The organism is Microcoleus sp. ARI1-B5 (assembly GCF_036705795.1).
In the GTDB taxonomy this organism is placed as follows: Bacteria; Cyanobacteriota; Cyanobacteriia; order Cyanobacteriales; family Microcoleaceae; genus Microcoleus.
The window spans coordinates 115,344-212,877 of the sequence record NZ_JAUBVK010000011.1 but is presented as its reverse complement, the minus strand read 5'-3'; the positions used below and the strand labels follow the sequence as shown (position 1 = coordinate 212,877).

The 97,534-nt window shown below is 44.6% G+C and carries 75 protein-coding genes and 1 pseudogene (1 of these 76 running past the window's edge); 28 read left to right on the top strand and 48 right to left on the bottom strand.

Annotated elements, in window-relative coordinates; all coding sequences use genetic code 11:
• The 12 genes and pseudogenes from QUB63_RS18335 to QUB63_RS18285 form a co-directional block, all read left to right on the top strand.
• Window positions 1–3,750 (top strand): two-partner secretion domain-containing protein (locus QUB63_RS18335; RefSeq protein WP_332946696.1); only part of this gene is annotated, 3,750 nt, incomplete at its 5' end.
• Between the two features lie 15 nt (window positions 3,751–3,765).
• Window positions 3,766–5,499, top strand: a complete 1,734-nt coding sequence (locus tag QUB63_RS18330; protein WP_332946695.1) for a ShlB/FhaC/HecB family hemolysin secretion/activation protein — start codon at window positions 3,766–3,768, stop codon at window positions 5,497–5,499.
• Window positions 5,500–5,825: 326 nt separating this feature from the next.
• Window positions 5,826–6,581, top strand: a complete 756-nt coding sequence (locus QUB63_RS18325; protein WP_332946694.1) for a response regulator transcription factor — start codon at window positions 5,826–5,828, stop codon at window positions 6,579–6,581.
• A 24-nt stretch (window positions 6,582–6,605) separates the two neighbouring features.
• Window positions 6,606–8,555, top strand: a complete 1,950-nt coding sequence (locus tag QUB63_RS18320; protein ID WP_332946693.1) for a sensor histidine kinase — start codon at window positions 6,606–6,608, stop codon at window positions 8,553–8,555.
• 219 nt (window positions 8,556–8,774) lie between these two features.
• Window positions 8,775–10,272: pseudogene (locus QUB63_RS18315) on the top strand (IS5 family transposase).
• A 211-nt stretch (window positions 10,273–10,483) separates the two neighbouring features.
• Window positions 10,484–10,645, top strand: a complete 162-nt coding sequence (locus QUB63_RS35105; RefSeq protein WP_442921788.1) for a DUF2281 domain-containing protein — start codon at window positions 10,484–10,486, stop codon at window positions 10,643–10,645.
• Window positions 10,646–11,108: 463 nt separating this feature from the next.
• Window positions 11,109–11,891: a DUF928 domain-containing protein gene (locus tag QUB63_RS18310; RefSeq protein WP_332946692.1), complete on the top strand. Its 783-nt coding sequence runs from the start codon at window positions 11,109–11,111 to the stop codon at window positions 11,889–11,891.
• Window positions 11,892–11,930: 39 nt separating this feature from the next.
• Window positions 11,931–13,436, top strand: coding sequence for an NB-ARC domain-containing protein (locus QUB63_RS18305; protein ID WP_332946691.1), 1,506 nt, complete (start codon window positions 11,931–11,933; stop codon window positions 13,434–13,436).
• 233 nt (window positions 13,437–13,669) lie between these two features.
• Window positions 13,670–13,891, top strand: coding sequence for a hypothetical protein (locus QUB63_RS18300; RefSeq protein ID WP_332946690.1), 222 nt, complete (start codon window positions 13,670–13,672; stop codon window positions 13,889–13,891).
• A complete protein-coding gene (locus tag QUB63_RS18295) occupies window positions 13,888–18,657 on the top strand; it encodes an nSTAND1 domain-containing NTPase (RefSeq protein ID WP_332946689.1) in 4,770 nt (1,589 codons plus the stop codon). Before QUB63_RS18300 ends, QUB63_RS18295 begins: the two co-directional genes overlap by 4 nt.
• Before the next feature lie 105 nt (window positions 18,658–18,762).
• A complete protein-coding gene (locus QUB63_RS18290) occupies window positions 18,763–19,065 on the top strand; it encodes a hypothetical protein (protein WP_332946688.1) in 303 nt (100 codons plus the stop codon).
• A gap of 51 nt (window positions 19,066–19,116) precedes the next feature.
• Entirely contained in the window at window positions 19,117–19,434 is a 318-nt protein-coding gene (locus QUB63_RS18285; protein WP_332946687.1) for a hypothetical protein, read from the top strand.
• Window positions 19,435–19,763: 329 nt separating this feature from the next.
• Here QUB63_RS18285 and QUB63_RS18280 read toward each other — a convergent pair whose 3' ends face one another.
• From QUB63_RS18280 to QUB63_RS18210, 15 genes are all read right to left on the bottom strand, one after another.
• Window positions 19,764–20,522, bottom strand: a complete 759-nt coding sequence (locus QUB63_RS18280) for an SAM-dependent methyltransferase (RefSeq protein ID WP_332946686.1) — start codon at window positions 20,520–20,522, stop codon at window positions 19,764–19,766.
• A gap of 179 nt (window positions 20,523–20,701) precedes the next feature.
• Window positions 20,702–22,267 carry a radical SAM family RiPP maturation amino acid epimerase gene (locus QUB63_RS18275; RefSeq protein ID WP_332946685.1) on the bottom strand — a complete coding sequence of 522 codons (1,566 nt, stop codon included), beginning with the start codon at window positions 22,265–22,267 and terminating at the stop codon, window positions 20,702–20,704.
• A 93-nt stretch (window positions 22,268–22,360) separates the two neighbouring features.
• Window positions 22,361–22,675, bottom strand: coding sequence for an NHLP leader peptide family RiPP precursor (locus tag QUB63_RS18270; RefSeq protein ID WP_332946684.1), 315 nt, complete (start codon window positions 22,673–22,675; stop codon window positions 22,361–22,363).
• 111 nt (window positions 22,676–22,786) lie between these two features.
• A complete protein-coding gene (locus QUB63_RS18265) occupies window positions 22,787–23,116 on the bottom strand; it encodes an NHLP leader peptide family RiPP precursor (protein ID WP_332946683.1) in 330 nt (109 codons plus the stop codon).
• A gap of 119 nt (window positions 23,117–23,235) precedes the next feature.
• On the bottom strand, window positions 23,236–24,018 hold the full coding sequence (locus QUB63_RS18260; RefSeq protein ID WP_332946682.1) for a helix-turn-helix domain-containing protein: 783 nt from the start codon (window positions 24,016–24,018) through the stop codon (window positions 23,236–23,238).
• 74 nt (window positions 24,019–24,092) lie between these two features.
• Window positions 24,093–25,109, bottom strand: coding sequence for a hypothetical protein (locus QUB63_RS18255; protein WP_332946681.1), 1,017 nt, complete (start codon window positions 25,107–25,109; stop codon window positions 24,093–24,095).
• Between the two features lie 176 nt (window positions 25,110–25,285).
• The gene (locus QUB63_RS18250) at window positions 25,286–28,453 is read right to left on the bottom strand and encodes an NHLP bacteriocin export ABC transporter permease/ATPase subunit (protein WP_332946680.1); all 3,168 of its coding nucleotides are present in this window, start codon (window positions 28,451–28,453) and stop codon (window positions 25,286–25,288) included.
• A 3-nt stretch (window positions 28,454–28,456) separates the two neighbouring features.
• Window positions 28,457–30,781: an NHLP family bacteriocin export ABC transporter peptidase/permease/ATPase subunit gene (locus tag QUB63_RS18245; RefSeq protein WP_332946679.1), complete on the bottom strand. Its 2,325-nt coding sequence runs from the start codon at window positions 30,779–30,781 to the stop codon at window positions 28,457–28,459.
• Between the two features lie 166 nt (window positions 30,782–30,947).
• Complete coding sequence (locus QUB63_RS18240; RefSeq protein ID WP_332946678.1) at window positions 30,948–32,735, bottom strand: NHLP bacteriocin system secretion protein; 1,788 nt, start codon at window positions 32,733–32,735, stop codon at window positions 30,948–30,950.
• 52 nt (window positions 32,736–32,787) lie between these two features.
• Complete coding sequence (locus tag QUB63_RS18235; RefSeq protein ID WP_332946677.1) at window positions 32,788–33,897, bottom strand: cyclic nucleotide-binding domain-containing protein; 1,110 nt, start codon at window positions 33,895–33,897, stop codon at window positions 32,788–32,790.
• A gap of 189 nt (window positions 33,898–34,086) precedes the next feature.
• Window positions 34,087–35,247: a DUF7005 family protein gene (locus QUB63_RS18230; RefSeq protein WP_332946676.1), complete on the bottom strand. Its 1,161-nt coding sequence runs from the start codon at window positions 35,245–35,247 to the stop codon at window positions 34,087–34,089.
• 12 nt (window positions 35,248–35,259) lie between these two features.
• Window positions 35,260–36,120, bottom strand: a complete 861-nt coding sequence (locus tag QUB63_RS18225; protein ID WP_332946675.1) for a Tll0287-like domain-containing protein — start codon at window positions 36,118–36,120, stop codon at window positions 35,260–35,262.
• A gap of 151 nt (window positions 36,121–36,271) precedes the next feature.
• Window positions 36,272–37,033 (bottom strand): MinD/ParA family ATP-binding protein, encoded by a 762-nt coding sequence (locus QUB63_RS18220; RefSeq protein ID WP_332946674.1) that lies wholly within the window; start codon window positions 37,031–37,033, stop codon window positions 36,272–36,274.
• Window positions 37,034–37,573: 540 nt separating this feature from the next.
• A complete protein-coding gene (locus tag QUB63_RS18215; RefSeq protein ID WP_332946673.1) occupies window positions 37,574–38,251 on the bottom strand; it encodes a hypothetical protein in 678 nt (225 codons plus the stop codon).
• Window positions 38,248–38,808 (bottom strand): GNAT family N-acetyltransferase, encoded by a 561-nt coding sequence (locus tag QUB63_RS18210; RefSeq protein ID WP_332946672.1) that lies wholly within the window; start codon window positions 38,806–38,808, stop codon window positions 38,248–38,250. The genes QUB63_RS18215 and QUB63_RS18210 overlap by 4 nt, the downstream gene beginning before the upstream one ends.
• Before the next feature lie 551 nt (window positions 38,809–39,359).
• On the opposite strand from QUB63_RS18210, the gene QUB63_RS18205 reads away from it, so the two are divergent.
• The 3 genes from QUB63_RS18205 (at window position 39,360) to QUB63_RS18195 (ending at window position 42,904) form a co-directional block, all read left to right on the top strand.
• On the top strand, window positions 39,360–39,581 hold the full coding sequence (locus QUB63_RS18205; protein WP_332946671.1) for a hypothetical protein: 222 nt from the start codon (window positions 39,360–39,362) through the stop codon (window positions 39,579–39,581).
• A gap of 171 nt (window positions 39,582–39,752) precedes the next feature.
• Entirely contained in the window at window positions 39,753–41,843 is a 2,091-nt protein-coding gene (locus QUB63_RS18200; protein ID WP_332946670.1) for a hypothetical protein, read from the top strand.
• 404 nt (window positions 41,844–42,247) lie between these two features.
• On the top strand, window positions 42,248–42,904 hold the full coding sequence (locus tag QUB63_RS18195; protein WP_332946669.1) for a hypothetical protein: 657 nt from the start codon (window positions 42,248–42,250) through the stop codon (window positions 42,902–42,904).
• A 3-nt stretch (window positions 42,905–42,907) separates the two neighbouring features.
• On the opposite strand, the gene QUB63_RS18190 is transcribed toward QUB63_RS18195, so the two are convergent.
• Window positions 42,908–43,972, bottom strand: a complete 1,065-nt coding sequence (locus QUB63_RS18190) for a DUF5895 domain-containing protein (protein WP_332946668.1) — start codon at window positions 43,970–43,972, stop codon at window positions 42,908–42,910.
• 82 nt (window positions 43,973–44,054) lie between these two features.
• On the opposite strand from QUB63_RS18190, the gene QUB63_RS18185 reads away from it, so the two are divergent.
• Together QUB63_RS18185 and QUB63_RS18180 are read left to right on the top strand one after the other, a co-directional pair.
• The gene (locus QUB63_RS18185) at window positions 44,055–45,989 is read left to right on the top strand and encodes a type IV secretory system conjugative DNA transfer family protein (RefSeq protein WP_332946667.1); all 1,935 of its coding nucleotides are present in this window, start codon (window positions 44,055–44,057) and stop codon (window positions 45,987–45,989) included.
• On the top strand, window positions 45,986–47,149 hold the full coding sequence (locus QUB63_RS18180; protein WP_332946666.1) for a hybrid sensor histidine kinase/response regulator: 1,164 nt from the start codon (window positions 45,986–45,988) through the stop codon (window positions 47,147–47,149). The genes QUB63_RS18185 and QUB63_RS18180 overlap by 4 nt, the downstream gene beginning before the upstream one ends.
• 122 nt (window positions 47,150–47,271) lie before the next feature.
• On the opposite strand, the gene QUB63_RS18175 is transcribed toward QUB63_RS18180, so the two are convergent.
• The 3 genes from QUB63_RS18175 to QUB63_RS18165 all read right to left on the bottom strand — a co-directional run bounded on the left by QUB63_RS18175 (window position 47,272) and on the right by QUB63_RS18165 (window position 49,511).
• Complete coding sequence (locus tag QUB63_RS18175; RefSeq protein WP_332946665.1) at window positions 47,272–47,949, bottom strand: response regulator transcription factor; 678 nt, start codon at window positions 47,947–47,949, stop codon at window positions 47,272–47,274.
• 275 nt (window positions 47,950–48,224) lie between these two features.
• Complete coding sequence (locus QUB63_RS18170; RefSeq protein ID WP_332946664.1) at window positions 48,225–48,950, bottom strand: hypothetical protein; 726 nt, start codon at window positions 48,948–48,950, stop codon at window positions 48,225–48,227.
• Window positions 48,951–49,079: 129 nt separating this feature from the next.
• On the bottom strand, window positions 49,080–49,511 hold the full coding sequence (locus tag QUB63_RS18165) for a helix-turn-helix domain-containing protein (RefSeq protein WP_193975537.1): 432 nt from the start codon (window positions 49,509–49,511) through the stop codon (window positions 49,080–49,082).
• A 354-nt stretch (window positions 49,512–49,865) separates the two neighbouring features.
• Here QUB63_RS18165 and QUB63_RS18160 point away from each other — a divergent pair, with 354 nt between their 5' ends.
• Window positions 49,866–51,017: a hypothetical protein gene (locus QUB63_RS18160; RefSeq protein WP_332946663.1), complete on the top strand. Its 1,152-nt coding sequence runs from the start codon at window positions 49,866–49,868 to the stop codon at window positions 51,015–51,017.
• Between the two features lie 472 nt (window positions 51,018–51,489).
• Here the strand turns inward: QUB63_RS18160 and QUB63_RS18155 are convergent, their stop codons facing one another.
• From QUB63_RS18155 to QUB63_RS18140, 3 genes are all read right to left on the bottom strand, one after another.
• The gene (locus QUB63_RS18155; protein ID WP_332946662.1) at window positions 51,490–52,785 is read right to left on the bottom strand and encodes an RNA-guided endonuclease InsQ/TnpB family protein; all 1,296 of its coding nucleotides are present in this window, start codon (window positions 52,783–52,785) and stop codon (window positions 51,490–51,492) included.
• Between the two features lie 290 nt (window positions 52,786–53,075).
• Entirely contained in the window at window positions 53,076–53,198 is a 123-nt protein-coding gene (locus tag QUB63_RS18145; RefSeq protein ID WP_332946661.1) for a hypothetical protein, read from the bottom strand.
• Between the two features lie 33 nt (window positions 53,199–53,231).
• Window positions 53,232–54,647, bottom strand: coding sequence for an RNA-guided endonuclease InsQ/TnpB family protein (locus QUB63_RS18140; RefSeq protein ID WP_332946660.1), 1,416 nt, complete (start codon window positions 54,645–54,647; stop codon window positions 53,232–53,234).
• A gap of 454 nt (window positions 54,648–55,101) precedes the next feature.
• On the opposite strand from QUB63_RS18140, the gene QUB63_RS18135 reads away from it, so the two are divergent.
• Window positions 55,102–56,316 carry an RNA-guided endonuclease InsQ/TnpB family protein gene (locus QUB63_RS18135; RefSeq protein ID WP_332946659.1) on the top strand — a complete coding sequence of 405 codons (1,215 nt, stop codon included), beginning with the start codon at window positions 55,102–55,104 and terminating at the stop codon, window positions 56,314–56,316.
• Here the strand turns inward: QUB63_RS18135 and QUB63_RS18130 are convergent.
• Window positions 56,276–57,022 carry an SAM-dependent DNA methyltransferase gene (locus QUB63_RS18130; RefSeq protein ID WP_332946658.1) on the bottom strand — a complete coding sequence of 249 codons (747 nt, stop codon included), beginning with the start codon at window positions 57,020–57,022 and terminating at the stop codon, window positions 56,276–56,278. The genes QUB63_RS18135 and QUB63_RS18130 overlap by 41 nt on opposite strands.
• 406 nt (window positions 57,023–57,428) lie before the next feature.
• A complete protein-coding gene (locus tag QUB63_RS18125) occupies window positions 57,429–60,062 on the bottom strand; it encodes a DEAD/DEAH box helicase (RefSeq protein WP_332946657.1) in 2,634 nt (877 codons plus the stop codon).
• A gap of 415 nt (window positions 60,063–60,477) precedes the next feature.
• On the opposite strand from QUB63_RS18125, the gene QUB63_RS18120 reads away from it, so the two are divergent.
• A complete protein-coding gene (locus QUB63_RS18120) occupies window positions 60,478–61,080 on the top strand; it encodes a hypothetical protein (RefSeq protein ID WP_332946656.1) in 603 nt (200 codons plus the stop codon).
• Between the two features lie 332 nt (window positions 61,081–61,412).
• On the opposite strand, the gene QUB63_RS18115 is transcribed toward QUB63_RS18120, so the two are convergent.
• Window positions 61,413–61,946 (bottom strand): helix-turn-helix transcriptional regulator, encoded by a 534-nt coding sequence (locus tag QUB63_RS18115; RefSeq protein ID WP_332946655.1) that lies wholly within the window; start codon window positions 61,944–61,946, stop codon window positions 61,413–61,415.
• Window positions 61,943–62,389, bottom strand: coding sequence for a DUF6932 family protein (locus tag QUB63_RS18110; protein WP_332946654.1), 447 nt, complete (start codon window positions 62,387–62,389; stop codon window positions 61,943–61,945). The genes QUB63_RS18115 and QUB63_RS18110 overlap by 4 nt, the downstream gene beginning before the upstream one ends.
• 260 nt (window positions 62,390–62,649) lie before the next feature.
• On the opposite strand from QUB63_RS18110, the gene QUB63_RS18105 reads away from it, so the two are divergent.
• The gene (locus QUB63_RS18105; RefSeq protein ID WP_332946653.1) at window positions 62,650–62,847 is read left to right on the top strand and encodes an RHS repeat domain-containing protein; all 198 of its coding nucleotides are present in this window, start codon (window positions 62,650–62,652) and stop codon (window positions 62,845–62,847) included.
• Window positions 62,848–63,100: 253 nt separating this feature from the next.
• Here QUB63_RS18105 and holA read toward each other — a convergent pair whose 3' ends face one another.
• Window positions 63,101–64,057 (bottom strand): DNA polymerase III subunit delta, encoded by a 957-nt coding sequence (gene holA, locus QUB63_RS18100; protein WP_332946652.1) that lies wholly within the window; start codon window positions 64,055–64,057, stop codon window positions 63,101–63,103.
• Window positions 64,054–65,469 carry a DNA polymerase III subunit gamma/tau gene (dnaX, locus tag QUB63_RS18095; RefSeq protein ID WP_332946651.1) on the bottom strand — a complete coding sequence of 472 codons (1,416 nt, stop codon included), beginning with the start codon at window positions 65,467–65,469 and terminating at the stop codon, window positions 64,054–64,056. Before dnaX ends, holA begins: the two co-directional genes overlap by 4 nt.
• A 596-nt stretch (window positions 65,470–66,065) precedes the next feature.
• Here dnaX and QUB63_RS18090 point away from each other — a divergent pair.
• Window positions 66,066–66,911: an SGNH/GDSL hydrolase family protein gene (locus QUB63_RS18090; RefSeq protein WP_332946650.1), complete on the top strand. Its 846-nt coding sequence runs from the start codon at window positions 66,066–66,068 to the stop codon at window positions 66,909–66,911.
• A 228-nt stretch (window positions 66,912–67,139) separates the two neighbouring features.
• On the opposite strand, the gene dnaN is transcribed toward QUB63_RS18090, so the two are convergent.
• The 4 genes from dnaN to QUB63_RS18070 form a co-directional block, all read right to left on the bottom strand.
• On the bottom strand, window positions 67,140–68,645 hold the full coding sequence (dnaN, locus tag QUB63_RS18085) for a DNA polymerase III subunit beta (RefSeq protein ID WP_332946649.1): 1,506 nt from the start codon (window positions 68,643–68,645) through the stop codon (window positions 67,140–67,142).
• A gap of 405 nt (window positions 68,646–69,050) precedes the next feature.
• Complete coding sequence (locus tag QUB63_RS18080) at window positions 69,051–70,478, bottom strand: ATP-dependent DNA helicase (RefSeq protein ID WP_332946648.1); 1,428 nt, start codon at window positions 70,476–70,478, stop codon at window positions 69,051–69,053.
• A 173-nt stretch (window positions 70,479–70,651) separates the two neighbouring features.
• Window positions 70,652–71,032: a hypothetical protein gene (locus QUB63_RS18075; protein WP_332946647.1), complete on the bottom strand. Its 381-nt coding sequence runs from the start codon at window positions 71,030–71,032 to the stop codon at window positions 70,652–70,654.
• Between the two features lie 201 nt (window positions 71,033–71,233).
• Window positions 71,234–72,469, bottom strand: a complete 1,236-nt coding sequence (locus QUB63_RS18070) for a hypothetical protein (RefSeq protein WP_332946646.1) — start codon at window positions 72,467–72,469, stop codon at window positions 71,234–71,236.
• A 206-nt stretch (window positions 72,470–72,675) separates the two neighbouring features.
• Between QUB63_RS18070 and QUB63_RS18065 the strand changes: the two genes are divergently transcribed.
• Window positions 72,676–73,197: a hypothetical protein gene (locus QUB63_RS18065; protein ID WP_332946645.1), complete on the top strand. Its 522-nt coding sequence runs from the start codon at window positions 72,676–72,678 to the stop codon at window positions 73,195–73,197.
• 63 nt (window positions 73,198–73,260) lie between these two features.
• On the opposite strand, the gene QUB63_RS18060 is transcribed toward QUB63_RS18065, so the two are convergent.
• From QUB63_RS18060 to QUB63_RS18025, 8 genes are all read right to left on the bottom strand, one after another.
• Entirely contained in the window at window positions 73,261–74,706 is a 1,446-nt protein-coding gene (locus QUB63_RS18060; protein ID WP_332946644.1) for an RNA-guided endonuclease InsQ/TnpB family protein, read from the bottom strand.
• Between the two features lie 188 nt (window positions 74,707–74,894).
• Window positions 74,895–75,743, bottom strand: a complete 849-nt coding sequence (locus QUB63_RS18055) for a ThiF family adenylyltransferase (protein ID WP_332946643.1) — start codon at window positions 75,741–75,743, stop codon at window positions 74,895–74,897.
• The gene (locus QUB63_RS18050; RefSeq protein ID WP_172186655.1) at window positions 75,709–76,347 is read right to left on the bottom strand and encodes a hypothetical protein; all 639 of its coding nucleotides are present in this window, start codon (window positions 76,345–76,347) and stop codon (window positions 75,709–75,711) included. The genes QUB63_RS18055 and QUB63_RS18050 overlap by 35 nt, the downstream gene beginning before the upstream one ends.
• A 61-nt stretch (window positions 76,348–76,408) precedes the next feature.
• Complete coding sequence (locus QUB63_RS18045; RefSeq protein WP_216670293.1) at window positions 76,409–77,116, bottom strand: prokaryotic E2 ligase family D protein; 708 nt, start codon at window positions 77,114–77,116, stop codon at window positions 76,409–76,411.
• Window positions 77,117–77,182: 66 nt separating this feature from the next.
• Window positions 77,183–77,539 carry a DUF3768 domain-containing protein gene (locus QUB63_RS18040; protein WP_332946642.1) on the bottom strand — a complete coding sequence of 119 codons (357 nt, stop codon included), beginning with the start codon at window positions 77,537–77,539 and terminating at the stop codon, window positions 77,183–77,185.
• An 80-nt stretch (window positions 77,540–77,619) separates the two neighbouring features.
• Window positions 77,620–78,411: a hypothetical protein gene (locus tag QUB63_RS18035; protein ID WP_332946641.1), complete on the bottom strand. Its 792-nt coding sequence runs from the start codon at window positions 78,409–78,411 to the stop codon at window positions 77,620–77,622.
• The gene (locus QUB63_RS18030) at window positions 78,411–78,875 is read right to left on the bottom strand and encodes a hypothetical protein (protein WP_332946640.1); all 465 of its coding nucleotides are present in this window, start codon (window positions 78,873–78,875) and stop codon (window positions 78,411–78,413) included. The genes QUB63_RS18035 and QUB63_RS18030 overlap by 1 nt, the downstream gene beginning before the upstream one ends.
• Before the next feature lie 10 nt (window positions 78,876–78,885).
• Window positions 78,886–79,356, bottom strand: coding sequence for a hypothetical protein (locus QUB63_RS18025; protein ID WP_332946639.1), 471 nt, complete (start codon window positions 79,354–79,356; stop codon window positions 78,886–78,888).
• 243 nt (window positions 79,357–79,599) lie between these two features.
• Between QUB63_RS18025 and QUB63_RS18020 the strand changes: the two genes are divergently transcribed.
• Window positions 79,600–79,911 (top strand): hypothetical protein, encoded by a 312-nt coding sequence (locus QUB63_RS18020; RefSeq protein ID WP_332946638.1) that lies wholly within the window; start codon window positions 79,600–79,602, stop codon window positions 79,909–79,911.
• 624 nt (window positions 79,912–80,535) lie between these two features.
• Here the strand turns inward: QUB63_RS18020 and QUB63_RS18015 are convergent.
• From QUB63_RS18015 to QUB63_RS17990, 6 genes are all read right to left on the bottom strand, one after another.
• Window positions 80,536–80,853, bottom strand: a complete 318-nt coding sequence (locus tag QUB63_RS18015) for a helix-turn-helix domain-containing protein (RefSeq protein ID WP_332946637.1) — start codon at window positions 80,851–80,853, stop codon at window positions 80,536–80,538.
• On the bottom strand, window positions 80,822–81,172 hold the full coding sequence (locus tag QUB63_RS18010) for a hypothetical protein (protein WP_332946636.1): 351 nt from the start codon (window positions 81,170–81,172) through the stop codon (window positions 80,822–80,824). Before QUB63_RS18010 ends, QUB63_RS18015 begins: the two co-directional genes overlap by 32 nt.
• Window positions 81,173–81,547: 375 nt before the next feature.
• Window positions 81,548–81,688, bottom strand: a complete 141-nt coding sequence (locus QUB63_RS18005; protein WP_332946635.1) for a hypothetical protein — start codon at window positions 81,686–81,688, stop codon at window positions 81,548–81,550.
• Between the two features lie 227 nt (window positions 81,689–81,915).
• The gene (locus QUB63_RS18000) at window positions 81,916–85,344 is read right to left on the bottom strand and encodes a plasmid replication protein, CyRepA1 family (RefSeq protein WP_332946634.1); all 3,429 of its coding nucleotides are present in this window, start codon (window positions 85,342–85,344) and stop codon (window positions 81,916–81,918) included.
• A gap of 530 nt (window positions 85,345–85,874) precedes the next feature.
• Window positions 85,875–87,512, bottom strand: coding sequence for a helix-turn-helix domain-containing protein (locus tag QUB63_RS17995; protein WP_332946633.1), 1,638 nt, complete (start codon window positions 87,510–87,512; stop codon window positions 85,875–85,877).
• A gap of 411 nt (window positions 87,513–87,923) precedes the next feature.
• Complete coding sequence (locus QUB63_RS17990; protein ID WP_332946632.1) at window positions 87,924–88,142, bottom strand: transposase; 219 nt, start codon at window positions 88,140–88,142, stop codon at window positions 87,924–87,926.
• A gap of 216 nt (window positions 88,143–88,358) precedes the next feature.
• Here QUB63_RS17990 and QUB63_RS17985 point away from each other — a divergent pair, with 216 nt between their 5' ends.
• Window positions 88,359–88,568, top strand: coding sequence for a hypothetical protein (locus tag QUB63_RS17985; RefSeq protein WP_332946631.1), 210 nt, complete (start codon window positions 88,359–88,361; stop codon window positions 88,566–88,568).
• Between the two features lie 676 nt (window positions 88,569–89,244).
• Here QUB63_RS17985 and QUB63_RS35100 read toward each other — a convergent pair.
• On the bottom strand, window positions 89,245–89,523 hold the full coding sequence (locus QUB63_RS35100; RefSeq protein WP_333365235.1) for a helix-turn-helix domain-containing protein: 279 nt from the start codon (window positions 89,521–89,523) through the stop codon (window positions 89,245–89,247).
• Entirely contained in the window at window positions 89,496–89,705 is a 210-nt protein-coding gene (locus QUB63_RS17980) for a hypothetical protein (RefSeq protein ID WP_332946630.1), read from the bottom strand. The genes QUB63_RS35100 and QUB63_RS17980 overlap by 28 nt, the downstream gene beginning before the upstream one ends.
• Window positions 89,706–90,346: 641 nt before the next feature.
• Here QUB63_RS17980 and QUB63_RS17975 point away from each other — a divergent pair.
• From QUB63_RS17975 to QUB63_RS17965, 3 genes are all read left to right on the top strand, one after another.
• Window positions 90,347–90,922 (top strand): tyrosine-type recombinase/integrase, encoded by a 576-nt coding sequence (locus QUB63_RS17975; protein WP_332946629.1) that lies wholly within the window; start codon window positions 90,347–90,349, stop codon window positions 90,920–90,922.
• Between the two features lie 340 nt (window positions 90,923–91,262).
• Window positions 91,263–94,553, top strand: coding sequence for a DISARM system SNF2-like helicase DrmD (drmD, locus tag QUB63_RS17970; RefSeq protein WP_332946628.1), 3,291 nt, complete (start codon window positions 91,263–91,265; stop codon window positions 94,551–94,553).
• A gap of 332 nt (window positions 94,554–94,885) precedes the next feature.
• A protein-coding gene (locus tag QUB63_RS17965; RefSeq protein WP_332946627.1) for an Eco57I restriction-modification methylase domain-containing protein crosses the window boundary here: on the top strand, window positions 94,886–97,534 show its 5' portion. It continues 1,521 nt past the right edge of the window; the window shows 2,649 of its 4,170 coding nt (coding positions 1–2,649); it begins with the start codon at window positions 94,886–94,888; its stop codon lies off the right edge, out of view.

Here is a 97,534-nt window from a genome sequence, read left to right as displayed (position 1 = left end):
TGGTTCGCTCGGTGTTGGCAGTGGCAGATTGGGGGTTGCGTCGCCATATTTGGGACACTCCTCGTAGGAGGGGGCGATCGCGCTAACGCCCAAATCGTGCCTGACAATACGCTAGGTGCTGAAAGTTCTGTCGTTACACCCAATGTCAATATACGGGGTATTCCTAGCGATCGCATTGATGGTGGCGCAATTCGAGGCGCTAATCTGTTCCACAGTTTTGAACAATTGAGTGTTTTAGAAGGAAGAGGCGCTTATTTCACCAATCCAGCAGGAATTGAAAACATTCTCTCGCGCGTAACCGGGGCGAACCGTTCGGATATTTTGGGACGGTTGGGGGTTTTAGGCACTGCTAATTTGTTTTTGATTAATCCAAAAGGCATTGTGTTCGGGCCATCTGCCAGTTTAGACGTGCAGGGTTCATTTTTGGCAACCACAGCGAATGCCGTCAAGTTAGGGGATACCGGACTATTTAGCGCTTCACAACCGAGTTCGAGTAATTTACTCAGCGTCAGTCCCTCAGCTTTGTGGTTCAATGCCGTTGCTGCTCAACCCATTGTCAATCGATCGCAAGCACCAAGTTTAATTAATCAACCTAACTCAGGAGGTCTTCCCCTAGGGCTACAGGTGCAACCGGGTCGAACTTTAGCGCTAGTTGGTGGGAATGTATTCCTAGAGTCCGGGAGACTGACAGCAGCCGGAGGACGCATTGAACTCGGCAGTGTGGCCCGAGTGGGAGAAGTAAGTTTGAGTCAGAGTGGGAACAACTTTGTCCTAGGGTATGACTCGATTAATAATTTTGGCAATATCTCATTATCAAACGGGGCGTTTGTGAATGCCAGCGGGGAAGGAGGCGGTGATATTCAGATTCGCGGTGGGCGGTTGGAGATGACACAAAGGTCGAATATTTTGGCTAACACCTTGGGGACCGAAAATGGCAAACAGGTACTGGTACGCGCAACAGAGGTTGAGCTGAGTGAGGGTTCATACCTGACGGCTAATGTGACTGACAGAGGAACGGGAACTGGAGGAGACATAAGAATTGACACGGGGCGCTTGCTGGTGCGTGATGGGGCACGGGTATCAGCCGATACTAGCGGTTCAGGCAAGAGCGGCAACTTGCAGATTACGGCAACGGATTCAGTTGAGGTGATTGGTAACTCAGCCAGGGGTCAGTTTATCGGTGGCTTGTTTACTGGGGGTAATGGGGGTGGGGATTTGAGGATTGACACGGGGCGTTTGCTAGTGCGCGGTGGGGCGCTGGTATCAACCGGTACTTTCGGTTCAGGCAACGGTGGCAACTTGCAGATTACGGCAACAGATTCGGTTGAGGTGACTGGGATCTCAGCCGATGGTAACTTCACCAGTGGCTTGTCTACTTCTGGGACTGGGGGTGTAGGGAATTTGAGCATTAACACGCGGCGCTTGCTGGTGAGCGATGGGGCACGGGTATCAACCTCTTCTTACGGTTCAGGCAAGAGCGGCAGCTTGCAGATTAACGCTTCTGATTCAGTCGAGGTGATTGGAGAATTAACAGCCAATCGTTCCTATAACAGTGGCTTGGTTGCTCAGAGTAGTAATGTAGGGAGTGGGGGGGGGGATGCAGGGGATTTGAGCATTAACACACGGCGCTTGCTGGTGCGCGATGGGGCAGAGGTATCGGTCGCTACTTACGGTTCGGCCAAGGGCGGCAGCTTGCAGATTAAGGCAACAGATTCGGTTGAGGTGATTGGTAGCTCAGCCACTGGTCGGTTTGTCAGTGTCTTGTCGGCTCAGAGTAGGGGTAATGAGGGTGGGGATGCAGGGAATTTGAGGATTGACACGGGTCGCTTGCTGGTGCGCGATGGGGCACGGGTATCAGCCGATACTAGCGGTTCAGGCAACGGTGGCAGCTTGCAGATTATGGCAACAGATTCGGTTGAGGTGATTGGTAGCTCAGCCGAGGGTCGGTTTATAAGTGGCTTGTTTACTGAGAGTCAAAGGAGTGGGGATGCAGGGAGTTTGAGGATTGACGCGGGGCGCTTGCTAGTGCGCGATGGGGCACGGGTATCAGCCACTACTTTCGGTTCAGGCAACGGTGGCAGCTTGCAGATTATGGCAACAGATTCGGTTGAGGTGATTGGTAGCTCAGCCGATGGTCGGTTTATAAGTGGATTGTTTACTGAGAGTCAAAGGAGTGGGGATGCAGGGAGTTTGAGGATTGACGCGGGGCGCTTGCTGGTAAGTGATGGGGCGGTGGTATCAGCCACTACTTTCGGTTCGGGCAAGGGTGGCAGCTTGGAGATTAAGGCAACAGATTCGGTTGAGGTGATTGGTACCTCAGCCAGTGGTCAGTTTGGCAGTGGCTTGTTTACTTCTAGTCAAGGGAGTGGGGATGCAGGGAATTTGAGGATTGACACGGGGCGCTTGCTGGTGCGCGATGGGGCACAAGTACAATCCGGTACTGTCAGTGAGGGCAACGGTGGCAGCTTGCAGATTGCGGCAACAGATTCGGTTGAGGTGAGTGGGACCTCAGCCGATGGTCGGTTTGGCAGTGGCTTGTCGGCTCAGAGTCAAGGGAGTGGGGATGCAGGGAATTTGAGCATTAACACGGGGCGCTTGCAGGTGAGCGATGGGGCAGCGGTATCAACCGCTACTAGAGGTTCAGGCAAGGGCGGCAGCTTGCAGATTACGGCAAGGGATTCGGTTGAGGTGATTGGGATCTCAGCCGATGGTCGGCTTGTCAGTGGCTTGTTGGCTCAGAGTTATGGGAGTAGGGATGCAGGGAATTTGAGCATTAACACGGGGCGTTTGCAGGTGAGCGATGGGGCGGTGGTATCAAGCGCTACTACAGGTCAAGGCAAGGGCGGCAGCTTGCAGATTACGGCAAGGGATTCGGTTGAGGTGATTGGTAGATCAGCCAATGGTCAGTTTCGCAGTGGCTTGTCTGCTGAGAGTCAAGGGAGTGGGGATGCAGGGAATTTGAGCATTAACACGGGGCGCTTGCAGGTGCGCGATGCGGCGGTGGTATCCAGCAGCAGTACGCGAGAAGGAACAGCAGGCAATATCAACATTACAGCCCGCGATACCCTACAAGCTAACAATGGCACGATCTCAACCACCTCCGCTCGATCTTCCGGGGGAAGTATCGACATCAAAGCTTCTAATATTCGCCTATCGGGCAACAGTGACATCACCAGCACGGTTAACTCAGGTGCAGGAGGCGGTGGCAACATTGACATAAAAGCTGACTCCATCCTCGCTTTCGACGACAGCGATATCCTCGCTTTTGCCCGTGAAGGCAGAGGTGGGAATATCACCCTCGACACTCCTGTCTTCTTCGGCGAAAGCTACCGTCCAGCACCTCGCGATATTAACCCTGGTACACTCTCACGCAATAATCGAGTCGATATTAACGCTACTGGTAATCTTGCTTCGGGAACGATCGCCCTACCCGATACCACCTTCATCCAAAACAGTCTCAACGAGTTGCCAGAAAATCGGATAGACACCGACAGCCTTCTGGCCTCTAGCTGCATTGTCCGTCGCGATCGACCAACGAGGGGAAGTTTTACCGTCACGGGTACTGGTGGCTTACCGCAACGCCCTGGAGATGTCCAAATGTCCGACTTTCCCACAGTAGATGTGGAAACTTTACCCAGTGACGCCACATCCTCAAATCGTTCTTGGCAAAAAGGCGACCCAATTGTAGAACCCCAAGGCGTGTATCGACTGCCGAATGGGAAACTTGTTATGAGTCGAGAATGTTATTAATTCACTAACAAAAATATGTACCCAATCTTCAGGTGGGTTGCCATTTCAGGTTCAAGCATCGCGACATCAACTTGCATTACCCTCAGTGCGATCGCCCAATCCGCACCGCCACCAGGTGTCACCATTCCCCCTAACGCACCTGACGCGATCGAACAAACGATTCCCAATCCCTCTTTTACACCCCGTCCTCTCCCCGATGAAACGCCTTCACCACCACCCGAACCCGAACTGCAAATTACCCCAACTCAAGAGTCACCTGAAGTTACTTCCCCGTCGGGCGATCGCTTTTTTATCCAAAAAGTAGAAGTGCTGGGAAACACCGTCTTACAGGACGAAATTGCCAAATTAATTCAGCTTTACGAGAACCGTTCGGTCACGTTTGAAGAGTTACTCGAACTGCGATCGGCGATTATTCAACTCTATATTAAAAACCGCTACATCACCTCTGGAGCCTTCCTGCCCAACAATCAAGACCTCAGCAGCGGTACAGTCAAAATTCAAGTCGTAGAAGGCGAACTCCAACAGATTGAAATCGGTGGGTTAAATCGATTGCGAGAAGGATACGTGCGATCGCGCCTAGAACTTGCCACCTCTACCCCCTTAAACCAACAACGTTTAGAAGAAGCCTTGCAACTGTTGCAACTCGATCCGCTGATCGAGAGGGTAAATGCCGAGTTAACCGCAGGCAGCACTCCGGGCCGCAATATCTTGCGAATCAATCTCAAAGAAGCGCCTGCCTTTCACAGTGCGATCGCGCTGGAAAACAACCAATCTCCCAGCATTGGTTCAGTCCAAGGCAGCATACAAGTCAGTCATGATAATCTGTTGGGATTTGGCGATCGCGCTTCAGTCCAATACGGTCGTACTGAAGGACTCGACCTCTACGACCTCAACTATACTATCCCCGTGAATGCTCGTAACGGTGCCCTTAACTTCCGCTATAACAATGGCGATAGCCGAATTATTGAACGAGAGTTCCGGGATATCGGTATTAGAAGCGAGACTCAAACCTATTCCCTCAATTTCCGCCAGCCAATTACCAGAACACCAACCAGTGAATTTGCATTAAGCTTAGGTTTAGATCGCCGTCGCAGCCAAACGTATATCCTCGACGATCGGCCCTTTTCCTTCACAGAAGGTCCTGAAAAAGGCGAATCTAAAGTTACTGTAATTCGGTTTTCTCAAGATTGGGTCGATCGCGGCAGAACACGAGTTTTAGCCGCCCGCTCTCAATTCAGTCTAGGGATAGATGCCTTTGATGCAACTGTCAACAATACGGGCACTGACGGGCGATTCTTTTCTTGGTTGGGACAATTTCAGTGGGTGCAGCAGTTATCATCCAGAAATGTGCTAGTAGCGCGAATTGATGCTCAGCTAACTCCTAATTCTTTGCTACCTTTAGAACGGTTCAGTATTGGTGGAGTCGATACAGTTCGCGGCTACCGACAAAACCAACTCGTTGCCGACAATGGCATCCTGGGTTCAGTTGAAGTTCGCATTCCCCTCGCGTCAGACCCCAGCACACTCCAGTTAGCGCCTTCTTTTGAAATCGGAACGGTCTGGAACGATCGAGATATTAACCCTGACCCAGCTACAATTGCCAGTTTAGGACTGGGTTTGCGATGGCAGGTTGCCCCCGATTTATCGTTGCGCCTAGACTACGGCATCCCCTTAATTTCAGTTGGCGATCGGGGAAACTCGCTGCAAGATAAGGGTATCTACTTTTCAGTACGCTATCAGCCGTTTTGAAGTAGGCTGTAGTAGTTTGCTAACCTAATTGCATATTTGTGCGATCGAGTTTGCACACTTGTGCAATATATTTTCTAGCTGATTTCTATATCATATAAAATGAAACCAATTTCATCACTTAAATCGACGATTTGTCTGACTTATACTAAATCCGCGTTTTCTACCACATTTATAATTAACCACAGAGAGCGCACAGAGTACAGAGAGAGGGAGAGAGTATAAAGGGGATACTCAACCCTGATTTGGTATCATTAACTGAAGCAAAAAACTTAAATAAACCTAAAAAAACGCGCTTTTTCGTAGTTATTTTGATAATAAAAACATACTTGCCCCAATCAACTCAAGCTAAATGCTTACTGGCTAAGGAATTACCAATTACCAATTACCAATTACCAATTACGGTTTCAACAATGAGCCAAGATTTACCAGAGCCAAGCACACTCAAAATACTTGTAGTGGATGACCACGAACTAATCTTAAGCGGAACGATCGACTTGCTGAAACGGCAGTACCCACAAGCCGAAATCCTTACCGCTAAAACAACCCAGAATGCTCTGCAACAGGTCGAAGCATTTGAGCCTGACCTCGTTATTATGGATCTTTCCCTACCAGAAACCTTCGGGCACACTGCCGAAATCAATCGAGGCATAAAAAGCCTAGGAACTTTAATGAAAAACTATCCCACCCTAAATTTGGTCGTGCAAAGCAGTTATGTTAAGGCACTGGTGCGGCTTAAACCAGATATCGACGCTCATGAAGGAGGGTTTACCGTAGCTGACAAAGGACTTTCCAGCCAGGAGATGTTGAAGCGGATTGACTTGGCACTCAAAGGAGTTACCCATACCAAAGATTTGAAAATGCCACCAGGGGAAGTCAAGCCAGAGTGGCTTGAGGTACTCAATCTCGCTTTTGAAGAAGAATTGGAAGATAAAGCGATCGCCGATCGCATGAACCTATCCCTCAGAACAGTACGCCACTACTGGACAAAAGTCCAAGATGTTTTAGGCGTTTACCCGGAAGATGGCAAAAGTCTCCGCATTCAAACGGAAAAACGAGCTAGAGAAGAGGGGTTTATTGATTGACCGGTTTTGTTAAGGAAGAAACAGTTGTTACCCACTATTTGGAGCAAAATTAGAAAAGAATTTACCATCTGGTCTGTAGGAACATTGCCAGGAATTGTTGCTATAGTGCTGATTGTACTCGTTCGTTTGAGTGGAGCGCTGCAATTGATAGAATGGGTAACTTTCGACTCGTTTCTCCGGCTGCGATCGTCCGAACCGATCGAGGAACGAATTGTCATTGTGGGAATTGATGAAGCCGATATCCGACGGATCGGGACTTACCCCATACCCGATCGCGAAATTGCCAAACTGTTGAGAACTTTGCAGAAGTACCAGCCCAGAGTTATCGGTCTTGATATGGTTAGAGATCTACCCGTTGAACCCGGTCATTCCGAACTGGTTGCAACTTTTAAAGATATCAAAAATCTGAAATTAGTGGAAAAAGTTATACCCATTTCTATTAAGCCGCCCCCCGACTTACCCCCAGAAAAAATCGGTTTTATAGATTACCTTTCCGATGATGACGGCAAGGTCAGGCGTGCAATACTGGGAATAAATCGACCTGAAAACGATAAAAAATACGCCTTTTCCCTGCCTTTGCGACTGGCAGAAACCTATCTCAAAGCTGAAGGCATTAAACTCAGCAATGGCATTCGCGATCGCCTTGCGATGCGGTTTGGTTCGACTGAACTTCCTCGCTTTTTCCCCAATTCTGGCGGCTACGCGGGCGCTGATGATTTTGGTGTTCAGCTACTCCTCAATTATCGCAACGGTCAGGAACGATTTCGCACGCTATCGCTTCAAGATATTAACGATATTGAAGCCGCCAAAGGTAATTCCGATGTGCTGCGCGATACCTTGGGCGATCGCATTGTTCTAATTGGGATAACGGCTCCTAGTATTAAAGACTTTGTCAATACTTCTGCAATCTCTAATTTACAACCGCCTGGGAAAATTTATGGCGTAGAATTTCATGCCCATGTTGTCAGCCAAATCGTCAGTGCAGTTCTCGATGGACGACCCGTTTTAAAAACCTGGTTGCAGGGTTGGGAATATCTTTGGATTGTCAGTTGGGGCATTTTAGCTATTTATCTCGGTCGGCTGACTCAATCTGCATTAAAAAACCTCATGTATGTTGCCGCTGCGAGTCTTGGGCTAGTTGGAATTAGTTATGCCTTCATCGTCGCGGGATGGTGGGTTCCCGTAGCACCAGCTTTATTAATTTTAATCATTAATGGTGCCATCTTGAGTAATTTCTATCAATATGACCGATTTCTGAGGTTTCAGATTGAAATTCGCCAACATACCATTGAACGGACATTTGTTCTAATTCATAATGGTCCTCTGCAAACACTAGCCAATATTTTGAGGCACGTTCAAGACCAAGATTTAGAACCAAATCGATTGCTCGAAGAATTGAAAAATCTGAACTGGGAAATCAGAGAAGTTGGCGACTACCTGAAACTAGAAGCCCTAGATCGAAAGGAAAGTCTCCGTCTAGGCAGTGGTCTAATCCTAGACTTAAAGATACCGATTCGCGACCTACTCTATGAAGTCTACAGCCATACACTCCAGCGAAACTTTCCTTCTTTTAAAACGCTCAAAGTTAAAGCTTATTCGTTCGAGCCAATTGAAGAGCAATACTTAAGTTTGGAACAAAAGCGAGAACTCTGCCAATTTCTGGAAGAATCGCTGTGCAATGTCGGAAAACACGCTAAAAAATTGACCCGTCTCAGTGCTACTGGCAAGCAAAACAAAGGCTGGTACACCCTAAGTATTAAAGATAATGGATCTAGCATTTGCTCTTCCTCTGAAGGTCGAGGAACAAAGCAGTGTCTAAATCTCGCAAAAAAATTAAAAGGAAAATTTAAGCGAACCTGTCTCGGAGAGAAAGGAACTTTGTGTGAGTTAACTTGGCAGATTACGGGTAGAAGCTGGGATTTCGCTAGTATAAAACGTCATCTCAAAACCAAGATTTTGAAAGGGAGGAGTTAGACATCTCATTAAAAGAGTGAAATTGGATTAATTGAAGACATACATATGTTGAGCTAATATTATGTCCGGTCGATTGACCGCAATTAGAGCAGTAGGTAGGGCTTGCTGAATAACGAGAAAAAAGTGACGCTAATTGGGTTTGTGAGCGCTACTTGGGTGGTAAGCGTGCCAGAAAAACTGCTAAAATCGCTCAAAACCCGTGCATCACCACCTGCGAGCGTGTACCGAAAAGTTGAACCAGCCCCAAGCCGAGCCACCGACTTTTTCCTACCCTTTGGAGGAAAATTGGCAGAAGATAACCGTTGGGTCATCCTCGCCCAACTAATCCCTTGGACAGAATTTGAATCAGAATATGCTCAAAACTTCGTGACAGAAGTCGGTCCACCTGCTAAATCGTTTCGGTTGGCATTGGGGGCATTAATTATTAAGGAAAAATTAGGAATTAGCTCCGCGTGAAACGGTCGAGCAAATTCGGGAGAACCCTTACCTAAAATACTTTATAGGTCAGTCATCCTATAGAAGTGAGATGCCATTTGACCCATCTTTATTAGTTCATTTCCGACAAAGAATCAGCGCCGAACTCGTCAATAAAGTCAACAGAGAAGTGGTGAGGAGATTGCGAGAAGCGACCCGCTGCGAGGGCGAAAAAAAAAATCCCGAAGCCGAAAGTGAGTCACCGAAAAATCGAGGTAAATTAATCCTAGATGCCACCTGTGCGCCCGCCGATATCAGTTATCCAACGGACTTCTCACTTTTAAATCAAGCAAGAGTTCACACAGAAAAAATTATAGATGTTCTGTACGAACCGCTAAAAGGGGAAAGCCTTAAAAAACCCAGAACCTTCCGCCGAATCGCACGACAAGACTACTTAGCGGTGGCCAAACAACGACGACCTTCTCGGAAAACCAGAAGGAAAGCCATTAAAAAACAACTTCAGTATCTCCGAAGAAATTTATCTCACATCTCACATCTGCTCGAGTTAGGAGCCTCCCTGAAGAACCTCAGTAAAAAACAATATAAAACACTGCTTGTGGTGTCCGAAGTTTATCGGCAACAGTTGTGGCTATTTAAAAATCACAAAAAAAGTATTGAAGACCGAGTTGTTAGTCTCAGCCAACCCCACATCCGTCCGATTGTCCGAGGGAAAGCCGGACAAGCCGTGGAGTTTGGAGCCAAACTCTCGGCAAGCTGCTTTGAAGGATATGCACTTTTAGACTTTATTAGTTGGAATAGTTTTAACGAATCGGGGGACTTGAAAGACCAAATAGAAGCCTATCGTGATTTCACAGGTTCTTATCCAGAATCGGTTCATGTTGATAAAATTTATCGGACAAGAGAGAACTTAACCTGGTGTAAAGACAGAGGTAATTAGAATTAGCGGTCCTCCATTAGGAAGACCTCCAAAGGAGGTCAGTGTTCAAAAAAAGAAGCAAGCTCTTGAAGATGAAAAAGTTCGCAATGGGATTGAGGGAAAGTTAGGGACTTGCGGAAGCGGAGATTTAGCCTCGGTCGAGTGATGACTAAACTTCCCAATACTTCTCAAACGGCTATTGTTATTACTTTTTTAGTCATGAATCTTTCCACCGCGCTCAGACGGTTTTTTTGTGCGTTTTTGTGTGCCTTGGCGAAAAACACACGAGTTTTGCGCTTATTAATTACCAAAAGCTATCGCTCGCCTCTTGAGAGTCAAAATACACTTATACTTTCGGAGGCTTGAAATAACTCATCAATCCCGATAGGGGTTTTTCATGACTTATTCAGCCAACCCTAGGTAGGGTTGAACGCAGTGAAACCCAACACTTATGGATGTAGGGTTTCACTCTCGTTCAACCCTACCTACGTATATTATAGTAATCGAGCGGACATGATATAAAACCCTAATAGGAGGACACTGTGAGCATTGAACAAGCCTTACTGGAGCAAATCCGATTTCTTACCCAGAGCAGCAACAGGAAGTCCTGGACTTTGCAGCCTTCCTCCGGCAGCGATCGCCTGGCGTCTCGAAAAAGAAGCGTATACCCGGATTGCATAAAGGAAATGCCTATTGGATGGCAGACGACTTTGATGTTCCGCTTCCAGATGAGCATTGACAAGAATAGTTTTTGCGATCGCCGACTTATTCAGAAAGTCCTACTTACCCATTGCAGAGTTGTGCAATGATAACTACCTTAAAGAGCAATGGGAAATACAAAGTTAAGCAATTAACTTGGCACAAACTACTCTTGTTCGATCTAATCTATTTATTTATTGTAGGACTAATACTAACACAGACTCACTAGAAAAACACAGGAGACAAACAAAAATGGCTGACAAACTGGTTGGTTACTTTGGCAACTGGCACAATACTGCAATGTCCGATAGAAGTTATGAGAAAACAAGCAATAAATCAAACAAGTCATGAATCTTGTGAGATTAGGTGACTTCGCTCCAAAGGTTGAACGACTTATAATCAATTAAGGCATCGGGAATTTGATGTTAACATAGTTGACAATCAGTTCGGACAAAAAACTAAATTAGCCGTTGAATAATTTAAAAAGCAAAAAGGGCTAAGTTATGATGTCAATCCAATGGTTCTTTAACAAACGCATCAACATCAAAATACTCACCTGTTGTGCCTTGAGTTTAACGCCGATCGTAACTACGGCAGTTCTAGCGGGTTATGCACCTGGCGATCAAAAGCCTGTCCCTCCAGAAAGAAGATCGGATGGAGGAACGACTAGAGGGTGTTCTGGAGGAGATATGCCGCTAACTGTTCTCGCCTCTGTGAATTACGTCGGACGAACGATTTCTCGATACCCTACGTTTGCTTGGTTTGTGCCTAATGATTCTGCCTCCAAGTCAATAAAATTCACGATTTACGAGTGGGTTCCAGGTGCTAAACCTAAACAAGTTCGTCAGATGTCCTTGCAGAGTTCACCGGGAATTATGAAATTATCCCCCTTCTCGAATAGCGAACAAGGATTGCAACAGGAGAAACAATATCTTTGGCAAGTTGTTATCAATTGCGACCCAGATAACCCCTCAGGCGATCTAGTAAGCGAGGCAAATATTGAGGTTGTAGCAATGCCTGCTGCCGTGCAAAGTAAACTCAACAAAGCAGTAAATAGCGTTGAGAAAGCTAATATCTATGCTGAGGCAGGTTTATGGTACAACGCGCTAGATGAAGCACTAAAACTGGCCCAAGCTTCAAAACTAGGAGAAGTTGGTTCAACTTTGTTGAAAGATTTGGCGAATTCGGAAGCACCAAAAACCACTTCACAAGTGTCGCTAAAAGAACGGGACGCTCGTGCGAAACAAATTGAAACCTTGAAGCAGATTGCAGATAGCGCACGCTGACATACTTGATAAATTAAACTTTTTAGCAACATTTTAGTTATGACCTATGAAGAAGCGATTGCGCTCGTTACGGCAACTATAGCTCCTCAATCTCTAAGCGAACTGCAAATCAATGTTCTTCGAGGAGCCTGGAACAAACAGTCTTATCATCAGATTTCGCTCGAACTCAATCATGAGTACAGTTACATAAAAGATGTGGGCGCACAATTGTGGCAAATGCTAACCCAGGAGTTAGAAATCGGGGTAACAAAAGTGAATTTGCAGGATGTCCTGAGGCAGTATGCACTGCAAAAACGAACGTGCGATCGGCCTGCATCTTTGCCACGCGATCGGGTCGATTGGGGAGAAGCAGTTGATGTTTCCCAGTTTTGCGGACGACAAGCACAATTAGCAATGCTAGAGCAATGGGTGATGCAAGATTGTTGCCGATTAATTGCGATCGTGGGCATAGGTGGTATCGGTAAAACAATGTTAGTAACTCAATTGGCACAGCAACTTGCTGATACTGAGCAGTTTGAAGTTGTGGTGTGGCGATCGCTGCGACAAGCTCCGTCCTTCGTCGATTTTCTCACTGAATTGACTTGTGCGATCGATCCGGATCGATCGCTGCCGCAGTCACTTGATGCCATGATGCGTCATTTACTACAACAGTTGCGCTCTCGCCGCTGTCTGCTCGTTCTAGATAACGTGGAAACGGTGTTTTCGAGTAAAAAATTAGTGGGTACTTATCGAAGAGGCTGCGAAAACTACGGATGGTTATTTCAGCAGTTGGGAGAAGGACAACATCAGAGTAGCATCTTACTAACAAGTCGCGAAATTCCCACAGAGGTTGCTGTTAACGAAGCACCCACCGCATCAATCCGATTGCTCAGGCTGGAACCAGTATCGATCTCCGAAGGAGAAACAATCCTAGCTTCAAAAGGACTAACAATTGCAGCCCAACAACCGCAAGTACGGGAATTAATTGAACGCTATCAAGGCAACCCACTAGCGTTAAAGATGGTAGCAGAACTGCTCAAAGACTTATTCGATAGCAATATTGCCGCTTTTTTAGCCCAAAAGACGCTGTTGTTTAAAGACATTCGCGATTTACTAGCGCACCAGTTCGATCGCCTTAGTTGGTCAGAGGAGCAAGTGATGTATTGGTTAGCGATCGATCGGGAAGCCGTTACCGCTCAACAGCTACAAGCGGCCCTACCTTTAGTGTCTGTGACAAAGTTGCGGGACGCATTGATATCGCTCGATCGGCGCTCGCTCATAGAAAAAATCAAGCCAACCTCAACTAATTCTGATGCGCTAAATTTGTCAGATGGCGTCAGCTATACTCAACAGCCTGTGGTGATGGAATATGTGATAGAACGATCGATCGAACAGATAACTCACGAAGTAGAGCAAGCGCAGAGCGAGTTCCCCAAAAGCCATACCCTGCTAAAAGTCCAGACTCTAACTGTGTGCGATCCGTGCAGATGCGTTCAGGGGGCGACAAGCGTCCCTGAAGATCGCGCTCCGAAGATAGCTGTGCTGCACGAATCCTCACAGTGTTGATAAAGTTTGAGATTTTTCGATATGAAATTTAACAGTTGAAAGGCGAACAGTCACGAGGGCGATCGTAGGAATAAACCAACTTTCCGAACAACTTCCAACCCTTCGCCCGAACAAGTTACGAAGTTATCTAATTGATTTATTGATAAACTTGTAAATTTGCACATTCAATACATAGTTTTACGAACAAGATCGCACAGCACGATAGAACATCGTAAATTCAAAGGAGGAACATCATGTTTGAATCAGTAAAAACGCCACAGATATCGCAAATTGAGGTGCTAGCATCCGATCTGGATAGTCCACGGAAGCTGAGCTTTGGCCCGGATGAGGCACTCTATGTCGGCCAATTGACTGGGTTTCCTTTCCAATCAAACATCGCACAAGTTTACCGCATCAATGTTACTACAAATGCTGAGTATTGCAGTGGTGGCAATTCATATAAGGCAGTCTCATGAACAAGTCAGTTGTAATCGATCTGGGAAACGGTGACTTAAGCAGCGGATTTCCAAGAGTTACCGCTCAAATTTGGACTGCGGGGCATCCCCACCCGGAACAATTTATCGGCAGCTTGCCCCCCGCACCAAGCTTGATTGATTTGTATAGGAATTGGCAGTTAATTTACAATAACTTATGCTCTCGTAAACAATTGCTGTCTCTGCCAGCGGTAGATGAAGATGATGACGAACTCGAAATCGATGCTGCGGGAATAACTAACGTCTCTCAGCTCAGTTTTGATGAAGTATGTCAACAGTTACAAACAGGGATTAATACTTTGTTGAAATCTCCAGATTTTATCAATATTGAATTGCAATTGCGATCGGCACTAAATCCATCAGAAGACATTCAGGTAATTATTGAAACGGGCGATGAATTGCTGCGGCGATTGCCTTGGCACAGATGGGATTTCTTTAAAGATTATCCCCAATCTGAAATGGCTTTGAGCGTATCAGAGTATAAACGCCCTACACCAAATTCCTCAAAACTAGGAAAAAAGCAAGTTAGAATTCTAGCAATTTTGGGCAACAGTCAAGGTATAAATTTAGAATCAGAAAGTGTACTTTTTAAGAATTTAGATGATGCAGAAATCGCGTTTATTGTCAAGCCGTCCCGCCAAGAATTTAGCGATCGCCTTTGGGACTCTTCAGGCTGGGACATTCTGTTTTTTGCGGGTCACAGTCAAACAGATGGCGAAACGGGTCGGATTTATATTAATGAAAATAAGACAAATAATAGCTTGACAATCGAACAATTAGAGGAAGCGCTCAAACAAGCTATTGAAAATGGTTTAACCCTAGCTTTTTTTAATTCTTGCGACGGATTGGGATTGGCTTTATCGCTGGAAAAGTTAAATATTCCTACAGTTATTGTGATGCGGGAGCTGGTGCCGAACCGCGTCGCTCAAGCATTTTTTGAATATTTTTTAGATGCTTTCGCCCAACAGCGGTTGCCTTTACATTTAGCAGTGCAGCAAGCGCGCCGGAAATTGCAAGGTTTAGAAGATGAATTTCCCGCTGCTTCTTGGCTGCCTGTAATTTGTCAAAATCCGGCCTTGGAAACACCGACTTGGTTGCAGTTAGGTGGAATTACTCCTTGTCCCTATCGCGGTTTATTTGCTTTTCGAGAAGAGGATTCACACTTATTTTTTGGACGCAAAAACTTTACGGAAGATTTAGCGGCGGCGGTGAAAACAAAGCCATTAGTAGCTATAGTCGGGCCTAGCGGCAGTGGCAAATCTAGTGTGTGTTTTGCCGGGTTAATTCCAGCACTGCGCCAGACAAAAATTCAATTGCAGATTATCTCTTTTCGTCCCGGAAACAATCCTTTTAAAGCTTTAGCGGCGGCGTTAGTTCCTCTTTTGGAGAAACGAGATAATCTCAATTCTGATCGTGACAGTGCGATCTTTTCCAGCAAAACTTACTGCACGCTCAAGCGTAAGATAGCGCGGTGTGCTGTGAGAAAAGCAGTGCCAAAAGCATTATTACAAGCAATTTATCACCGCAAATTAGTGCAGGTGTCCGATTCCTCGAATTCCGAATCGAATGCCCGCTGCTTATTTGAACGAAAATTAGAAATTTTGCTTCAACGAGATGACAAAGCTTTATACAAAATTATAGAAAGTTTTGTGGAGCACAACCCAGGCGTTCGCTTAGTTTTAATTGCCGATCAATTTGAAGAACTTTATACCCAAACTCCCGAAGCACAGCGCCAGCTTTTTTTGGAGGGATTGCTGACAGCAATCAGATTAGCTGGAGGGTTTACTGTAGTTTTAACATTGAGAGCAGATTTTTACGGACACGCGCTTTCTTGCCGCTCTTTTAGCGATGCTTTGCAGGGGGCTGTTCACAATTTGGGGCCGATGAGTCGTGAAGAATTGCAAAGTGCGATCGCCCAACCTGCCGCTTTAATGCAGGTAAAATTAGAAGAGGGACTAATAAATAAATTGATTGATGCAGCTTGGGGACATTCAGGACGTTTACCGTTACTCGAATTTGCCTTAACTCAACTTTGGTCGCAACAGCTTTGCGGGTGGCTGACTAATCAAGCATACACAGAAATTGGCGGCGTGGAAGAAGCACTGGCCAATCATGCCGAGGCAGTGTATGCCCAGCTTTCCGAGGCAGACAGGATGAGGGCACAGCGGATTTTTATTCAGTTGGTGCAGCCGGGGAGAGGGACGGATGTTAACCGCCGTTTGGCTACTCGCAGCGATGTCAATTCAGCAAACTGGGATTTAGTAGTACACTTGGCATCAAATCGCTTAGTGGTAACCAGCCACTGCGAATCTACTTTTGAAGAAACAGTAGAAATCCTGCATGAATCATTAATTATAAGCTGGGGTAGGTTGGGAAATTGGATGCAGGTTAACGCGGAGTTTCGCCTGTGGCAAGAGCAGATTCGGGGCGCAATTCGGACTTGGCAAAATAGCAATTTAGATGAAGGAGCTTTGTTGCGCGGCAAGCCTTTAGTTGATGCAGAATATTGGCAGCAGCAACGGCGGGATGAACTCAGCGAGGGCGAGAGAAGTTTTATTGAAGTGAGTTTGAAAGTTCGCGATCGCGAACTTTTCCAGCAGAAACAAAGGCGAAAACTCACTATCTCAGGACTCAGCACAGCTTTGGGATTAGCCTTGATCTTAGCTGGCGTAGCTTGGTGGCAGTCGCAGAATTCAGCCATCAGCGAAATCAAAGCTATTAGTGCGTCCGCAGAAACTCTCTTAACCTCAAATCAAGCGTTTGACGCGCTATTAGAAAGTTTGAAATCATCAAATAAACTCAATGAAATGCCGGGAAGTATGGCATTTTATAAGTTTCAGGAAAAAGCTGCGATCCAGAAGCAAATTGATAGTTTGTTGCAGGAAGCTGTCTATAAAGTCACGGAGCGCGATCGCTTGCAAAGTCACGAAGCTGCGGTGATGAGCGTGAGTTTTAGCCCTCAAGGCAAGACAATTGCCACTGCTAGCGCCGACAATACTATCAAACTTTGGAATTTAAATGGCAGAGAAATTCAAACTTTCAAAGGGCATCAAGCGCTAGTTAATAGTGTTGTTTTTAGCCCCAGCGCTCAGACAATTGCTACTGCTAGCGAGGACAAAACTGCCAAAATTTGGAGTTTAAACGGCAAAGAAATTAAAAGTTTAATCGGGCATAAAGCTGCGGTTAATAGCGTTGCTTTCAGCCCTGATGGTCAAACCATTGCTACGGCCAGTTCTGATAATACGGTTAAACTTTGGAGTTTAAAGGGCAAAGAAATTAAAAGTTTAATCGGGCCTAAAGCTGCGGCGAAGAGTGTTATTTTTAGCCCCGACGGTCAAACCATTGTTACGGCTAGTGATGATAATACTGTCAAACTTTGGAACCGGAACGGGAAAGAAATTAGAACTTTATCAGGACATAAAGATTGGATTTGGAGCGTTAGTTTTAGTCCAGACGGCAAGACAATTGCCACTGCTAGTAAAGACTCTACAGTCAAACTCTGGACGTTGGAAGGAAAGCAGATCGAAACCCTCAACGGTTTCGGATATTCGTTCACTAGCGTCAGTTTTAGCCCTGATGGCAAAACTATTGCGACAGCCAGCGCTAACAAAAAAGTCATTTTATGGAGCGCATCGGGTAAGAAACTTCAAATTTTAACCGGACATAAAGATTGGGTTTGGAGCGTTAGTTTTAGCCCCGACGGTCAAATGCTGGCTACTGCTAGTAAAGATCGAACTGTCAAACTTTGGCAGTTGAAAGGTAAAGAACTGCAAATTTGGTCGGCGCATGAAGGTGCAATCAATCGCGCCATTTTTAGTCGAGATGGTCAAATGCTTGCTACTGCTAGTCACGACCAAAGTGTTAAATTTTGGAGCAGGGCTGGGAAAGAACTGCAAGCTTTTAAAGGGTTTGATAGCAAGTTAACAGACATCGGTTTTAGCCGTAAGGGCGACAAATTTGCCACAGCTACCAGCGGGGGAAATGTCACAATTTGGCAGCGTAATGGCGAGAAAATTAAAAGTTTTAATAACCCCTCTGATTGGATATGGAGCGTTAGTTTCAGCCCGGACGATCGGACGATCGCCGCCACTAGCACTACTGAGAAATCAGTCAAACTTTGGAGCGTAGATGGCAATCAAAAGGCGGTACTCAAGGGGCATACAGATGGGGTAAACGGTGTCAGTTTTAGCCCGGACGGTCATAGAATTGCTAGTGCTAGTTGGGATAAAACTGTCAAACTTTGGAGCAAGGAAGGTAAAGAAATCGCCACGCTCAAGGGGCATAGCGACGGAGTTCACAGTGTCGTTTTTAGCCATGACGGTCAAACGATCGCTTCTACGAGCGAAGATAAAACAGCAAAACTTTGGACTCGTGAAGGTAAGGAAATTGCGACATTAAAAGCGCATAAAGATGCTGTTTGGGATGTGGATTTTAGCCCGGATGACCGCAGAATTGCTACTGCTAGTTGGGATGGTTCTGTCAAACTTTGGACTCGGAAAGGTAAAGAAATTGCGACGTTCAGAGGGCATGAAGCTAAAGTCCTCAGTGTCAGATTCAGTCCCGAGGGACATCAGCTTGTTTCTTCTGACGAAGCGGGAAAGTTAATTGTGTGGAATTTAGATTTAACACCTGACGATTTGCGGGTGCGCGGTTGCGATTGGGTGCGCGATTATCTACAGAATAATCCTCATGTTTTAGAGAGCGATCGCCACGTTTGTGACGGAATTGGGGAACATTCGTCAAGGTAGCGGAACCTGGACAGCACTGTACCGATCGACTTTGGCTTGATTAAGGATACAATAAGTTAGATTGAGTCCGCTGATTTCAAAATTCAGTGATGGGGAAAATTGGCTATGGATGCAACTGGTGCGAATCTGCCGCTTAAAAAAATGCAGTTTAAGATTGACACAGCTAAGAAAGAGCGGGAAGTAGCTGAGATTGTAGAGTCCGATGAATTTAAACTGTTGGAACAACAGGTAAGCAAGTTCAGAAATCAATCGGAAACAGCGATCCTGCTTCGCAGGGCTAACGCTAACGAATCTGCACTAGAGCCTGTGCTGGAGACAAACATCTCAGGATTGCCCGATCGCCTAGAAGTAGCTTTAAAAATTCAGTCCGAATCACAAAATTCCGCTGCTGTCAACCCCCAATTTTGAGATCATTGCCAGCAAGAACTGGCTCGCTGTATCGGGCCGCTCGCCCATTGTATGATTGAGGAGATATTAGCTGAATCTCCGCATTTAACGCCTCAGCAATTGGTGGAAGCGCTGGCGACAGAAATTTCCGAGTCTGGGCGATCGCAAAATTTTCTTGACAGCATCAAAATCCCGGCTGCATCTAACTCGGAAACAGAGACATCTGAGAGTGTGACTGACTCTGATAAAATGGGCGATTTGGGCGATCGTCTCAACCCGCAATTTCTAGAGCATTGCCGACAAGAATTGAGGTATCGATGTAGGGTGCGTCGCTCATTGATAGTCGTAAATAGCCAAAATTGTTGCTGCGACGCACCCTACTTTAACTGAAATTTTAAAATGGCGAATTAAGATTATTCGCCTTTCAACATATCCGGCAACCACAACATAATTAGTATTAGCAAACAGATAACTACTAAGCCAACACTAAAGATCATGGTGTCTTTTGAATCTTGTGCTGCTTGCATAATATAGAGTGTTTTTAACATAAAAAATTTCCTCAACTTTTCTAAATTTTAGATGATAATTAGTAGGTTGGGTTGAGGTACGAAACCCAACAAATTAAGGTTTGTTGGGTTTCACTATCGCTCAACCCAACCTACAATTCTCAATTTGAAATGGTAGAGATATGCCGGCGGAACATCTCTACCAGGTTTTGTTTAATCTGCCACAATGTCAATTAAAGGAAATGCCTGACACCAATTTTCTATGGATTTAAAAGCTTCCTGTTTGAGCTGACCCAGCATACTAAGATGATGTGGTGGAATGCGATTGCCATATACGCGGTCAAGGTTGTTTTGCCAGTGGACTAAGGTGGGAATTGATTGAGGTCTTCGATCTTGCATGAATTGAATTCGCCAGCCAGCTTGCTCAACATCTCGTCTCAGTTCAGAAGTGGAACAGAAGACCATTGAATCACCAAATACAGTTCGATTACCTTGATAGCTATCAGAGACGCAGTTAACCGAAAGAATGAGACGTGGTGCGTGCTGTCGAAGTTGTTGTAATAACTTGAATTTATCACGAATATGAGACAAAGCTTCCATCATGAAAATTAGATCATATTCACCATCAATTGTATCTTGTTCCAAATCACGCTGCCAAACATTTAAACCCGTACTTCGGCAGTATTCTGCTTGTGCTGTACTGATGGTAATTCCTTGGACTGAACAATTGCGTTCTTTGGTGATTAGCCTCGCTGGTCCTCCCCAACCACACCCCACATCTAAAACTCGTGAATCTAAAGGAATATAAGGGTAGAAATTTTTGATAGTTTGGCGCAAACCTGTTTCTAAATCTTCATCGCCCAGAAAGTATCCGTAATGGTAATGTAATTCTTCACCGATAATCTGTTTCCATTCATGAATTGATTCGTTTGAATAGAATTGGTTCAGATCAAATTTCGTTTTTGACTGCATTTTAATCCTCTTAATGTGGTTGTACATCACTAGAACTCCTGCATAAATCCTGAACGCCCCCTAAATCCCCCAATTCTGAGGGACTTTGACTCTTATTCCCCCCAAAGTTGGGGGGCTAGGGGGGCGAAAATTCTATTCGTGCAGGAAGTCTACAGAAGTCCCTGGCTGGTTTCAGGCATCTACTTTAAAGCGATCGCTTTTTCTTCTAAAATCGCTTCTTCATGACCTTGCCAAGGGACTGAAGGATAATGAGGAACCCTTAATTCAACATCTTTCGGTTTCGGTTCATCATCTAAAACTGCCTTCTTCAACATGAGGTTTAAATAGTGGAAGGTATAGGTAGATGGTATTCCACGCTCTTCCAATATAGAAACAATTTCTTCAGCAGTTTTACCACCTTGGTGAATTATTTCACCCAATTCTCTTAAAGGAGATTCCTGGCGAAACTTAAAGGTTTTGATGCGGTTTGAGAGCTTAAAACCATCAGCAAGGCTTTCATATTTTAGGTCAGGACGGAAGTTAACCAAATCTTGTGGTCTGACCTCTGTCGGCATATTATTATCAAGCATTCTTTCAAGAAGAATCTTTAAATCTTGACCATCAGAAAAAGTTCCTTCATCAAACACTATATAGCCTAGGGGCCAGCGCTCACTGGCATTACAAGGGCTGATCAATTTAACGCTACGCTCTACCATATTGAACAAGAATCCTGTGACGCAGGCAATGGTTCCTTGGTCTGGTAATTCGCTATCTTCTTGTCCTTTCTTCAGCTTTTGATCTCTAGAGCGACCAGCGTCAGCTTTGATACTATCAGCTTCCTGGTTTTGCAGTACTAAACTGACAAGAAGTAACTCTTCTGGAGTAAACTTTTCATGAACTTGATTGAGCATTTTCAAGGAAAGAATAGAGAAGCGATTATTCAAACATCCCTTTTCTTCTGAGACTTTTAGAAGTGCCTTGGTGCGATTTATATCTTTAAGAGGTTGAGCTGTTGTAGTTTGGGGAAATACTCCTAATACTTGATGAAAATCGTGGCAAAATTTTTCATAGTCAGGATTATCCAAGGGATCTGTCGCCCAGTAGCAAAAGCCTGCCCCTGCTGCTAGCCCTAAGATGTCTTGCATGACTTCTAGGACTTCATTCCACAATTTAGCATTTTCTGGGCTATACAGAAAAATATCACCTAGACGAGGCGCAGAGACACCACAGAAATGACATCCAACTGAACAACCTTTGCTAAGTTCCAAAGCCATAGGAACTTGAGCAATAGAATGGTGTACAGTTTGTCTAAATTGACTTTCTGAACGAGCGATTTGTCGTGTGCGCCATGCTTGAAAACGAGAATCTTTGAAAGAATCAAAAAGCAAGTCTAATAGGTTTTTGACTCGGAAACTTTCCTGAAAGTCATGACATTGCTTTAAAAGAGGATATGATTCTATCACTTCTGCTTCATTGGTTTTTTCTGTAAGATTTGTATCCCATACTGGTCTAATTTCTTCAGGATCAACTTTCAGCTCGTAGTCAGCAATTGCTTGATGAGGATTTGCTAACATCTGCTCTCGAAAATTTTGCTCCCCATGCCATCTCTGGCTTAAACGTTTTATGTAGCTAATAGATTTTAAGAATTCTGCATCCATTGCCTTCAAGTTGTCAAACTGGGCTTGTTGGAATGCTTTAAGATCGCTAACATTAGTAATGGGTTGAGGTGACATATTATCAGTTAAATTTTGAGTTGTTTTAGACATAGTAAGACTCCATGTAAGACGGGTTCTAGATAGAAACTATCGTTAAACTCAAACGACACTATAGGCTAGTACTAGATTTGGCAGTGAAACATCCTATATCTCAGCAGTATATGTATGACCGCAGGTCGTTACACCTCTTGCACCACCTGCCACAGCATCTAAAGCTTCATCAGATAACTCTTCAACAACTTCTGGTTTCTTAGGGATGACTAAATAGTAAGTGGTTGAGGTTTCTTCTAGTACCTGAATTTGTACATTATCCGGCACAGGAGAATTTAATATTTTGGAAAAAACTACTTTAGGATTACTAATTAATTCTTGCTTAAATTTATCACTTTCCCAAGCTTTGGCAATAAATTTTGCTGCTAACTCTTGTCTTTGCTTGAGTTCAGCATTTTGTACATTCATCACAAATGCTCCAATTCAAAAGTCTGAAAATTGCCAAGCTTTGTTGGTCTGAGAAAAACGGCGGTAGCCAGCTATATATATTTACTAACCGCCGTTAAACTAGAATGAGATTTAGAACTTGATGTATCCGCCACCGCCTTTATCGCCATCAATTCTGGTACCAACAATCCAGCCACCACCGGCAACAGCTTCCAAAGCTTCATCAGATAATTCTTCAGAAACTTCGGGATTCTTAGGAATGACTAGATAGTAAGTGTTGGGAGTTTCTTCTAGTACTTGCAAATCGACATTTTCGGGAAATGGTGAACCCATCGCTTTGGCAAAAGTCGCTTTCGGATTACTGAGCAATTCTTGTCGGAATTTGTCATCTTCCCAAGCTTTGGCAATACATTGGGCTTCTAGTTCTTGGCGTTGTTTGATGGAATCGTTTTGTGCAATCATTTGATATTCTCCATTTGGGTTGATATCTCATATATTAGTTAAAAAAAATGCTATATACAATGCACTATCTTTCGATTAAAACTAACAATTTTTTAGCGTGACTTATTTTTTGATTTGGACTAACAATTCTTTAGGTTATTCTCAACTATTAACTGTGTTCGTTGCCAGTTTCTCCAAACTTGGGGTGTAGTTCCGTGATATTGCCGAAACTGACGGAAGAAATGTGCCTCATTCTGATAGCCCACTGACCAAGCAATCTCATTTGCTGTCTGATTGGTGTCCAAAAGCAAGCGGCAGACCTCTGCCATTCTGCGCTCTACAATCCATTGGTTTACTGTTTTACCTGTCTGTCGTCGCACTAGGTCAGTGAGGTAAGCTGGTGAATAGTCAACTGCCTGAGCAACATCACACAAAGTAATGGCTTGGTGATAATTTGCTTCGATGAACTGGAAAACGTCATTCAGCTTGGGACTATTGGGAAAAATCGAGGACACGCCTTCTAGCTGCTTGTCTTTGATCAGCTCTTCGATGAAAACACAACAGCTTTCTTTATTTTTGTACTCCGAATAGTTAGCCGTAACCTCTACTGGAATAACCTTTTTTTCCTTATTTTGATAGATGTATCGACCGTGGATTGAACCTTGCTGTTTAATAGTTTTCCAGACTTCTGACCAAACTTCGGGCGTGAAATTTGGGTCGATATCTTCTACAGTCATAGTTAGCAAATCTTCACGGGAGTAGCCAGTAAATTCACAGGCTGCATCATTAACACACACAAAACCTGCTTCTGGAGTTATCCATAAAACTGCATCTTTAGCACTAGTTATTAAGAACTTAGTAAGGTTTAACTCCTCTTCTGACTGTGAGTTAGATTGGTTTGAATTCATCTTGGTATAAACCATTATTTAATTCACTGTATTTGCAGATTATTTAGTTTTGTCCTGTTGATTTTAATCAGATCAATTTTCTGCTCAGATCACCCGGCTATCCAACGATGACCAGAAGCTAAATACCCCTTAGCTTCCAAAGGACAGCCTGGCTGATAGACAATTTTTATATGATTGATCATTCTCCAATACACACTGTACATAGACTGGGAAAACACAGATTCCCAGCTTAGATTGCCTTCTTGTTTATATTTCTGTTTGTCAATTCCAGACCAAGTTAAAAGCGCATCTCGCTTGGCTGGAGTACATAACCTTGAATCAACCAAATTATCCAAAAATAAATGCCATCTTGGTTCATAGCGTGGCTGCTTTCTTAGGTAACATTCCAAACCAAGTCGAGGGTATATTATTTCACCCACATCAAAGGCTAGGACGACATAATCGACAAGTTTTGATAGATTATAGATTAAGGGGAAAAATGCCTCTGTCGGGTCACTCCAGCCAATTTTCAGGAGGTAATCTAATAGCTGGTCGGGAGGAATATTGATTACATTTACTCTGACTCCCAAACCAGGACGAGACAACATCACAGCAAAATGAGCGAACTGTGCTCCATCCGGTAGAAAATCAGCACAAAGCTTAAGATTTGATTCAATTAATGGCGATAATGGATAATTTAGTAAACCCAAAGCTTCTGAAATTAAATCAGGAAACGAACAATTAATTTCACGATTTAATTCTAAGAAAATACAAGGAATTGGTACAGAAGACAGCGACTGATCTAAATCAAATTCCATCCCAACCGCTTTCAACTTTTGATGTAGGCTTGATGTTGGATTAGTCCACTTTTGATAAAAGTCTTGAAATGAACACCATACAGGTGAAGTGAGGAACCTTTCTGGTAGAGATTTAGTGAGGGGAGGCAGATAAAAAGAGAAATCTACTTGTGTTTCATCAGTACTGAGACGACACTCGAAAAGATTCTCGGTCAAACAAGGTAAAATTGGCTCTAAACCTTGGATATGGGATACAACTTCCGGAGAAACTAAATCTGAGTGCAGATGGGGAGTAATAACTTTGAGATAATCTTCTATCGAACTATTCATCAATTATGCTCCTACTGGATGAATTACTTAACCGACATCGAGCCAATGACTTTTGCTAGGTATAACTAACTCTTCTGCGGATCTAATGGGTAAGAGTGCGATCGCTTTAAGCATTGACTCTGTATATCAAGTTAATAGGTAACAGTCGCTTTAACTTATGCAGTTTGTTCGTTCTGCTATAACTGCCGCGCCACCAATCGAGCAAATAACCCTTCTTGTTTAGCCAGTTCATCAAACGAACCTGCCTCCACTAAACGGCCAGCTTCTATTACATAAATGCGATCGGCATTTCGGATCGTACTCAAGCGGTGAGCAATGACTACTCGCGTCGCATTCAACTTGTCCAAACTCTCAGTAACGATCGCCTGCGTGCGGTTGTCCAAAGCACTGGTAGCCTCATCCATCAAAATAATTTTCGGTTTTAAGACGATCGCCCTAGCAATCAGCAACCGCTGCCGCTGTCCCCCCGAAAGATTCGTGCCGCCCTCACTAATCACAGTGTGCATTCCCATCGGCATTTGGTCGATATCCTCAGCAAAACCAGCCATTCGCGCCGCTTCCCACGCTTCATCCAGTGTCACCAATGCCCCGCAAGTCAGGTTGTCAAATATCGAACCAGTAGTCATTCGACCGTTTTGCAGCACAACTCCCAACTGCCGCCGCAAAGCCTGGATATCCACCCCCATCAAATCTTGGTCATCGTAAAAAACAGTCCCGCTTTGCGGCGTTTCAAACCCCAACAACAACCGAAAAATAGTTGATTTTCCGCTACCCGACGGCCCGACAATCGCCACAAATTCCCCCGGCTTAATCTGAATGCTCACATCCTCCAGAATCATCGGCCCGTCGTCGCGGTAGCGAAAAGTAACGCGATCGAGCACTATATGACCTTTTAAGCGACCCGGATCGCTCTGACTCGGGTCAGATTCTGGCGTTCCCTGGACGATCGCCCTAGCTCTTTCCCACAGCGGTACAATGCCTAAAATATCAGTCAAAGTATTGCTCAAATCAGTGACAGCAGACAGAAAAGTTCCAAAGGCAGAATTAAAAGCCAAAAATGTACCCGCATTCAGCCCTTGATTCCCTTTAGCTTGATTCATCTGCATAAACAGAATTGCAAACCAAAACATCAGTAAAGAACTCACCAACGGCAGCACTTCATTAAACACCGAAACGCTGTCATCAATCCGTTTGATCCCGAGCTTTAGCTTAATTCGCTGGCTGTACTTTTTCGCCCAAGCTGCAAAAGCTCGCCCTTCCGCCGCAGCTACCCGCAGCTTTGATACACCGTTAATTAACTCTACTGTCAGCCCGTTAATTTCACCGTGTGCCATCTCCATTTTCCGCTCTTTGCGAATCAACAAAACGCTAGATATTCCAGTCACAATTACCGCTACTAAAGTTAAACCAATTCCCACTAAAGCTAGCCGCACGCTGTAAAAGAACATCAGTCCCAAATTCAACAGAGAAAACACCGCACTTAAAAGAGTGCGTTGTGTTGCACCGCTGAGTTTGCTGCGGATCAGGCTGACTGCCTGCAAACGAGTTAGCAAATCACCAGAGGAATAGTTGCGGAAAAATGCTGGTTTTAAATTCAGCATTTTGTCCCAAACTGCTGGCTGCAAAGCTCCTTCAGCAGCGTTTTCTACCCTTAGCGTCAGAATTGTTTGAGCAATTTGAAACGCGGTTTTTCCAAGGGTGGCAGCCAACAGCACTAGCCCAATTTGCCACAGCACAATGCGATCGCTCCCAGGAATTGCATCGTTGATTACAATCGCCGTCGCTTGGGGCGTCACCATCCCCAACAGCGTTACCGCGATTCCGAGGACGATTACAGCGAACAGGCTTTTTTCAAAGCCTCTGATGCCAAATCGAAACACTTGAATGACGTTGAGAACTACAAGCGGCAGCGGTCGGTAAAACATTTGAGCTTCCGGCAACAGCGTCTTTGCTACTGCTGCTGTCACCGGAGTCCAAGTTCGCCGCTCCCCGTCAAACAAAACATAATTATTTCCCCGCGGCAGCAGTGCCACCGGCCTATTGTCTGATGCCATATAAGCCAATAGCGGGCCGTGTTCGCACCGCCACCAATTCCCGGCCAGCAACACCTGGCGGGTGCGAAATTGCGACGATCGCGCGATCGCCTCCATCGGGTCTTTCAGCCTGCTCAGATCCGCAGATTTCGCCGGCGGACAAATCGCGATTCCCATTGCCCGACCAACCGCCCCAGCAGCCGCCAGCAGAGGCGTTTCTTCCTCAAAAAACTTGGTTTCTTGAGGGTGAAGCAGTGCAACAAGTTGTCCCAGAGCACCGTCTGTCACCTGTTGATTCAGCTCCTCCCGCTGCAAAAATCGCTGAAATTCTGCTGCTGTTTCCTTGTTTAGCTGTAAATTCAAGCGATCGAAAAAATAGGCGTGCAGCAAAGCCAAACCAGCAGGAATTTGCTCGCTGTTTTCCAGTTGAGCCGTTGCCGTAGCCTGCAATTCAACCGAAGTCTCGGCCAAAAGCCACATACCAGGAGCGATCGGAAATCTTGCGGAAGTTGAATCTAGTTTCAAATCCTCGATTCCCATCCACCAGACAATGCCGCTGCTTAAATTTACCCAAACTGGGCGATCGTTTTCTGGTGAAAATACCTCTGCTATTTGTAATGATAAATATTGAGAATTGGGGAATTGGGAATTGGGAATTGGGAATTGGGAATTGGGAATTGGGAATTGGGAATTGGGAATTGGGAATTGGGAACTTGTACTGAGCGTAGCCGAAGTATTGTGGATTTCTGCTTCGGGTAAGTCTCCTGTTAACTGTTCTCCTAAGTGTTTTACCCATGTTTCTAGGAGAGCGATCGCCTTTGTACGATCGGCTGCAACGGGATCGGTAAAATCTGCGATCGCCAGCGGCAGCAATTCTGTTTGTTCGATCGCCACTGCCAACATAGCCCACCCGTCCCGCAGCGCCGCCCCAAACAAAGCCTCACCTGCGCTGACACTGAACAGATAGTGGCGGTGTCCCGCAGGTTCGTCGGCCTCAACCTCGGTCGCAAACACCGCCAGAGTGCCGGACTCGATCGCCCACACCGTCGCAGCGTCATCCAGCAGCAGCGGTTCGTTGCCTCTAATTCGGCGCACTTCCCCAGCCGGATTGAGTAAAAGCGGCGGGGAATTGCGATCGTTTTGACTGCGGTCAAACACTGGCTGCGTCGGAGCGTCCGTTACTGTATCTGCTGTCTGGGAAATTGGTGCCGGTGAATTGCGATCGCGAACAGAAATTTTAGGGAAAAAATTCTGCCGTTCTCCCGAACCAGTGCCGTTATTTTCGTGCGATCGCGGATTTTTGCCTTCCATAACCTATGCCTCCTCCGAACTAATCAAACGAACATAAGCCCCCGCGCGATCGCGCAAGTCCTCGTGAGTACCTCTCTCAACCACTTTCCCCCGTTCCAGCACCAGAATTTCGTCGCAGTCCCGAATCGTACTCAGCCGGTGAGCTACCACAATACAAGAACAGCCGCGACGGCGCAGGTTGCGATCGATCGTCAACTCTGTTTCAGCATCCAAGGCACTCGTTGCCTCGTCGAGCACCAACACCGCCGGATTTCTCACCAAAGCCCTAGCAATTTCTAAACGCTGGCGCTGTCCCCCGCTCATGTTCGTGCCCCCTTCGCTGAGTTGGGCGTCATATCCCCCAGGCATATTCAAAATCAAATCGTGAATCGCCGCATCTGTGGCGGCGCGCACCAAATCAGCTTCTGGAACCGTTGAGTCCCACAGGGTGAGATTTTCGCGAACAGTCCCCGCAAACAAAAAGATATCCTGCTCAACCATTGCGAGCGAATTAGCGAGGATCGATCGCTGAATCTGTTGGCGGGGAATGCCGTCAAACAAAATTTCACCTTCCCAAACCTGGTAAAGCCCAGTAATCAGTTTGGCAACAGTAGACTTGCCAGAACCGCTGCCGCCTACCAAAGCTATCCGCTGACCGGGTTTGACAGTGACAGTCAAATTTTCAATTAAGGGAGAGTCTAACCTGTTGTAGCCAAAACTGATGTTTTGCAGTTCGACATAACCCTTTAGCTGAAACGAGTCTGAGGTGATGCTGTTTGAGGAATGCGGTGCAGAGCCGATCGCCCTTGTCTCTACAATTGACCCTGGGGAATTGGCAGGAATTTCTAATCCTGCGTCCCCAAGCGAATACCTGTGGAACCCTCTACCCCTCTGGGCTTCTGGATCGGTGGGATTTTGCAAAACATCATCGAGACGGCTTAAATCGGCTTCCAGCTCTTGCAGGGTAGTGCCAAAACCGACAAGATTGTTAACTGGCGTCAGAAATTCCTGCGTTAAACTTTGGTACGCGATCAGCATCCCCATACTCAAGCTGCCGTTCATCACCCGCAGCCCGCCGACAACTAAAATAGACGTTGAGGCCAAGCCCATCAAAAATCCGGGCAATATTGACAGAATTTGAGACGGGAGTGCCAATTCTTGCTGGGCGTTGAGCATTTTGGCATAATAGCCAGAAAACTTAGAAAACAAGTCATACTCTAAACCGCTGGCTTTGATTGTTTCGATCGCTTGGATACCGCCGATCCCAACTCCGCTGACTTTGCCGCTTTCAGATGCGAGTCTGGTATTGGTATCGACGCGGCTGCGGGATAAAGATTGCAGGGCGAAGAAGTTGAGGGCGGCGAAGAAAATGGCGACACCGGTTAACACTCGATCGTACATCAGCATGATCGCAGCGTAGAAAACCATCATCACCGTGTCGATCGCAGTGGTAGCAAGTTTTCCCGACAATACCTCTGCAACCTTGTCATTAAGTTCGCTGCGGCTGCTGATTTCGCCCGTGAATCTCTGTGCGTAAAACCCGACTGGCAAGCGTAAAGTATGCCACAGAAATTGTCCCGACATTGAAACCGACAATTTAACAGCAAGCCGCCGCAGGTAAACAAACCGCAATTTGGCCAGCAGCCCCCGGATCGCAGTTGCAAACAGCATTACCAACAGCAAAGGCCGCAGCCATTCAGTACGGTTTTCGACGAGAATTTCATCGATAAAAATTTGGCTGAAAGCCGGTACCGCCAGACGGGGAACAGTTAGCAGCAATCCTGCTACCAAACAAAAGGCGATCGCCCACCGCGAACTTTGGAGGCGATCGCTTAAGGCAGGGATAATTCCGGGTTTTTTGCCTCCTTTTTTAAAGTCTGGCCCCGGTTCCATCATCAGGACAACGCCGGTATAAGCGCGATCGAATTCATCGAGATCGACTGTTCTCGGCCCCGCAGCCGGATCGTTGAGGTAAACGCGTTTTTTAGTAAACCCTTCTACTACTAAAAAGTGGTTGAAGTTCCAAAAAACAATATAGGGAGGGGGAAGAATTTTTAAGTCGGCGATCGGCTTTTTGAATCCTTTAGCATCCAGGTTGTAAAGTCGAGCTGCTTTGAGTATGTTGGATGCTTTGCTGCCATCTCGCGAGACTCCGCACTCGCGGCGCAATTCTGTTAGCGGTACAGTTCCGCCCCAGTAGCTCAAGATTATTCCTAAAGCAGCGGCACCGCATTCAACTGCTTCCATTTGCAAAATTGTCGGAGTGCGGGCGCGTCGCAGTTTGCGTTTGATCTTGAGTTTGGCAATAAAAGAGGATAAGTTCTTGGGTATAAAAGAGGATAAGTTCATAGCTTTGTTTGTTGTTTGCGATATGCGCTGTGAATTAATTTTTTTTAACGAACCGCGAAGGCGCGTTCTGCGAAGCAGTTCCCGTAGGGTAGAGCGCGAAGAAAGAAAAGCTTACTGGCTCGGTATTCTTCCTTCTTCCTTCTTCCTTCTTCCTTCTTCCTTCTACTTAGTTAACGCCTGTCAAAGACTTAAAAATAGGAATCACGTAAGAAATAGGCGCTTGTTCTGCGATTTGCACTCTGACTGAGGCGGTAGTTCCTGACGTAAGTTTTAGCGCAGGCCCTTTGGAGGAAGACCACTTATAACCGCTGATATTATTTGAATCTTCTTCCAGTTCAGCAAATATTTGTACTGGCGCGCCGCCGCCCGCTGTCAAACTTTCCGAGAGTTTATTTGCCATATTTTCGTTGCCAATAATTGCTGACATTTCTTGGTTGGTTACGGGGAAGGGAGAAACGCGAGTTACTTTGCCGATAATGCCGCCGTAGCGTTCTCGCTTGACGACGCTGGGAGTAACTTGTACGCTCATTCCAGGTTGAATTTGTTTCCCATCTTTGTCAGCAAAATAGACGAGACTTATTATTTTTGCACCCGGATCTTCTGCTTCGATCGCCCCTAACCGCATACCGGCACTGAGAATTTGACCGGGTGCGACGCCAAGTTCTAAAATCTTGCCGTCATATTGGCTGACAATTTTGCTGTCGCCTGCCAATTTCATGTCTAATTGGGCAATCTTGCGTTTAATTTCTTGAATCTGATTTGTTTGGCTGACAGTCTTTTCTAAATCTTGTTGGGCTAACTTGGTTTCTTGATTTTTGATATCTTTGATTTTGGTTGTGATTTCGTCAATTTTGTTGAGATTTTGGAGGTGTTCGCGTTCAGTCGTAGTCTTTTCAATGTCTACTTGTTGAATATTGTTTTTAATCTCGTTCATTTTAGTGAGATTTTGTTGGTATTCGCGTTCGGCATTGGTCGCTTGAATGTCGATTTCTTGAAGGTTATTTTTGATTTCATTAATTCGATTGAGGTTTTGCATATATTCGCGCTCGTTAGTAGTTTTCTGAACATCGAGTTCTTTGAGTTGCGTTTCGATATCTGAGACTTGCAGTTGAGATTTCATATATTCCTGCTGGACTTGCAAAAGCTGTTCCTGGGTGATAATCTTTTCATCAAAAAGACTGCGGTGGGCTTCTACCCGCTGCTGTAGGGTTTTTATTAAAGAACTGATTTCTTGCTTTTGCTGTTTGAGGTTTTGACGTTTTTCTTCGATCACTGTGAGAGTTTGCTGCCGCAGCAAGGGCACGCTCGATTCTCGGCGCAGACTTTCTTGCAGGGTTTCGCGTTTTTGTGTCAAAGCATTGAGGGTTTGTTGGCGCAGCAGCGGTGCGATTGACTCTCTCCGCAAACTTTCTTCCAAACTTTGGCGTTTTTGTCTTAAAGCAGTGAGGTTTTGTTGGCGCAGCAGCGGTGAAATTGATTCTCGGCGCAAACTTTCTTCGAGGTCTTGTTGCTGCTTTTGCAGCGTGTTTAATTCCTGCAAAATCTGTTGTTTTTGCAGTTTATTTGTATCGATTTTTTGCCGTTCCAGTTCAGCTAATTTTGCTTTTTCTTGTTCTAATTGTTGCTTGAGGGTTGATTGGTCAATTGTCGCGATTACCTGACCGCGCTTCACTGTATCTCCCACTTTAATCTTCAGGTTTAATAATCCACCGGCATTCGGTGCTTGAAATTGCACGATTCGGCGCGGCTGAATCAATACTCCTTGACCCGTCACATTCAGCGGAATTCGCCCAACTACACTCCAAACAGTGGCAGCAGCTACTAAGGCGCCGATCGCACTTAAAGGCAGCCAAGCTCTTGGACTAACTACCTGAATCATTTGATCCAGTCTTTCTGGCGAAGATAAGCGCTCTAGCGCTTCTTGACGGAAAAGTTTGTTATTTTTAGTTTGCACCTTCTAATTCCTCCTGTTTGTTCTAGCGAGCGCAGTCCTTAAAACAATTGAATTAAATCGAAATCTTTAACCGCTTCAGCATCCAATCAAATCTCTTACCCCCTAAACTGAGATCGTCCATCATGTTGACATCGATTTCATCAGCGTATCGAGAATTTCCCGACAGATTTTCCCCCAACAGATAACTACTTCTGCCGTATCCGACGCGACCGATTAGAGCTTGCATTCTAGCAGAAATTAACATAGCAATCGCTCTCAAAAAACGAGTCCCCATCGCCGGATTTTTCTGTATTTCAATGGACAATTGTTGTTTGTCGATCGCCAATACCTGTAAATTTTCCAAAGCTTTAAAACTATAAGCCGACAAACGGGTATCAATTAAAGCCATTTCCCCAGTAATTTCACCCCTTGTCAATTGAGCAATTTCGTATCCGGGCGACTCATCGCTTTCCTCCAAATTTTCAAGCATTGAAAAAACGCTGGCGAAACTGCTGCTGCTATTTTCACTGAAAGCAACTGATGCAGTTCCCCGCAGCAGCAGGTAAAGCGTATCTACTGGCCGATTTGCCCGAATTAACATCGTGTCGGCGGCAATTTCTTCAACGCGGCTGTATCTGACAATCCAGTCAACATCACTGTCGCTGAGTTCCCCAAACAGCAAGGGAATATCTTGCAGGGGCGATATTTTCAAATTCTGGCGGCGGATAAATTGTTGAATTAATCGATCGAACCGGTTTTGCTGTAAAATTGCGATCGCCCGATAAAACCGACAAGCAAAGTCCGCGTCTTGTCGCAGTTTCCCCAGCAATTTCTGGCGGGGCAAAACTAAAACTGTTGATTTTTCTGTTGTTTTTACCGCAGTGGCGGCGGGACTGAGATTGAGAAATGATGTTTCCCCTAGCACGTCGCCGCTAGAAAAGCGACCAATTTCTTGCTCTAAATCTGTGTCATCTTCCACGGCAGAAAAACCACCTGCTAATACACTTTCTGAGTTGCTTTTAACGGTAGCGGTTAGACTGCCATCAAGCACAATATACAAGCTGTTAACGCTGCTTTGCTGTCGGATCAGTATGGTGTTAGAGGCAAGCTGCTGTCGGCTGCCGTTGGCGATCATCCAGTTAATGTCGCTGTTATTCAACTGTTGGATCAAAACTTCTGTCATAACCTTTTTTTGTTTTATGTATTGTTGTCATTCACTGCGGGCGATCGGATGTTTAAACTTCATCACTCTTGGAGGAAACTGTCACATCAGGTAGGGTGCGTCAGATGGGAAAACCCTTATTTTTCCTATTCACCTGAAGACTGACGCACCCTACAACATCGTTAAAGTGTGCCAGGGCTTTAGTCGAGTTCATATTGCCACAGCCAAGTTAGCCGACGCTGCAAATTTTTGCAAAAATTCGGCAGAATCGTCCGCTAATTCTTCTAGAGTTAGGGCAGTTAAAGTTACGATCGCAGAAACTTGTTCTAAAGGACTTCTCTGCTGTTGGCAAAATTGTTTGTCAAAGCGATCGAGATTTTCCGCTGCTTTTTTCACCAGTATTTGCAGAATTTTAAACGCACTGTCTGACAGCACAGGTTCGCCCCTATAGTTTTCCAACCTACCGCCTTTGCGGTATGCCGGAAATGATTCTAAGCCGATAAAATGTAAAAACCAGTCGGATCTATAGTGTCCCAAAGCTGCGACAATGCCTCTGTAGTCAGCAATTAATTCATCGGTCATATTATTTCGCATTGAACCAAAAAAGCGGCGCGTAAAGTAATGCGTAGATTCGTGTTCGAGGCGGATTTTTAGAGAAAGTTGCTGCCATTCAGCTTCAGTTAATCCCAGATTGCTGGCTGTCACGTTGCTGTAGGGGCCCGTACTCAAAACTATCAACCGATCTTGATACAATTCTTTGCGGGGAATTAAGCGTTTAAATTCTGCCTTCCAGTCAGTCTCAGAGTATTTATTTTGTCGGACACTCCACTGCTGTTTGTATTGCTCGATCCGATGCCAATTGTTGTAGCCGCTAATCGTACAAGCCCCCATAGAATCGGGAATTGGCTGCGGTTCATTGCGTTTCGTAAGTGCTTGCACTAACGTGACAAAATCCTCTCGGTTGGCAGCTATTAATACTGGAATAGTACCCGCCAGAGTTTGATGCAATTGAAGTTGAAGTTTTTCGGGTTCGGTGAAAGTTAGCGGAGTGCCGATCGCACTTTCGTCTGGAAACTTTCCTTTGCGAGTAGCTGCACGGTATTCTTCAGTTTCGCTGATTCCTGCAAGTATGGGAAACTGAAACTGTATCAAACACTCTTTCAATACTTCATAAACTCCCGCTGTTTCTGCGGCTGCTGCGTATTTTTTCCAAACAGTAACGCCCCGTTCAGGATCGGGGGGAAAGGTTTGGGGAAGCTGGACACTGCTAAAATCAAAAACATTTTGGTTGTAAGCCAGCAGTTCGGCAATTTCAGAATCGTCGGCACCGCAGTCTACTAAAACTTTTGTACGCAATTGCTGTTGGTTCACGGGACAAATACCTCAAGTATTAACTATCAGATTTGGGAGTTGCTTTCCGGTTTCGCTAAAACTTTTTAATCCCATTGCTAAACTCAGCTTTATCCGAGTAAAAACTTCTACTAAACTACCAATTTCATCGTTAGATTTTTTGTCAAAATCAGCAGTCAGATCGCCTGTACTCATAGCTTCTGCTACTAAGACTATATTCTTAATCGGTCGAATAATATATTGCTTTAGCCACAGGTTAGCCATCAATATTGTCACCGCAAAAACCATCGCTACAATTCCCATAACTACAACAAACGATTGGCGAGCTTTCTGCAAAACTTGACTGGCGGGAACAGAAACAATTTGAGTACCGAGAACTTCATTCAATTTCCAGCCAAATCCATTGATTGTGCCGTAAATTTTAATCATGTCTTTAGGCGCAGCGTCTGGCGTGCTGTGACATCTCAGACAACTAGATGCAGTTACGCTGATGGGACGAGCGATGTAAAAAATTTCTTTGCCTCCTAAAGAACGAAATCCTTGCAATTGTTTGGTATTTATCTTCTTGCAAAAATCAGCCACTAATCCGGTTTCAAATTCATCACTTTTATCGCGTATATTAGTGGGATTTAACATCGCTTCTTTGTAAGAATAATCCCCGCAATCAGTTTCGTCAGACCGCAGTTTATCGAAAACTTTATTTGCTGAATAAGCTGGAACAGTCTGCGGTAAAAATTCATCAGGTTTCAACCGAGCAACTAACTGCGGTGACACTTCAGTATTACTGTAACACCGGACAGAGTTCATGCTCTGCATCAACAGCAAAGCTTTTGAACTAATCTCAGCTTTAGCCTTGTAATTCAGGACGCTAGCTAAAGCGATGACACTTAACATAATTCCTCCTGGAAATATGGCTAGCAGTAGGATAGTTAGCTTTTTAGCTAACGTTAAATTATTTAATTTTGGGGAAAATTTTGTTAGCATAAACAACAGGTAAAAAAATAAATAAAGCTAAAATTATCACTGAATTTGGCGTTTTTTTTAATTAATTGACGATTTGTTGGGCAACTTTCTCGATCGCTAGACTTATAGCATGATTGGGATAGTGCAAGCAAAAAATGCCGCTGCTAGCAAGTCGAAGTATGTCGTGGAACTCAGGAATGATGGCTGCCACTGGGGCTTGATAATTTTGTTCGACTTGTTGCCGCAGATCCTCGAAGTCGTATTCTACTAAAGCTTTATTAATTAGTAGCAGCAACTTGGGAACTCGCAGCCGGCCCGCTACATCTACTGTTACCGCAGTACCCTGAAAATATTGCTGGTCTGGTCGAAGTACGAACACAACAAGATCGGAGGTAGTTAGCGATATTAAAGTTTCTTGATTGAGACCCGGGTGAGTGTCAATAAATAAGTAGTCAAGATTCAGGTTTTTGATTAAATCTTTGAAGCCTTCTAGCAGCAGTTCAACGTCAACTCGCTCGCGCAATATGCGAGAAATATCGTTGATTTTAACGCTGGAAAGAACTAAGTAAATGCGACTGCTGCTTGTTTCTTGGTCTGCGAGTACGGAGGTGACATCGCAAGCGGCATCTGCGATCGCACAACGACCCCAAAGAAAGTCATTGAGGGTATGTTCGATCTGTTCTTGGTCAATGTCAAACAAGATGTGAATCCCGGGGGATTGAATGTCAGTGTCAACTATGCCGACCCGATAGCCTTTGCTGGCAACAGCTACCGCAAGATTGGCTGTTGAATTTGATTTGCCCGTGCCGCCTCGATACGAGTGAATTGAGACAATTTTTGACATGATTGATTGTTCTGGTTAAGAGTGATTTTTTTTCAATCCCAGCTTGGTCCGTAACTTTTATAAGTACGATCGACTGGACGCTGTTTGCTTTTGCGGGCAGCATCTTGTGGTTGAATGCACTCAACGAAAGGAGGTGTATTGAGAGATACCTTTTTTCGGCTGCTCTCTTATGTGATTTAATAGGTGTAAGGCTAATTGACTTATGCAGTAGATGCCCCCAACTCATAGATTGGAACGATCGCACTTTACAAGCAAATTCGGAGTAGAGAGATCGTAGGCCGAGCGCTCCGTGTATGTGCCAGTACCGGGTGCGGAATGTGGGATCGAGAGTTTCTCTCCTACCGCTTTCGCTTCCCACGCCATAGGAAGTGAAAGCCTCAACTTAAGTGATGAGCTTCGGGATACTCTGTCACGATTACTCCCTTCCGGGTATAAGATTATGTACTTCTTCTGCTCTGTGACGGAGCGTCTGCGTGCATCAAAAGCCGTCAATCGCAATACAAATTTTTCGGGTGGGAAGCGAGTAACTGGGCAATGTTTTTATCTAAAATTGTCAGTCAAGTCCAAGGAAATAACTCGCTCGGGCGCAAGAAGACCTCCGACTTTTATTACTTGCAATTCTCCGGTTTCGTGAGGGTACTGTGCTTTCACTCGGGCAATTGCTGCATCTAAACTAGAAGCCTGAGCAATATACACTTTTTGAATAGCGCTTAGCACCCAAATAGGTTGGGGCCACTTATGTCGGGGTTGTAGAACTGAATTGTGAATTACTTGGCAAGTATACAGAACAATTTGCTCGCTCGCACTTGACGAACAAAACTCCCCCAATTCCGATTCAATACACTGTTTGAGTTCTGGCGTGGGAATGTATTCTGCAACTGATTCTTTGGGCGTTAATTCCGGTTGATGATTCGCAGATCGAATGCTTTCTTGCACTACTAGCGATTCTACAAAATAACTCACTTGGGTGACGATCGAGTCAAAATCTACCTCCATCAATAAATGACCTAAATACTCCCTCAACAAATTTCTTAACTTCTCATCGGATATATTGATGCCGCAAGTTTTTAAGTAAACTGAAGGGCGATCTCCTAAATTCCGGCCGCAGCCAACTTCCCCGTTAGCTGCATCTTCAGCTTCTACCAGCTCCATCAAACGCTGGTGGCAGATTGTATCATCTATTGTGGATTGAGGCTCGGAGGGAATTGATTTACTCATATTTCTGTCCTTAATGTTTCAAAGTAATTAAGATTGTCGGGTTCTTCAGGATCTGGACCGCAGTCTAGCAGCCCCACTCTCAATTTTCTATAAAATACTAGCGCACGCCTCAATGCGTGCAAGCCTATTCTCCCTTGGTATCCTAATTCTTCACTGCGAGCGATCGCAAAATCTATCAGAGTTCCACCTACTCCTTTATAAGTAGGAGGATTGGTGATAGCAAGTCGGTTCCAAGGAGCCGTTGCTAGGGCCCTGATATACACCAATCTACGTCTTAATTGAGACTCAATATAGCAGCGTTTTTTTCGGATATCAATTGTCATTAAACCCTGAGTTGTGCCATCGCACTCAATGGCATATAGTTCATCTCCCGGTAAAAATTTAGTTCGATAGCTTTTGCTAATCCAATCCCAGTATTCATCTTCTTCTCCACTACCTCTAAGGATTGGTTCCCAGAGAGTAGTGGCATCTTCTAAATGCTTTTGGGTAACAGAGGTCAGAATGGCATCAACCACCTGCATATCTCGAACTCGAAGAAGCTGGATGGGGCGATTCAATTGCAACACCTAACTCGATAACTAGATTATAGCCTAATACAGTTTCTAAAGTTGATAAATTTATGTATGACTGGGCGATACACACCTGGAATTAACTGAATAGTAAGGGGTTTGGAAACAACGTTTGGAATGACTACCGCGCCCTTGATAGCTACAGGCATACAGCTATGGGTAATACCTGGATGCAGTACAAAAAAGAAACTACAAAATATGAATGTCAAGTTTAATTACCCAGCTTGAATTGAGGCGATCGCTCCAGGTACTGGCATCTCTGCACGAGATACCTTCGTCCGCATCGCTGCTAATCAAGAATTACTGACCATTCTGTCTGATGTGCCAGCTAGTTATATTACTTCTGCTGCATTTACCTTTGTTAGAACATATTTGTCAACCTCTTTTACTGAACTGGCGTTCTAGGCAACCTTCATAAAGCTGCCCCCTCCATGTGGAGGGGGTAATTTTTACTAAACGAAATCGCTCACCGGGATGAAGTTGCAGGAATTAGATGCGATTTAAATTGGAATTGTTCACCACATGAACTCATAAAAACCATGCATAATTCATCGATTGAACCTAATTCCGGCTCTAACAACTCCGGTTACGAATCGGCACCCGATTTGACTGTCGGTTACTCGTCATCTAAAGAAGTTCGTCAAGGTAATTTTGACAACGCTTACCAAGAAAATGTCTATGACTTGTCCAACCTAGCAGATACTCCTTGGACAGATTCAGCAGTCCGCCCGAATCCACAGCTTGAGCTGGAGCTTGATTAAAGAAAAAAGCGAAGAGGGGGAGAAAGGGATAAGGAGATTTAGCTGATGAGTTATTTCTGCAATGCTGCTCTTGTTTTTCTAATGTTTTAAAGACAGTAAAAATCTTTGCCAGATCAGAAATAATAGAGCAGCTTTTTTTACCTGATTTTAGTTAACATCAATAGGATTCCCATGAACAGTCCAAAGCAGTTAAAAAAATCAATCCCGGTAGGAGGATATGCTTTAATAGCGGCCAGTACACTTGGCCTAATTTTTGCTTTCGTCTGCATTACTTTCTTCAGCTTTCCATCAATTGCTAGCGCCAGTTCCTTACCTACTAAAATTTGGGAAAAAGAACAATCTAGAGTTTTGCTGCCAGATTGGAGCCAGATTACCTTTAGTTCCCTACCCGCCGTTGCTAGTTCTGGAAGTTCTGGCGGTCGAAGGTGGCAAGCTGGCACATCTGTTGACAACATCTTGAAACTGGGTGACATTAACGACGTAAAACCTGAAATTCTGTCTTTGCAAGGAATTGAACAATTGGCATTAGGGGGTATCAATTTAGAGAATATCAGCTTGTCAGCATTTCCCTTAGCTGGGAAGCAAACAGTCGGTCACTTGGCTGAAATTGTTCCGAATCTGGGCCAATTTCAATTGAGCGATGTTCCTCCAATTGCTTCTTTATCTTCTAAAATAGCCGGAGTGAACCCTAACATCAGCCAATTGCCAATTGGTCAAGCTGTAAAACAAGTACCGCAACTAGCGCAGGCAAAACTTAACCAAATTGACCTATCTGAGTTTGCGATCGCCCAAATTCCCAACCTTAATAGCGTAAATTTAGAACAGTTCTCTGGCTGGTCAGAGGAACTCATCAGCAATATTCCGCTCCTGAGTCAAGTCCCGCTTTCTAATTTTCCTGTTCCTATTGCGTCTATTGGCAGCACAGTCATGCGAATTGACACGATCTACAGTCGGTACGAGAGCAAGCGCCATAACACAATTTCCGGTTCTGATGTAGAAGGATTTGCGGTAGCCTGCGAGAAAGATTGCGCTTATATCGAACTCGACGACATGGAAAACGCCGGTCGCCGCGCCGCAGGGCCGCTAGAAGGCAAGCAGTGGATTAGCGGCAAATACCAGGAAGTGCGAGGTGGTTCTGGCTGTTTGACCGGTTGGGAACCGACGGGCCGGCATCCTTTTGGGGAAGTGTTTAAAGTAGTGGTAATGGAACCGTCAGAAACCAGCGATACTGTTGACACGGCTCTGTACTTCAGGTTTAGTTTACCCTGTGGCAAATCGCCTTACATTATTGGTCCGGTTCCGTTTCTCAGTTACAGCGTTAATTCGCCTATGTTTGTCGGTCGATTGGAAGGCGGTTCTTCTAACAGTATTTCGCGTTCAAAAGGCGTCGCATCTGAAACAAAACCTTCAAAGCCGCTGAGTTCAAATCAAGCTAAAAAAAACGCTTTACCAACTCAGCCGGTACCTGAATCAAAGCGAGAGTGCGCGCGCCCCGCAACTGACGTAAACGGTGTGGATGTAGCTTCATTAGGGGAGGCGTTAGCAAAGCTTTCCGAAGGAATCGCCAATTTGGAAAATGCAGCCAGTGGCGATTACGAAGCTATTGGCGAGATCGTTTGTACCGAAGGATCTCAAAACTGCGGGCGGGCGATCGGTCGCTATCAGTTAATGAGTTACCGGGAAGACGTGCAGCGTGCTGTCAGCTCAATTCCAGGGGGGGCTAACTTTCTCCTGAAAGTCAACAAAGGTCAAAAACCTACAAGAGAGGAACTATTCCAATATTTTCCTCCTGCTGTTCAGGATAAAGTTTTGCAAAATTCTCTAGCTGAGAACGTAGTCAGCAGTCAACAGGAAATTGACCCTAAAACTGGGCAGGTGTTCAAGGGCGATCGCTTAATTGAGCGAGTAGCACAGAAACACTTTGGGGGTTCGGGCAGTAAAATTGATGCCAGCTATTCCAACATTTTAGGTGGCTACTCTCTCAAACAGTACGGGGAAAAAGTTCGAGAGCTTTATAACCACAATACCAGCGACCATTGCCAAGCTAATTCTGGTGACAGCAATGGCATCAGCAACTCGGTCGGCTCCGGCATTACTTTAAATGCTAGTTGGAGTATTAAGGTTGCGCCGTTCATCAGCTTTTTTTTGGTGGGAATGTGGTTCTTAATTCGACTTTTTTACAAGCACAAGCAGCAACTTTTTATGATGTTAATCGGTTTGGGACTAGCAATTAGTCTTAGCATGGCTGCGTTCTCCCATTGAACCAGGGGAAAGAGGAGGTGGAAAAGCAAATTATTAACAACTCTAACAACCTTCTCTAAAACCAGGACGTTTTTAATTGCTGAAACCATTGATTTTAGGGCATTGATATCAATTCCAGTTGTATTGGAATGATTAGACCCCAGAGGACACAGAGGACATAGAGGACACACAGAAAGAGAAGAGAGAGATAATAATTCCGATGTCAACTGATTAGAGATGACTTGTTCCTTAACTGTTCAGGATATAAATTCTAGAGTCGTTTTGTCTTCCCCAAAGGAAGTCATAAAAATTGACTCTTTAGACATAAAACAGCTTACTTCCGCCAAAAAAGCTCTCTTTTATTGTCTTTTTTTTCTGCTTTATTGTCCGTTTTTTTCTTTTATTTTGTATGATGGGAGTAACAAATGGTTAAACAAAATAGGGTTAAGCAACAAACAGCAGGCACCCAAAAGATTGTCAATCCCCCGGTTTGGTTAAATCAACTTGGTTACTGGTTTCGCATTGGTTTGACAGTTTTTACCGCCCTGTCGCTATTATTGGGGACAGTTGCTTGCACGAATTCTAGTTCAGCAACAACCGCACCAGCTTCTTGGCAACAAGCTTTGCGAGTCACTCCAAAAGAAACTTTAACCCTAATTGTAAAGGAACACAGCAGCCTTCCAGAACTCAAAGTAGCGACTGGGCAAAGTGCTGTGGCGGAAGCGATTAAGAGAATGCGAGTGTGGCAAGTTAATGGCTCGGTAGGACGGCTGAACCTTTATGATTTCAATAATTCCGCTCTGTGCGGCACAAAAGGCTGCCTTTATGTTGGCTACTTAATTCCTAATGATTCCGGTATTCCTAATGATTCCGGTCAAGTGTCAACAGAAGTATTTGCAGCTTATCTCGACCCCCATAAACCGCCGAAAACTCCTTTGTTTAAGGCTGACAGTTCTTCGCACGAAGGTTTGCCTTGTCTAGGAGTGAATCAGCTTTCCAAAGAAGGCCGCCGCCAGCTTCAATTTTGCTACGACGGCCTTACCTATCAACTTGCTGACAGCCAGCTTTTCAAAGATGGTTAGTGTTTAGTAGGGGGCGGGTTCATCGAAGTCAAAATCTTCTTCTGAATCAACCTCAACTTCAACCTCAGCCGCCTCGGAAAATTCATCTAATTCCTCTAATTCTGAGTCTGTTCCTCCTTCAACTTGTGCAATTTTGCGAGGGGGTGACAATTTACCTCGATTTTTGCGGTTAGTTACGCTTTCTGGCAACGCCTGGACTTCAGGTTCCGCACCAGCAGCTATAGCTGGCAACCCGGCATCGCTAGCCTCAATGAAACCAGCAATGTTATTGTGCAGTCCCCAAATCAATTTCTTTTGTGGTTTTTGACCGAGAAATAGCTTGTGGAAATTAGCATCTGTTGGCTGAGTAATGCTGTGAGTTTTGCAGCAAAAGGATTTATTTTTGCCTTCCCCTTCTTTAAGAGCTCTAAACTCGACATTCAACACTCCCAAAGAGCGCCACTTGTCATTTTTACCGCTGTAATCTCTCCCAAAGCAATCAGCAAATGCCCGTTCTAAATTGCGGTAAAATTCTTCTCTAGCGCTCTTAAAGCTCCAGAGGGCTACATTCTTGAAGCGGACGACAATCGGTACCTGATGCAGGGGTTGGTTTTTGGGATTTAGAAAGATGAGAGCGTGTTCGGAACACACTTCCTGCGTCTTTTTATCGAGGGAATCGCGATATTCGTCGTAAAGCCCAATAAAAGTACCTGCTAATTCTCCATTTTCTTCAATATCTTTGTAGCGGATGTACTCAGGCACAAAAGCTAATACCAACATTCTCGCTTTTGGGAGCAGTAAGCCTGTCACTTCTTCGCTTAGTTCGACCGTTGTCAATTCCTCAACATTAGGCATTACGTGCCATTCCGCTTTGACAAGCTGGTCGTTCGGGAGCAAAATACCTGCTGGGTTATCGTTAATCACGATTCCATAGGGCAAAGAGGGTTTGCGAGTTTGGTTGTAATCACTGTTGAATAGCTCGGGATCTATCTCGTAATAATCAGCACTCTTGTTCTTTTGCGTGTTGGACTTTCCACTAGAATTCTGTACTGTCTTACTGGGAGATTTCGCGTTATTGCTTCTTACCATTGTTTACCTATTTTTGTCATGGTCTCCCCCTTGAGGCGATAGCCGCTAGCTGAAACATTTAGTTTTTTAAGAGCTAAAAAAAATGAACAATTTGCAATTTTTGCCTAAAATTAACAAAGCTACCTTGATACCAATGGCAGTTCAAACTCCTAAACGTTCGTTAACTAGCATAGATTTTGGCGGGTTGTTGGGTCAGTTTATGAAGCCAGAGGGACTGGCAATGTTAGGACTAATGGCAGTCTTGCTTATTGCTTCCAAATTAGTTGGAAACGGGAAGGGTAAAATTACCTCCGGGCGGCTCTGCGGGACGGCTGAAAAATTGGCAGCCACAGGCTCTGCCCTCAAGCAAATGAAAGAAAAAAAACGGCTGCCCGTTACTTTGTGGAGCGGTACGCCGACTTATTGGTTTAAAGGTTGTCAGGGATTGAGTGCTCGATTGCAAACGCTATTAGGTGCAAATCCGACGGTTTGGTTTCCCCACGCAGAACGCGGAACTTTAGTCATTGGTGCTCCGGGTTCTGGCAAAACATTCAGCGTCATTGACCGGATGGTTGAAAGTGCATTCCAGCAAGGTTTTCCTGCCATTATTTACGACAAAAAAGGAGACCAGATGAAAGTGCTTGCACCCCTTGCAGTGCGCTATGGCTACGATGTGCAAGTGTTTGCGCCAGGGGAAGCTTACAGCGGCACTATCAATCCTCTGGATTTTATGAGAGATGCACAAGATGCAGTAATGGCAGCAGAAATTGGACAAGTTATTGCTCGAAATGCTAGTCCGGGGGAGAGTAAAGGCAATGAGTTTTTTGAGAAAGCAGGCGAGTTGATGGCGAAGGGTTTAGTGCAGTTGGCAAAAAGCAGTCCTTACCCGGATTTAGCTTTTGTGTACGCAATTATTCAACTGCCTGATTTGGTCAAGCGCATCGACCACGCCGTCCACCGACCCGACGGTCATCCCCTCAAAATGGATAGGTGGATTGCCTCTAGTTTTTCGCAGTTATTAAGTTCAAAAGATGCTGAAAAAACAGTGGCGGGCATCAAGGCAACCGCAGAGGCAACCTACTCCAGTTTCATTCAAAAAGATTTGCTGCGGGCATTTATTGGTCGCAGCACCATTCCGATTGCTTTAGAAGGCAAAAAGTGCATTATTTTCAAATTAGATGACCAAAGACGCACTGTAGTGGGGCCGCTGTTAGCTGCTGCTATTCACTTATGTGTGGTGTCTAATTTGAGTCGGGTACGTTCTGACCCATTTTTGTACTGCTTAGACGAGTTTCCGTCTCTCAAGTTTGACAGAATGGATCAGTGGGCTAACGAATATCGTTCTGCTGGCGGCGTGCCGATTGTTGGTATTCAATCACTCAATCAACTCTATAATCTCTATGGGGATAAAAAAGGGGCTGCGATCGCCAGTGCTCTGTCAACTCATGTCCTCTTCAACCCCGGCGATTTTGAGACAGCCGAGAAATATTCTAAGCGGTACGGGGAAGTGGAAGTGCTGGTAAAAAATCGATCGACCGGCAGTTCGACAGGGCAGCAAACGAGCCGTTCTGTCAACTGGAGCGAACAGTTGCAAAAGAAACCGCTGATTAGTCCTGACGAAATTCTGAGGTTTCCTCAAGGCAAGTGCGTCATCACTTCACCGGCCTACGCAACGGGGACGGAAGCTTTATTTCCCTACCCTCTCAAGATTCCGGTGCGGCCCGGCGACATAAAGCGAGCTAAAGATTCTGAACAACTGTGGGACAGCAGCATCAGACCGCAGCTTGAAAGGCGGGCGAAAGCTTTGTCAGTAGAGCAGCAGACAGGTAAACTGCTCAATATAGATGAAGAGCTGGATCAGCGGATTCGATTCGCTTACCAATTGCTGCCACATCCGAACGATCCAGAAGAACCCGTGACTGTGGCGGATGTTAAGTCGCCTGTTAATGCTGCTAGTGCGAACAGCGCGGCTGGGAAAATAGCGGTTGGCAATATTCGGAAAAAACTCAAAACTCTGTCCTTTGGTGGCGATAGATGATGGAGCAAACTAAACAATTTTTGGCTGACATTTTGATTGTTGACGATATTCCCGCTAACATTCAACTACTGTCTCAAGTGCTAATTGAAAACGGTTACAAAGTCAGGAAGTTGATTAGTGGACAGCGAGCTTTAAAAGCAGTAGAGTTGCAAGCACCAGACTTGATTTTGCTAGACATAAAAATGCCCGGTATGGATGGCTATGAAGTCTGCCGTCAACTTAAAGCATCTGAAGCTACTTGTGGTATCCCTGTAATTTTCATCAGTGCTTTAGATGACGTATTTGACAAAGTAAAAGGGTTTGAGGCAGGCGGTGCTGACTACATTATAAAACCTTTTGAGCCTGTTGAAGTGTTGGCGCGGGTATCTGCCCAACTTAAAATGCAGCGTTTACAGCAGCAACTTCGCTGCGCTAACGTGCAATTGGCCGCACAAAATGTTCAGCTCAGCCAGGAAATTCAAGAAAGACAGCAAGCCGAAGCCAATTTAAGAATGCTGTTGCACGCTGTTTCGCACGATTTGCGATCGCCTTTATCGGGAATGTCGCTGCTGCTGCAAAATCGCCTAGCTGATGCTGCCAGCAACATTGCTATTGATAGGCGGACTGTGGAGGTTATGGTGCAAAGTTGTTCGCGCCAACTCCAGTTGATTGAGTCACTAACAGCAACACAACAGTTTGATGTGAAAAGTGCTTATTTAGCAATGAAGCCGCTGTCGCTGCCCGCTTTAGTCCAAAATATTCTTATTGAAAGATTACCAATTCTCAACCAGCATCGAGTCAAGGTTAAGCAGCGTTTTGCAGCAGATTTGCCTTTAGTCAATGCTGATGCCCAGCAGCTCTGGCGGGTGTTTGGCAATCTGATCGACAATGCTGTTAAATACAATCAGTCTGAGTTTATATTGACTGTAGAAGCTAAACGGGAAGGTGAGATGGTTCGCTGTACGGTTGCAGACAATGGGGCAGGAATTTCTCGTCAGCAATGTGCAAGATTATTCGAGCCTTATACGAGGGGAGTTGGAGTTAGTTTAAGGCAAGGATTGGGATTGGGACTTTACATTTGCAGGCAAATTGTTGAGGCTCACGGCGGAGAGATTGGCGTTGATAGCGAATTGGGAAAAGGAGCGAGGTTTTGGTTGACATTGCCAAAGTTTGAAGATTGATAGGCTGCGAGGTGAATTAAAGCGACAAACTGGGAGAAAAAGTATCTACTGTCGCAAAGTATCCACTGTAACAAAGCTCGATCGCCAAAATTGCAGTCACATTATTTTTCTAATCGTAGCGGTTAAACCAAGCCCAAGCGCAGTGCTTTAACGGCTGCATGGGTGCGATCGCTCGCTTCAAATTTAGCTATAATCATCTCTACATGACCTTTGGCGGTGTGGACGCTCATTCCTAGTTGAGCGGCGATTTGTTTATTGCTTTTACCCTCAACTAGCTGCTGCAAAACTTGCATTTCCCGTTCAGTCAGCTTGATGTCGTCATTCGCATAGTTATCGGGCAGTGGCGTTTTGAGATTTTGCAGCACGCAGTCGGCAATCTTAGCGTCCAGGTAACTGCCACCTTCTTGCACAGTCGCAATCGCTAGTAGAAGTTGTTCTGCGTTAGTGCCTTTAACGCAGTAGCCGTGAGCGCCGCTGGACAAAGCCGCCATTACCTGAGTTCGATTGCTGTGGTGGGTGAGCATCAAGATACGAGTATGTAGCAGGGCGGCTCTGATTTGCTGCGCGGCTGCAATACCGTCGATTCCGGGCAAGTCAATGTCCATCAGCACGATGTCTGGTTGGTGTTGCAGTGCGGCACTGACGGCTTCGTTACCGTTAACAGCTTGTGCGACTACTGTTAAATGGGGTTGCTGATTGAGGATATGCTTTAGACCGAGCTGCATCATCGGGTCATCTTCAACTATTAGGATGGTTTTTAGTTGGTTTGTTTTTGGTTGGGTGGCGGTAGTTGCAGTCACGGCTAAGATTCCTACTACATTTTATCCATTCTATCTTATTTTTCCTGACATTAAAGAGTGTCATCCTCCTATCGAAAGAAGAAAAGTATTAATTTTTGGGCTATTTCGTCTGGAATAGAGTGGATGTCTCTCGATAGGAGGATGGCAATAAAGTCCGTTTTCCTGAGTTTTAGGCGATAATAAAAATTCTCGTGATGCGGGGCGGAAAGCCCGCGCGAGAGGCTCACACTACCGTTTTCACCACAATTTCAGGAGAGTCATACAATCTGAACAGATTAGATCGACACTTCGTTGACTTCATCCAAATTGATTTCATCCAAATTGACTTCATCCAAATTGATTTCATCCAAATTGATTGCTGTTGCTACTTCCTTCGGTTGAGGTGTTAGATAACCGTTGAGTTTGAAAACTGTTTGTTCTGTCTCTCGTTCAATGGTAGTCAAAAGCCAATTTTGAGTTTTTCGGTGTTGTTTGCTATCCCAGGCAAACTGAACTTTTTTTGCTGGTTGAGTCGGGTGCAGTGCCAAAATAATCAGTTGTAGCTTGTGAGGCTCGATCTCGAAGAATTCGGCAGCTACCCATAACTTAACTCGGTCTTGCCAAGTCAGTACAGGATGGCGAATCGCCCACTCAAATAGTTTGGGCGTCCCTTTGACAAGACCCACATTTGCACGGACTTGTATCACTTTAAATGGAGGAGAAGGGGAAGAATTTTCTTCTGTCAATCCCCTTTTTGTTCGGTCTAGTTTTGTTTGAATTGGAATGTCAACAAACAGTTTTCGCTGCGGTAAAAACAGTGATGGCGCTAGTTCTTGGAGCTGGAAAACCCACTGCTGGAACTGGGGGTGACTGTTGAGAATTGGCTCGACAGGTAATCCCATTAAAATTTGCTTGACAAGCAGTTGCAAGCGTTCTTGCAGATAGGAAGGAACAAGAGGTGGCTCTTGTAGTGGGCTAGTATGAATAGTTTGATTGAGGTCGGATAGAGTAAGGAGGTACATTGCTCAGAGCATAAAAGACTGAGCAATAGCGGCGATCGCCAGAAGTCAGGGGGGGAATGGAGAATGAGACGCTGACTTTTCCGGCTTCTCAACCGAAAACCGTGAGGGTGTAGGCTGCTTGTTACCTAATTATACAAGTTTGGCTAAAAATGCTACTGATGAAGAAATGATATCGGCAATATCATCTGGATCGAGGGAATAAATCTTTGCTAAAACTTCTTTTTTAATTTTTTCAGAGCCTATCCTCTTGCTGCCACTCACTTGACCGATCGCCACCTCATCCAAACCGCGTTGATAAACTGATAGGGATATTTCTCCATCCAAATAAAGTTGCAGAGTCTTGGTACTGCCACCGCTTAACTTTGCCAGTTGCCGAAAGTTCTTAGAATCGGATTCGGGTATCGTTTTCCCTTTTAACCACCGATATACGGTTGAAAAATCTACTCCGATAGCGGACGCTAAAGCGCTTTGAGTCCAGCCTTCTTTCAGCAGCAGCTCGATCAACTGAGTCAGCCGCTTTTGGCGATCGAGTATAAGAGAAGATACAGAGCTAACAGTCACAATTGCTTACCGAAAATTTAGGTTTAAAGTCCTGGGGCACACGGGAACTAACGCCCTTGCGAGACACCGACAAGAGTTTGGCTGAGGAGACTCCTCCGAGTGTAAGCCGAGTAGTGGAAAGAGGAAGCCCAAAGAGTGGTCTTGGGAATCCCCGCGCGCGAACGCACCCGGAGGATGTCAACTAACGCTTTTACCGTACACTATTTTACTTTCTGCTGCGTTGAAGCCGATACTTTTTCGCTATTTTACGCCCTTTCTACAAAATTTGAGCAATCAAAGCCTTAATCGATTACGCAACTACCCTTGCATTATGCAATACTTAATCTTGCACCGCGCAAGACGGACGGAACATCAATGTCATCCTCCAACACAGTTCGCGGTTCTGATGCACATAACTTCTCTGTTGTTCGCAGCGCTGAACTCACTGCGAGAGTTGCACAGGACTGCCACCTAAACAAAGCCGACGCTAAAGATTTGTCTGCCCACAGCAGTACGCTCACTGATGCTGAAGCATTAGAATTAAGCAGCTTGGAAGCTACAGTCGAACGGAGCTTGAAAGCTTTCTGGGAAATAGGGCAAGCTTTGCGCCAGATCCGGGATCGGCGCCTCTACCGACAAGATTTCTCGACTTTTGAAGACTATTGCACTAATCGGTGGGAAATGTCTCGTCGCTCGGCCTACCAATTGATTGAGGCGGCAACCGTCTATGAAAATGTGCGCCATGGCGCACAAATCCTTCCCGCCAATGAGCGCCAAGTTCGACCTCTAACAGCACTACCCTCCCAAGAGCAGCCTAGGGCTTGGGATCAAGCCGTTTCTACTGCTCCGAACGGCAAACTTACGGCTTTTCACGTTGCCCGAGTTGTTGAAGAACACCAGAAAAAAATTTCGAGGAATAAGTCTAACAACGAGAACAGTTCCAAAAACCAACGAACTCTTTGGGCCAATCATCCATCGTCAAACCGTGAGATTTCAGCAGCCACTCAAGAGAATGCTGAGGGATTGGGAGCAACATCCAGTCAGACAGAAACTCAATGCCGAAGCTGCTGGAATTGCTATCATTGCAGTTTTGAGCCTGTTCAAGACGACCCTCACAGTTTTTATTGTCAAAAGCTAGGCAAACTAAGCTTTATTGAGAAGGATGGTAACGAACGAGGATCTAAATGTAAATTGTGGCTCGATCGATGGATCGAGCCAGAGTTAGTCAAAAAGGCAAAACGAGCCCAACGAGATACTTTTACCTTAACTCTACAGCTCCCGATACACCTGCAAGCCCAGATGCAAGATGCGGCTAAAACTCAAGGGCTGGCTGCTGCAGATTGGGCTGTACAAGTCCTCAAAGCAGCAGTTTCTACAATCAGTTTTGCTTCAGAAGTCCAGCCTACTCATAACATTACGCCCGCGGCCACAAGTGAGAATCATATTTTGATTCCAAAATCGGTTCAAAGTCAAACCAATAGTGGTGCTGATGTAGCTCAGAAACCAGAAACAACAGCAGTCAATTGAGGATATGCAAGCGTGCCATTGTTTTTTGTGTGATTCGCAAGTATAGCCTTTCTAACCCTAGTGAGGTATGCTGAATCCCTTGATTATCAAGCTTTTGAGCTTCCCGGCTCTATCTCGCTTGACCAAGAACCGCTATACATCAATCTCTGACAATGAGAAAAACATTTAATCAGATTTACTCAACTCTTCACCTGCACCGGAACAATCGTTCGATAGGTAGCTATTGCACTAAAAATCGTCCAAATTAAACAGCGTAAATTGGTGAGGCGATGTCGTCATCTTTCTGGATCGGCGTTTGCCCTTAACAACTTCTTGAACTACTGGATTTGAGTGAATTGATGTCTTCTCGTTCAAGTCAATAACTTCTGAGCTGTCTCCAGAATTTATTTTACGTTCGTCTGGGCGATCGGTATGATTTTTAGCCTGAGAATTGACTGGCTCAAACCACTCATTATAGTTACCAAACCAATAGTCAGATATGGGCAGACCCGCTCATATCTTTCAGTTTAGTCATTTTGAACGGAATATTAATCCGTCTGGGATGTGCTACCACACAACCACTATTCCGCCCTACGAGCAATTTCAGAGAATCAAACGAGTTGGGAATTACTTTTCGACCGATATTGAACGCACCGTTTACATCGGCATGAATTACCGTCCCATTAGCTGATCGGTATTTTTTTGTGGCAATTCGCTTGCCAGAGAAACTTTGTTGATTGACTTTACCAGGATGCCAAGTTGGGATGATATCCCAATCCAAAAATGAAGTCTTACTCGTGTAAGATTCTTCACCTTCCTTTACGGTAATGCCGAGTTTTTCAAGCTTTGAAGTCAACATTAAAATGAACTTAGCATGGGGGATTTGCACAAACTGTTGATTGTTACGAGGACCCATATTGACATTAGTTTTCCATTGGGAATTCTTGCCTATAGCAACTTCTGTTACTCCAATGCTATCAAGCTCTTTGACGATTTTAGCAATAGCCTGGTGCAGGTAAGAATGCACGAAGTTATTGCGATTTCTGATGATATTTTGAATCCTATGGGAAGTCCCAAAACCAATATTAGAGCGCAACCTAGCAACTTCTTTGTTGAACCATTGGTTCTCAGATTTCAACGGCTTTCCATTGACAGCCAGGGGTTGAATGGTCGGATCTGAAAAAACAATCGTAGCTAGATTATCAATGCCGATATCAATAGCAGCCGACAAGCCGACATGATTGAGTCTTTCATTTTCTATGCCATCGTCATAGACAACTTCTAAAATGTAGCAGCCTACTTTAGGCACAAGTCGCACTTCAACAATATCGCTTAGCTTCAATCCCGGCTTTACAGGGACTTTAATTGGCGACATTGAAGGTGAAATAAAGCCCTTTTTAAACGAGGTCTTACTGATTGCCTGACCGTTGAACTTAATTAAGTTTCTTCCATCAGAGTCGATATAACCAGGCATCTTGGGTTTTCCGGTGAACTTGGAAGAATCGATTTTCCAAGCAGACAAAGCCTTGAAATAGGACTGCCAACTATCGGCAACCTGCTTCAAGACAAGTTGGCTAACCTTTGCGGGCAAAGACTTGTAATTCAAGTCAGAATTAAAGAGCTTATCCATTGCCGCCTGTGTAATCGCACCGTGTCCGTAAATAAAACTTTGACGATTTGAGTATTGGGCGGTATTGAATAGGTTTTTGGAAGCAAAGCAGACTACTTCGCAGTAGTCAAACCACTTATTGCTTTTTTTGATTTGATGTTGCTCTACTTGGTATGACATTATTCGTCAGTCTTTCCGCTTGACGCTCTAGATTATCTTTGTTTTCAGCACTTGAGACACGCGCGTAAATAGTGGCTTTTCCTTTCATTAGAAGCGGTAGATTTGGAGGGGAGTCAACGATTACACTACCAGAGGGGAGGCAAGCGAGTGGGGTATGGGATTTTGCCAGATTTGAAGTGTCGCCATACTGTCTGATAAGAAATTCCGAGTTGTTCCGCATAGTCTGATAGTTTCATGCAGATTAAACCGTTTTAGGTGTATCCGTATATATTAGACTATATTTTGCTTGATTAGTTACTATACCAGCAAGCAGCGTTCATTGATTGAGGTCGATCGCTACTTAAAGTATTGCCAAAGAGCAAATCAGTTTGACCCAACCACCAAATCGGAACAGCCAACCAAGGTGAAAACATTTGACACTCCCCGACCTGAAGGCACGGGGATTCTTAAGACATTTCGGTCTTAATATCCCTATTGCTAGGGTTCCCAAACTCACCACATTTGCTTTTTGAGCGTGGTAATATCTTTTGGGCGTTTAGGCGCATTACACCAGGTTTCGCGGAGTCCCCGCGTACCATTTTTAAAGCTCTATCTCTAATAGTTTTTGCAGCGCCGATGTCCGCGTGTTCGTGATAGCCACATTCCACACAGATGAACTTTTCTCCCTCTCTGTTGGACTTGTCAATATTGCCACAATTTCTGCATTCTTGGCTTGAGTGTTTAGGATTGACTTTGATTACGATCTTTCCTTGCTTCGCAGCTAGATACTCAATCTTTGAACTCAATTCACCCCAACCTGCATCAGAAATAGAACGGTTCAAACCTTTTTTTCTTGATTGCCCATTTTTCAGAAATCTTCCCGTATTTTCAGCGATTTTCACCCGACAGCGACCCTTCATCGCAGATATATTCAAGTCTTCCAATGCAATGGCATCAATTTTTCTAGATACTATTTTGTTGGCTGTTTCCCACTGGTAAGCTTGACGCTTATCGCTTATTTTTTGATGTAACAGCCCTACTTTTTTAGCTGCTTTCTTGCGATTTTTGCTCCCTTTAACTTTGCGGCTCACTCTTCTCTGTCTAATTTTGAGGGTGCGTTTAGCTTTTTTGGATGTTGAAAATTTAGGGTTTTCAATTTGATATCCATCAGATAGATGAACTAGCTTGGTAATTCCTAAATCGCATCCAATTACTTTGACAACATCCTTGAGAGATTTTGCCATGTAATCGGGAACAGACTTATCCTCTATTCGGATAGACACATACCAACCATTTTGACGTTTCCTGACAGCACAAGCCTTGATAATAAAACCATCAGGGATTGAACGCGAGTTGTAAAACCGCATCCACCCTAGTTTTGGTAAATAGATTTTATTGCCTTTTACTTTTATACCCATTACAAAAGTAAAAGAGGTAAAGTTACTACGGTTTTTGAATTTAGGAAATCCTCTACCTTCAAAGAAGTTTTTGTAAGCAGTATCTAAACGTTTTACGTTCTGTTGTAAAACAGTTGAGTCTATGCTGTTGTACCAAGGTCTAGCTGTTTTTAAATCTGGCAAAGCTGTGATTTGAATGTTGCCAGCACTGCGACGAGGGTTCTTGGCCTTACCTTCAAAATCGGTTTTTGAGTCTTTCCAAGGATTTCCTGTTGCACCATTTTTACTGACGAAGCAGGTTAATGGGGAAACTTCGCTTTGAGTTCTAATATCGCAGTAATTTCCTTGGATGAACTGTTGGTTATACTGAGTGATTCTGTCATTGAGACACCAATTGTAGTGACTTCGTAACATATCTACCCAGTTCGACATTTTTAAATCTTGCGCTTGATTTGGACGTAGCTTGTAAACGTAGTTGGTTAGCAAGATTGAGTCACCTCTTATTGCTTGTAAACTGGCTTTATTCTAAACTAAAAACCTACTTGATTCTTGAATGGTCGCAATCCTTAATATTTCAATGATTTCAAGCTTTACCGACTTACTTGAATTAAAGCCGGCCACTAAAGAAGGGGTTTTAAACCCAATTTTCTGATAAAATTGGAACAAAGCGCATTTTAATAGAGTACGATCTACATCTTGACCGACACCGCTCAAACAGTAATTTGACTGTGCTAACATTAAAGCTCCCGTACCGCAAGCGGGTTCATTGAAGGTGGAAATTCGCTCTGTCTTATCACCACTGACCAAAAAACGAGACGCAAGCCCCTGGCTTTAGACATGGGGATAAGTCGGTAGCGGTTGAAACCGCCTTGAATATTTCTTGAAAAAGCGCCAAATTGGTAGCTCAAAGAGAGTATAATAGAGCAAGGAAATAAAGCAAATGTTCAATTTCACCTACGAATTTAAACTTAAACCAACAGTAAAACAAGTGGCAATCTTTGAAGATTGGCTAGAGCAATGTCGTCGCGTCTACAATTACGCACTAACAGAGCGCAAAGATTGGTTTAAGTCTCGTAGCTGTCAAATTAACGCTTGCTCTCTTCGTTCTGAATACATCATCCCAGCCGACAAACCTAGACCTACTTATGCCAGTCAATGTAAGGGGTTGACCCAAGCTAGAGCAGCAATATCTGCCTTAAATGCAGTTCAAGTACACGTGCTGCAACAAACTTTAAAACGCCTTGAACGGGCATTTGTTAGTATGTGGGAGCAAAAACACGGATTCCCCCGCTTTAAGAAAGTTGGGACAATGCGGTCGTTTGTATTCCCTCAGAGGGGAGTAGAACCAATCAAAAACAGTGCTGTCAAATTACCTAAAATTGGCTGGGTCAAGTTTCGTCAAAGTCGTGAAATACCTGACAGCGCAACACTAAAGCAAGTGCGTATAGTAAAACGTGTGTCTGGCTGGTATGCAATGTTAACCTTGCAGTGGGATGTGTCGGTTCCCGATCTAATTCCTCACGGCCATCCAATAGGAATTGATGTCGGATTAACTAATTTTATTGCAACTTCAGACGGGCTTTTAACCAAACGTCCGAGGTTTTTCGTTGATGCAGAACGCAAGCTTAAATTGCTGCAACAGAGTGTCAGTAGAAAACGCATAGGCTCGAACAATTGGAAGAAGGCTCAGAAAAAAGTTGCTTTACTGCACGAGTACGTAGCCAATTGCCGAAAAGACTGGCATCGCAAGCTATCACACCAAATTTGCAATGATGCAGGGATGGTGTTTGTAGAAGACTTAAATCTGATTGGGCTGTCTAGAGGAATGCTGGGCAAGCACTGTTTAGATGCTGGTTTTGGTCAATTCTTCAATATTTTGGAGCAAACTTGCTTAAAACGCGGGGTGTATTTCCAGAAAGTAGATGCCAAAAAAACTAGCCAAATTTGTCCAAATTGCGGTACAGAAACAGCCAAAAAAGAACTATCAGAACGTACTCATAGTTGCTCAAGTTGTGGTTATGCAACCGACAGAGACGTTGCAGCAGCCCAAGTAGTTCTAATTAGAGGACTTGCAGCCGTAGGTCATACGGTCAAGATGTTTGCTGAGGGTAAATTCATTGGAATCCCGTTGAAGCAAGAATCCCCCGGCTTCTAGCCGTGGGGAGTGTCAATAACTTAGATATGAACTGACACAAAGCTAAGGGTGTCGGATAAAACCCTGAACTTTTTTGAGCAGTCTTTCCGCAAATTTGGGGTAGCAGTCTGCCCATATAATCTTCAGGATACAGCATGAGAATTGACAGGTCAAACATCTGATAAAGACGCATTGATGCACCTTCACAGCCGGCGGGTTCTTTGGGTAAAATCTTGTAAGCTGGATGTCCGAATGCGAACAAAACCCAGTCCAAGAAAAACTCCAAATAGTCCCAAGCTGACCAAGTTTTCCATTCTCCATGTTGAGGAATGCAATTGAGAGTGTTATCTAGCATGGCTTCTGCGGTAGGAGAATGCTGCCATTCAATTTGGGGAATCGGTTCTGCTGGCAAAGTTTCCTCAATTACAAATTTGGGTAAGTTTTCGGGTTCCCTGTTCTCCAGAATGGCTAGCATTGGTTCCATCTTCCACCGCATCCAGGCATGACTGGGGACAGCTTGACACAAAACCCAATAATCCCACCTTCCCCATAAACATCGGTCTATTTGTGCGAGAATTGTTAAAAGCCAGCCCGGCTTTAAATCACGTTTGAGGTTGGGGATTAAAGCTTGCTTTTTCTTAGGTTTATAGGGTTGATTTCTGAAATGTAACAGCGTTGACTCTCTAGTTTGGGAGTCAATGATTGGCAAGACAAGCCTGTTTTTCATGAGTACAAGTCGGAAAAATGCACCTCTAAAAACCGCAGTAGCGGTTCGCACAATTCTATGTTGATGCAAGCAGCGTCTTGTTTAATAACAATACTTCGGACAGTTTTAGATATAGTCGAGTGTCCGAAACCCTTACTGGCTATATACTGGACTATTTTTTGAAGGTTTAAGTCCAGCCCTAAGTTTCAGAAAATGCGTTAAAAATGGCAGGGCTTCCTCGCCCTCGGCTTACAGAGCCGTTAAAAAACTGTCCGAAGTATTGTAATAAAAACAGTAAAAAAAATTCGGGAATAGAGTGTAGCTTTTTTGTTTGAAAAAGGCTACACTCTATTCCCACTCCCATTTTCCCTATTTCTCTCTCCCTATTCCCCTTTTTCAGCCGTCTATTCCACCCATTTTTTGATATTTAAGGAGTAGAAAATGCTTCGCACAGCAGCAGCCCCACCTGCTTAAGTAAAGCTTTATTGCCATCAGGGCATCCCGACTGAATCAAACATTTAGGACAGCCAGAACTGCAAGAACAACTGCGGGCTAACTCAGCAGCCGCATGAGCTAATTGAGGGAGAGAACGAAAAATAGCTTCCGAGGTGCCCGAACCCCCTTCTGCTAAATCGTAAAAGAGTCCTGCATAGTCATTTGCACCTCTCTTCTCTACCAGAAAATTCACATCATTAGCTGAAGCCAAAATAGTCAGAGGTAAAGCTGCTAAAATTTGATGGCCGAAACTGTGAATAGCCAACAAATTCGCGGGGTACTCCCACAACTGCTGATATCCGGGCTCCATCTCCTGTTGAGATTGAAGCAATTCCTGGCGAGTAGCTGTTACTACCTGTTGCAGGTAACATTCAACCGGGGAATTCAAACTAATTTGCAGTACAGGAGTCGCAAATTTGATTTCGTAAGGTTGCTCAAAGTTTACCTCATTAATAACCGATGTTAGCTCAGCAGAGCGAGTTCTCTTGCCACAAACAGGACAGGCAGTACATTTTGATAAAGGCTCTCTGTAATTGACGCACTTTCTATTGAGACAAGTTAACTCGTAATTGCGAGTCAATAATTGATAACCAGTGACGAGTTGGCTAATTTCCCCCCAAGCCAGTTCCAGAATAGCTTGAGCTGGAATTGCATTACTATCCGTTGAATTAGTTTGAACATTTCCTTCAACTTCTGGAATAACCAACGGGATTTGTTGAGGCAAACTCAAATTCTGCTTGAGGCTGGTATCAGTGTGGCTAATCGCTACAGTAAACAGTCGAGTTTCAGGGGTGTTTTGCAAAATAGCTTTGCCATTCAAGAGCGAGCGCGAAGTATAAGTCACCAAACAGCCGTCTGAGTTTTGCGTGCGGTAAATAGCACCAGGAAATACCTCTCGATAAGCAATCTCCGCACTGAGGAGTTCAATCTCTTCTTGAGTCTCCGCATCCACCAGTTGTATCGTGCTAGCACCCGTTCCCCCTCGAAAGTTTACATCTTTATGGGGAAAGCCCTTAGCCCATAATTTATCCCGACTTTTGTGAAGAACACCTTGGTCAATTAAAGCCGTTGCAATTTGAGGAGCGCTCTTGCCAAAGTAGTGCTTGAGCTTATTGGCAGGAATGCCTGTTTCGACAGCCGCGCACATCAAATGTTTGGCAATATCTATGGGATAATTGGCATTAAAGCTCACTAATTCAGATTCTGCCGACAGCAACAATTCAGGGCGAGCGGCAAAATAGTTATCCAAAGATGATTGTGCAATGGGAATGAAGACAATTAAACCGGATTTAGTCCGACCGGCCCGGCCAGCCCTCTGCCTGAAAGCTTGCAAGCTTCCCGGCCATCCCCTAATAATAGCAAAGTCAAGTTGAGGCAAATCAATTCCCGCTTCGAGAGCGCTGGTGCTGAGGATACACTTAACTGTTCCTGACTGCAAAGAGTTAATAATTCCCATGCGGCGCTCGCTCGTTAAACTGCCGTAGAAAATTGCTACTTGCGACTCAATTCCAGAGTTAGTTTGAGTTACTGCTTCTTGCTTAAAAGTTGCCCACAAGTTTTTTATTGCTTGTCTGCCGTTACCGAAGCAAATTCCGCTTTGCCCTTGCTGCAACAAAAACATAATAATGCGAGCCACATCGGAATTAGCATCATGAGTCGGTTTAGTAACAATTAATTGCCGTTCTGGGACAGCAGCTCCGCTAGAGTTAATCCAAACTAACCGCTCTGATTTATTGATATTTCGCTTTCGACTTCTACCAGACAGTAACTTCGCTAATTGAACGGGATTGCCAACGGTAGCACTCAATATCAGGAATTGCAGTTTTTGAGAACAACCTCCGCGCTCGTCTACTGCCAATTTTAAGCGGCGAATTAAGCTAGCCATGTTAGCTCCGTAAACTCCGTTAAAAGTGTGAGCTTCATCTAGGACAATATAGCGGAGGCGACTTAAAAAGTGCTGCCAAGGCTGACTCCAATGAACGCCTTTCAGCGCATAGTGAATTAACTCTGGTGTTGCGCTGATTATGCTAGGATTTGCAGCTAATAATTGTTCTCGGGTTTTGGGAGGAGTATCTCCAGTTAAAAGGGCAAGGCGCGGGCGCGCAGGCTCAGGAATCAGTTGGAGCAAATCGGCAAGTTTTTGACTTTGGTCGGCTGTTAAAGCTTTCAAGCCATAAATAGAGAGTGCAGTAAATTGATGTTGGAAAATGCCCTCTAAAATAGGCAAGTACGCGCTTAAAGATTTGCCAGAAGCTGTTGCTGTGCTGAGGATGACATCTTTGCCCTGGCGCACGGCTTTGAGTGTTTTAATTTGGTGCGAATAAAGCTGTTGAATGCCTTGGCGGTGCAAAGCAGAAATTATTGAAGGCGGCAAGTCTTGAGGAATTTTGTAGAGCTTAGGAGTTGTAGCAGTCGCGATTGTCTGATAAATAACCTCTTCGCCTAAAAAATCACACAAATCGGCTGTTGCAGTTGGCTGCAAATGGCTTGCTTCTGGGAAGTTATTTTGGTGAAAATCATGTCTGGCTATTAGTTGGGAAAGAAGGTTGATATAATTGGGAGGCATTGGTCACTCTAAGAATGAATTTTTTCTCTCTTACTACCGATAGGTAGGAAAAAGAACGAGAGAGGAAATTAATAAAAAAACTGGGAGTCGGACTGATTTTGGTAGCAATTATGGGTTTGGGTTCCGGAACTAGGGAAACGGTAGGTCTCTGGCTCACTGCGCTCTTGCCCCGCCTCGTGAGGCACTATAATAAGTCTTGCAGGAGTCGTGAAACTCTCTTCTCTTTCCGACCTTCGCGTGCTAGCGCTAACGCGCCGCTTCGCTAACGCACCGCAGAAGCGGTTCGTTTAAAACTTGTTTTTTTCACAACTTATTTAGACGGGCTATATAATTAGTACAGTACACTTTACCAATTACTAGATGTACCTCATTTAACCCAGAAGTGTTATAGTACCCAATTAAGAATAATAAACTTATGCCTTACAGTAAATTCACTCTCAGCAAAGCTGTAGAAGATTTTCATCTCACAATCATTGAAGGATCGCGTTTTTTACCAGAAATCCTCCCAGTGACTCCTAGTCTTTTACTACAGGATACTCTCAAAGAAACAATTCCGTGGGCGATCGCGGTGAGTAGCGAAAAAGCTCGTTCTGAGGGTATCATCAATCCTGTCTTACTGGAAGTAAAACGCCAACTTCAAGGACAGATTAGCGTTTTTTCAGGCGAAGAATTCAATGTAGAACCGGAGGCTGAACTTACAGGCTATGTTGACTTTCTCCTGAGTCGTTCCCCGGAGCAACTATTTATCAAAGCCCCTGCGGTTATATTGGTAGAAGCCAAGAAAGAAGACCTTAAACCGGCTCTTGGGCAATGCCTTGCAGAAATGGTTGCAGCTCAACGCTTTAACAAACAAAAGCAACAGCCGATATCGACGATTTACGGAACGGTAACTAGCGGTACAGTTTGGCGGTTTCTTAAACTAGAAGAGCAATGCGCGTCCATTGACCTTACAGATTATCCACTACCTCCGGTTGAGCAAATCTTGGGCTTTCTGGTTTGGATGATGCAGGAAAGGTGAGCTGCTTTTAAACGTTTTTTGAGTAGATCGGTTAACTGATTTTCACTGGGAAGTGTAATAATGATGAGAGTGGGTAAGTTTATTGCGGCTCGGAAGTTTATACAAATAGAGATGAGAGTGCGATTGTACCCTCAAAAACTGCTGCAATATCTAGACAATAACTCAATACGCTTGGGTTAACTGTTTTTGTCATTGTGAGCGTCTTCGCGTTAGCTTTCCTACCCTTCGCCGAAGGCATTCGGTGAAGGGTAGGAAAGCAATCCCGTCTGTTTTTCACATCGTTTTACTGAACGAACTGTCTTAAATGAACCGTATTGGACAATAAATAATGACTATTTTTCGAGTCTCTGAGCTTTAAATTCTAACTGCTTTCGCTGTCGTTCTACAAACTCAGCCAGAGAACTTTTCCTCCCTTCCATCTCCTGAAAATCCACCACAAAACTAGCTGTTTTCAGCTCAACCGCTAAAGCTTCAGTAATATCGATAATTTCCACCCAACTCGCACATTGATAATCTGAGTCTTCGTATTGCTTAATTCGATTTTCTTCCAGCCCCAGTCTATCCGCAAGTTCTTTTTGAGTCATTTTTGCAGCAATTCGAGCTTTAATTAAGACTCTTGGCAGCTCTAAAATCGAATCTACTTCAATTTTGAGGTCAAGAGTGCGATCGCACTCCACCAATCTTTCATACTCAGCTATTTCTGCCCTAAAAGTATCCAGATGACTTTGGATAGATTCACGCATCACTAACCACCAAGGATCGTTCTTTTTCACCTCTTCATCTTGGGCGTCATACTGGGCTAGCGTAGATTCACATCTTTTCGCTAACTCTTGGGTATACTCATATTGCTTTTTATTTCTAATCATGGCGACCACCTTACTAAATCTATAGCAATAATTCCTTTAGGATGCAGCTCTCTGTCCCGTTGAAATAATTCATAGGAAGTTAGATCGTAACTACCGACTGGCTGGTCGGACGGAAAGATTTCACCGCGATAAAAAGCTTTCTGTGCGGCTCTATCTGCATAATTTCTCAGTCGAGGAGCATGAGTTTTCAGATAATTCATATCAACTTCTTCTCTATCCCAACAAGCATCAAAGTCTTGAGGAGCTAGTTTGCCAGTAACAAAACTACCATTGATGTAAATTGTTCTGCATCCTGCTGCCTTTAGCTGCTCCATTGCTATTTGCAAACCATCTATCATGCGAGTACGAAGTGGTGTTATTCCAAAGCGCTCTTTGAATTCTTCCCATTCGGCCCAATACACTCCTGGTGGCAAGTTGCCGTTCTCATCAAATTCGGGAATCATGCCCTCACACCTTTACATTTTAACACAATTTTATTGTCGGTTTTTATAGCTATTGATTTTCTCAGCATACCTGAATATGCAGGCAAAAAGCCATCGCTATGAGTGATAATTAATAAGTTGTAACAGAAGCGACTGGTGCGATGCAGGGTTTTGAGTTAACTTTCCGGTCTAATTCGACACCGAACGTTCCGACTCAATACGGTCAAATAGAAGTCGCCACAACTACATTTAGACTCAACGGTCAAACTCACACCTAAACGATGGAATACGACGAGGATTCGGAGGGCCTAATCGTCGCTATCCGAACCTCCCAAGGTAACAGTCTATCAGTAGTTTATGATGCCTTGGAACAGGTCAAATCGATGACAGATGTATTTGGCAACGTCACATCATACAGCTACGACTTGCACGCCTCATCCGAGCAAACAATACAACTCCACCTGCTGGGTCGGTTGTAACTCGCATTGACGAAATTACATTACAGAAAAAATATAGTAAGCGGAAAGCGAGCAAAACTTTATTTAGTCTGCTCGATGCAACCGACTCTCTTAGACTTTAGTTCCAGTAAATTTTGGCAACTAATCTGGACTTATTGTACATTATCTTACGCCAAAAATGTTAAAAACTAACCGTGATAAGTAATGAAACAACAGCTTTTTTAACAAGACCGTTAATGAAAGGCTGCCGAATTAACTCGGCAGCGCTTTCCTGTTATTTAAGGTGAGTGAGTTGAGTGATGCTGAGCAAAGCAGGCAACATCGAGTCAGGCTTATCTCCTGTTTTGAGAGCAATTTCTAAATCAAACAAAATGGAGAGCGATCGACTTAAGGAGTTCGCAGATACTTCCTTAACCTCCTGCTTAAGGAAATACAGCCGTTTGGGGTTACTAATTCCGCACATACTAGCAATTTCGCTATCAGAACGTTGTTGGTCGGAATTGAGAGTAGCTTTTACCCACAACCAAGTTTTAAACTGAGTTTGAAGAGTCGCGATAATTGCCAGAGGAAACTCTGCCCTAGAGAGCAATTCATCAAGCACCTTAATTGCCGCGACTGCTTGACCTTTTAAAAGAGCTTCGGCAAGTTGGAAACTGCTGGCTGTGGTAGCTGGAACGAGGGCAAAAGCTGCTTCTTTGGTAATGCGAGATCCTGCTGCATAAATGGCTAATTTCTCCAGTTCACTAACTCTTCTAGCAGAATCGTTGCCAATGGCTACCGCTAGATAACTGACAGCATCTCTGGCAATTGAGAGATTCATCTGTTTAGCAGTAGTAGCGATCGCACTTTCAATCAAATCGGTACGCCAAGGAGGAATGAGAGTAAACTCCTTAAGGTTACCAAACTGCAACAAATGCTTGACTACCTTGAGTCGCTTGTCGATGACAGCAGCAGTGAAGATTAAGTGCGTTGTGGCGGGTAATTGGGGCAAGATTTGCAGCAATTCTAGCCCGGTTTCTCCAAATTGCTTGAAATCGCAATTTTCAACAACAATAAGTTTGTTTCCTCCGCCGAAAGGAACTGAAGCAGCAGCAGAAAGGGCTGCATCCAGGGAAGAGGCATTTCTGCGGTGGATGTTGAAATCTCGCCAGAGAGGATGAGTTTGAGTCTTAAACTTTTCAACTTCTCGTTCAATTGCGTAGGTGTCATTCCCAATTAGGATGCTAATCATGCTGCTAACTCCTCCTGTTGTTTGACAGTTACAGTAACAGAGCGGCCTAAAGCTTTAGTAACGATCCGCTGCACGGATTCAAGGTGACTCTGAAACTTGTTCGCGTATTTTCTTTCTACTGCTAACACACATGAATCAGCAGAAAGTTCGGCAATTTGAGCGCGGTTTAAGAGGCTACGATTACCGGGTTTCGCTGCTGCTACTATTTGCGCCCAAGTTGTCTCAAAGTCAGGAGAATCAGCCTCTAGTTTTTGAGGGGTTTTATCAAATTTGTCAGGCTGATTAGATGGGGAAGTTGCCGGCAACCGCGTTTCGGGGGCAGCGGGTTTGCTTGACAGCATCAAGTTCAGCAGGCAGACTTCTAACCAGGTAGCAGCATTGGTGCTAGTTCTCAATTGAACTTCGGATTTTTGCAATTGTGTACAAGCCGCATCAATTGTTTCAAAATCGAGATGAAGAGCGAGCGAGCGCAGTTGTGAGTAGCCTACTGGCCCTGCAATTAAATTCTGGCAGTGGCGCGTTGATTTGACAATGAGCAAATCTCTCATTGCTGCTAGCAAGCTGCTGAGAATAAGTTTGGGGGTTTTGCCGCTGTCAATGAGCGTTCTCGAAGATTGCAGTACGCTTAAGGTATCGCCAGAATGAATGGCTTTGAGAAGGGCGATCAAGTCTTGCTCGCTGATGCTGCCAGATACTTCTGCAACTTGAGTTAGGGTAATCTCTGAGTTTAGCAGTGAAAGCTGAGAAAGTAATTGCAGGGCATCCCTTAACCCCCCGTCACAGGTGCGAGCGATCGCCCGCATGGCCTCACTTGCGATCGCAATAGATTCAGCGGAGCTAATTTTGTGCAATTGTCTGACAATAGCATCAACTGACAAGGCTCGGAAGTTAAAAGTTTGGCAGCGGGAGATAATTGTCGGCAGGACTTTATGTGCTTCAGTTGTACAGAGAATAAATACCACATGAGCCGGAGGTTCTTCAAGGCATTTGAGGAGAGCATTTTGAGCGCTGGTACTGAGTTGGTGACACTCGTCTAAAATCCAAATGCGGTAACGGCTCATCGCTGGCGCAAAGTTGCTGTGTTGTATTAATTCTCTGGCATCATCCACGCCATTGTGAGAGGCAGCATCGATTTCAGTTACGTCTAAGCTGGAACACGAGTCAATGGTTTTGCAGCTTGAACATTCCCCGCAAGGAGTGGCGGTTGGCTTTTTGCTATTCAAACAATTGAGGGATTTAGCAAGAATGCGAGCGGTTGAGGTTTTGCCTGTTCCTCTGGGGCCAGTAAATAGGTAAGCTTGAGCAATTTTGTCGGAGGTGATGGCATTGGTCAACGTTGTTTTGATGGTGTCTTGACCTACTAATTCTTGCAGGCTTTTGGGGCGGTATTTGAGGTGCAGTGGTTGGTACATTTTGAGTGGTTAGAATACTTCTGGTAACTATTCCCCGATAGGGGAGGCATTACCCAGCAGCAGTTTGATCGATCGGAGGCTGGCTCATCTATGGGCGATTTTTATTGGGTAATTACCCAAAATATGTACGGTTTTGTCACCTTCACAGGGCTATGAGCTAGATAGCATTAGAAAAGTGTCAAAATAATTCGTAATTGTTAATTCGCAATTCGTAATTACAATTAGTAGGGTCTTCCCCTACTGAATAATTCGTACTTGTTAATTCGCTACTCGTAATTGCGAGGTTGAATCACAAAAATTGGATGTTCAATTAGTAATGTAATTATAATAGGAAAAATTATCGCTCTAAAATTGCGAAAAGAGGCTTGCTTGTAAATAGTATTTTTTAGTCAAAAAATCAGCTAGTTTGTATGAAAAACACAAATTTTTGTAGGCAATATAATTGGACTAATTTTTACTCTTAAATCTGTTCGCTATTACGTATATTAATGGCGAAAAAAAATGTTCAGTTAAAATTAAGATCAAATAGTTATTGAAAGATTTTACCAGTGTTGAAAAAAACCTTTTTTGCAGTAATTATTGCGCTTTTATCTTTTATGGTTGCACTCATCCTATCAGCTCAAAGTTCTGAGGCTGTCAATGAACTTTATGTATTTGGGGACAGTCTTTCGGATATGGGAACGGTGTTTCGAGCGACCGGGGGTCAATATCCGCCTCGTTCGACTTACTTTCAAGGGCGTTACTCGAATGGTAAGGTTTGGGTAGAGTATCTTGCCGAGCGCCTGAAGTTGCCGCCTGAACGAGTCACTAATTTTGCATCAGGAGGTGCAACAACCGGAAGCGATCGCAATAGCCTTGTCCCTGGTTTGTTAGCTCAAGTTCAATCATGGACTAACTCCCAAAAACCTGCAAATCCTCATGCGCTGTATGTACTGTGGGCGGGTGCGAATGACTATTTGCAGGGGGCAAATAATGCGAATATTCCCGTTGAAAATGTGGCGGGGGCAATCGCGTCTCTTGCTGGTGTGGGTGCCAAAAATATCCTGTTGGCAAATTTACCAGATTTGGGGCAGTTACCGGCGACGCGAACAGGCGCTAATTCTGCAAGGCTCACTGCGTTAACACAAGCACACAATCAGGGTTTGAGGCGAGCGGTTAAGGTATTGAGTCAACAGCATTCTGGCTTAAAGATTGCGACTCTGAATGCTAATGCGCTTTATCGGGAAGCGATCGCTTCTCCGGCTAAATATGGCTTGACTAATGTGACGAGTGCGTGTTTATCGGGTGGAGGTGTTTGTGGTAGTCCCGAGCGATTTTTGTTTTGGGACGGCATTCATCCGACGACGGCCGCACACAGGATTTTGGGGGAAGCAGCATCGGCTCTTGTGCAGGAGGGCGGGATGATTAAATCTGAATTGGGACACTTCGGTAAACCATTTTAAGGCTGGACGGGCGATCGGCACAGGAACTGCATGAGGTCGGTCAAACTGATGATACAGCGCTTCATAATCTGTAGGATCTATACATAATTTACGCAACACCAAAGACGGGGCTGTTTATCGGGGGGTTTGCCTCCTATTACACCATATACGAACACTCTGCGTAATTTTGGCTATACGATTGCGGTAAGGGAGAGCATCAAATTTAGATGCCCCTCCCCATATGCACGACTATTCTTGCGGAGCGACAATATATTCGCACTCTAAAGCCTCTGTACCTGACGCTGGCGTTCCAAACGGTGCAATCAGTAGGGGAGCGGTAGGAGTTGCCATTAACACCCGCAAATCAGAGCTGGAAATCGCTTTAGCTGTATCAATCAAATAGCGGATGTCGCACTTGAGACGAAACTCACAGCCCCAGAGTTTGGCATCAACTATCTCAGTACCAGAACTGAGAGTATTATTTAGTGAAATTCGCACTTGTTGACTATCTAAATCGAATTCAAAAATTGCTGTAACATGGGACTTATCGCTGTGAGAAGCTAACCGCTCTAAGGCTTTTAAAAAGCTGAGCTTCTCTACCACAATTTGATGGCTAAGTTCATGCCGATAAGGAGCAATAATCTGGTCGCAATTCGGGTATTTTCCTTCTAATAACTGCGCTGTCAGCCGCCAATTGTTCCACTCAAAAGCAACAAAGTTATTGCTATTGTCAGGCTCAGTCTCATAGTAAATAGCTACTCTGTCAGTGGGATTCAAAGTCCGCTCTAATACCCGGAGTACCTTAGTGGGTACTGTAAATTGCACGTTTCGAGTGTTCAAAATATCGGAATCACTGCTTTCACTGAATCCTACAACCATTGCTATCCGATGTCCGTCTGTTGTCCAAACTCTCAATTGAGAAAGTCCCCTTTCTGCGTCGTGGCTTAGTTGAAAGTTAGCTCCAGTTAAGATACGTTTGGTTTCTTCAGAACTTACAGCAAATAAGCTGGCTTTGAGGACAGCAATTAACACGCTAGCAGGAATGGTCACAAGTTTTTGTTCAAGGCTCTTGATAGCAGGGAATTCGTCCGCAGTTAGCCCACGAATGACGTGCTTGCTCCTTGATGCAGTCAGAGTGGCACTGACTGATGGAACGTCACTTCCTTTGATAATTTCCCAAGAACTCTTTAAGGTAACGCGACTTTTCGGAAATTTTCCGAGAATGTCTGCGAGTATGGTTGCAGGGAGAGTGAGCTTTCCAGATTGATTGACATTAGCTTCAAAACTCGCTTGTATCCCAAATTCCAGGTTATAAGCAGTTAAATGCAATTGTCTAGTTGCGGCATCTGCTTCTATGAGAATATTGGATAAAATGACATGGTTGTTATTGCTATAAATGCTGCTTTTGAGAGTTTGGATGTAATCATTTAATTCTCTGGCATCACAGGCAAATTCAACGATTGAAGGGGAAGGGGAAGGAGAAGGCTCCGGCAATGTCTCATCGTTTGATTTAGCTCCTAAATCAGAAGCATCTGTGGCTGAAACTGGTGTATATTCTGTGGATTTTTCAGAGGGTTCTACTTGTTCTGAAAGTGCTGTTTCCGCTTCAGAAGTTGAAGAACCTTTTGTGATTTTTGTAACAGATTTTTCAGCCTTAGCGGAATTAGTCGCTGTTTCAGGAGAGCGTTTTTTCTTGGTTGCTCTCTGTACTACTTTTTGCTGAGGGGGTGTTTCTGTAAGTCTAGATTTTGCCATAATTAGTTGTGTGTCAGAAGTTCGATTTGCCGCTGCGGTAGCAGCACTCGCGAGCGGTGGCTGAAAAAAGAGAGTCGAAGTGTGGAAAGAGTGGAACCAATATGGTTGAGAGCAGGTGGATTATTGTAATTATTTTTTAACAATTAAAGGTAATAATCAACCTTTATTTTAGGATGATAAATTTGAGCTTGTTGATTAATAAAATCGTAATCTAAGTAGCAGTTTTTGGGAGTGCATCTTGTCGAAAAAAAGAGAGCGAAGCATTCCGGCATATAAGTTATTGGTGAACGTCTTATATTTACGGAGGTCATGCTTCGCCCTACTGATATATTATTCTAAGTGAGATGTCGCCTTTTTCACAAACCGATTTATTGCTATTTTCTCCCTACTTTCTACTGCCTATCATCAAAAGTTACTTGAACCAGATTTAGTTAAGTATCCTAATGCAAGTTGAACTCTGGATGAAATTGGAGGAACAAATAGTATCCGTTGGCGGCAGCGACTCGTTCCGACATACAAGAGGCGGTGGTATTCTTTAAGTTTCTGTTTGCTGCTCATTTCTTTTCCCACCAATAGCCGAGTCAAAATGTCATTAATGTCCAAACCCACTTCATCAAAAGTGCTGCCTTGAGAATTGTGAATAGTCAGGGCAAAGCAATTGTCAATTTCGGCAAATATGTCGTCCTTAAACCAATAATACTTGCGCCATAAAAATCCGCTGCGCTTGGCACTCTTGAGTTTTTCCTTAAGTTCAGCCTGGTAGCGTTTATTTTCGGATTCATGCAGCACAAAGATTTGCCGAAATAAACCGTCATCGGTCACAATCTTTAAAAGCCATACTCGATAGCCGTAGTGTTGGCTCGTTTCAACTTCTTTAATGGTAAATTCAGTTGAAGTGGGCAAAATAACGGTCTTACCATCAGGGGCCATGACTGGTTTCTTAGTAATCAGCCTTTCTCCCGGTATGAATCTGGGGGCTGTTTGACCGTAAACTTGTTCTCGGAGGGTCTGATTGTAATAGTTGACTTGCTTGTTTGTCCAGCACAGAATCCGAAAGCAGTCAGGGTTGGAAGTGAATTCGCGCTTGATGGTTTTGAGGGCGTATTGCAGGAGTGTTTCTGGCTTAACTTTGAATGCACCGTTAGATTTGTTCCCTTGAGTGTAGGTAGAATGTGGCAAGAACATATCGGTTTTATTCTTGACACAAGAACGGCATTCGGTGATGAAGTCGAGGACGGGACTTTCTCCAGCTTGCCTGACAACTTCGGTTAGCATAGTTTTATTGGTAATGCTGAAGACAGGCGAGCGTTTTTCTCCGACGGGGTTAAGCTGAGCTGGGTCGCCCATGAGAATTAATTTGCGGTGGTTGAACAGGGTACGTTCAAATCTACGCTCAATCCAAGACCATAATTGAGTTCCAACCATCGAACATTCGTCAAGAAAAATGATATCGTAGAGGTGGAGGTAACAACAGCTTGTCTGTTCTAAGACTTTCTCTTGTTCTTTGCGAACTATGCCTAAGCCTAAAAGTTGGTGTATTGTCAGAAAGTCTACTCCGAAAATACCTTGAGAGGCAGCCATTTTTCTGAGAATACCGACGGCTTTGTTAGTAGGTGCAGTGAGGACAATGCGCTTGCTTTGAGCCAAGAGTTCTTTGATTAGAAGAAAAATAAGTGTGCTTTTTCCTGTGCCTGCATAACCGCAGAGCAAAAAGAATGACTCAGTGCTGCTTGCAAATGTTCTCAATTTGTCGATTGTTTGCTGCTGTTGTGGTTTGAGAGTGAAGGGAATTTGTTTAAATTCCTGCGGTCGTTCTAGTAAGGTTTGAATCATTATTAGTGCTAGATAATAACTCTATCGCCTCCCTAATAAGCGTTAGCTTGAGTGCAAGACTGTTTCACGAAGCAGGTTAAATCAACAAAAAAAAGGCGATAGCGCTCTGGTACACTAGAGGGCGATCGCTGATTTATTTGTTGATTAATAATATGAACAGTGGTTGTTGATTTTTAAAGAATAACAACTTTGGTCTTCTTAACTCGCTTGATATTAGCTGCTGTTCCTTTGCTTTGTCCGTCCCAGATGGCTAGTCCGTAATCACAATGCGAACACATTTGGATGTCGCGAGCGCTATAGTTTCCGGGAATGCCAATGGTGGGATAACCAAAAGTATTCCTAGGTTTGCCATTGCCGCTAAATAAGGCATAGTAAACCAAGACTTTCTGGTAATTCTTAGACTGCAAATACTGCTGAACTAAGCTATCAATACCAGAAGCATCACCGACTATAACTTCAAATCCTAGTTCAATGATGCGATTGAGAGATGCGATTGCTCCTAAAGGCAATTCATTAATGGAACGACTACCGGAAATCATTACTGTTTTGTTCATGCGATCCTGGAATTGTAGGGTCAAGGGTGAATTGAATAGCACTCAAACTCAAAGATTGTTCTTTGAGTTGATATTTACGACTAGAAAAAATCAACATTTTCTGCCATTAGGCAATTTATATTTTGGATTAGTAACAGAGTTGTTTATCGCATTTACACTGTCATAAACTAGCCAATTATATTTGATTTCCCATTTATTCCATCATCTTGGCATCTTTTCTAAATCAAATTCAGCAACTTTTCGGAGAGTTTCTAAGCGCTTACTTAAAGTTTTATGCCGGGGACATTCTACAGCGTATTCGTATTTAGAGCCTGTATGTTGAATATCTGGAACTTGGCAATCAATTAAGTTGCTAAGGTAGCCGACTAGCTTTTTGACAGGTATTAGCCAAGCCTTAGCTAACGCTTTAGTACGGAACCCAATCCAAGCTCTAAAGTAGGAGCCGTCTTCGCTAATCTGATAAGCCACATTGGGGGATAATTTAACAATAGATTCGATACGAGCTATACCCAAACCTTTGAGTTCGGTCAAACTGTAATTTTGGATTTCTCCGCTGTTCCACTCGATTTGGAATGGACGTAGATTTTCAACGTTCAAGCGTTGGACTGTCCCCCTTTGTTGAACTCCTTCTAGGCATTTTAAAATGTAATCTCCCTCTTTAAATCCGTATAATCCTTGTTTCTTGGCTAGGTTTTCTAGGTGCTGCTTCCAGGTTTCTTCCCAAGCTATGTTAAATTCTAGAAGTTCGTAATTTTCTTCGCTCAATTGTCGAGCCAGTTTTTCTTTGAATTGCTGTTTTTGAATTGGCATAGCGAATTCTAAGAAGTTGTCGGGGATTTCGAGAGCTAAATACGTCTTAGCTCGGATTTTGAGGTCAGCAACAGACAAACTGCGAGCGACTTTTAACTGCTGAGGTGCAGGAATATCTATGGTACAACTTGTCGGGAAGCCTGGAAACAAGTTAATGGGAAAGAGATAAGATTGGTCGAGAGTCGAGATGAAAATGTGGTGTTCAGTCAGCGATTCTACTTGGAAAATAGTTGTGTTACTGAATTGTACCTGTTGCGAATTAGCAAGTACGATGGTTGTGCAAGCTGGAAGTTCTCCAGTAGTTTTTTGAGGAATAAACTGAGGCACAAGGGAGATTTTGAGGACACGAATTTCATCAAGTGTATAATTCCAAGAAAAGCTGTCTTCGCTGTTACTAGCATCCCAGGTAATTCTTACAGGTCGATCGGTTTGATTTAGAGAAGTGACAGTACCGTAATGCTTACCAGTTTTGATGATATCGCCTACTTTAAAGGGAAGTTGATCGGAAGGATGCGGAGTGAGAAAAGGGAAAATTACCGCTACCACTTCTTTAACTTCACTGGGGGGAGTGTTGTCAGATTTAGAGCAAATATTTGAGAGACCGATTAAAGCGGTGTTAGAGTCCATAACCTTTGAGAAGTTAATTTTTTTTCAACTTCTCCCGTTAGGGGGTATCTTCTCGAACAGAAGCCTAAAACTTTCTAGTTTTCGCTAGCATCTTTGGTGCATATAAAGCAAATTTAGGCTTTATTTAGGCTTTAAATTTGTTTAAGTCCCGCTAGATATATCGCCATGCTGTCAAGATCACGATATGGAAAACTAAGCGAGCAAAGATGCCCACTTCTGAAAAAATTGCTGCCGCCATAGAGACGATAGACCACTTGGTAGCTTGGCTACAAGATACCGGACTGAGTGCGTCCGCGATCGCCCAGTTTAAATTCAACTCGCTGGCCTCTATGTACCCAGAACTCAAAGGGGTAGCAGAGACGGCAAAACAACTGATTGGTGCAGCTTCCCCTTTGACAGAAGTTGGGATGACAGTAACGGAACTAGCAGCAATACTCACAGATAACTTAGAGTGCAAAATCAAGCCAGATTTAGTCAACAAAGCTCTAGTTTCATTGGGGTATCAAGAGCGTAACGAAGCCAAGCGAATTTGGATACTGACACAAGCCGGCTCAGCTCATGGTATTTCCTTGCTGGCTACTTCAACAACAAACAAATGGAGTGGTTCTCAAATAAAGGTGTATTGTTCAACCTTTACCCTCCCCTTTACTCTCTCAGATTTTTCAGATGGGTATGAGGGCTATGTCCTTGATTTTATCAAGCTTTTGACGGGGTTGTTATCCCGTTAGGTGTAGCTAACCAGGATTTGTATCAAGTACAAGTGACATACTCCCACGTCAAACTGGGTACAGTTATGACGTGGGCATCTTTGCAGCCCGATGAAGGGTGTGCAAAATTTCCTTTGCGGTACTGTCATCCATAGTTCCTACTACAGAAAGATTCCCGCTACGGCGTTTTATTGTGGGGAAAATGTCCAACCCCAATTTCTTCAAATTGATCGCCGCATTGATATCGCGATCTACCATTAAAGAATGTTGCTCATCCCAATAGTTTCGTATACCGCAATCGGTAAAAACAATTTCATTCCGATAGCACAGAACCATTGAAGTATAAGCAGGCTTTTGCGGAACGACGGCTGACCCAGCTTTTTCGGCTATGTATTCCAGCGTCTTAAAAAATTGACCAAATGCAGCATCCAACCAAGACTTATTTAGTCCTGATTTGGCTGATTGACCGTTCGGTAGGTAAGTCCCCTCATCATCTTGCTTAACTTTATTCCGTTTTGTTAAGCCCTTGAGATTTAAGTCTTCGTGAAAATAGAACTTAGCGCCTGACCTCACAAGCTTGTGAGCCGTCTTATAGTGGAAATCTTGACGAGAACGAGCTATTTTTTGGTGCTGTTTCGCTTCTCTTTTGGCTAATTTTCGTCGAGCTTTAGAGCCCCGCTTCCGCTTATTCCGCTTTTTTGAAATGCGGTCTAATTTAGCTTGGTTTTTACGAAGCGGTTTCAAGGAAGGTAACTTTTCGCCTGATGACGTTGCCAGGTAGACATCCTCGTGTAGCACTGCATCTAGCCCAATTGAATTGTCCCAGCTTGGGGTAACTTTATTAGGAATAAATTGAGGTACTGAAGAATCTTCAAGCATTATCTGGATAAACCAACCGTCAGCTTTTCTGGTAACACTAATTTGCTTAACGGTAAATCCATCGGGGATTGGGCGGTGCATCCGAACTTTTATGAGACCCAACTTCGGTAATCGAATGTAAATCCAATTCTTGCGAACCAACTTAATCCAATCGTTGTTAGCCGTAGAAAAAGTCATCGTCCGGTAATCTGCCTCCGTCTTGAAACGGGGTCTACCCGATTTTCCACCCTTGCTATCACCTACGATAAACCGTTCAAATGCTTTATCTACTCGCTTAGATACATCTTGCAGGATAGTTGAATCTACCTGTTTAAAGTCCAATAGCTCGCCACTGTGAAAGACTTTTACCAGGTCTTTCTTGATGACGGGCAATTGTTGTTTTTGAGAGTAGTAATTGGGCTTGGGGCGAGGCGCAGAGATGCTAGCAACCAATGGACAAGCATTTATACCAGTGCGGTTATTTTCCCACCAATCAAATCGATCGCCTAACTGCCTGTTGTACCAATAGCGACAGATCCTCAACCAATGATTGAGGGTTAACTTTTGATTAGTTTCAGGATAGAACTTGTACTGATAAGTTACTTTCACTGCGCTACGACCTCGACGCATTGGCTGATCATAAAAATACCAGAAAATACTAGATAAAGTCAAGTAGTAATTGGATATTTATATCGAATAGCAATGTTGACAAATAAAGAAAAGATTTGTTCACCTCGTCATCCACATCTTCATTGCTCGCCACCCAGGCAGGCGAGGACATGAAAATGCGGAATCCTCGGTTCACGCGCCTCTCATCCCACACCAATCGAAGCGATATCGCGCGAGGGATTCCCGTCTGACTAGCTAAACTTTATGAGAGATGAACAACTGATAAATTCTGAGCGCATAGAACCAGATTTAAGGTTAAGGAAAGTGGCAAACTTACGCAAGTCCTTTGTCAAACTGAGGCGGAATAGATAGTCAGTAACGACTGAGGCAATTGTTTGATTAATTGTGAGACTCTGAGCGTTAAGATTAGCCAACTCAGCACAAGATAAATGGGTATTTCCCAATTCTTCAGGTCGCAATTCTATCAAATTGGGGCATTGTAAAACAGGAGAGGGAAGCGCTCCCATAATGCCTGTTTTCTTGAACTTATCCAGGTGCGGAGTTAGCTCTTCAAGGCTATTATGGCTGCCCAGTAGAATTTGACCGCTATCAAAGTTATTGCCAGCATCAAGATACCAGATTCTCGGAATCTCAGCGTGGCGGTTATTCTCTAGCGTTTTGCCCAAGGAACGGCGAGCAGCACTATTGTCAACGCAGCCAATGATAATTACCAAATCATTCCAGTATGATTTTACCAATTTGGGGTCAAAATAGTCAGGAATTGCACTAATTTCTAGCCCCCAGGTAAGATTGTAACGCAAGGCAAGAGTAGTGGCTTTATTCAGTCCAAGTTCAGATTGACAAAATCTCTGCCTCCCCAAATTTTTCCCTTCCACAATATCGGGCTCTACAAAGGTAATATTGACATTTTTCCCAACTTGTTTGAAAACGTAAGCTAATCGTGCTAAACTTTCAGCTACATAAGAGCCAGTGCCGCCACAGCCAACGAGCCATAAGTGAAGGTGAGAGTAATCTTTGAGAAGGAGAGGTGTGGAATTTGCGTACTCAAAGTCGAGGTTTAAGGGAGTTTTGGTAAGCATCAGTGATAAAATGTGGCTCTTCAAATACAGAATTAGCTTTAATTAAGCTATAGTGTCCGAAAATTCCGATTCTCACTAAAATCTCAGGAGTCAAGGTATTAACTTTACCCAAGACTGCATAGAGGCGAAAACCCCGCTCGTCAGCATCATCTGTGCTGCTAAAGAAAGCAGGCAATTCTGCGTGAGAGTGGCACTCAATTAAAGCAGTTGAGTAGGATGAATTGTCAAAAGGCTGGCAGCTCGTTCGTGTAGTCAATTGGACTGGAATTGTCAGTTGCCATTGATTACTACTGTCAAGGGATAGGTGAAATAAAATCTCTGTGAGATTGCCACTGCTATCTTTGGTGAATACAGCTTTTGTCAATATAGAAAGTAGCAGTTCTGATGGTACTAAACGAGTCTCAAGGTGCAAGTATGGTTCTATAGGTGGCAACCCTTTGATAGTATTGGGCGTTGAATTTGCAACAGGAATCATGGCCTCTAGTCCGGGGCGAACTGAACGCACAAACACGCCGTTAGAGGCTGTAACGTATTCGCAGAATACCCCAGTAGCAATGGGAGGCAAGGGAATAGAGGCATGAATGTGGTTAAAAAGTTTTAGCATTAACTTAAACTTTGTGTTGAACAATAAATATTGAGTGCAGTCCCTACATAGAAGTTTTGATTTAGGTAGGGTTAGCAATCAATAGGAGGTGTTGCACTAAAGAGTCAATTGAAGGACTGTACCTCACTTCAACTAAATCTTTAACAGGATAGGTACGCCTTTTTCTCAAGGCTAAACTTTTCAGATGTTCTCTGACATCTTGGGGAAACTTTCGGCTTTTTTGGCTGGATAAGTCAGCATTGAAAGGAGTGGTTATGAAGCTCTGCCAAGCAATATCAATGGTTTGAGTTGAAGCAACAGGTGGAGTATTTTTACCCCAGCAAATTAAACCGTTTGGATGGATGTTTGGTAAAGGAGTGTGGTAAGCTTTCGACTCTGGGTTGAAAGTAGCAAAATCAGTTGCAAATACCCAATATTGAGTGTTTTGTCCTACAAATACCAAGGCAGTTAGTGGAATAGTAATGGGTTTACTCTCATCAAATTGGAGGTTATATTGGGCAGGAGATATGAATTTTACTACCCAATTTCCTTGAGAGTTAGTTCCCCACCTTATGACTCCTGGGGGCATCCAATCCGTATCAATCGGCTCGTGAGAAAATGCAGTTCTCAAACTGACAGAGGAGAGTAGTTTGTAGTGTTCCTTTGTTCCTTCTCGATAATGGAACAGATATTGTTCTTTGATGAACAGTAATTCAGCATCAATTTCTGCTAGCTGTCGGGGAGCTGTTTGCAGAATTTCACGAAAGACTTCTCCTGACAAATGTTGCATAATAACTTGAAATCGATAGAGGTTATGGAGCTAACCCGATAGGTAAGGTTAGCTCATGCTTGAAAATTAATATTCGTTCGACTGCATTAGGGTAGCAACTCTCCAAGTTTTGTCGGGGTCTTCTGGACATTGTGAACTAACTTCCTGATTTTCCAGCCATGCTTTCCTGTCAAAATAATCAATTTTGAAAAAATAGCTTTTACTGTCAAGTTGAATGCTAAGAAAATCTCGTTCTCCGTAGGGGTTGTTGCCAGCTTCAAAGGTGTTAAAATCTCTTAGTAATTGCAGTAACTTTTGTTGCTGTTCGGGAAGAAGAGCTTTTACAGCTTGAGTAATCCGAATTTCACCAATTTTGGTATCTCCTTGACGTAATTGGTCATTAAGACGTGCAATTCTTTCGGCTGTTGTTAGAGTTTCAGTCATAATTAAGGCCTCAATTTCCAACAACTACAACCGCACTAGCGGTTGCTGGTTCACTCGTAATTATTCGGATTCAGGGTAATTCAAATTGACAAGGTGCTTTTGTTCCAGAGTTCAAGAATTTGCTGAAAATGTCGATGGCGGTCAGTAGCAAGCCAGTCAATGACCTGTTGAGCCTGGGTTATTAATTCTTTAGCACTTTGCCATTGTTCTGATAAAAATATCAAGTTTTCGACTGTCCATTCTCCAAATTGATACTCGTGTTGAGCGCAGCCGTCAAGCCAAATATTACCCGTTGAGTAATTGAGGAAACTCAGTACAATTGGCATCCCTTTTACGGGAAATTCAGCCAGAGAGCAAAACTGTTGGAATTGCTGATGATTGATCCTATCTGGTGGTAGAATCTGAGAAAATGAAACTTCAAATTCTTGTTCATACCAATCTTTCATCTCATTTTCAGTTAGCCAATTTAGTCCTTCAGAACTTAGAGACAGCAGGATTTGCCATTCAGGAGCTAAGGAATCAATATCTTCATAGCTCAACCAATCCAACCCCCAAGACTCAATCAGGAGTTGGTCGAGGCGTTCTTCTTGTGCTATTTCTAATTGCCAGGGGCTGATCGGGATAAGTTCTGTTTCGTCAAGAAGACGGAAGAATTCTAATTCGCGGGGGCTATGATTATCAGGAGTATCCGAGTAAATAGAACTGGTACTGGTAGCAAATTCAGTTGAAAAAAAGTGCTGGTAAAGATTGAGAAGTTGAGCGCTATTGAGCGTTTGTCTGAGAAATTCAATCGCTTCAAGTGGCTTAGTTACTGGGTAGGAGTGTCGCAAAGCGGCAATGGCTTGCGACACAGACAAAATAGTTGCAGGCATTAAAAATTAAGAGGAATTTGGAGACAAGCAATAGCTGGCGCAAGTTGGAGTTTTTTGAGAGTGTCTCTAAATCGCTGTAGTTCTTGCTCACCCAGAGCGATCGCGTCAGAGAGTTCTTGAGCCCGACTTGCCAAGGTTAGCGGAGTAACACAACCGCTGATAGAGTCGCATTGCAGAGCCCAAGTGAGTTGGACAGCTTGATTCGGTTCTTCCGGTGCTGCGACAAGTGAGGGGAGTGGGGAATGGGGAGTGAGCAGTACGCATAGTTCTTTTTTCCAATCTTCTTCTACACCCTTTGTCTTGGCTTGTTTGATGATTTTAATGGGTTGACCTGTTTTTCGTTCAATTGTAGCTTCGCTTAATTCAGGGAAGTAAGGAAGTAGGACTTCTAGCAATTTTTCATCATTTGCAGTAATTTCGTTGGGCAGTTCGATTTGCCTGCCTTCATATTCTATTAGACTCATTGTTACCTCTTTAAAACAGGGGGATTTGTACTCCAGCTTCACCTTTGTTGACGGGGTGGTTAGCAGGATTTTGAAGATTTGGTTTGGCTTTTTTCCGGGGTTGACCAACAGAAGAACGAATTTGAGCGCTCACTTTTCGGTTAGGTAGGTTAGAGGCTAACCGCTGGAGCAATTCTTGTAAATGGTTTGGCCAAGCTCCCATCGAGTTTTCTCTAACTTGTACTAATAGTGGTAAGTCGTCATGGCTCGTTGCTGTAATTTCTACGATTCGCCCTTCTGGATGCCCATCGTCTGGTCGCATAACAATGTGGATTTTGATTGTACAAAAATTGAATTCATAAGGTTCTGATTCTCCTTCATCAAGTAAGTCAGGACTCTGTGAAGTGTTCTCAGTTTTGTTGATGGTTTCACCCACTTTTTGAGTAGCTGAAAGTGGAATATCCTCTCCAGTTGGTTCGGAATTTGGTTCTATTTGGGTCATGGCTGGATTCGCAGTACAAGCAAGTGCAGCTTATTCTCAAAAATTGCCGCGATCGCGGCCTTGCTTTTAACGATCTATTTTTTGTAAAGTTTTAACGGTAAGCGTGTTTCCCAAGAAATTTCTTAATTAATTCCCATTAATTATCTGTCCGACAAGATGCGGTCGCACTTGTCTCTATTGATTCTTTGATTGTAATTGCTCAACCCCCTTGACAAGAAGACGAGATAGACATTAGATAAAGGAATGGAAAAACTACCCGGCTTAAAGCAACTATTGAACGAGGCAAAAGAAGCCTTGATAGTAGAGCTATGGCAAGAAATCCAAAAACTCAGCGCAACATTAGCCACCTACGAACCTTGCGCCAGAGCCATCTCCCAAAAAAACTCTTCAAAATTCCGAAGTATTGATAGAGAAGGAATATCTATTGCGCTCGCAAGCTATATTACTATTAGCCACATCTACGATTGCACAGCTATCAATCAGAGCATATTTACTTATGCAATTGTAACTATCCGTACAAATGCGATCGCTCTAGAGCGTCAATCAATACTATGATAAAAAGTTGTAGTTAGTAGAGAATCAGTAAAATATATAAAAAATTCTCCCAGCTATCAGTAGGTTCTGTCGCTGGGAGAAATCGCTGGAAAGTCGGTTTATTCAACTAACGCAGGTATCTCGATTAATTCGATTTCAAACCTTCGCTGCATTCGCCGTTATTCTTTAGGCACAGTAGGCTTTGGTTGCATGTCAAAAATAATCACAAATGTGCGCGTTTTCACTAATCGCTGCAAAACCCGTAGATGATCATCTGCATCGTTTCTCTTACGAAATCGTGCCACAATAACACGCTGACAATTAGGAAGCAGGCTAATGATACACCACGGGTGCAATTTTTCAGAGTAGGTCATTTTAGTACCTCAGCAGTAAAAGTAACAGATTGTGCTCTTGTTTCATTGCTTGCCAAGACAGTAATTGAATAATCTTGTCAAAGACAGGTCACGGTGACATTGATATTTGACGAGGTTTGTGCTAAGACAAGCTCAAATTATCTTTTGATGCTGAAAAAGCTTGGTGTATGTATAGCAGCCACCAAAACTGTTGGAACAAGTCAGCAGTATATGATTGCGACAACGTATACAGTCGTTGCCCTGAACAGTCTTTCCGTTATACCCGCCACTATTAATCCAGGCTATTATCTTCACAATGCGGACACAGGAAAGCCACCAATGCCTCTGGGATTTCCTCAAAGTGTTCCAGCAGAAAATCCATTAAAGCCAAATGACGCAAATCGACAGTAGTAGGAAATCTGCGATTTTTACCCGTTTTAAACCAACCCCGCACTGTAGAATCTGAACGAGAACAAATAAAAGCGATTTCCTCATAACTCACTCCCCACTTTGCATAAAACTGCCTCGGTGTCATTCGCAATTGGCATTGACTGTAAATTGCAATCAAATTGCGTTCTCTATCGGTCAGATTCTGCTGCTTTTTTATCATCTTCAAACTTCTCCAAATCTTCCTCCCAGGCAGTATCAAACGGACACCACGTTGCACTTTTGGAATCAGGAGTAAGGCAAATGATGTAACACCACATCCAACAACGCTGACGCTGTTCATAGTTGTAAAATTTGCCGATAACCATTCCTCTGTCAGCTTCTTCGCTAACACCCGTCCAGCGCACCATTTCGCCACAGTTAAAGCGCGGGGGATGAATTTTGGCAAAGTTGGCAGGCAATTCAATTGCAGGCGGCATATCCTTCAAATGTTTTAGTGGCAAAATTGAAATCAAATCTCGCTTTCCTTTTGGGATTGACATGAGTTTTTAACTGTGCATCTATTGCACCTGATTTGTTTTGATAAATTTTCAGACCAATTTCTCGATAGAGAAATTGCAGAGCGACATTTCTTTAAATCAATCAATGATAATCTCTAATATTAGAGCCTGCATTAATTGCAAGCGGATGCAAGCACAATCGTCTGATATTCACGCACTTCAAAGATATGATGGGAGGCTAGGTAGCATCGATTGCTGAGCGCGCGACAACTGACAGATATGCCAACAGAGATGAAGCGTTTGGAAAGACGATATCCTCTATCAAACAAATCTCTAATTTAACTTGTGAGGGATTGGAATCTTTCAATTTTTTACCGGATACCTGTCGGAGTTATTATTTATTGGCTTGAGATATGTTTATTGGCGATCGCTCGCAGCATTACTTGCTTTGAAGAGCGCCAACTGCGCCCTCCACAGAACTCCTGCGACAGGGGTATAGCCGTCTTTCGAGGCAATATAGTCTGAAACCGCACACATAGGCGAGCGCGATCGTTCCATCCGCGAGTTCCCGTCGAGATCGCGTTTGAAAAGTATTTTTTCGGCGAGCCGGCGCCGCGAGCGTCTAATACTGTACTGAGACGCGGCCGGACTCAGATGAGTCTTTTACATGAGGGTAAAGGCTGTGAAGTCCTTAGCAGAGTAGGCTCTGCGGAACAGACGATCCTTTTCAGGTCGCACTGGGACTAAACGAATCGCACTTTTTGGCAGCGTTCTCACCTTGCTCCTCAATCCGCCAGCTCCAAGCGGCGATCGCAAGTGTGGACGATCGCACCCGAAAGCAACGATTGCACCATCACTCGAGCGCCTGAGACAGCTTTAACCACATATTTTTGAACCTCACCAACAAACCGCACTAGCGCGCCCACTTTCAAGGAGCGCCCTGCGTTCGCAGCTTCATCATTTGGTGGCACACCCCCGGATATCTTCATATCTTTATCCGACCCTGTGCCGCCTGGAATCCCTTCCAAACAGGGAGCCGCGGCTTCTGCCAAAGAGATGGCCTTCTCATCCCGCTGCTGCCAAGCTGCAAAAATCGCCGACCTGCCGTCGTTGGGGAACTGGAACTGGTAAACTCGAATGCGCTTGGGCCTGCCCAAAGCATCTCGTTCCTCCGACCTTTCTTGGCGAACCAGTCGCAGGGTAAAGCCCAGCTTCCCCTTCAAAACATACTGAACCACCTCCATTGGGTGGGCATTAGGGTGGACGTTGATACCCAGAAAATCTTTCACGTCCGCAGAATACTGCTTGACCCTTTGAGCAAAGGCTATCACCTCCGGGTCAGTCCCTCGATACTCCCTGTCTGAGTCAAAGAATTCCATCAGCCCCAACTTTTTGAGAGCTTCCACAGAAGCTTTCAGGAAGCGCAAATCTTGCGGGCAAACCTTCCCTTGACCCCTTTCTTGATGGCCTGCCAAGTGATTTTTATCTCGTTTCCTGACAAACTCTGGGTCATGGGTCAAATAGTAATGCAGGCGAATTTGAGGCAGCCAGCCGTCGTCGTCCTTCAATTTCAGCTCAGGCGTTAGTGGTACACCATAAGTCTCTTGCAGTTGGTACTTGCGTTCTTGATTGAGTTCGCCGTTTGTCTTGGAGCGCTTGTCCTTCAACTTCAGATACTCAGACAGAGTAATATCAGGAGCATCAGCAACAGCATCCGCTTCTATCCTGCGGTTCTCTCGCTGAATTGACTCAGCCTCTTTCTTAACCAGAGCAGCTCCAACATTTCGGAGAGTTAATTCATTTAACCGAGCATCAACCTCCCGGGCAAGCTGCTGCAAGAGCTTCCAGTTTTTGACCGCGCTGGCTGCTATTTGCTGCGCTAATCCCTCTAAAAGGAGTTGTTCTAGCTGATTTTCTCGGCACAGTTTTACCTGAAACCCTTCAGCTTTTAGGCTGTACCTAATCGCCTCCCTGTAATGCCACATTCCGGCATTAATTCTAGCAGCCATTTTTGCCCAAGTTCTCAGGTGAACCGGGTCGTGGGCCGCGTCGATGTCGAAGTCAACTCCTTGCAGCAAGCGAATATTGGTTTTGATAACCTTCTGCTGGGAAGCGAGGAGAGCTCGGTAAGAAGCGCTGCCGTTGCCAATTTTGCCAATGCCAAAGGGCGCTGTCCAAACAAAGATTGGAACATTTTCATCCCTGACGCGAGCGAGACCTTGCAAGGCATCGTTGACGGCAATTGCTCCTTTGAAAATGCCGAATACGGCTGTAAAATAACCGCGAATGTCGATGCTAACTCCTGTGCCAATGGTGGGGCTAACGATGATGATGTCGTAGTTTTGAATGGTGGCATTAAGTTTCTCAACGCAGCCACAAGCAGGGTGGTTGGGGTCGGCTACTGACTCGCTATCAATCCTGAGAATGCGCTTGTTGGGAAATCGTTTTTGCAGTTGTGTTTCTAGGTTGCGACACGACCATTTTCCTTTGACTTTTTGGGAGTCTTCAACAACCATAATGTGGGACCTTTCTCGCTCGATCGGGCAGCAGAGGGCGTGGCTTTTAAGGTCGCAACCGGTGATTTCTCCCGAGAGAATTTGCTCCATTTGAGCGAATAGTGGTGCGGGACTTTGAGTGGCGTAGAAGATCGCGTCCCGCTCTTTTTTAGGTTTCCACTCGTTGACGGCAATCCAAGGTTCGAGGGGGATGCCAGCAAGCGCCTTCAAGTAGTCGATCGCGCAATCAGATAAGTCAGCATCCTGGGCAACGATTAAGCCACCGGTGGTTAAGACGGTGCGAATGAGTTCTTGCAGGGTTTGCAAGATGGCGACGCGGTTTTCGCGGCAGGTGCTGGAGTTCAAGGCGTGCCAGATGACTTGTTCGCACTCATCAATGAGGACGATCGCCCCAGACCAGTTTTCGGGGTTGAAACGGGCCATTGAGTGGGGGTGGAGGCTGTCTACACACAAGCCGTACCCGAATAATTTGCCTTCCGGCGAGTTCTTGGTTTCGTCGATGTAGTTGATTCCCAACCCGGCGCAGATGGCGCGGCCGAGCTGAATCCTGTGGGTGATGACTAGCACGCGGCGTTCGCCCGTGTTGAGGGCGTGGGAAACCAGGTGGGCGAGGGAGCGGGTTTTGCCGGTGCCTTTGGGGGATTTGATGCAGGCTAAGCCGGCCTCTGGATAGGGGAGTTCTCCCAGATAGCGAGAATTTAGCGTTAAAGACGCGGGATAGGTTAAAAGCCATGATTCCCTATCCTGCCAAAATTGGAAGCCTCGTGCTGCGTTTTTGAGGGCAATGAGCGCATCCTCGCCTCTGGCTACCACGAAATCGTCGATGCCTTTCTCCGGTCCTGGCAGAGTGATGACGCTGACGGAGCATTTGGCGGTGGTGAACAGGCGGCCGAGTTTGTCAATCTCGCGGTTGACGTTGAGGACGGTAGAGTGCTTGCTGTCGCGATCGAAGCCGATGTAGATTTCCCGCCCTGGGGTGGCGAAGTGTTGGAGTTCGGGGATGAGATAGGGGTTGCACTTCTCCCCTAGCGCGTTCTTGGTTCTGACACCCATTGTGACGCCGGGGAGGGCAATGGCCGCGTAGCCCATTGTGAGCAGGCAGGCGGCTTTTTTTACGCCTTCGACGATGGTGACGGGGATGTTGTTGAGCCAAACCCATTCCCAGAATTGAGGCGGGTTCGTGGGGTTGCGGAGGGGCACAGGGGCAGAGGGGAGATTTTCGTCTCCCGTCTCCCCCGTTCCTGTGCTCCCCATCTCTAAGTCCTCTGGGTTTTCAGGGTTGATGGGGACGCCGTGGCGTTCTGCGACTTTTGCCCAGATGCGGTCTGGGACTTGCAGGAAGAAGGCTCTGGTGGGGGTTTTGGGGGGGTGTTCGTATTTTACGGGCTTGGTTTTACCGTTTGGGTCGAAGCTGTTGCGGGGCTGATAGGGTTTGAAGCAGCCCCAATACATGGGCTGCCAGTTGTTGAGGGGGTCAAGGCCCGAACACCACCAACCACCGTGCTCGATGTGGCTGTAGTGTTTTCTGGCCCACCGCCATTGTGCGTCGGGGTGGACTCTGCCGGAGGCGGCGTTAATTTCGTAGAGGAGGTAGGCGTAGGGGGCGTCGCCACTAAGAGTTTGCACGTTGAGGGCGAAGATGGCGGAGTCTACGCCGCTTTCTTGCCATTCAGTGAGGGCGGACTTAGACAAGACCATAACGCACCCCCATGTTGGCTGTGTTGACCTTCTGGCCTAGTAGCAATGCGAAAGGCACTCCAAGTTGCACCCGAATCTGGCTACCGCCAGAGCGCCTCATGAACGGGTCAGATGGGGTTAAGTGGACTATGAGTCTCTGTGAGGACTGATTTTGAAGGTCAATGCCTGTGCTATCTCGATAAATCTTCACCGGGCTATTCCTTGAGTGGGGAACATCCCTTTGTCTCATGTTCTGAAAATCGCTGCTTGCACGCCGATCAAAGATAATTAATTAATAGTTAATTCGCGCGTACTAAGGTTCTGAAATGCTTGCTAGTCAAGAGTTTCAAAATTGAGTTGTCACCAGATCCGGGAGTTTTTGTCACCAGATCCGGGTGTTTTTGTCACTAGATCCGGGTGTGTCCGTAGTAAAGTCATAAGCCTTGCCTGGTAAAAGTTTGAAGGTGATTTTGATGTCATTTTTGCCTTACTACGCAAAACTCCAGCCTTACTACGCTTGGGGCTGGAGTTGGGGTCAAGGGGACGGGAAGCTAGATTGACAATTCTGGTAGCACTTTAGGCAAGATTTTTTTGAGGTGGGCGGCGGTTTTGGGGCTAATTGGCTTGCCGCGCTGAAGCTGTGAGACTAGCTGCTGAGATATGCCCAGCTTTTCGGCGATGACTCTTTGCTTCGTCCAATCCTTTGCTTCACAAGCCTTCTGTATCGGTTCCCACTCTAACGGGGCAGCAAATGCTGATTTCCGTTTCCGGGGCAAAGATGCTGATTTTTTAGCAGCTATCAAGGCAGGAATTTTACCGGGAGGCTTGATGGTGACGCCAGCTTCTAGCAGTAAATCAATAATTCTTTTTTTGCAATCTTTGGGTTTACCTGTTGTACTTCCAGGACGCAACCATTCTGGGTAGGTTTCAGAGTCATATATAATCTGCCAATCTAACTCAGCTAGCTGCATTAAGGCTTTATCCCAACGTTGCTTCAGCTTACCAGCGTAGCGATGATCCTTACGGGCTAATTCAATCTCATTTTTCGGCATCACCATCTCTAGCACGGTCTTAACCGTGTATTTCCCATTTGTATGAATGGCGCTTTCTGTTGTTATATTGATGGCAATTAAGAATGCTAGCTCATCATGATACGGGTTCATTTTGAGCGTCGCTTCTGAAATCCAACCAAACTCATATAAGGCAACTGGAGGTCTGGCATTCTTGCCAGGTTTATTAAAGAAAAACTCAGCCCATCTACCCGCCCGAATGAAGGCTACTATTTCTGTTGGTTCATCAATTTCATCTGTGAAAATGTTACGCTGCCCGTAGCGCTCCACAGCAACGTCCCAAATGAGGGAATTCATATCGCATCCTAGCTTCCCGATATTCCATTTAATGGTAGCGTCCAGCCTTCTCAGAAGCTTCAGGCATTGCTCTATCCTGAGTAACTTCTGGGAAGTGGTCATATCTTTACGCTCACCCCAACCCATTAAGTCTATGAGGTTAGTGCCGCCATTTTTCCCAGTTCCAGCTAGCTTAATTTCAGTTCTCCAAGGCACAGCCTGTTGAAAAACATAGGCAGATAGTAAACAGTGGAGTTTGGCAGTATCTTTCCCCAAATTGCCAAATTCCTCAATAATTCCCCAGGCTGCCTTGCCTGTAAAGTAAAAATATTCTTTAGTAACTGGGTCTTTATCCTTTAAGGCTAACTTAACAAAACCCGTGCTGTAATTATCTCGAAAAAACACATTTTTATGGGTATCTTCTTGCCAATCCAAAATTCGTAATAAGGACTTGCAAGCCGTTCTAGGAGGGGCTGAGGTGAGTATTTGAGTGATTGTGGTGCTGATAAATAGCTGGGGTTCGGTTGCGGGAACTGTTTGTGAAGCCAGCCCCAGCATAGCGGTTAACTCATCTAGTGTCCGATTGGATAAATCGAGTGGCTCTAGAAAAATTAAAGCTGAATCAAGTGCCACGTTTTTCCATAAATTTTCCTCGGTTCTACCTGCCTGAAGCCAGAGGGTCAGATGATTTAATATTTCCTCTGCTTTTGTCAAGTAGAAAGCATCATCAACTATCTGCTCTTTGAGAAATTTTTCGAGTTCATCAACACACTTATGACTAAAGCCTTCTAATGTTTCATCCCTTTTAGTAATTTCGGCATGAATCCCCATTGCTACATTCAAGGCCAAAGTTTCTAAAAAATTACTCTGGCGTAGCTTCTTGGCGTACTCTTGAATGCGGTCGCCATCTATCGTGGTGGTGGTGGTAGTAGATAACTCCATAGCCTAGCCTCTTCATGCTAATAATAGTTACAGGTTTGATAGACAAATATCTCACTTGCTTTCTCGAACCTTTTTGTAAGGAGTAACCCGAACTTTCCGTACTACCAGGCCCTGTATCCCAAAGCATTTGCGTTCCAGTGGTGGCGAAAAATAATGTGTTTTTCCACTAACTTCACGATCGAAAGCTCTCCCATATACTGTCCCTATTCGCTCGTTACTACAGTTTACCATAACGCTATTATTTTAACATTTTCCAGTAATAATTTCCTGCTCTATCGCTGTTAATTTATGCCCGAAACTAATACTATTTTCCTAAAGTCCTGCTACAAATATGGCGTCTAAAATAAATTGCCATCCCGTCAAAGAAGCAATGAATTCATTAGTCAACTTTTTTAACTCTTTTTGCACCGCCGCTCTTAACTCTTCTATTTGTTCAAACCTCAACCATTTCAATTGTTCTTTTATATATCCCCAGAGTCTTTCTATTGGGTTGACTTCCGGACTGTAGGCAGGCTGAAACAGTAAAAGCACACTAAGACGGTATACTGAGATTTAAAGAGTTATGAAAGGGAGCATCCCGGTTTTGCAAATATGCAGAAGTATGATATTTTTGTAAAATTTTTCAACCTCCCTACTAGAACTTTGCCGAAAAATCGGTTTTAGGGTCAATGAGTTATTTTATATTCGGCGAATAATAGAATGGCTCAAGAGTTACAATAGTCAAGGAATAATTTTTAGGAATCCAACATGACACCGGACGAACAAGAACGTTTAGAAGCCTATACTGCTGAAATTGCCAAAACTTTATATAAAAACACTCCCCCCGAGGCATTAGATAGCTTGGAAAGCATAGAAAGACACCTTAGAAAACAATGGCTTGAAATGGTGGGACCCCAAGTCGCTTTTTTTTTATCAAAGAAACAACGGGAACAGAAAAAGGACGTCCCCGCACCGTAAAAAGCTGTGTGGGTGAGTTAACAATAACTGAAAAACAAGCGGAACAATTAAACCTCAAAAAATCGACTCAATTAGCTCCATTTTTTGAAAAATGCTGACGGAGACAAGTAGCCAACTTATCATATTCCAAGGCGTCCCAAGAAATTGAAGTACAGACGGGAGTTAAGATAGGTCATACCACTTTACATAGATTGGTAGAAAACCAACAATTGGTTGAACCAAGAGCCGAATTTCCCATTAAAGAAACCAGCGTAGACGGAGGGAAAGTTCGGATTAGAGGACCAAAAGGGGAGGGGTGTCACTGGCTTGATTATAAAGCTGTTCGGCTTCATGACAGCTTTTATGCTGGATATTTTCAAGAAAATGAAGTCTTGATTGATTATGTCAATCGTCAGCCGTTAAATTCCCTAGTCCAGATGAGTAAACTCGTAAAAAAATCCTTCTCCTGTTAGCGGCTCTACTGCTCCGTACAGCCACATATAAATAAAATCCCATTGTACTTTTCCTTGCGGTTTGATTCCGCGATGAGTTAACTTTCTTCTCTGAATTGTATGTAACCCCATCCGACTTTCATCTTCACTCCAATATCGCACTTTTTTCCACGGCTTTAAAAAGCTCTCACTCTGACGAGCGACTGCTTTTGATTAGAGATGACAGTTTTTTTAAAATTCTTCTACTACTCGCAACTTTTCTGTTTTTCACTCACGGGACGCGGGACTTTTAATTTCCCTTTTAGCCGATATCTTGTCCACTGGTGTACTGTCCGATATGCCACTTTTACTTCACAGCAGCTTGTCAACCATTGATGTACTTCTTTGTAGCTACTGAATCCTTCTGGGTCTTGCAATTCCTTTGATAACTTCTCTATAGTTTCAGGATTCATTATTTTTGGTCTTCCCGAACGAGGTTTCTGGAATAATAATTTTTCTATTCCTCCTTTTCTATAACTAGACAACCATTTTTGTACCGTGGTACGATGTTTCCCGTGCGCCGCACAGCAGCAGACAATACGGTTTCTACCGTTTGGGTTTTGAGCCAATACAGAAGAAGCAGTTTTTCGTGGCGGTGAGCGTCTTTCTCTCTCCCCAGAAGAGCTTTCAGTTCTTCTTCTGTTTCCCGGATATCAATTTTAACCACTCCTGACATTTTTCCGACTTCTGTTTGGGTACTAACTTACAAAAATGACCTCTACTAATTGTAGCACTACTTTAGAAAATTGGTATAACACTGGTCGATTAGCCTTTAGGGATTGAGCCTTAGCCTTGTATTTATTGAACAAAAGGTGCGCGTTCGGCGTTAAGAGTGGCGAGCGAAAAGTTTCGCTCACCAACCAATTAACCAGCCCGCTCGTTTACCCTCTGAAACTTATAACAATGCTTTTGCTCGCCGACTGCAATGGCATTTTTTTTGCATGAGTGAGGGAAGCTCTTTTCCAAAAGATTCATAACTTTTTATTAATGAGGAACGAAAATAGCAAAAAAACTTGCAAGTTGAATCAAAAAATAGTATAATTAAATTGTTACGAGCGCAAGTTATATTTAATCGTGCTGTTATGGTGGCCCTTGAACCTGTTACCTTCGGAGACCTCATCGACGCGATCGCTACCTTGCCGATTATCAACTTTCCTGAGAATTCGAGTCAGTTGAATAGCAATAAGCGGGAAGTGACTTGCAACAAGCGCCTCCGATTGCCCAGAAAGCGATTAAGCCGGATTTGGTTGGCCATCAAAGAATAGAAGCCAGTTAGCCTACTTGACGTAAACTCCCTTTCGTCCAATAATGAAGGAATTTACTCTAAAAGGCTGCGCCGTGAAGGTTCAAGGGAATGGGCGCGCTAAGATTTTGACGCCCGCAGAAATTGACCGACTGTTTGACCGGGGTTTTATTACAGCAAGGGACAGGCTTTTGTTTGCTGTAACTTTTTACTGCGCCTGCCGCATTTCAGAGGCGTTAGCTTTAACAACTCACGACATTGTTGGGGGGTCAGTCACGTTGCGGAAAGCGACGACAAAGGGAAAATCAGCAACGCGAACGCTGCCGCTCCATCCTATACTGGCTAAGTATTTAAAGGCTTACAATCCAGATGCGGGTTTTTTGTTTCCGGGCCGAGACAATACGAAGCCTTTGACTCGCGCTCAGGCGGATGTGATTTTTAAAGAAGCTTGCAAGCGGGTAAGAATTAAGGGGGCTTCAACACATTCGATGCGGCGGACGGCGCTGACTAATTTGAGCAATGCGGGGGTGCCGCTGCGGGTAATTATGGAGATTTCGGGACACAAAAATTTGTCGAGTCTCCAGCGCTATTTGGAGGTACAGCCGGAACAGCTCGTCAAGGCGATCGGGCTTTTGAAGTGAGCCGTTCAACAGTGAAATTATTTAGTCCTAGACGCACGCTTCCACATTATGTCATTCGCTCGCCCAGCGCGCGAAGAATCTCAAACCTTTACAAAACCGCCCGCTTAGTGCGTCCAAGACTGTTAGTTTGACGGGCGAACGGGAGCAAATTTTTATTCCTATCCCCAGATGGGGACTTTCCGTACAAAGGGTTGCGCTTCTTTGATGTTGAAGATGCTCGCCCTGACTTGTTTATGAGCCAGAAGTATTGACCCAATTAAACCAGCAAGCGAGCTGGGGATAGCCGAAAAATATCATTAAAAATATTTACAGAAAAAACGATCGCAAGTACAGTAGCAAAATGCAACTAAAAACTGGGCAAATTGTCAAGGTGCGATCGCGCCAATACCTCGTCGAAGAAGTCGCACCCAAATTCTCCGAGGATACAGACACCTTAGTGCGACTGTCGTGCTTAGAAGATGATGCCTTGGGAGAAAGCCTCGAAGTTCTGTGGGAGCGAGAAGTTGACGCCGTAGCGATCGGCAATAACTCCTGGGATTCCGTCGCGAAGCGGGGCTTCGACAATCCTAAACTCTTCTCAGCTTACCTGCACACCCTGCGCTGGAACTGCGTTACTTCAACCGAACCTAAGCTATTTCAATCTCCCTACCGAGCAGGCATCGAAGTTAAAGCTTACCAGTTAGAACCCCTCCGCAAAGCCTTACTCATGCCGAGAGTTGGGTTATTTATTGCCGACGACGTAGGCTTGGGCAAAACGATCGAGGCGGGACTGATTTTGCGGGAAATGCTGATCCGCCAGAAAGTGCGACGAGTAGTGATTTCTTGCCCCCCTACTGTCGTGCGGCAGTGGCAAGAAGAAATGGAAAGCCGCTTCGGGCTCAGTTTCATAATTTGCGATCGCTCCTTTGTGGCCACCTGCAGGCGCGATCGCGGGTACGGCATCAACCCCTGGACCACTCACACCCGCTTCATCATCTCCCATGCTTTGCTCAGAGATGAAACCTACACGGGCCCACTGCGAGATTGGTTGGGCGAATTTGCAGCCACATCGATGCTGATTTTAGATGAAGCGCACAATGCCGCCCCTGCCAGCGGTGCTAAATATGCCGTTGATTCCCAGCTAACTCGCACTGTGCGAGATTTAGCGCCTCGTTTTGAACATAAGTTATTTCTCTCAGCAACGCCTCACAACGGCCATTCTAATAGTTTTGCAGCGTTGTTAGAAATTTTAGATCCGCAGCGGTTTTGCCGGGGTGTCCCCGTGCGCGATCGCAAATTACTCGACTCCGTAATGGTGCGCCGTCTCAAGCGAGACTTGCGGGAAATTGGCGATGATTTTCCTAAACGGGAAGTGATTGCGATCTCGATCGACAACCTGCCTGAAACTGCACCCGAACTCCAACTTTCGCGCTTGCTGCAACACTATCGAGAATTGCGAGAAGAGCGATTGCAAGGTGAATCTCGCAGCCACCAAGCAGCGGCGATGTTAGTAATTACCAATTTGCAAAAGCGCTTGCTGTCATCTATCGAAGCCTTTACTCGCACGTTGAAAGTTCACCGAGTAGCTTTAGAAAAGCAAGTTTCTAAACAGCCAATTTTGCGCTTAGAACGCTTACAACTGCTGTCAGAATCGGCGGGAGGTGATGATGAGCGGGCGGAACTGCCAGAGGAAGAAGTGCAGGCAGAAGAAGACGCACAAATGGCAGCGGCTACTGCTAATAGTTTATCACAAATTACCCAGCGAGAACAAGAGATTTTGTCAGAAATGGCGGAAATTGCCAATGCTGCTCGTTATCAACCTGACCCGAGAATTATTAAGTTAATTGACTGGATTAGAGAAAATCTGTGTCCCGATTTAGGGCAGCCAAATGCTCAATGGTTAGAGCGGCGCGTCCTGATTTTCACAGAATATACGGATACCAAACGTTACTTAGAAGAACAATTGCGATCTGCCTTTGCCAATTCTCACTTAGAACACCAACGAATCGGCGTTTTTCATGGTGGCATTGGCGAAGAACGGCGCGAGGCTATTAAACAGGCATTTAACAGCGACCCAGCCAGCAATCCCCTCCGCATTCTGATTGCCACAGATGCAGCACGAGAAGGGATAAACTTACAAAATTATTGTGCTGATTTATTCCATTTTGACATACCTTGGAATCCCAGTCGCATGGAACAACGCAACGGTCGCATCGATCGCAAGCTTCAGCGATCGCCTGTTGTGAATTGCCATTATTTTGTATTGCCGCAGCGAATTGAAGATCGAGTTTTAGAGGTTTTAATTCAGAAGACAAAAACCATTCAAGCAGAGTTGGGAACTTTGACACCTGTTGTTGAAAAAAGTATGTCTCGTTTGCTGCACAATGGGATTATTCATAAAGAACTGGGAAAAATTACTCAATCCCTTGAACAAATATCTGTAAGGTGCGTCAGTCCTAATTCAAGTACGCAGTTAGAAACATTTAATACAGACGCACCCTCCACAATCAACTCAGAAACAATTAATCCTAACACATCCACCGCCATTGGCGAAGAATTAGAAGAAATTCGCCTTCGCAAACAAGACCTCACTAAACAGATTTCCGAACTCCAAGAAATGCTCAAGAAATCGCGGGATTGGTTAGGTTTAGATGACCGCCATTTCCGGGATGCAATCTCCGCTTCCTTGGAAATTTTAGGTGCACAGCAACTCAAACCCATTGACGTAATCGCAGCAAACCACAATCCAGAAACAGCGAAATGGGAAATCCCTGCACTTAACCAACGAGTCGGGGCAGATCCAACTTGGACAGTGACGCTGGATACCTTAAGAAAACCTCGCCAAAGAAGTCAACAACTCTGGGATTGGCGTAGGGAATCTCCCATCCGACCAGTAGTTTTTCGTGACCCAGGTTCTCTGGATGGCGAAGTGGTACACTTGCATTTAGAACACAAAATTGTGCAGCGATTATTGGGACGATTTTTAGCCCAAGGATTTCTGCATGATGAATTAACTCGCGCTTGTATTTGTCTCACCGATGACCCGATTCCTAAAGTTATTGCCTTGGGGAGATTGTCACTTTATGGAGAAGGCGCTACCCGACTTCATGATGAAGTAATTGCCGTTGCTGCGGAGTGGATAGATCCGGCAAATAGGGGGCGGAAAAAACTGAAGCCTTTGGGAGAGGGAGAGAAAGAAAATGTATTGGAATTGCTAGAAAATTCTTTGGCAAATCCGCGATTGCGAGAGGTTTCTGAAGGGGTAAAAATTCGCCTAAAGGAAAGTGCGTCTCAGGATGTTGAGGAGTTAATTCCGAACCTCGAAAGTCGGGCAGAAGTATTAGCCCAAAGGGCAAAGCGGAAGTTAAATGAGCGCGGTTTGAAAGAAGCAACTGAGATGAAAAAAATTTTAGAACAGCAGCAACAGCGCATTTTAGCACGGCAACAAGAAACTCAAGCGATTCAGTTATCTCTTTTTCCAGAAGAGGAACAGCGACAAGTGGATGCTGATAGGCGTTATTGGCAGAAACGTCTGCAAAGTTTGTCTGAGGAATTAGTGAAAGAACCGACCCGAATTGAAGCCATTTATCAGGTAAAAGCGGTTCGAGTTGAACCAGTGGGGTTAATGTATTTATATCCGGTGTCGGGTTGAGTTTGGGTAAGGTGCGTCAGAGTCTGGGTAGGGTACGTCAGGCGATTATTCATAGTTATAGTTGAGGTTATAGTTGAGTATTTTAAAGCTGACGCACCCTACAATCTAGTCTGGGTAGGGTGCGTCAGGCGGTTATTCATAGTTATAGTTGGGTATTTTGAGACTGACGCACCCTACAATCTAGTCTGGGTAGGGTGCGTCAGGCGATTATTCATAGTTATAGTTGCGTATTTTAAAGCTGACGCACCCTACAATCTAGTCTGGGTAGTATTTTAAAGCTGACGCACCTTACAATTATACAATTTAGGGAAAAGCTAAAGTCAGGAGGAACAATGGCACAAGATCCAGAATTAATCAGACATAAAGAATGGTTGGGATTCCTGCAACCAGTGGGACTTGTTGTGTCGCCTCCCGCCTTAGTAAAATTTCAGTGCGTGCCGAATCGCAATATCGTTGAATTGCAGCAAGCTTTCCAAGAAATTATTACCACAAATAGCGAACAAAATCAAGCATTAATTTCCGATTTCCCCGCCTTTGTTGCCGAGGTTTTGGGGTGGGAATCCTATGATTTAGTGGCAGAAATTGCAGCAGAATTCACGGTGCCGCTTCCTGACTACGGCGAGACTTTAAAACCAACTTATACAGTTCTCGATCCCGAAGCAGTTCGCCCCTGTATATTAGTCCAAATTATAGAAAATAATCGCTCTTTTGATGAATTAGATTTAGAATCAGAAAAAACAGGTCAGTGGAACGCTTCGCCACAAGCAAAATTTGAACGATTATTGCGCGAAACGAGCGTTAACGTGGGGTTATTGTGCAACGGTTCGCTATTGCGCTTGGTTTATGCGCCGCGTGGCGAATCGTCGGGGTATTTGACGTTTCCGGTGGCGGCGATGTGCGAAGTGGCCGGCCGCCCAATTTTAAGTGCGATGGTAATGCTGTTAGGTTCGGATCGCATTTTTGTGGCGCCGCCGGAACGCCGTTTGCCAGCTTTGTTGCAGGAAAGCCGCAAATATCAAAGTGAAGTTTCGACAAAATTAGCCGAACAGGTTTTAGATGCCCTCTGGGAATTGTTGCGGGGATTTCAGACAGCGGATGAGGCGAGTAATGGTAAGTTATTGAGTGAAATTGCTCAAACAGAACCGCAGCATATTTATGGGGGATTGATTACAACTTTAATGCGGTTGGTGTTTTTGTTGTACGCCGAAGATGAGGGATTGATGCCGCAAGATTCAGTGTATGCGCGGAATTATGCGGTGACGGGACTGTATGAACGGTTGCAAATTGATGGGGGAAATTATCCCGATACGATGGATCAGCGGTATGGCGCTTGGGCGTGGTTATTGAGTTTGTTTGGGTTGGTTTATGAGGGCGGCGGCCATTTACCTCAGTATTTACCGGCCCGTCACGGTCAGTTATTTGACCCGAATGAATACCCCTTTTTAGTAGGGTGTGTCGCCACGGAAAATATCAGTAAAAAATCCAAGGATGAAACAGCAACGAACCAAAATGTAGGGTGTGTCGCCACCGAAAATATCAGTAAAAAATCCAAGGATGAAACAGATCCGCACCAGACAAACGTAGAAATAGCAACCCACCCCACAGAAGTGCCGCGTATTTCCGATGGGGTAATTTTTCGCGTATTAAATCGGTTGTTGATTTTGGACGGAGACAGACTTTCTTACCGTGCTCTGGATGTCGAACAAATTGGTTCGGTTTACGAGGCGGTGATGGGCTACGAAGTTGAACGGGCGCAGAGTCCATCTATAGGAGTGTGGAGTAAACCTAAAAGTTCAAAAGTCTCTGTTACGGTTGTGGTTAGCGTCGAGGAAATTCTCAAAACTAAGGCAAATGACCGTGCGAAATATTTAAAAGAAGTCGCGGGATGCGAGATTTCTGGAAATTCTCTCAAAGCGTTAAAGGAAGCGAAAAACGCTGATGATTTAGTCGCGGCGTTAGGGCGGAAAGTATCAGCGCAAACTCCTACTTTAATGCCTGTGGGTTCTCTTTATTTGCAACCTGGGGAGGAACGGCGGCGCAGTGGTTCCCATTATACGCCGCGGGCGATGACGGAACCAATTGTTAGGGAAACTCTCAGACCGATATTAGCAGGATTGGGAGAAGATGCCACGCCAGAAGAAATTTTAGAGTTAAAAATTTGCGATTTGGCGATGGGTTCCGGGGCGTTTTTGGTAGAAACTTGCCGCCAGTTAGCAGAGAGGTTAGTGGAAGCTTGGAACAAACACAATTCTTTGCCAGAAATTCCCCTAGATGAATATCCTTTGTTGTTTGCGCGGCGATTGGTAGCGCAACGGTGTTTGTATGGGGTGGATAAAAATCCGTTTGCAACTAATTTGGCGAAGCTGTCGCTATGGTTGGTGACTTTGGCGAAAGAACATCCGTTTACTTTTTTAGATCATGCGTTGAAATGTGGCGATTCTTTAGTGGGGTTGACTCGTGCGGAAATTGGGGAGTTTGTGAAGGCGACGGATATTTATAATCAGCCTTTATTGGCTTTGTTAAAAGATAAGGTAGAACAAGCTAAGATTTATCGGGATGAGATTGCGAAGTTAGATGACGATTTAGATGTGGAAAAACGGCAACGGTTTGAAAAGGCGGAATCGGAATTACAGGAAGCTAGGTTAACGGCAAATATTGCCCTTGCTGCTTTTTTTGCTGGGGATAAAGAAAAGGAACGGAAGGAAAAAAGAATTGAGTTTTCGCAGAAGGTTAATGATTGGCGTTCGGGGGTGGTTAATATTAAGCAGGTGGAAGGGATTGCTGAAAGTTTGCAGATGTTAGAAAAGCCAATTATGCCGTTTAATTGGGAGATTGAATTTCCAGAGGTTTTTGATAGAAAAAATGCGGGGTTCGATGCGATTATCGGGAATCCGCCGTTTGCGGGTAAGAATACGGCGATTAATGCGAATGTACCTGGATTTATGGATTGGTTAAAGGTGGTTCATCCAGAATCGCATGGA

Bases quoted from the DNA above. Each gene is read 5' to 3' on its own strand.
- QUB63_RS18330 (WP_332946695.1), top strand. From the start codon at position 3,766: ATGTACCCAATCTTCAGGTGGGTTGCCATTTCAGGTTCAAGCATCGCG.
- QUB63_RS18310 (WP_332946692.1), top strand. From the start codon at position 11,109: ATGATGTCAATCCAATGGTTCTTTAACAAACGCATCAACATCAAAATA.
- QUB63_RS18305 (WP_332946691.1), top strand. From the start codon at position 11,931: ATGACCTATGAAGAAGCGATTGCGCTCGTTACGGCAACTATAGCTCCT.
- QUB63_RS18300 (WP_332946690.1), top strand. From the start codon at position 13,670: ATGTTTGAATCAGTAAAAACGCCACAGATATCGCAAATTGAGGTGCTA.
- QUB63_RS18295 (WP_332946689.1), top strand. From the start codon at position 13,888: ATGAACAAGTCAGTTGTAATCGATCTGGGAAACGGTGACTTAAGCAGC.
- QUB63_RS18290 (WP_332946688.1), top strand. From the start codon at position 18,763: ATGGATGCAACTGGTGCGAATCTGCCGCTTAAAAAAATGCAGTTTAAG.
- QUB63_RS18285 (WP_332946687.1), top strand. From the start codon at position 19,117: ATGATTGAGGAGATATTAGCTGAATCTCCGCATTTAACGCCTCAGCAA.
- QUB63_RS18280 (WP_332946686.1), bottom strand. From the start codon at position 20,522: ATGCAGTCAAAAACGAAATTTGATCTGAACCAATTCTATTCAAACGAA.
- QUB63_RS18275 (WP_332946685.1), bottom strand. From the start codon at position 22,267: ATGTCTAAAACAACTCAAAATTTAACTGATAATATGTCACCTCAACCC.
- QUB63_RS18270 (WP_332946684.1), bottom strand. From the start codon at position 22,675: ATGAATGTACAAAATGCTGAACTCAAGCAAAGACAAGAGTTAGCAGCA.
- QUB63_RS18265 (WP_332946683.1), bottom strand. From the start codon at position 23,116: ATGATTGCACAAAACGATTCCATCAAACAACGCCAAGAACTAGAAGCC.
- QUB63_RS18260 (WP_332946682.1), bottom strand. From the start codon at position 24,018: ATGGTTTATACCAAGATGAATTCAAACCAATCTAACTCACAGTCAGAA.
- QUB63_RS18255 (WP_332946681.1), bottom strand. From the start codon at position 25,109: ATGAATAGTTCGATAGAAGATTATCTCAAAGTTATTACTCCCCATCTG.
- QUB63_RS18250 (WP_332946680.1), bottom strand. From the start codon at position 28,453: ATGGAAGGCAAAAATCCGCGATCGCACGAAAATAACGGCACTGGTTCG.
- QUB63_RS18245 (WP_332946679.1), bottom strand. From the start codon at position 30,781: ATGAACTTATCCTCTTTTATACCCAAGAACTTATCCTCTTTTATTGCC.
- QUB63_RS18235 (WP_332946677.1), bottom strand. From the start codon at position 33,897: ATGACAGAAGTTTTGATCCAACAGTTGAATAACAGCGACATTAACTGG.
- QUB63_RS18225 (WP_332946675.1), bottom strand. From the start codon at position 36,120: ATGTTAAGTGTCATCGCTTTAGCTAGCGTCCTGAATTACAAGGCTAAA.
- QUB63_RS18220 (WP_332946674.1), bottom strand. From the start codon at position 37,033: ATGTCAAAAATTGTCTCAATTCACTCGTATCGAGGCGGCACGGGCAAA.
- QUB63_RS18215 (WP_332946673.1), bottom strand. From the start codon at position 38,251: ATGAGTAAATCAATTCCCTCCGAGCCTCAATCCACAATAGATGATACA.
- QUB63_RS18205 (WP_332946671.1), top strand. From the start codon at position 39,360: ATGCATAATTCATCGATTGAACCTAATTCCGGCTCTAACAACTCCGGT.
- QUB63_RS18200 (WP_332946670.1), top strand. From the start codon at position 39,753: ATGAACAGTCCAAAGCAGTTAAAAAAATCAATCCCGGTAGGAGGATAT.
- QUB63_RS18195 (WP_332946669.1), top strand. From the start codon at position 42,248: ATGGTTAAACAAAATAGGGTTAAGCAACAAACAGCAGGCACCCAAAAG.
- QUB63_RS18190 (WP_332946668.1), bottom strand. From the start codon at position 43,972: ATGGTAAGAAGCAATAACGCGAAATCTCCCAGTAAGACAGTACAGAAT.
- QUB63_RS18185 (WP_332946667.1), top strand. From the start codon at position 44,055: ATGAACAATTTGCAATTTTTGCCTAAAATTAACAAAGCTACCTTGATA.
- QUB63_RS18180 (WP_332946666.1), top strand. From the start codon at position 45,986: ATGATGGAGCAAACTAAACAATTTTTGGCTGACATTTTGATTGTTGAC.
- QUB63_RS18170 (WP_332946664.1), bottom strand. From the start codon at position 48,950: ATGTACCTCCTTACTCTATCCGACCTCAATCAAACTATTCATACTAGC.
- QUB63_RS18160 (WP_332946663.1), top strand. From the start codon at position 49,866: ATGTCATCCTCCAACACAGTTCGCGGTTCTGATGCACATAACTTCTCT.
- QUB63_RS18155 (WP_332946662.1), bottom strand. From the start codon at position 52,785: ATGTCATACCAAGTAGAGCAACATCAAATCAAAAAAAGCAATAAGTGG.
- QUB63_RS18145 (WP_332946661.1), bottom strand. From the start codon at position 53,198: ATGTTTTCACCTTGGTTGGCTGTTCCGATTTGGTGGTTGGGTCAAACT.
- QUB63_RS18135 (WP_332946659.1), top strand. From the start codon at position 55,102: ATGTTCAATTTCACCTACGAATTTAAACTTAAACCAACAGTAAAACAA.
- QUB63_RS18130 (WP_332946658.1), bottom strand. From the start codon at position 57,022: ATGAAAAACAGGCTTGTCTTGCCAATCATTGACTCCCAAACTAGAGAG.
- QUB63_RS18125 (WP_332946657.1), bottom strand. From the start codon at position 60,062: ATGCCTCCCAATTATATCAACCTTCTTTCCCAACTAATAGCCAGACAT.
- QUB63_RS18120 (WP_332946656.1), top strand. From the start codon at position 60,478: ATGCCTTACAGTAAATTCACTCTCAGCAAAGCTGTAGAAGATTTTCAT.
- QUB63_RS18115 (WP_332946655.1), bottom strand. From the start codon at position 61,946: ATGATTAGAAATAAAAAGCAATATGAGTATACCCAAGAGTTAGCGAAA.
- QUB63_RS18110 (WP_332946654.1), bottom strand. From the start codon at position 62,389: ATGATTCCCGAATTTGATGAGAACGGCAACTTGCCACCAGGAGTGTAT.
- QUB63_RS18105 (WP_332946653.1), top strand. From the start codon at position 62,650: ATGGAATACGACGAGGATTCGGAGGGCCTAATCGTCGCTATCCGAACC.
- holA (WP_332946652.1), bottom strand. From the start codon at position 64,057: ATGATTAGCATCCTAATTGGGAATGACACCTACGCAATTGAACGAGAA.
- dnaX (WP_332946651.1), bottom strand. From the start codon at position 65,469: ATGTACCAACCACTGCACCTCAAATACCGCCCCAAAAGCCTGCAAGAA.
- QUB63_RS18090 (WP_332946650.1), top strand. From the start codon at position 66,066: ATGGTTGCACTCATCCTATCAGCTCAAAGTTCTGAGGCTGTCAATGAA.
- dnaN (WP_332946649.1), bottom strand. From the start codon at position 68,645: ATGGCAAAATCTAGACTTACAGAAACACCCCCTCAGCAAAAAGTAGTA.
- QUB63_RS18080 (WP_332946648.1), bottom strand. From the start codon at position 70,478: ATGATTCAAACCTTACTAGAACGACCGCAGGAATTTAAACAAATTCCC.
- QUB63_RS18075 (WP_332946647.1), bottom strand. From the start codon at position 71,032: ATGAACAAAACAGTAATGATTTCCGGTAGTCGTTCCATTAATGAATTG.
- QUB63_RS18070 (WP_332946646.1), bottom strand. From the start codon at position 72,469: ATGGACTCTAACACCGCTTTAATCGGTCTCTCAAATATTTGCTCTAAA.
- QUB63_RS18065 (WP_332946645.1), top strand. From the start codon at position 72,676: ATGCCCACTTCTGAAAAAATTGCTGCCGCCATAGAGACGATAGACCAC.
- QUB63_RS18055 (WP_332946643.1), bottom strand. From the start codon at position 75,743: ATGCTTACCAAAACTCCCTTAAACCTCGACTTTGAGTACGCAAATTCC.
- QUB63_RS18050 (WP_172186655.1), bottom strand. From the start codon at position 76,347: ATGCTAAAACTTTTTAACCACATTCATGCCTCTATTCCCTTGCCTCCC.
- QUB63_RS18045 (WP_216670293.1), bottom strand. From the start codon at position 77,116: ATGCAACATTTGTCAGGAGAAGTCTTTCGTGAAATTCTGCAAACAGCT.
- QUB63_RS18040 (WP_332946642.1), bottom strand. From the start codon at position 77,539: ATGACTGAAACTCTAACAACAGCCGAAAGAATTGCACGTCTTAATGAC.
- QUB63_RS18035 (WP_332946641.1), bottom strand. From the start codon at position 78,411: ATGCCTGCAACTATTTTGTCTGTGTCGCAAGCCATTGCCGCTTTGCGA.
- QUB63_RS18030 (WP_332946640.1), bottom strand. From the start codon at position 78,875: ATGAGTCTAATAGAATATGAAGGCAGGCAAATCGAACTGCCCAACGAA.
- QUB63_RS18025 (WP_332946639.1), bottom strand. From the start codon at position 79,356: ATGACCCAAATAGAACCAAATTCCGAACCAACTGGAGAGGATATTCCA.
- QUB63_RS18020 (WP_332946638.1), top strand. From the start codon at position 79,600: ATGGAAAAACTACCCGGCTTAAAGCAACTATTGAACGAGGCAAAAGAA.
- QUB63_RS18015 (WP_332946637.1), bottom strand. From the start codon at position 80,853: ATGATAAAAAAGCAGCAGAATCTGACCGATAGAGAACGCAATTTGATT.
- QUB63_RS18010 (WP_332946636.1), bottom strand. From the start codon at position 81,172: ATGTCAATCCCAAAAGGAAAGCGAGATTTGATTTCAATTTTGCCACTA.
- QUB63_RS18005 (WP_332946635.1), bottom strand. From the start codon at position 81,688: ATGGAACGATCGCGCTCGCCTATGTGTGCGGTTTCAGACTATATTGCC.
- QUB63_RS18000 (WP_332946634.1), bottom strand. From the start codon at position 85,344: ATGGTCTTGTCTAAGTCCGCCCTCACTGAATGGCAAGAAAGCGGCGTA.
- QUB63_RS17985 (WP_332946631.1), top strand. From the start codon at position 88,359: ATGACACCGGACGAACAAGAACGTTTAGAAGCCTATACTGCTGAAATT.
- QUB63_RS17975 (WP_332946629.1), top strand. From the start codon at position 90,347: ATGAAGGAATTTACTCTAAAAGGCTGCGCCGTGAAGGTTCAAGGGAAT.
- drmD (WP_332946628.1), top strand. From the start codon at position 91,263: ATGCAACTAAAAACTGGGCAAATTGTCAAGGTGCGATCGCGCCAATAC.